The sequence below is a fragment of the Bacillus sp. BR3(2024) genome (assembly GCF_039134555.1).
Classification (GTDB): Bacteria; Bacillota; Bacilli; order Bacillales; family Bacillaceae_G; genus Bacillus_A; species Bacillus_A cereus.
Window position 1 is genome coordinate 2,638,873 of the sequence record NZ_CP152433.1, and the last position, 115,343, is coordinate 2,754,215.

Genomic DNA, 115,343 nt, shown 5'->3' on the forward strand with positions numbered 1-115,343 from the left:
TTCCAGAAAGCTTCCCTCTCAGATAAATCCTTAACTGCATCTGAAAATGGCATATACCAACTGGGATCATTTGCATTCGCTAATAGCTGATCTTCTAATACAGCTTTTACATGGACCATTTTTCTTCCCTCATTTCATTATCATATTAATATACACTACTCTATATACGCTGATTCCCTATAATCCCCTTTTTTTACATACAAATTGATTTCATAATGAATGTAAGAATAATAGATTTTCTTATCATAACTCGTTATGATAAAAGAAAAAGAAAGCTGGCGAAAAATGAATAAAAAAATCGCAATAATTACTGGAGCCTCAAGTGGATTTGGACTATTAACTACACTCGAACTCGCAAAAAAAGATTATTTAGTTATCGCTACAATGCGAAACCTTGAAAAACAAGGAACCTTACTATCCCAAGTTACTCAACTTAACTTACAGCACAATATAAAAGTTCAACAATTAGATGTAACAGATCAAAATTCTATACATAATTTCCAATTATTTTTAAAAGAAATTAATAGAATAGATCTCCTTATAAATAATGCAGGATATGCAAATGGGGGCTTTGTAGAAGAAATCCAAGTAGACGAATATCGAAAGCAATTTGAAACGAACCTTTTTGGAGCTATATCAATTACCCAGCTTGTTTTACCATATATGAGAAAACAAAGAAGTGGAAAAATCATTAATATAAGCAGCATTAGCGGCCAAGTTGGATTCCCTGGTTTATCTCCTTATGTATCTTCAAAATATGCATTAGAAGGCTGGAGTGAATCGCTTCGCTTAGAATTAAAACCTTTCGGAATAGATGTCGCTTTAATTGAACCTGGTTCTTACAACACAAATATATGGGAGGTTGGTAAACAACTAGCTGAAAACCAATCTGATACAACATCTCCTTACAAAGAATATATGGATAAAATACAAAAACATATTAATAGCGGTAGTGATACATTTGGTAATCCGATAGATGTTGCTAATAAAATCGTTGAAATTGCTGAAACAAAGCGTACTACTTTACGATATCCTATTGGAAAAGGTGTAAAATTTATGATCTTTACGAAGAAGATTCTTCCTTGGAGATTGTGGGAATACCTTGTTTTGAGAAGCTTTAAGAAGATGTAAATATAAAGAGTAACTATCAAGATAAATAATGGTAGCTACTCTTTTTAAATATTCAACATGAAAAACCAAAACGACATTAGTATGTAGAAAGAGGATCAAAATAAAGTAACATTGAAACCATAAAAACAAATGCAAAGAATCCAATTATAGAAAGAATATATTCCTTTGTCTCTCTGCTATACTTCCATTCCATCCATACGCGTAATAAGGAAATTGCTCCAAAATAAGTAAGTACAGCAATTCCTATATTAGCATTTTCTACTTTGAACAGATAAATAAAACTTACTATAAGATATACGATAAAAAGACCTATTTCTAATTTTACATGTAAACTATTTACATGCTTATATATCCAAGCATTGCCCTTTGGCATATTTAGTTTTTTTCTTAAAAACTTTTCTAAAAAATATCCTCCAATTATCATAATAATAACTATAATCCAAATAGTAGAGTTGCCCATTGCATTCCCTCCTATTAAATTAATTATGTTTTCGTAACAAAATGGATTATATATTTTTTAATATGTAGATAATGTATTCATTTTCTTTATCTTCTTTAGTAGTAGTTTTATCAAGACATGTTTTATGTATTGTATAACAACAATCTATTTCCCATCCCTTTTGTTTCGGGATGTTTAATCCTTTTTCTTTCTATTTTTTCAAAAACGAATATAGATAGTACCGATAAAATTAATAGAGTTATTTTTATAATTGACAGAAAACCCTATCCTTTTATTTTCTTACTTGCATTTTCTCCGGCTGATCACTCGGATACGTGGCATTCCTTTTATTTTCTACGTCCCAACTAATAATTGTCGCACTATCACGTCCCAACTGATGATGCACGTGTTCTAAAACATTGTGAATATTTTCTTTAAGTGTTTTATCATTTCTGTTCATAGCATTATACAAATTTACAGGTGTTTCATATCGGCGTTCCCCGCATTCTAATACTCCATCTGTCACCATCACAATTCGGTTCTTTCCAGTACGTAATTCACGAATACCTGATGAATAGCAAGGCACAGGTAAATCAAATGTGTTTACATTTCCAATCCATTCGTAAAAATGACGTTGATTTAATGCATATTGTCCTAACTTATGTAACTCTTCATGAAATACATACACTAAACAATCACCGATAGAAAGCCACCATATATAATTTTCTTTCCTTACACATAGTAAGCAAGCTGTTTCACCTTTAATTTTTTTGCACTTTTCCTTAAATGAAGATGACTGAAAAATTGTAAGTATATGATTTTCAACAGACTGAAATACTGAATTAATTGGTTCATTCAAAATTACTTTTATATTTTCATATTCTTTTTCGATTGTATTTACTACTAAATCAACACTTTCTGCACTATTATGTCCATCTAATATAGCTGCAAATTCCCACTCACCATTTGACCAAACTAATGCACCATCTTCATTCTTTTTCGCTCCGGCACTAATATTCCCACCATATGCACCGAGCACGATATCACCATATTGCTTTACCGAAATTTCGTCTAAACACATTTCTCTACTTCCAACCCATGAATGTTGTCTATTATTTTTTGTATGCATATTCACTCACCATATACTCTCGTATTCTTTCGCATAGTTTTTTGATTTTCGCTGCGTCACCATATGGTGCGCCAGTCCATTTCGCTATCTCGCTTGGTGACCAAAACTCTTTTGGTGTATTCGGATAACGCGGAATTATGTTTCTTCACTATCCCAGTGGACATGTTCAACGTAAACGAGTTCATCTTCGTAAATAGCTCCACCTGGAACTATAATATTTCCTTTATGCTTTTTGCAAATGAAGCAGTTTTGTTCTACTTGATTGTTTGTTGACATGTCCATCACCTTCCTTTTCATATATAACATCACAAAAAAAGGAAAAACAGGTTTTGTATTCCGAATTTTCATTCTTTTGATACAGCAATTTTTGAAATGAATTTACACCTCATTATTTCTTCAAAAACGCAATCCCAATTATAATCCCAATCACAATTCCGATTACTAAATTATTTGTAAAGTGCCCTTGAAATACACCAATTACAACCCCTATACCGACACCTATTGCCAAAGCATCATTTCTTTTTTTATTTTTAGCCAATATTGCATCTCCTCCTACCATTTCTCGCTAAATAGCATACATTTACTTGAATGTATTAATATACGCACTATCTCGCTTAAATATTTCTAAAAAATGTACTGTAACTTCACATATAATATTTTCCATTTTCTGTACATACTCCTTTTATATTAAAAAATTTTCAAGTAACCATTAATTATACATAGGCATTTACTATAAGAAAGCTTCGTAATTTATTGAAGGAGGAACGATTCAAATGTATCCTCATTGGAATCCAAATATAAATCAACAGTATGTTTATTCCCCCCATCCCGCAAGGAATACATTGCATCATGATTCACAATATATGATGCAATGTATCGCAAGTCTTGAAAATCAATTAACTAAATTAATCTCATTAATCGAGGAAAATAATCAATTCATCAAATCAATGGAACAACAACAAAACCAAGTTTGCGCACCAGCTGGAGGTTCTGTTATCGTTCGTATGTGATCTGGATGCAATAAAAAACACACTTTGTATTATAAAAGTGTGTCTTTTGGTCATTATTTTCTTTTCGTATGGAACCCTTGTGTAATACGGTCTAATATAATTGCGATTACTACGATAGCTAATCCAGCTTCAAATCCCATTCCGATATTAACTTGTGTTACCGAGCGATATACATCAACTCCAAGCCCTGGAGCTCCTACAAGTGACGCTGTTACAACCATCGATAACGAAAGCATAATACTTTGGTTCACACCAGCCATAATCGTTCCGGTTGCAAGTGGTAATTGTACTTTAAATAGTTTTTGTGATGCAGTGGATCCAAATGCATTCGCTGCTTCAATTAAATCTTCTGGAACTTGTCTAATTCCTAAGTCAGTAAAACGAATTGTCGGTGGCATTGCAAAGATTACTGATGCAATAATTCCAGGTACTACACCTACTCCGAAAAATGTAATCGCTGGAATAAGGTATACGAATGCAGGCATTGTTTGCATAAAATCTAGTGTTGGTTTTAAAAGTTTTGAGAAACGTTCATTTTGAGATGCTAATATACCAATTGGAATTCCGACAATAATTGAAATAATAACAGACGTAAGTACGAGTGCTAATGTTTGCATCGTTTGTGCCCAGTAGTTAATATTCAAAATGAATAATAATCCAATAAGCGTAAAAATGACTAAAGATAATTTCCTCGTTGTGTACCAAATGAAGAAACACAAGATAATAATCATCAATATGGCAGGTATTATTGTTAAAAAATTAGTGAGTAAATCAACGAATCCACCAATAATATAAGAGAATCCTCGGAATAAGCCTTCAAAGTGCTCATATAAACTTGCAACAAATGAGTCGACCCATTCCCCTAATGGAATACGTGGTATACTATTCATCGTCTTTCACCTCTTCCTCAATGTTTCCTGCAAGAGCTTGAATGACACTTTCACGTTTAATAATTCCTCTTAGCCTTTTCTTCTCATCGATTACTGGTAAGGGATATTTCATCTCTGCCATTTTTGCATATGTCTCTTCCAGTAAAGTATCCAAATACACATGCGGAATATCATTAAGTAATAAATCAGCAATCGGCCACTGTTTTTGTACTGCTTTACTCGCATCATCCGCAGTTAATATACCTAAAAACTCATACTTTTTGTTTACAACATATACAGTTGAGACGCCTGCATTCCTCATAATTTGAAGAGCCACACGAGGTCCACGATCAATTAATAAAGTTTCTGGTCGTTTTAAAATAGACTCAGCCGTAATTACTTTTCCTAAATTCACGTCCGCAACAAACTTTTCTACAAATTCATTTGCGGGGCTCATCATAATTTCTTCTGGCGTTCCAATTTGGACGATTTCTCCATCTTTCATTAATGCGATACGATCTCCAATTCGAAGCGCTTCATCTAAATCATGCGTAATAAATATAATTGTTTTTTCCATTTTATCTTGTAACTCTAACAATTCATCTTGCATTTCTTTTCGAATAAGTGGATCTAATGCACTAAATGACTCGTCCATTAGTAATACATCTGGATTATTCGTTAGTGCCCTTGCGATTCCAACGCGCTGCTGCATACCACCACTAAGTTGACTTGGATAATTATCTTTATGATGATCGAGTCCTACTAACTGTAGCGATTCTAACGCTTTTTTCTCTCGCTCTTCAACCGGAACTCCTTGTATTTCTAAACCATATGCAACATTTTGTATAACTGTACGATGCGGAAATAGAGCAAATTTCTGAAATACCATACTCATTTTCGTTCTTCTTACTCTCCGTAACTCTTCTTTTCCCATCGTTGCGATGTCTTCACCATCTATATATATATGACCTGCAGTTGGTTTAATCAATTGATTTAACATACGAACTAGCGTAGATTTCCCGCTGCCAGACAAACCCATAATAACGAAAATCTCTCCAGAGTAAACTTCAAACGTTGCTTTTTTCACCCCAACGTTCATTCCTGTCTCTTTTAAAATTTCCGATTTACTTTTTCCTTCTTTTAATAAGGAAAGGGCTCTTTGCGGATGTTTCCCGAATACTTTTGTTACGTTTTCAACACGCACCTTTGTATTATCCATGTCACTACTCCTTTTCTACCCATCTATTCACATAGTGTTGCGATTTTACAAAGAAATATTACATAAAAATGACATTCATAAGATTTCTTTAAAATTCTCGTTTCCGTTCATAATAAGAATGCTTACTTATACATTTATTTTATAAGGCAAACGTTACTTAGGAGGTTTTCGATGCGAAAGAAAATTTGGTTTATATGCCTTGCATTATTTATTACTATGATTTTCACTTCATGTAATGCAACAAATGCAAATTCGAAAGGAAAAATTAAACTTGGTGTAACAAGTTGGAAAGAAAATATTGCAACTGCAAACATGTGGAAAGTTTTATTAGAAGAAAAAGGCTACAAAGTTGAGCTCATGTATTTAGAAAAAGCCGCAATTTGGACTGGTGTCGCTCGTGGCGATGTTGATGCGAATTTAGAAGTATGGCTACCAGTTACAGATAAACCGCTAAACGATCGTTATAAAGATGATATTGTCTTAAAATCAAAATGGTACGAAGGTACTGGACTAGGTTTAGTCGTCCCTTCTTATATGAAAAACATAAACAGTATCGAAGATTTAAATGCTCATAAAGATGAACTAGATAATAAAATTGTCGGTATCGAACCCGGTAGTAGTCTTATGAATTTAACGAATAAAGCAATGAAAGAATATGATATAAAACTAAAACTTGTCCAATCTTCTGAAGCTGCGATGATGAGTGAACTAAAGAAAGCATATACAAAAAAGAAACCAATCGCTGTTACGCTTTGGAATCCGCATTGGGGTTTTTCAGAATTTGACTTAAAATATTTAAAAGACCCTAAGAAAGTATATGGTGAAAAAGATGACATTTATTACTCCGTTCGTAAAGGTTTCGAAAAAGATCACCCAGATGTTATAAAATACTTTGATAAATGGAAAATGAACGATGAACAGCTCGGTACGTTAATGGTCATGTTAAATAAAACAAAAGATCCTGAAGAGGCTGCGCGAAAATGGATTAAAAAAAATCAAGCATTAGTTGATGAATGGGTAAAGGATTAATAAAAAGGCTAGAGAATTAACATATCCTCTAGCCTTTTTCATCTTATTTTTTCGTAACAACGTCATCTACAATCCCATATGCCTTCGCTTCTTCTGCAGTCATAAAATAATCTCTTTCTGTATCATGTGCTACTCTTTCAATCGGTTGGCCTGTTTTTTCTGCAATCATTTTATTAATATCATGCTTTAACTTTAATATTCTTTTCGCAGTTATTTCAATTTCTGTTGCTTGCCCTTGTGCACCACCAAGCGGCTGATGAATCATAATTTCACTGTTAGGGAGCGCAAACCGTTTTCCTTTTGCTCCTGATAATAATAACAATGCACCGAATGATGCCGCAAAGCCCATGCATAGCGTTTGCACATCTGGTTTAATTAAATTCATCGTATCTAATATTGCAAAACCTGCTGTCGTTGAACCTCCTGGGCTATTGATGTATAAATATATATCTTTTTCTGCATCTTCTGCTTCTAAAAATAATAATTGCGCTACGACACTACTCGCTACTTGATCGTTAATTTCTGAGCCGATAATAATAATACGGTCTTTTAATAACCTTGAATATATATCATAGGAACGTTCTCCTAATTTTGTTTGTTCTACTACATATGGAATTGCATTCATTTTAAATCCCTCCAATACTTGTTATGCTGCGCAAAGCATACAACTGTAGGAAGAAGGTTTTTTCACATTAAATAATAACACTGGCTGTTTAGATGGTAACTTAGTAAAATCTATTGTCGGAAGAAGTTTCGTTAACAATTCTGGTCTTTCCTCACGAATAGATGTTACAACAACTTCAATATCCTCTGTGAATTCGACTATCTCAATCCCTTCTTCACTTACAGTTTTCAGCCTATTTCTACTCCGAAATAAAGAAGCCTTTACTGCACCTTCTGATACAGAACACACTTTAGCAATATCAGCGATACTATATTGAAAAACATCTTTTAATAATAAAATTGCGGATTGCTGTACATTTAATGAAGACAATACTTTCCCTACCATTTCATGCAAATCTGCAATGTTCTCATGTGGTTCTTCAAAAGTGATTTGTTCTCTTATTTTTTCATGAACAGACTTAGACTTTATCTGATCTAACCAACGATTTCTTGCTATTTTATAGACGAGTGTCATACAAATATCTTTATTTCTATATTTTTGAAGCACTTTACACACTGTTTCTTGGGCGAGATCTTCCCCATCCCATTTGTTTTTCGTTAAAAAAGTACAGTATCTTTTTAACTCTCCATATTGTTCAATTAAAAAGTTTATATTTGAATGATTCATATCGATATGGTTCTTTAAAACATGAGTTACTTTTGTGCACAAAATAACCACTCCTTTTCAGCGCTTACTTAATAAACGATTCAACATTAAAAAAAGTTACGGGGATATAAAAAAATAATGTTTATGTTCAATAATTCGCGGTCATAAATATGTTATGTACAATTTTACGTGAGGAGGAACAAATTTGCCAAAATTAACAATTGAAGGTGCGGGAACTTTTGATGTGAAAGAAGGAACAAAGTTAGTATTAGCAATTGAAGATAGCGGTGTCAACATTCTTCATCGTTGCGGCGGGAATGCACGTTGCACAACTTGTAGAGTAGAAATACTAGCAGGTGATTTCTGTGAAGCGAGTGCGAATGAGAAACATGCAATGACGGAAAAAGGAATTGAAGATCATTTACGATTATCTTGTCAAATGCGTGTACATAAAGATATAGTCGTTCGTCCGGTACTTACAGTTGAAAATTCAGGTCTTGATGCTGGGCCACGTCCGGCGGAGTAAAGCGATGAATTTAAAACAGCTCGCTGGCGAATATGCTGCTAACTTTGTAAACGATGGCATGAAAATTGGGCTTGGTACAGGTTCTACTGTATATTGGACAATACAAAAATTAGGTGAGCGTGTAAAAGAAGGATTATCATTTCAAGCTGTACCAACATCAAAGGAAACTGAAGCATTAGCACAGCAACTAAATATCCCCCTAATTTCGTTAAACGACGTACAAAGTCTTGATCTTACAATTGATGGAGCGGATGAAATTGATTCAAATTTACAACTTATAAAAGGCGGTGGCGGTGCATTACTTCGTGAAAAAATCGTTGCCTCTTCCTCTAAAAAACTAATTATCATTGCTGATGAATCGAAACTTGTAACACATTTAGGTACTTTTCCATTACCTATTGAAATCATCCCTTTTTCATGGAAACAAACCGAAAATAAAATTCAGTCTTTAGGATGTCAAACAACATTACGTTTGAAAAACAATGAAACCTATATAACCGATAACAATAACATGATTATCGATTGTATATTCCCTAATCATATTTCTAATCCTGCCCATTTACACACTCAATTAAAAATGATTACTGGTGTAGTTGAAACAGGGTTATTTATAAGTATGACGAGTAAAGTAATTATTGGCGCTAAAAATGGGATAAAGGAATTGTAATAAAAGCTAACTTTTTAAAGTTGGCTTTTTAGTATGTTCTTCTCTTTATAGCGCTTTATTATGATATACTATGAAAACACAAGCTGATTACATTAGAAAGGACTGAACATTTTGCAATCCAAACTTATAACAGAACTTGCTGATTTAGAAACTGCCTTTCATATTCGAAAAGAAGTATTTGTAAAAGAACAAGGTGTCCCTTTTGCAGATGAATTTGATACATTCGATGAAATCGGAGAGCAATGTAAACATATTTTAGTTTATTATCATGAGCTTCCTGTAGGCACAGGGCGTATACGATTTGTTGATGGTGTCGGAAAATTAGAACGTATTTGTATTTTAAAAGATTATCGTACATACGGATTAGGTAAAGTCATCATTCAAACGTTAGAAGAACTTGCTCGTAACAAACAAGTTACAAAAGTGAAACTACACGGTCAAACACAAGCTGAAGGATTTTATACAAAACTAGGTTATCAGACTTCTTCTGATATATTTATGGAAGATGGCATTCCACATATACTTATGACGAAAGTATTATCATAATAAAAAGGTAGTGTATGAATCTTATGTATTCATACACTACCTTTTTTTATTAATAGAAAAGTGAATTCTCAAGATTCCCTTTTGCATCAAAGCCCATCATCTCTTAGTTCATACCTAAGTAAAGCTTACACTGTTTTCCATAATGATAATGCATAAATCCAGTTTGGATCACCATTTCCTTGATAACTCTGGACTGCTTCATATACTTTTCCTTCGTGCAGAACTCTATCTCCCTTTTTATATGCTTTTTTTGCATCCCACGCTTCATATGAAGCGTTTTCAGTTTTTGTAGTAATTGTGAATATATCACTCTGTACGGATTCATTTCCAGCTACATCAACAGCTTTCACTACATATTTATAAGTAGTATTAGCGAGCAGATTTTTATCCAAATAAGAAGTTGTATTGGATGTTGCAATCTTTTTCATTGCCCCTTCTGTTTCTCTATAAATATCATAATGGTCTACACCAATATTATCGTCAGATGGACTCCACATTAAATCCACACTTGACGCTGTCGTTCCCATACTATGTAATCCTTTTGGTTGTGTTGGTGCTTCTGTATCAGGAATCTCAACTGTTGTTTTTACTGTAAGCGCTGTACTTTCCTTCGATACATTGCCAGCTGCGTCAATTGCTTTTACAGTATAAGAGTATTCTGTGCTTGGTTGTAATTTCTTATCAATAAAATGAGTGCCTATTACTGTATCAATCATCTCTCCGTTACGGAAGATTTGATATCCTTTTACCCCTACATTATCCGTAGAAGCGTTCCATGTTAGTTCTACACTATTCGCTGTTACTTTTTGCGTCTGAAGTCCATTTGGAATACTTGGCGCTTCTATGTCTGGTTTCAAATCATTAATAAGATTAACATCAATTACATTATAGAATGCATTTGCTGTATCAGCTACATCCCATACTGCTAAAATCACATGATATCCACTACGATCAGTAGGTACATTGATTTTATGAGTTAAATTATTTGAAGCTGCAGAACCATCATGTTGTACTGTTCCAATTGGTTCAAAATCTGCTCTTGTTAGCGCTTTATTTGGATTCCATCCTTTTTTAGTAATATAGTAATGCCACTTACTCGTTAAGTGAGGCGCAGTATACTTCCAAGTAAATGTATTTTCCCCACCAGTGATTGTATTTTTAAACCAACGATTTGCTGTTTGTTGATCTAAAATACCACCAAATTTTCCGCCTGCTGAAGCAATTTGTCCATCTACTGGACCACCTTGTGGGAACCCTTTTGGAGCTTCTAAACTTTGTGGTTCATACATAACACTTCCACAGTTTACATTTAGCGCACCATAAGTTGGACTACATAAAGCAGATCGGCTACCAGGCTTTTCAACAAAACCGTGCGCATAAGCATTTTGAGGAATAAGTGTCGTACTAATAATTCCAGCTGTTAATGCTACAGCTCCTAAACTTTTTTTGTTCATTTTCATATTTTGTAGTTGTTTTAAAAATCGATTATTCATGTTCATGTCTCCTTCTTGTTATACTTTGTAGTGGAATGTGGGCTTTGATGTAAAAGAATAACAAGAGACAAACTTGTACCGATGTATGTGTTAATTATGCATACACCGCAGTGAAATTATATTTTTCTTGTGGAATATTTCACTTTATGAATATATCATGACATAGAAATTACCTGAGTATGTGCAGAAGTTGTGCAGAAACAGTGAAATTATTACTAACATGTAAAACTAAGTCCTAACATTTTAAAATAAAATTTGAATATATTTATCTATCATCTTTACTTCATAATTGACAATACATTTAACTAGTTAACTTTTATTCTTATACTTATATCTCTCAGTGCCTTAGTTTTAACCATACTAGATATTAAAAATAAGAATTATAAAGTTAAATAAAAAGCATCCTATTTAGATGCTTTTCTAATGTATAATTTCATTTTTTCACTGACCTACAAATATAAAAATTTCATCAACAGCTTCCTTATATCCACCTGATTTTTGGAAAGATTTCTTCAAATTCAAAGCAACTTCTTTAAATGACGGATTATTTAATACCATTTCTACACTTTCACTTAGTTGATCCGCAGTTAATCCTTGCATTTGTAATTTTATTCCTGCTCCAAGACTCTCCACTTGCTTTGCGACTACTGGCTGATCTGCACTTTGCGGTATTACAACGAGCGGAACCCCGTTATACAGTCCTTCATGCGCACTGTTCATCCCGCCGTGTGTAATAAATAGTTTCGTATATGTAAGCAGCTCAGTTTGGGGTACATAGTTTTTCACAATGAAGTTTTTAGGAATTTCGCCTAGATCACTTATTTTTGTTTTACTACCAATAGACATAACAATTGTATGCTCACTATTCTCAAAGGCCTTCATACACAGTTTATAAAAGTCAATCGCTTCATTAAAAACAGTACCTAATGAAATATAAATCGGACTTTTTTCTTCAATTGAAGTAAAATCAACGTCTCTGTTTTTCATTTGTGCAGAGATAGATGGTCCTACAAATTTATATATTTCATCAAACGTATCACCAAAAGGCTGGAACTCCTTAATTGTATATACAATAGTAAGGGGTGCAGGATTACAGAAAACTTCATACGATGATTTTATTTCAACACCATATTTTTCAGCAATTCCCTTCGTTAAGTTTTGAAAATCATTCTGTATTTTATCATAAATTTCTATTGGGATATTTTTTGATAGATGACCTAACATTTGCTCAAAGGATTTTTCATCCTGCGCAAAAGATGTGCATGAATTTATGGCTGGAAGTTTAAGGATTTGAGCAATTAAATGGCCACAGCCAAACATAGAATCATGAATTATGTAATCAAAATGTTCACCTTCAATTTGTTCTAAAACGCTAGGTATTACAATATCCGCTGTATGTAGAAGGCCATTTATTCTTTCCTGTAAATAATTTCTGCCTCCAGATAGAAACGCTTTTATAAATTTTTGATCATCAATCGTTCGTACAGTAGCACCTGTCTTCTCAATCCGCTCCCTGAAAGCTTCTATTGAAAAATAAACGACCTCTTCACCACGAGAAATCAATTCATCTACAACTTGTAAAGTTGGATTTATATGTCCTTCTGATCCAGCATTAATAAATAAAACACGCGCCATAATAAACACTCCTTACGTTAAATCATTTCTATGTTGGCAAGAGTACGGATTCTCTCCATACTCTTTTCCTAGCTGTTCGTATCATGTTCCTACTAAATTGACCTAGCGAGTCTAAAACCGAGATCATCTATATGAAATGTAGGATGGCTTCGACGACGACAAGTAGCGCCGCACCCTCTCGCTGTTTCAGCCCAACTACCACCACGAAAAATACGGTATGATCCGTACACTGTTTCATCATACAAATCATAACACCATTCCCAAACGTTCCCTAGCATATCATAAAGTCCCCATGCATTCGGTTCTTTTTGGCCAACGTCATGAATCTCTCCATTTGAATTTTCATTATACCACGCTATATCATGAAGTTTCCCGTATGTATATCCGGTTGTACTTGCTTTACATGCATATTGCCACTCCGCCTCAGATGGTAATCGGTAGCCATTTGAACCTAAATTACATTTCACAATTTGACCACCATCACTAATAGAATAATATTCTTTTAATCCCGCTTTTTTTGAAAGTACATTACAAAACGAAATGGCATCGTTCCATGAAATATTGACAACTGGTTTATGATTTTCATCAAAATTATTTAATGTACTATTTGTAATAGCATCATATAGTTCCATTGTTACAGCATACTTTGCAAGAAGAAATGGTTGAATTTGTACTAGCCATTCTTTTTTTATTCGATCATCTCTTAATACTACCTCTCCAGCTGGAATATTGACCATTAATGAATCGATTAGTTGAATTAAATCGTTAGTCATTTTCTATTCCTCCAAACGTTCATTTTATATGAACTTAAAGTCATATACTCATTACAAAATACAATTTTCAAAAAGCGTTAAATTTTTCATAATAAAAAACGATTAGTTTTATTAAACTAATCGGTAAGATTCACAAAGAATTTTTGTGTTACATTCTATAATTATATGTGCTCTAAAAATTTCCGAACCTCATTTGGAGATTTTAAAACAATAACCTTTTTCTCTTCCGGCAATTGCTCTAACCCTTTTAAAATTGTAGGTCGTTTAGCATTAGGATATTCCCATATCCATTTAAAGAATTGCAAATCAAATCTTTCTTCACATCCCGCGCCCATATCTGGTCTTGTTTTATTCCGGTATTTTACAATTCTTTTAAAAGCACGATAAATACAAATTGTTCTATGCATATCAATGTACTCTTTATTCTTGCATAAAACCTTCGCTACTTTTGGTTGCATTACAGTAGCTGTGACATGTTCATTTTGAAACCCAAACTTTGCAATTTCCAGTGCTTGTTCCATTTACAAATACCCCTTTTGCAATTCTTATTTCTTCCGAAAAATAACCTCACACAGTATTCCCACTCCAACACCAATTGTATATGCCACTAAATCACTCCACAAAAAACCATATCCCAACACAAGTCCACCTAAAGTCGTTGCACGAATGCTGTCTATCCAATTTACATGATACAATTGGCTCACTTCAATCCCATAGCAAAACATTAAACTAATAAAAGCCAACTTCTTCGTCTCTGTTTTAGGAAACAAAAATCCAAAGCCAGTAAAAATCATTAATGCCCATAAAGCATCACCTAAATAATCATTTAATAGATGTGGTAGTGCAAAAGCAAACTTTCTTGAGCTAAGACCTAAAATAATAATAACTATAGTAAATAGTGCATATACTACTCTATTTCGTTTCGTATTCATTTTAAAGTCCCCTAATATGTAATGTAAAACTGTAAATAGCTAGTAAAACAAAGTTATTTTACTAGCTATTTATTAGTTGCTTTAATGATAAGAAAATGTGGATTCGTATTTAGATAATAATATGATTTTTCGTCTACTTCTTTCATTTTTTCAATTGCCTTCGGTTCTACTATCTCTTCTAATACAAAATAATTTGTAGTTTCATTTAGTATGTCTTGTAATGATCTTCTAAAAAACTTGACTTCAATAGTAATATTCGGTTTAACCCAAGTATCTATTAATAACTGTTTTTCAAAATAATTTTCACATGGAAACTTTGTGAAATCCATAAAAGGATGATGAATAGAATAAATAAGTTCCCCACCTGGCTTCAATACACGACGAAATTCTTGAAATACTTGATTCCAATTTTCTAAGTAATGAAGAGTTAACGAACTTACAATCACATCATACGTATTATCTTCAAATGGCAATGTTTCTTGCAGATCATGACAAAGGAACGTTGCTTCTTCTCCTATATTTTCTTTTGCTGCTTTTACCATTTCAGGACTTACATCAATTGCTGTAACATTTGCTCCTCTTCCTATGAATTGAGAAGTATACCATCCAGCTGCACATCCAGCATCTAATATCTTTTTTCCTTCTAGTTCCTTTGGAATAAGCTCCATCATCGCCGGTCTTTCATAATAACTGTTATATGGATTTGCAAAATCTAGATTTTCTTTATATGTACTCGCTAATTTATCATACGTATCTTTAATCGAATCTTTCATTACACACACTCCTAATACATATTAATCCATTAACTCCTGCTGCTTTTTCTTTGAAAATGATTGTAGTACTAGATCATACGACCAATCAATCATTTTATTAATTTGCTCCTGCTCTATACCCTTATGAATATAAACGGTATTCCAATGTTTTTTATTCATATGATACCCTGGAATAATTGTTTCTGGATAATCTTCTCTTATTCTTAATGCGACTTCTGGATCACACTTCAATGTAATCGCAGCTTTTTCGCCTTCTTCATGATTTACTATCGCAAATATTTTATTATTAAGCCTCATACATGTTGCACTCCAGCCATCTGGAGAATCTTCTGTCGCTTTTCTTTTCGATAAACAGTACGCTCTTGTTGCATTCATTTTAATTGGCACCTCTTATTCTTCCCTGTTTGATTACGATGCATCACAATTTGCTTCGTTGCTTGAAATTGCTGCTCACCGTAAAACTTTATTAGCTTCTCACCGCAAAATAGACTAACAATATCAATATGAGATATTTCTCGAAGTAATATTGTAAGCATTTTCTCTCCAATACCTTTATTTCTTACACTCTCATGTACGACAACATCTTCAATGTATGCTCGAAAAACACCATCAGAAACGACTCTAGCAAATCCAACTAATTCATTTTCTTCCCATACTCCAATGCCTATACTATTCTTTAACATTTTTTCAATATCGACTTCTTTTCTTTCTGGCCACCAACCGACAGAATCATAAAGCTTCTTTATTTTTTCTGCACAGATTGGTTGTTCTTGTTGCAATTTATACGTGTACATATGCTTTCTCCCATCAACCAGTATACATAATACTATTATAATCTCTTTTCAAAAAAGTGCTGACTATGACCTTTCGGATGATCTTCAACGACACCATACTCCCTGTAACCGTGCTTTTTATAAAATTCTGGCGCTTGAAAACTAAATGAATCTAGCAATATTAATCTGCACTCTTTTCCCTTTGCAATTTCTTCAATTTTATGTAAAAGTTGGCTGCCATAACCGTCATGACGAACTGATTTATCAACCCATAAAAAGTCGATATGAAGATGATAAAAATACATCGTACCTGTTACACCACCAAATATTTTCCCTTCTTCATTTTTTACTACGAGGCTTACTTCTTCCATCGGCTGTTTTACTTCATCTGTTAAGATGGACATATTATATTGAATAACTTTATTTTTAATGTATTCTCCTTCAATACGTGTACCGTTCTCTATATGTTTCATATACATTGCTTCCTTTCAACTTAGTAAGCTACATTTTATTTTTCCCCTTTAAAATACTAATCAAAACGAATCCACCATATGTAACAAAGCATGAAAAGCCAATTATCCCTGGTACAGAGACATAGCCTACCCTTATGTAACTTATAACTGCAAAACAAGCGATAGACAATAAAATAGATGGCCAAAATATAACAGCTATTTTTCTTCGTCCTCGTTTCGATGTACTTTCTTTCTCTTCAGAAACACGTGTGCCAAAAAGCAATACAATACAAATAAGGATCGCTGCAAAGTAAATTGTATCTAATGACAAATTGTGATCATATAGTGCGATTCCAACTTCAAGAGCAATAATCGTTAAAATTAAAATAATGATTGTTGAAGTCTTTAAGTTTTTTTTCAATCGCTCACTCCTAGCATGCTTTCACTATATTCTTTGTATATGTACTTTAAAACTGCTGCAAAAGCTTCATCTATCTCTTTATTTTCACGTCGATTTGGTAAATCTTTTCCCCCCATCACATAAAGAAGCGGAAATTCGTTAAACATTCCTATAATACCAATATTTATTGTAGCTGTGAGTAATCCACCTGTCATATGAGCTAAATGATAATATGGAATTTCTTCATACTCTCCTTGCTGTCTTACCATGCCGCTAATAATTGGTTCCCATAATTCTGGTTCTGATTTATAACCTTGAAAGGTTTGTATGAAAAGGGCAAGAACTTCACTTAATTCTCCAACATTTTTCTCATCTCTAGCATTCTCTTGTATATAAATTTTTGAAAAGTGCGTTTGTGCGTACATTTTCACAGCATCCCATCCACCACAGTGCATTACAACTGACTGTGCAACGCAACTATCATGACAAGCAATCATTACCTCTACCGCTTGACTAAGTGTTAAAGAAGTTCTTCCTTGTAAATGCGGATATAACTGCGTACTATCTTCATGTGGATTAAATTTAATGTGATGAAGTATATCATTCCAATTATGTTTATTTTCCTTCACCATTTGCGTTACTACAAATCCAATGACTAATTTTGCTGCTGATGCTAACGGAATATTTAATTCATTATTATATGAAGCAACTATCCGATTATCTTTTGTAGAATAAATTGCCATTCCCACATAATTAGATTGTACCTCTTTTATTTTATTTATAACAGTTTCCATTTCCATCCCTCTTTTTATATCGTTATATTAACTTCTAATATTTCAACATTGAATGTAAAAAACCTTTTCATTAGCTATTAAAATAAGAAAAAGGTAGCATGAATTTTTTCTTGCTACCGAAAAATATTTATTCTTCTATAGGATTTTCAGGACCGTTAAGTTCCAGCTGATAAAAAGCTAAATCTAGCCATTTATTAAACTTATAACCAGCTTGTTTTATTGTTCCTGCATGAACAAATCCATATTTTTGATGCAAGGCAATACTTTTCTCATTCTCTGCATCAATTCCAGCAATTAAGGTCATATACTCTCTTTCCTTTGCAATTTCGATTAATGTTTTCATTAAAGACGTCCCAATCCCATTTTTTCTATAATCCTTATCAACATACACCGAATGCTCAATTGAATATTTATAAGCAGGCCAAGCTCTAAATGGTCCAAATGTCGCAAATCCTACTACTTTATTATCTAATTCGTATACGAAAATGGGATAACCGTCAGCCTTTTTTTGTTCATACCAATCTATTCTATTTTCAAGGGTTACAGGTTTATACGCATATACAGCTGTTGTATAAAGTATCGCATCGTTATAAATATCTAAAATGTATGCTAAATCTCTTTTCGTTGCTTCCCTTATCATTGTTTTCTTCCTTTCATCATGTTCATCTTATTTCACTATCTTTTTAATAGTTTTATTTTATCGAAATTTCCGATTTTTATCTACATACGAATACTAGCTTTTCGGAAACCATCAAATATATTTATTGCAGCAGATAACATATAAAAGAAAATTCCTCCCCCAATGAGCCACGTTTTAAACTCCTCTGGGGAAATAGTAAATGCATTTGCCAAATACGTAATAAATCCTGCGTTAAATACATGTGGATTTACTACAATTACAATGAATACTATCGTCCCAGCTACTTGAAGAACAGCATTCCCAATCGCTAATCTTTGAGTCCATTGTCCCTGCACCAATTTATAAAGGGATATACATATTTCAAAAACGATCATAATTACAACGATTGGCCAGTACTGCAATAAAACATCTTGATTAAAAGTTGGCGAAACAAACTTCAGTCCATTTGCCGTACCGTTATATACGCCAACAAGATGATTCGCATAAAAGTAAAGTGTAGCCCAAACTGCTGTCCACATTAAACCTGCAAAAACTTCAAACTTCGAGATTGCTTTTTTCTTTGGGATATACGAGATGTTTTTCAAATCATCTGGTGTCCATTTTTTTAAACTTGTCGTCAACGGCTCGATACCTTTGTCTTTATCTGTTCTTTCTAAAATAACAAACACAAGTGTCAACCAGAAAAATACATGGAGGCCCACTTCAAAAATTTCCCCAATGCCTTTACCTATCAATTGCAAAATAACATTTAATACCGCTTGATCACCACTATAGCCTATAAAATTTTCTGCAACCATTGATATGAGTGCAATGACAGCTGCGATTGGTATAATCATTTTTAACAACGTTGTATATACATCAAAATAACGTGGTCCAATTAAATGCATCGGTCTATCCAAATAACCATTAGCCAATGAAACCGGACTCCCCAATTTTTTGAGAACGCTCTTTACATCTTCCTCACTATAATCTTCAGGTAACATATCCGCTATAGTTGACCTTAGTTCAAGTGTAATATCTTCACGATTTTTTTCAGGTAATCTCTTCGCAACCTCTTGGATATAGAGATCAATTAAATTCATTCCCTTCCTCCTCCTTTAATAAGTTATAAAGTTCTTTCGAATCTTTTATCCATTCTTTTTTCAACTGCAAAAATATTTCTAATCCATAATCACTTAAAACATAATACTTACGAGGTCTACTCTCCGTTTTATCCCAACTACTCGTCACTAATTCCTGCTTTTCTAATCGGCGAAGTAGTGGATATAAAGTACTTTGATCAATTGTAACCCCTGATTGCTCCAATAACTGGACAAGTGAATATCCGTACTGCGGCGTTCTTAATTGACTTAAAACAGCTAACGTTAATGTCCCTCTTCTTAACTCAGTAATTAACGAGTTTAATAAAGTATCCATTCACTCACCTCATTTCCATTACTATATGTCATACAGTATGTGTTTTATACTATGTATCGTACAGTATTAGTGTGACAAAAACTATAATTTTTTACCAAAAACAGATAATGAAAAGCGTAAATTATATGATTTGTGCTTTTTTAGCTAAGTTATATATAACACTCTATAAGGTTACAACCTTAACTACTAATTTTGAAGTTCCAGTAATGCTATATTAAGTGACAACTATCGTATACATATGATGTGAACATAACATCTCACTATAGGAAGCTAATAAAACGGAAAATTATCATGGTTGAATGATTCCTGTATTATTCTTTAGGCACTGTTGATTTCACACCGTTTTCAGCACCTAATCAACGTTATTTCCTTCATAAACTTCATCTTGTTCAAAATCTTTATTTTTGTTTGGTTTATTAGAGAAAAAAAAACAATTAAATTAGGTTAATTGTTTTTCAAATGCAAAATCTTTATTTTTTTAAATAATCTATGATATTCGAAAAGACAAACTCTCCAAATGCAAGTGGTATATAAATAAACCATAACTTTAATATTGCCTTTGTTTCTTTGTGATCAGAATCCCCCATTAAAACCAACACTATCCTTTTTCTTCAAATATTTTCTTTTTAATTCCAATAACAAGAAAATCATACCATTTATTAATGTTATAGTCTATTTTTTCTAAAAATTAAATAAATAAAATTCTTGTATTCCCTCAATATTCAGATAAGCATACTAATTTTTTTACGTTTCATCTTCAAATTCAATAATGAGTCCTGTTAGAACCGCTACATTACCAATCGATTGGATCCCGTGACCAATAAAATCCACCTTAAATTCTTCCCACTCTAACTGCTCTTTTGTGATTCATCGTCACATTATGATGAATCACTCATACATTATCTAGAAGTTAAAAACCCTAATTCACTTTTCTCTTAAAGAGCACAATTCAAATGTGCTCTTTTTAAGTCCGTTCGAATAAAATTCAAAATCCTACTGATAAACAAAAAAATCTCGTTTTTCAATAGGATTCATTAGCTATATATGGCGAACTCCATCGCCTATTACTAAAGTCGAACTGATTTAAGTAATATAAATTCCCCTTTTTCTTTAGAAAATGGAACAACCTCTACAATCGCCTCAACATTAATTACTCCGTAAACATGCGGATATTCTTGACCGTTAGAAGCAAGTTCATATTTTACTTCTGCTTTTAATAGAGCTGGATCAATTGTAAGTAATAAAACATCTTCTTCATGCTTGAAATATTTTTCTGCAACTTTTAAAGCTTGATCTACTAATGAACAATGAATAAATCCCTCTTCTATAAGGGAAGCTTCATTAATTTCTCCAATTATTTTTGCGATTTCCCAATTACTTTTCGTAATTACTTTTGTAATCATAGTAACTCTCCCTTTTTAATTTATGTAATGATATAATAACACTAAATTTTCAACACGTGCTTAATAGATTGGGGACTTATAATGGATAAACCTCTCACTGCATTACAAACTATTATTATACATATGAATACAACTGAGCATTGGCATGATTTTATTTGTTACTGTCAGCATCGCGAAGCGGGACTTCGAAAATTAGCTTTTAAACATTTAGAGACATTTATTACAGATGCAAAGAAATGGGAATCCAAAGATCAAGAAGAGTTTTCCATTTCGCTGTTTACTATTTTAGATGCATTAAACGAAAAAGATGGGATCTTAACTTTCTCACTAAATAGTTTTCTAATTGACATTCTATATAGATGGACAGAAAACACCCCATTTGATTCAAGACCTTTTAGATGGATAGGAATTTATATGGACTCTAGCAATAAAGAAGACGATTTAGAAAAATCCCTTCGAAAAGCGATTGAATTAGGTGGTGATACCGAACAAGAAGCCATGATATACCTAGTTTCTAATTACATCAATACTTTAGAATTTGGTACACATGAATTCCCTTCAGATTATTGCGGAAATTTAAGCGAATGTATAGAAAAACTTCCCTATATGCTGCAATTAATTGATAGAATTCAGAATAAGAACATAAAGGAGCAAAACATTGGGCAAATACAAGAACAACTACACTTAATTCTAGATTGGTTAAAACATACACAAATTCCAGTAGATGCTGTTCGTATATGGGAAAAAGAACAAACTAAGGAATTAGAAAAAAGCATCGTATATCATTTAAACAACAGCTCAAGTCGTTAATTCATCGTGTACAGAGATAATAAAGTTGTTTAAAAAACGCCAGTCATGTTATTCAACAATCGGGCTATATAACGGAATAAATCCTTGTAAAAATTAAAAATATTTGAAATAATCGTCATTAAGTTGAAGTAGAGCGATTGCAGAAAAAGGTGATACGACTTTTTCTTACTTAATAATTGCACGATAGTTAAAAAATTCAACTAATTATATTCCGAAAGGGTGTGTGTAGTATCTTATCAACTAATGTTTTTACTTATAAATCTAAGGATGGAAAAACAATAATAATTAGAGAAGCTAAAGAACGGGATGCAGAAAGAATACTAGATTCTGCTTCAAAAGCTTTAATAAACGCTCCATACATGCTAAGTACGGTTGAGGATGTAAAAAAGGTGCGTATCGATGCTATTCAAAAAACGTTAAAAGCTTATCATGAAAATCCAAATTATGTACAGTTTATTGCTGAAGTTGATGGTAAGTTAGTCGGTACAATAGATTTTAAGAACGGAAACAAAGAAAAAATTAGTCATCAAGGGGCTTTTGCGATGACCATACTACCCGAATATCGAAATTATGGTATTGGAAGAGCTCTTCTAGAAACGTTAATCAATTGGGCTAAAAATAACAGTAAGATTGAAAAAGTTTGTCTTGAGGTAATGGAAGATAATCTAGGTGCAATCCAGTTATATAAGAATCTAGGCTTCTTTGAAGAGGATAGAAAAGCAAAGGGTGTAAAATTGGATGATAACTACCAAAATTTAATATTAATGGCTTTATTCGTTTAAAATTGAACATTAATTTCAATATAAAAAGAGGATCTTCATGGTCATCTCCCTGTTAAGTAGACAGTAATAGAAATCCTCTTTTTATATTTATCCCACATTAGCTTGCAGTAAAACTCCCCACTGATTATAGTTTTACTTTATTTTAATCCTTTAATTAAAGGTGACGCTTCCCCACTATGGAAAATCCATAAGTCATGAAGTGATCTCGTACATCCGACATATAGTAACTTTGCATCATGTTTTGTGTTTTTGTAGTGTTCTTCATCCACATCAATTAAAAGCACCGCATCAAATTCTAAACCTTTCGCTAAATAGACAGGTACTACTGATATACCACCTTCATATTTACTTTGGTTTGCTTCAATTACGTTTACCGTTAATCCTGCATTTGTTAATTTCACATATATATCACGACATTCATCTTCTGTTCTTCCGATTACCGCAATTGTTTTCACATCTGCATTTTGCAAATGTTTTACCGTCTTCACAATTTCAGTAAATTGATTTTCTGCATGAATTACTTTCACATCTTCTCCACTGCGGAAGACTGGTGTTGCGAGTCCTACTGGGATTTCTGCATTTTTAATTATTTCATTTGCAAATTCAATAATTTCTTTTGTAGAACGATAACTTCTTGTCAATTCATAATAACCGGTTTCTTGGAATACTTCCTTAAAAGCATTCCAATCTTCAATTCCTTGGTAATCATAAATCGCTTGCGATAAATCACCTAATATAGTGAAAGAATTACCTAATGTAATTTCTTTTAATACATAAACTTGGAAAGGCGAAAAATCTTGCGCTTCATCAATAACAACGTGATGAAACTTCTGCCCGATTTCGATCCCTGTTATACGATGATGTATGTATATTAAAGCTGGTAAATCTTCTACACACACTTCTTTTTTACGACAACTCTTTTCTGTTTCTTTAACAAGTTCTTCAGGTAATACCTCAAGTATTTCTTTACTTTTTACTATTGAACTATACAGTGAAAGAGCACTCATTTTCGGCCAAAACTTCATATATGCGTTCAGTCTCTTAGTCGCTTCTTTTTTTAGTAATTTTTTCTCGTTTGTTTCCCCGAATTTTTTAAGTTCAATTTCAATCCAGCGCTTCATTCGTCCTACTAATCGTTCTCTTCTTTTCTGTAAAGGATAATGTTTATATTCAACTTTCATCCATTTTTTTACATCTTCTAATGGAATAATCGCTCTATCCCACGCCTCAAAATCTTTTGTCGGAACTAACTCATTTTCAAATTGGATCATTCTCTCTTCAATAAACGTCTTAAATTCCAACGTACCCTTTAATTTACCTAGCATTACCTTCTTTTCATCACGATTAATTGAAAATGCTTCTTTCAATTTTTTTTCTGTCTGCTTTAGTTTCACTGAATCATCTAACGTACGTAATGCCCAATCTGGAAACGTTGTTTGACTAATATTCCCTACACCTAATTCAGGAAGTACACTCGAAATATAGTCTAAAAACAGACTATTCGGTGCAAATACGATCATTCTTTCTGCTTCTAGTTGTTCACGATATTCATAAATTAAAAAAGCAAGGCGATGTAAAGCAATTGTTGTCTTTCCACTCCCTGCAACCCCTTGAATAAGTAATGGTAAATTTCTTTCCGCTCGAATAATATCATTTTGTTCCGATTGAATCGTTGAAACAATATCCTTTAGCTTATTATCTTTATTCTCACCTAATCGATATAGAAGAAAATCATCGGCATGTGATACATCTTCATTTCCTTTTAGATATGTATCAACAACACGTTCAAGTTCTCTTTTTCGAATGGAAATGTTTCGTTTTAAATACACATCACCTTCTACTAACCCATCTGGTGATTGATAAAATGCTAATTCTTCTCCACCGGTAAATGAATAAAACATACTTGCGACAGGCGCTCGCCAATCAATAATGATTGGCTTCATCGTGTCCATATCCGAAACCCCTACTTTTCCGATATAAATCGGCATAACTTCTTCTTTTCCATCTTCCTGAAAATCTAACCTTCCAAAGTACGGCTCTTGCACACCAATACGTAAGTTTTGTCTATTAGACTCCCTCATACTTTCAAGAATTTGCTCTTTAAAATCTTCTCCATAATAAACCGGGATTTTTTCAAGCCTATCCAATTGCTCATCCATCGTATGTAAAGTATCCTTCATTTTTTGTAACTCATCTTCAAATATGTTGCTCATTTCGACGATTCCCTCCTGTCCGTTCTAATTTTTCAGTCGAAGTATCATTGTATTAAAAATCCAATCATAAAGTCAATAGTTTCCATTTAAATTTTCCGAAAAAACTTACTTTTCATCTTTCTAATTTAAAAAGAATATGCAACATCTAAATCACACACATACACATATAGTATAGTGATGCATGTAAAAGATACTTCTTTCTATTTGTCTCCTATTTAATTTATCTATTAAAAAACATTGTAAAAATTAAAGACTTTAATCAATGGGCGTTTTACTGCCCATAAATAGTAGGATAAATAAAAGTAAAGGAGGCTCTTCAAATGAATATTTTGAATCTATCTCAAGATTAAATATGCTTCTATCTGGCTGTATCCTTATGGTTTGTTGGTCAATTATGTATGTTGAAATATATAGACTTACAAAATCCGTCTGGCCATGTGTTATCATGCATGCGATCGAGGATGCTGTTCCTACTGTTTTAGTTACAATAACAGGGATTATTACTCTTACAAACAGTAGTGATTTTTGGTTAAATCCTACTAGCGGGGTCGCTGCTACTGTTTTATTTCTCGGAATTGGAACCGTACTAAGAACTATAAGAATAAAAAGAGAACGACAATTATTCACACAATAAAAAGCAGATAATGAATTCGTCATTATCTGCTTTCCAATTTTTAAAACTACCTTATTATATTTTTTGATACATAAGCCAGTCACCAGAGTCTATCACTTTCTTTAACATCTTTTTATCCTGAGCGATATACACATATGCCTCAATTTCCCCATCAGCAACATATACTGTTTGCGTGATTCGATCATATAAATCAGTCTCCGCATTGCCTCTATATTCTTCTAGTTCATCTAACTTACACAATATCTCATCATTTACTACATAAACTTCTCCATACACCTGTTCTTCAATCGAATAAGTCATGGCCGGATATCCTTCGTTCGTATCAAATAATTTTCCATATGTCCAAGCTCTGTCTGCGATACATGTTGCACCTAGCATATAATGAGCATTCGTTTGTCCTCTTCTTAACGTGCCATAAACGAAAACATGATACATAAATTCTTATCCCCTTTATATGCCTCTACTTTCTTATTTGTAAATAAGCACGAATCATAAAGTAACTCACTTCATTCGGAAGCTGTTCTTTAATAGATTTCAGACCACCATCTGCATTTTGAACGGCAGTTTCAATAAGAGATTCATACTCTGCTGGAACAAAGCTGTGCCAATCTACTTCCATTCCATCCTCATAGCAGCGAATTAAATGGTTTTCGATTGTTTGTCTTGATAAGTTACGTTCTTTTGCAATCTCATTCAAATCAATACCTTGTTTATACATTTCATACGTTTCTAAATGAGAATTTGCGGACGCTTTTCCTGACTTTTTACGCTCTGAAACTACTTCTGTCTTAATCGTTTCAGCATAATTTGGATTTTCCTCAATAAAATGCTGAACTGCTTGTAAGAAGTGCGAACCATATTTCACAAGTTTGTGTTCTCCGATACCTTTTACCGTCAACAATTCGGAATCACTTTGCGGCATTTTCACACACATATCTTTTAATGTTTGGTCAGAGAAAATAACGAACGGAGGTACACCTTCTCCTTGTGCAATTTCTTTACGTACTTCACGAAGCACTTCAAATAAAGGATGGTCTTGAACAATTTGTCTTGTCTCTACTCGTTCTTTTCGTAAAACATTCTCTTTACCAAGTAATACTTCTTTCCCTTTTTCAGTTACTTTTAACGTCGGATAAGTGCCATGTTCAACTGCAATTAACTCGTCTGAAATTAAAAACTCGATAAACTCACTGACCTCTTTTACACTACGGTTCGATAAAAGCCCATACGTTGGTAAAGTATGAAAATTAAATTCAATAACTTTCTTATTCTTCGACCCAGTTAATACTTGCGCTATCATTTGCTTTCCAAAGCGTTGGTTCGTTCTAATCATGCATGATAAAACCATTTGTGATTCCCTTGTCACATCGATGCTCTCGCGATTGTCTGTACAATTACCACAGCGTCCACAATCTTCTTTCGGTTCTTCTCCAAAGTATTGCAAAATGAATGATTGTAAACATTGTTCTGTATGACAGTAATCGGTCATATTTTGCAATTTTTCAAGTTCATTTGAAAAACGTGATTCTCCAGTTGATTGATCAATTAAAAAACGCTGTACTTGTACATCTTGAGAAGAATATAACAATATACATGTACTATCTAATCCGTCACGACCAGCACGTCCTGCTTCTTGATAGTAACTTTCCATATTTTTTGGAAGCTGATAATGAATTACGTAACGAATATTCGATTTATCAATACCCATCCCGAATGCAGATGTTGCTACCATTACACTTACTTCATCTCGTAAAAAGAGTTCTTGTTGCTCATTTCGATCAATATCACTCATACCAGCGTGATATTTTGATACAGAAACTCCTGCCTTCATTAAATCTTCATATAACTGATCGACTACTTTTCTAGTAGCTGCATATATAATCCCAGATTCCTTTTGATTTTGACGAATATAATCCGCCAAATATGCATTTCGATCTTGCCCTTTAATAACAGAAAACGATAAGTTCTCACGCTCAAACGTTGTCATAATTGTATTTTCTTGATTAATTTCAAGTGTATTACAAATATCATCACGTACTTGCGGTGTTGCTGTTGCTGTTAATGCTAATACAAGCGGCTTTTCTGGAAGATAATTTAATATGCGATGTATATGTAAATAACTTGGACGAAAATCATGTCCCCACTGTGAAATACAGTGTGCTTCATCAATCGCAATCATAGGGATTTTCATATCGATAAGTTGGTCAACAAACTCCATCGAATCAAGACGCTCAGGCGCGACATAAAGTAATTTGTAATGTCCTTGTTTCGCTAATTGAATTCGCTGATTTGCTTCAGCAATAGAAATAGAACTATTAATATATGTAGCTGAAATGCCATTCTGTACCAATGTATCTACTTGATCCTTCATAAGTGATATTAAAGGTGATATAACCAACGTCGTTCCTTCAAATACTAATGCCGGAATTTGATAACAAATCGACTTACCGCCACCCGTTGGCATAATACAAACCGTATCTTTCCCATCTAATACGTTTTTAATTGTTTCAACTTGTCCTCTTCGAAACGAAGAATAACCAAAGTAGGACGCTAAAAGTTCTTGTGCTTTAGTAAACAAAAAAGAGTCACCTGCTTTTCTTTATCTTTCATCTACTTCTATTATATCAATCACTTATGCGACTTGAAAGGGATGATTAGATGCTTATTGTTTTTTCATTATTCTATGTTTCTCCACCTATTTAATACTAACTAGCATCATTATTTTATATGTTTTACAACATTTATAATATAAATCCAGTACACAAGAAGAAAGAGTTTCAATTTAAACGTTCATTTTATTTCCCTTTCTTGAATACTACTAATCGTATACATATAAATTCAGGAGGTTACTATATGAAGCATCGTAATATGAGTTCCATCACGGCGAAAACGAAAACACAAAAACTCCAATTCTCTAATAATGATGCGTGGAAATATGAATCATACTATAAGTATCAGCCATTATTCTCTTATAAAAAGCTTTTTAATTTTCTTTCTCAACTTTTTAGACGTTAATATATGCGCAAAAAATATATCATTCACAAAATTTTTCTCAATATTAAATGTATAGACTTACTACAATTCAGTTGTTACCATATATAATAATCTGTTGGATAAACCCCTTAAGTTGACCTGCTTATATTAGCAGGTCTTTTTCATGATTACATACTTCTGTGTACCTCGATCTCACTTCCAAGTCTTTTCTCCATTTTATAACCATATTTAACTCCCAACAATTCATGATTATCATGAATTGTTGGGAGTTAAATTGTTCACATATAATTATGCAATTCTTCTTTCTCAATACACAAAAGACATTTTACTTGTTACTATAAAAGTACTCCAGATGAGTTTTTTGCTCATCGACATTATCTAGTTATTGGGGCCTGCCGCGGGAAGCAGGTCCCTTTGACTGTATGAAGGTCCTAATTTCATTTGGACACATTTACCAGGTTTTTTCAAAAGAATTTTATGATAACATTACGTAGTCGAGTCCGACATCTCGGCAATACCCTTTTGAGGGTCTGCAACTTCCCTTGCAGACCCTCTTTTACTTTATATTCAATTTATTCATATATACCACAACATCATTCATTGAATTTCTCCATTTCAAATTCCCTAAAAATAATCTAGGACACGTAACTAAAAATAAATCTTCATCATACTTTGAGTTATACATGTTCAAAGGAGTGTTACTATTTATGTATTCTTATTGGCAATCGTATTACTCCCCCTACCATAACCCTTATGTAAACTATGATTTATCCGTACGGAACTACCGAATTAGTAAAAATGAGAATTTTTTAAAAGGGTATATGCGTTCTTTATGGGAACAACACGTCGCTTGGACGAGATTGGCTATTATAAGTATAGTCTTTAATTTACCAGATGTTAACGTTACTGTTGGACGACTTCTACAAAACGCAACACATATGGGACTATCACTTGAACCATTTTACGGTGAGGATGCAGTGAAAAAATATAGTGCATTAATTAAAGATCACTTAGTAATTGCAGCGGATCTTGTTAAAGCCGCAAAAGCTGGTAATCAAAATGCAGCGGCCGCTATAGAGAAAAAATGGTACGCTAATGGTGATGAAATTATTGAATTTCTTAACAGTATCAACCCATATATAGATAAAGAAGAATTTAGAAAAATGTTTTATGAACATTTAGCACTAACGAAAGCAGAAGCACTTGCCTTCCTAAATAAAGATTATGAAGCAGGAGTAAAACTTTACGATAAAATTGAAAAAGAAGCATTGGAAATGGCCGACATGATAACAAACGCAATCGTAAAACAATTCCAGCAAGTATTTCAATAAAGTGAAACTTTAATCAGAGTAGGTATTACTACTAAGTAATACTTGATAAAAATAAGTCGGTTTCCAAACATAAATCGGCTTATTTAGTTTTCTCTCCATGATATTTCACCTCTCCTCTTTACATTTAGCTTATATCGATATATTTTATTAATATCCGTTTTTTATAGGAGGAAATAGTTTGATTAACGCAATTGGTCTCGTTTTTATACTTACAAATAAACACGAGAAAAAAAAGAAAGTTTACTTAAATGAAAAATTTGCACTAATAGATATTATTGATTCTAAAGAAGTATTTGATGATGAAGGGAATCCTTTAGTAGAACTAACATGTAAATACAGTATATATTTAGATGAAAAATATTACTGTAAATCTCTCGATGATTATACCGGACAAGTATTTCCTTTCTTAAGTGCAAAAATAGGAAAAGGTCTTCTAAGAAACTTAAACTACTACTTTTCTTACGTTGATGCCTATGATAAGAAACCACCAGTTAAAGAAATAAGACCACTTATGAAACAAGTAACGAACAGATAGCCAAAAATACAAAAAAAGAAAGCATCTAACTCTGGATGTTTTCTTTTTTATTGAAAACTCATTAACTTTCATCCTCTTCTAAAAGTATGTATCCAAGCATATTTTAAATTAAAAACATTGGAGGATTAGAGTGAATGAAATACTCAGAAACAATTATAAGCAAACGACTTCGAATACTTAAAATGACGGGTATGTTTTTCATGCTAGTGTTAATAGCATGGATTGGCTATACAAAATTACTTTATGAAAACGGCTTTCTTCAAGAAAAAAAGAATTCAGTAGAAGTAATGAACACTAGCATTACAGGGGAAATAGAGCAGCTTTTTCATATAAACTTGCAAGGTTATCGAAAAACAAGCCTTGATGCTGTTATAGAAGCAAGCAAAACCGATCCAAGTGAACTATCCCTAATTGAACTGGTCAACAAATCCTGCTCGCGAGATTGCATAGGCGAACCAGTAACATATGTAAACTCAAACAATGGATATATCTTTTATAAGGAATCTAATGGAACTAATGTGGCTATAACGGTTAAAAAGAAAGACACATGGGTAATTGTAAAGAAATCTGTTCAAGATGGAATATAATCACCCAAAAAAAGAGTACGTATCGTACTCTTTTTTATTATTAATACCCTTCCTCTTCATGAATACAATGGCATTTCGGTTTTGTTTTACAATGACATTTTTCACATTCACATTTCGGTTTCTCTTTGCAACAACATTCGTGAAAATCATTGCGTTTACATCTACATCTCCCAAACATTAAATTATCCCAAAATGTATTACAATTTTGGGAATGCCCACAATGACAAGTATTCCCCATGAATCTGCTTCCTCCTTAATAGAATTCATCATATTCTATGTTTAAAAGTATACAAAGGCTTGTTTATTAGTCTATTTTCTCCATATTATAAGTAGAGTTAAAAGATTACATAAAAATAAAAAAACGTCACATGACGGCTTTTTATTTAGCAAACTACTCTTTTGTATAAAAATATTTAATTCCTTTCGTATCTAACCAAGCAGTTGCTTTGTCCAGTTCGTTCCCTTGACGATAATCTGTTTCGAAATACACAAGCCCTTGGTTATCTCCACGAGATATTATTTTAGAAGTATATCCAAGCTTATCCATCATTTGAATCATGTCAGGAACTAAATTTACACCAAATTCATAAGTAACTACTTTGTTATATTTATTCACTATAATTCCAACCCCTTCTTGTTTTTTTATCGGCTCAACAATTGGATTTGTAAACCAAGCTAAAGGCTTATTTCCAATCAGCTTATTTAAATCACACTTGCCGATACCAGCCACATTCCCTGTTTCTGTGTATTGCCAAATATCACATGAATACGCCGGTTTGTTACCACCATAACGAGGAATCCATACAAAATCAGAATTGACATTTGCCATTCCAAATGGAGCATACATATGATGAGCAATATATAAACCAGCCTTCTTAGCTCCTAATCTGCGTAATTCATCAATAAAAGCTTGTGCACCCGCTCTCATATCGTTCATTGTTCTTACTTCTACGTCAGCTACCCAAACTGTTGCATTTTTATCACCACGGTTCCAAAAGTCTCTTGCTTCTATCCGTGCATCCTCTACTGAAACGAAACGACAGAACGCATAATTACCAAACGGAATATTCCTTGCTTTCATTGCTTGTACATAATTTTTATATAAAGGATCTACATAGTTTGAACCATCTTGCACACGTGCAATTACGAAATCCAATTGTGGTGCTGCGATATCCCAGTTAATGTCGCCATTCCATTTCGAAATATCCACAATATAACCCATTATTTAACATCTCCTTTTTCATTATTATATTCAAAGCTTGTTTTTTTGCTATTATCAACTAATAAATAGTATGAGAGGTAGTATATTATTGGGTAATAATTTAAAATTCGGCTTATGTATTGAGAAAACAAAATATTATTACAGGTTTAACAAGTAAAGATTTACAAAGCTCTAAACTATATAAAGTGAAACTATAATTAGTAGGAGGCTACGAGCAGTGAAATTCCCACTTAATTTCTTAGCTTCATCCGAATTTTGAGGTGAGAATTTTACTTCCCGCAAATAGCTTGATAAATAAAACCACCTTTCTGACAGGTGGTTTTGTGTACTAATTTACATATACATTGTCCATATTTTTATAGTTACTTAATATACTTGTTAACTAAAAACAAGACAATTTTTAGTTTTTAATCAAACCAATTTTCGTTTTATCTCACGTACTCATAGTACCATTTACGTGCATCTAACCAAGCTGTAAATTTATCGATATTCCCGGACGGATAGCCATTCGTTATAGCATAACCAATGCCATCTTTTTGAACGACAATTTGTCCATCAATACCCGCATCAACCATAGCTTGAGCCAAAGCTTGTAAATTACTAAATGCTACACCACCAGTTTTTACTTTGAGCAAATTCGCTGCACCTCCTCCAGTTTGTCCTGTAAGAGCAAATACAATAGAATTAGCGATTTTATCAACATTCCATTTTGCCATGTCGGATTCATTATCAATAAACCCTAATTCAATAAGAATAGCCGGTGCCTTCGTTCCATTTAATACTGCTAAATCTGTACGTTGTTTCGCACCTCGATCACGCCATCCAATATCTTTTGCTAGTTGAGCTGAGATTTTAGCCGCCAAATCTTTCTGATCATAATATAAAACCTCAACACCCTGTCCATTTCCATCACTTGCATTAAGATGAAAAGAAATAACTAAATCCACAGCATGGGAATTGCTATTCCGAATGATATTATTTAAATTTTGTGATTGAGTTGCCCCTACCTCGTCCGTATCGTCATAAACCGTGTGTCCTAGGGCTCTTAACTTAGCCGCCACGGCATCTTTAACTTGCCTATCTAGAACGTGTTCTTTCCGATTCCCGAAATTAGCACCTTGAACAATACTATTGTGTCCTCCGTGCAAACTATATCTGGCCATTATTTATCAACATCTCCTTTCTTAATATCCTATTCAAAACTTGTCTTATTGCTATTCACACTTACAATCTTAACTGTACCCATATGTCCTACATTTTCTAGGAGTGAAGCAATTTGTTATCGATATAAAAAAGCTATCACTTCATAAATCGAATGATTTATTCTCTAAATTACTTTTACATGAATGACGACACGAACAAAAAAAAGCATCACCCTTTCGGCGATGCCTAAAAACTCTATTTTACTTTTCAGCTCCCTAAATAAATAGAGTTTAAAATCACTGAAACTAAACCTATATTTCCTCCCCTTCCTTCACAGCTTCTTTCAACCTCTGCAACATATATCCAATCCCTTTACACCCCTCTAGCGGATATGTAATCATTTCTTCTGGATATAACTTTGTCACTACTTTTTTATGCTTCTTCCCTGCTAGTAAGACGATTTCGTCAAACTGTAATAAACTTTTATCTACCATCTGTTTTTGTAATTGCTCTATATTTATTACCTCATCGCTTTTTGAATCAAATGCAAGATCATAGTTTTCTAATACAATATCATTTGGTCTTAAAAATCCATGTTTCGCCGATAATATAACCCAGTTTTCGAAAAACATAGTTGCGTACGCCTGACATGCTTTTCCGAACGGACTAATATACACATCTTTTGCTTCCATCGGTCCGTAGTCTGAATGTTTATCCCAAATTTTCTTTTTTCCACATGGAATTATACATATCCTTTTCATATATATTTCTACTCCCTTTACTTTGGTAAATAAAATTCGTTATTTTGTACATTTTTCTCTCAAAATACTATATAATAATTCTGAAAAGTTTAAATTACACATTTTACCATATATGTACTATGGATCACTCTCATTGCAAATATTATAATACCATAAAAATTTTTGCATTTTTTTCTTCGAATTTTTATAATTAAATTTAAATATTATGATTTATAAATTAAATTAGGAAGGAGGTCCATAAAAATGAAAAATATTATCCCTGCACTATTAGTCTATTTTATTGTTTGCGTTATTTCCGTTATCATCCCAGCATCTGAAGGCTATAATTATGTCGGCTGGAAGTTATTTGTTGGGCAAGTGTATGCGATACCTATTTTCTTCATTACTGCTATAATTACATTTTATATAAACAAGAAAAAATCTTACGAATAAACGATTATAAGGATAGCTAACGCTATCCTTATTTTAATTCGTTAATCAAATTTAGAATGACCCTTGCAGTACTTTATATCCTTTCTTCTAAAAAGTCAAACGCAACTTCTGTATTTCAGCGTTTAAACGTAGCTCCTCCGAGAGCCAGCTCTCTAATTCTGAAACCGACGTAATATTTCGTTCTAAAAGTGACTGTAATTTACTCTCCAAATCATTAAACATACACAATCCTCCCGTTTTTAATTTTCTGTTTTTTAGAGATAAAAAAGGACAAGTAGCCAATCTGACTACTTGTCCTTACTGTTCATCTGTACGCAATACGATTAAGCTAGGAATGCTTCTGTTAATACTGGTACGATTTGTTTTTTACGAGATACAACACCTTTTAAAGTAGCTGTGTTGTTTTCTAGTGATACGTTGTATGCTTTCTCAACAACGTTTGCTGTTTTACCGATCGCAAGACCGACAGAATCATTAGTTAAGATATCAGTTACAACGAATAAGAATAGGTCTAAACCTTTTTCTTCTACTACTGCAGAGATTACTTTTTCAAGTTCCGCTTGGTGTACAAGAACGTCGTTTGTATCAACAGCGTTTACTTGTGCGATTTCAACTTTCGCATTACCCATTTGGAATTCTTTAGCGTCAAGAGAGATTAATTGCTCCATTGTTTTTCCGCTTAAGTCAGCACCAGCTTTTAACATTTCTAAGCCGTAGTTATCTGCATCTACACCAGCGATTTGCGCTAATTCACGAGCAGCTGCTACGTCTTGTTCTGTGCAAGTTGGAGATTTGAATAGTAAAGAATCTGAAATGATTGCAGATAACATTAAACCTGCAACTTCTTTACGAATTGTTACGCCATTTTCTTTGTACATTTTGTTTAAGATTGTAGCTGTACAGCCAACTGGCTCACAACGATAGTATATAGGATCGCTTGTTTCAAAGTTAGCAATACGGTGATGGTCAATAACTTCTAACACACGAACTGATTCGATATCGTTAGCACTTTGTTGACGCTCGTTATGGTCAACTAAAATAACGTTGTCCACTTCGCTTGCTACTGTCTCAACAAAACGCGGTCCTTCTACTTTAAAATAGTCTAACGCAAATTGAGTTTCACCGCTGATTTCGCCTAAACGTACAGGCTCAGCATTCATTCCTAATTCTTTTTTCAATTCTGCATAAGCAATTGCAGAACAAATTGCATCTGTATCTGGGTTTTTATGCCCGAAAACTAGTACTTTTTCCATGTTTTCCACCTCTTCATGAAAAGGATATCTTAAAGAAGCAAATATGACAATATTTAAAGCATATTTTTTTATAAATAATTGCACTTTCTTCTATATTTTTCATCATTTTCATAAAAAAAATCATCTAAAATGAATTAGATGATCGAAATGTATGTTTCAATTAAAATAGTGTAGGAGCTTGCACTACATTGTTAAAAGCGAAATTTGGGGATAAGCCATTATTCAAAAGGTTTACATCTATAACTTGATAAAACGCATTTCCAGTGTCTGCAATTTCCCAAACAGCTAAAATAAGATGGTATCCACTACGGTCAGTTGGTACATTTGCTTCGTGCGTTACTGTCGTCCCTGGTCTAGCTCCACCGTCATTTTTCACATAGAATGGCACTAAATCTAAATCCGATCGCGTTAAAGGTTTATTTGGATTCCAACCTTTTTTCGTAATATAATATTTCCACTCTTTTGTACTATGAGGAGCCGTTAGTTTCCACTTGAATGTATTCGTCCCGCCATTTAACGTAACTTTCTTCCACCTATCTACAGTTTGAACATCTAAAGCGGGAAAATGACCAGCCCCTGCAATTTGTCCATCAGAAGGTCCTAGTTGCGGAAATCCACCTATCCCTTCTACGCTTTGTGGTTCATATTGAATCGGTCCACAATTTACATTCACCCCTTGCTTACATAAATAAGATCGGCTCGCTGGTGATTCTACATATCCATGAGCTGAAGCCTTTTCTGAAAATCCAAATGTTAATAATCCCGTAAGTAATACTCCACCACTTAAAATAACTTTCTTCATCTTTTGTAAACTATTCTTTTTCATACTTTCATCCCCTTCCGATAATAAAGCGAAAATAACTATAGTTGGCTAGTCATCTTCTCTACATTTATTATAAGACGAGAATCATTACTAAAAGAACCCTCTAAAAAATTTATCAAATTCATTTAGTGCGTTAATTAGATTATAATTAACTATTTTAACACCGCCAGAAAAATATAGACTGTGTTAAAAATAGTTGTTTATTATTCACTTACTAATAATTAAGCACTCTCCCCGTTTGATTATACCTTAAATGTTTTTATAATAAATAACCGTAGCATCTAACTTACCATTCGGAGAAATTGCATACCCTGGTATTGTTCCAACTTCTTGGTAGTCTAGTGATTTGTACAGTTTATTGGAAGGATCTCCTTCTCTAGTATCTAATACTAAAAGAGACCTGTTTTCTTGCTTTGCTCGTTCCTCTGCTTTTTGCATAAGCGATCGTCCAATACCGTTACGTCTAAAGTTTGGATGAGTCATTAATTTGCAAATCTCGGCTCTATGAATTCCGTTAGGCTTAGTAACTAATTGTAATTGAATACTCCCTGCTACTTCGTTGTTTATTTTAGCCACATACAATATCACTTCTGGCGCTAATACTGTTTGCCAATACTTTGTTGCGTCTTTTTGTTCCAGTGGAGGCAAAAAACCAATTGATGCCCCATCATTTACAACCATTTTCAAAAGTTTCGAAAGTTCTTCCATATCATTTTCTAGTTGCTTTATTTCTTCAATTACTAAATTTCGCATTACTTTTCCCCCTTTTGTTTCATTGTAACAATTTTTAAAGAAGGAATAATGAAATAATAAGATGAATTTATAGAAAGATATGATTTTTTGTGAAAGGATAACGATATGAAATATATATTAGATAGAACGTACGCAAAAGAATTACTCGAATGGGCATATGAACAAAACCCGGGCCCTTGGTTTGAACATTCACTACATGTTGCTCATGCAACTGAAAACATAATTATAGAGCTTATTAAAAATGGGTATAACCTAGATGCTGACATAGCATATAACGCTGCCCTTTTGCATGATATCGGAAGATACAAAGGTTTTACCAAATCGGTCATTCATTCCTATGATGGTTATATGTATATGAATGATTTAGGGTATACAGGAAACGCTGTTATTTGTGTGACACACTCATTCCCATGCAAAAATGAACATATAGATATCGCAGCGGAATGGAGTCTCGTTCCTGACCATATGAGAAGCCGGTTAGTTGAAATATTAAATGAACATTGTAACTACGACTTATACAATAAAGTAATTACTCTTTGTGACGCTCTTGCTGATGCGGGTGGCTTTACTACGCTGGAAAGAAGATTAATTTCTGTTGGTTTGCGTCATGGTACAACATCTCATACATCTTTACATTGGAAAGGGTTTTATGCGATTAAGAAAGAATTAGAAGCTTTAATCGGTAAGAGTATATACACAGTTCTTCCTGATGTAGAAAAATCTATTTATGAAGATATAGAATATTAAATTGAATACAAATTTAATTTCAAATAAAAAACGTTTTAAACATAAAGTTTAAAACGTTTTTTTATTCAATGCTTTTGATTTTTCAGTTCTGTTAAACACTCTTGCACTAAAGTTACCGCTTGACTCATCGCAGCTCCGCCAGCAAATGCTGCTGAAACACCACATGCTTCCAGAATCTCTTTATCTGAACATCCTTGATCAAGACAACCTTTTGTATGATAAATTGTACAATACTCATCTTGCGTTGCTAAACTAATTCCTAATGCAATAAGTTGCTTTTCTCTTTTTGTTAAAGCACCCTCTTGAAAACAAGCTTGCGTGAACGCATTATATGTCTCAGCGATTTCAGGAATTTGATTTGTAAAACTACCTATACCTTCTTTATAATGATGTAGAATATCATTTATCGAACTATGTTGCTCATGTTCCATCTTATTCCCTCCAGTCATATTATCCATACCTATTGTAGTATGTGATGAAATGGAGGCAATATACCTTCTTTTGAATTAAGAATTTTCAGTTAATTTACGTTATAATTTTAAATTATCATCTACAATAACTTTTTCTCTAGAACTTTTTCTTTCAACCTCTTTACTTCTTTCTTCCCAAAATGTTAATCCTTCAATCCCCACATTTTTAGGATTAAATACTGGATCTTTCCCTTCTTTTTTCTGCCTTTCATAGTCTTTTAACACTTTTAATGCGGTTTTACTTAAAAGTAAGATTGCGATTAAGTTTAACCATGCCATACTACCAATTCCTAAATCTCCAAGATTCCATAAAAGCGACGCTGATTCAACACTACCAATGTAAACCATAATTAAAAATCCAAATTTTAAAACTGGTTTTAACCAGCCATACTTCAATTGACGATCTAAATAAGTAAGTGTCGTTTCAGCGATATAGTAATAAGCGAGTAACGTTGTAAATGCAAAAAAGAAAATTGCAATTGAAATAAATATTGGACCAAACCCTGTCATCACAGTTTCAACTGCTTGTTGCGTATAAATTGGACCTGCTTCCACATTTCCTATGTTTTTTACAATAGCGCTTTTCCCTTCAGGTATAACATTATACATACCTGTAATTAATATCATAAGAGCTGTCGCTGTACATACGACAATTGTATCGATATATACGGAAAACGCTTGAACTAACCCTTGTTTTGCAGGATGCGATACTTCAGCAGCAGCCGAACTATACGTCGCTTCTCCGACACCAGCAACGTTTGAAAATACAGCGCGTTTTACGCCCCATGCAATAGCTGCACCAACAATTCCACCAAACATTTCATTTACACCAAATGCACTAGAGAAAATTAAAGCAAACATACTTGGAATCTCCGTTACATTCGCAATTAATATGATACATGTAACAATTACATAACCAATTGCCATAAATGGCACAAGCATTTGAGAAACACCGGCAATTCTCTTTACACCACCAAAAATAATTGCTGCTAGTAACACGACTAAAAATATACCAGTTATATATTTGCTAATACCATTAGAGTTTTCGAATCCAACTGCGATACTACTAGATTGAATACCTGGTAATAACACGCCATATGAAAGTGTTACAACTACCGCTACAATGACTGCAAACCATTTCATTTTTAAACCTCTCTCAATGAAATATGGAGTACCGCCGCGATATTCATTCCCTACTTTACTTTTGTATACTTGAGATAATGTTGATTCTACAAACGCGCTCGCTGCCCCTAACAAAGCCATTACCCACATCCAAAATACAGCTCCAGGCCCGCCGAAAGCGATCGCTGTCGCTACCCCTGCAATATTACCAATTCCAACTCTTCCTGATAAGGCTAAACAAAATGCCTGAAAAGATGATATTCCCGTCTCGGAACTCTTTCCTTCAAATAATAGTTTAATCATCTCTTTAAAATAACGAATTTGCAAAAAACGTGTTGCAATCGTGAAATATACGCCTGCCCCTAATGCAAAAACAACTAAACCGATACTCCACACTTGCCCTACTAACCATTCTACTAAATTCTCCATCCAAATCCCCCTTATCATTCTTTGGAAAAGCAATTTTGTATATAAGAAAACGGACAACTATTATCAAACTTTCTAGTTGTCCGCATCTTTCATTATTTCATCCCTCAATTTTTGTCAGTAAAACACCCTATTACTTTATATTTACCCAAACACTTTTCACTTCTGTATAATTATCAAGCGCATATGAACCTAATTCGCGGCCAATACCAGATTGTTTGTATCCACCAAATGGTGCAGCTGCATTTTCTAAGTTATAATCATTAATCCACACTGTTCCTGCTTTTAATTTATTTGCCACTTGATGACCCGTTTTGATATTTTGCGTCCATACACCCGCAGCAAGGCCATAGGATGAGTTGTTCGCTCGTTCAATTACTTCTTCTGTCGAATCAAATGGCAGAACAACAACAACTGGTCCAAATATTTCTTCCTTAACGATTGTCATATCGTCTGTAACATCTGTGAATACAGTTGGCTTAACGAAATAACCCTTTTCAAGTGCACGTTCACCACCAGCCGCAACTGTAGCGCCTTCTTTCTTCCCTTGCTCAATGTAATGTAACACACGCTCTTGTTGTTTCTTAGATACGAGTGGACCCATTTCCGTTCCTTTCTCCATACCTGCTCCAAGTTTTACGTTGTTCGCCATTTTCACAAGTGCATCTACTACAGTTTCATAATGTTTACGATGAACAAATACACGTGATCCTGCGCTACAATTTTGACCGTGATTATACATAATACCTTGGAATGCACCATTAATTGCTTCTTCCAAGTCCGCATCTTCTAAAATGATATTTGGTGATTTGCCGCCAAGCTCTAACGTTACATGCTTAATCATTTCTGCAGACTGACGCATAATATACTTTCCTGTAACAGTAGATCCTGTAAAAGCAACTTTATCAATGTCATGATGATTTACAATTGCTGCTCCTGCTTCAGGACCAAAGCCTGGTACAAAGTTTACAACACCGTTTGGAAATCCAGCCTCTTTAAAAAGTTTTGCTGTATATAGTAAAGATAAAGGCGTTTGCTCTGCTGGCTTTAATACGATCGTACAACCTGTCGCCAGTGCAGCTCCCATTTTCCAAGAAGACATAACGAGCGGAAAATTCCACGGAATAATCTGACCTACAACACCTACAGGTTCATGTCTCGTGTAATTTAAGTAATCTTTTGAAATTGGGATTGTTTGCCCAATAATTTTTGTAGCCCATCCTGCGTAATAACGATAATTTTCTACAGTTGCTGAAATATCATCATCAAGTGCTACTTGATATGGCTTTCCATTATCTAAAGCTTCTAGTTGCGCTAATTCTTCTCTATGTTCTTCAATTAAATCTGCTAATTTATAAATAAGATGCGCTCTTTCAGCAGTAGTCATTTCTGCCCACGGACCGGATTCAAATGCAGATCTTGCCGCTTTTACTGCAGTATCAATATCCTCTTCTTGCGCTTCACATACGACAGCTAGAACATCTTCTGTAGCTGGATTATACGTTTCAAACGTCTTTCCCCCAATAGCAGCAACAAATTCGCCATTAATAAACATTTTAATTTCTTCATTTAAAAACGCTTCCACTTTTGGTTTCAGCTCAATATTTGTCTTTAACATTATGTTCTCCTCCTTATTTAAACAGCTACATGAGCTGCAATATTTGATAAAATCGTTTGAAGCTTTTGATCTTCGTCAACAGTTAATCCTAGTCTTGGATAGCGAGAAGGTCCTCCCGCTTGCCCATGTAATTCCATGGAACGTTTAACGATTTGAACATATTTCCCTGATCCTTCAAGAAACTCGCAAAGTGGTAAAATAGCATCGTTTATTTCCCACGCCTTTTCTAATTCACCATTTTGAAAATGCTCATACATTTTTGTAACGAGACCGGGAACGATATTTCCTGCTACTGAAACCCATCCCGAAGCACCAACTAAATATGATTCCATAACTAAATCTTCAGAACCACAGAAGACTTGGAAAGCCCCTTCACTTTGTCTTACTAAATCTCTCGCTTTTCGAATATCTCCGCTAGATTCTTTAATATGTGTAACATTTTCACACTCTTTTCCAATACGGAGCATTAGCTTTGTACTCATATCAACACCAGAAGTAAATGGGTTATTGTATAGCATAATTGGTATATTTACAGAATTTGAGATTTCTTTAAAATGAAAATAAATCTCCTCTTCTTTCGGTTTACAATAGTAAGAGTTTATAATTAATGCACAATCCGCTCCGTGCGCTTCTGCATGTTTCGTATATTCAATTGTTTCTTTCGTCGTCTCTGCTGCAGTTCCAACAATGACTGGAATACGGCCATCAATTTCTTTCAACACGGTTTCTACCATTTTAAATCGTTCTTCTTTTGATAAACTTACAAACTCTCCTGTACTTCCATTAATGATGACACCTGCAACCTTTTGTTCGATAAAGTAATTTACATTTTGTTTTACCCCATCCCAATTAATTTCCTGAAATTCATCCATCGGTGTTATTAATACTGGAAATGCCCCTTTAATTTTTTGCATATTTATCTCTCCTTATCACATTTTATTTTAATAAGAAACCTGCCGGAAATGGATCCGTAGGGTCTAATAGAAACGTCTGCATTCCTGTAATAAATCCTCTACTTTCAAAACGGAAAATGTATCCTAGTTCCTCCTTCTTCACTTTTTCCACAGTTATAAAACTATTAAATATACTTTCATTTTTAAAAGGTTTATCCGCCATATAATCATTTTTAAATAACGCATGAACATAGGAAACGATAGTAGAAACAAAACCTGGCGAACGTACGATAAAGTTATCTTCATGAAATGTAATCGACTTTATATGGTTCTTTTCTTTTTGCGAAGGATCTACTAAAATAAGCCTTTTTATTAGCGACTGTTTTTGTATATCCTGCAGTGTAGCTTCTCCCCATCTTTTCAATTCTGAAATGTTTTCAACACGAATTTCTGGCGAATACGCACCTTTTTCTACAACTGCATATACTTTATCTGCTTGTATGAGAGAATAACTTACATTACCAACCTGTAAATTTTCCTCAATCAAATAGCAAAGTTTGCTTTCAAACGAAACAGATATAACTTCATCATTCTCTACATACGCATGAACTAAAAATATTCCAGATAACGTTTCAATTTTGTATTGATTGGACTCTCTCTTTTTTAAATACCCACTTTCGAGTAACATCGTTATTACCGCAACAATGCCCCCATAATGAAGCGGAATCGAACTTTCATGATTAAAAAATAATACAGCTGCATCCACTTCATTATGGATAGATGGAACGACAATACACCCGTTCAAACCGATAAAACCACGTGGTTCATTTAATAAAAGCTTCATCTCTTCTGCTAATTCACCCGAAAATTGTTCATTTAATTGCTCCAAATTGTAGTAGTATTTGCATGGTACGTCTTTCATTACACGAAATGCCTCGCCATTTACATGTACGTCTACTGCTGTATACATTTTTTGAATGTTCATTTTATATCCTCCGTTTCATGTTCCATCGGCGGAATTAGCAAAAATCCTTCTTTGAGTGGATCCATTTCATTGTAAAAAAATTTATGCATACCCATAAGCCAAGCTGATCCCGTAATTTTCGTTATGACAGCTTCAATATTTTCAACATGTGTCGTATTCACGACATATCCTTTAAATAAAGAACCAACGATACTCTCATGAATGAACTCTTCACCAATTTTGATTTCTTTCTGAGCATATAATACAGCTAGCTTCGCAGATGTTCCTGTACCGCATGGGGATCGATCTATTCCGCCTGGTGGTACAACAACTGTATTTTTCACATGCGCACATTCATGAGTAGGATCTGTATAAAATTCAACATGTGTTAATCCTCTTATAAACGAATACTCTGGATGAGTGATTTCAAACTTCTCATTAATTGTGTTTCTTATATGAATCGCCTTATCGATGATTGTAGATGCATTTTCTGGTACTAATTCTAGATCTACTGATTTCGCATCAATAATGGCATAAAAATTCCCTCCATACGCAATATCAGCTTCTATAGTTCCAATGTCTTTCACTTGTACAGTAATATTTTTTAATAAAAAAGCTGGTATGTTACAGAAAGATACTTCTTTTGCTTTTCCATCTTGAACAGCAATATCTACTTCAACTAAGCCAGCCGGTGTATCTAGTTTTAAAGAAGTAATCGGTTCAACTACCGGAATTAAACCTGATTCAACTAACGCTGTACATACACCGATTGTATCGTGACCACACATCGGTAAATATCCACCTGTCTCTATGTATATAACACCTATATCAGCCTCAGGATGACACGGGTCTGTTAATAATGCCCCTGACATTACATCATGACCACGCGGTTCATTCATTAACAATTTTCGAATCCAATCATACTCCTTTTTCATATGTAACATCTTCTCTGCCATCGTCTCTCCAATCAACTTTGGAAGTCCACTAATTACTGTCCTCGTTGGATTCCCACCCGTATGTGTATCAATTGTCGTAAAGACTCTTTGTGACTTCATCCGTTTAACACCCTTTCTGTAAAACGACTCAAACGAAGTGGTTCAATAGGAATAATTGTCTCTTTTTCATTTAATAACTCTTCAATTACTTTCCCAGTAACTGCTGCAAGACTAATCCCATCCCCTTCATGCCCAGCGGCAATGAAATAATTTGGAATATGTTCCACTCGTGAAATAATCGGTAAATGATCTTCTGTCCACGGACGTAAACCAGCGTAAGAACGAATTACCATCATATCTGCCATTTTCGGATAAAAGCGAATCGCTCTATTTGCAATACATTTAATGACTTCATTGTTTATTCTCGTATGAAACCCTACAAATTCACGGCTACTTCCAATTAAGAAATTTTGACTTTCAGTAGGCTCAAATACGAGCGCAACCCCGTATTTTTCAGTTAAAGCATCTACTTTTCGTTTTCCGCCAAATTTAGAAATTAAATAACCGAATTCCATTACTTTACGGCACCCTACGTGTTGTTGTCTTGATGCTACAATAATATGCCCTTTTCTCGGTTCAATTGGTATATTTACATTTAACATCTGACCAATCTTAGGAGCCCACACACCCGCTGCATTTACAACTTGTTGTGCTGTAAAAGTTCCATTCGTAGTTTCTACAACAAATGAACCATTCGTATCTATGTTTATACTCTTTACTTCGGTCTGTTTAAAGGCTTTTGTGCCAAACTTTTGTGCCTCTGACAGAAGCGAGAATGCAAGGAGATATGGATTCACAGTTGAATCCGTCGCACATTCTAAACCGCCTAATAAATCATCAGCAAAAAAAGGCGATTCTTCTCTTATATCTTGCCTATCAAGCATTCGAAACGGTAATCCAGCTTCTTTTTGCCGATTTACCCATTGCTGCGCAGCTTCCATCTCTTCGTCTGACTCACATACGAGAATACTTCCTGGTGCCCTATATTCAAATGAATGCTCTAATTCTTCACTTAAATCAGTTACTAATTTTTGACTTACTAAAGACATTTGACTATCAAACCCTGGGTCTTTATCAATGGCCAAAATATTCCCATCACACCGTGAAGACGTCCCGCTGACAAATTCTCCTTTTTCAATGATTGTTACGTCTCTTCCGTATTTTGAAGTGTAATAAGCGATAGAACACCCTATTATTCCACCACCTATAATTAAAACGTCGCAGTGCCTCACACTATACTCCTCCTTTCCCTAAACCTCTCACTTTCTTTTATGCAATTGACGTGCCAATTCTGTACATATACAATTTTTATAAATAATATTTTTATTTGTAAAAATATTTTAAATTTATAGTAAATAGGTGTATTATTTTTTTATCACTGTCAAAATTTTTATACATAACAGGAGGACATTATGGCATTTTCATTTCCGACTATACAAGAATTTTTGGAAAGCGCTTTAATCAATCATACATGTAGCCTTGATCGCATTAAGAAAATAAACGAAAGGTTTTATTATCTCCCTTCTACTACAGAAGAATATAATTGCGCAATTATTTATGTAGATGACTCATTCACTGCATTAATTGACGCTTTTTCTTATGAATTAGCTGTTATCATCCTTAACGAAAACGATGAGCCGCTATGCTGTATAACTTCTCAGCAAATGATTCCATTTCTTTATAAGTCCTACAATGAACTACAGTCATTTTATGACACTGTAATACAAACAACTGACTCTTCTGTTACAGTCATTGATAGTAAAGAATACGTTCGAACTTGGACAGATGGCGCTGAAAAAATATTTTCAGTCAATCATAATGAGATTATTGGGCAACCGATTACTCGTTTTTTTGATTATAAAGACTTGGAAATTTTACAATCTTTACATGATGGAAAAAGCATAGTCGCTCAGTTCCATCAGCCTCGTCCCGATTTATTCGTATTAATTAATTCAAATCCAGTTTATTGTAATGATGAAATTATAGGAGCAGTCGTTTCAGAAACAGATGTTACAAATCAAGTCGCTTTAAATGAAAAACTATTTAATATGTCACATGAAATGCACCGTTTAGAACAAGAAGTGGCAAAGTATAAAGATGAATCCGATCCATTCCTTGCGATGAATGGGAAAAGTCCTGTTATACAAAGAACGATACAATTAGCTAGAAAAGTTTGTTCGGTAAAATCAACTGTTTTAATACTTGGGGAAAGTGGAGTTGGAAAAGAAGTATTTGCGAAAGCAATTCATGAAGCAAGTGAGGCAGCGAAGGCGCCTTTCATTTCGATTAACTGCGGGGCAATTCCAGAAGCGTTATTTGAAAGTGAATTATTCGGTTACGAGCGTGGGGCATTTTCTGGAGCAAATAGTAAAGGAAAAAAAGGTAAAATTGAACTCGCGCAAGGCGGTACTTTATTTCTTGATGAAATAGGTGAAATGCCACTTGATATGCAAGTAAAACTGTTACGTGTACTGCAAGAGCGAAAGTATTACCGAGTTGGTGGTGAAAAAGAAATTAATATTGATTTCCGTATTATCGCTGCTACAAATCGTGATTTACAAGAAGAAATGAGAAAAGGAACTTTCCGAGAAGATTTATATTACCGCTTAAATGTAGTTAGTTTGCAGATTCCACCGCTGCGCGAAAGACGCGAGGATATTATTGAATTAACCTATTCTTTCTTAAACGATTTTTCAATCAACTACAACAGACCAATTCGTGACCTACCTTCAAGCATTATGCATGAACTGCTTCATTACAATTGGCCAGGTAATATTCGCGAACTTCGAAACGTTGTTGAACGGCTTGTGGTATTCGCAACAGACGGAATTATAAAACAAGAATATTTACCATTTCATACGACTGAAACTTTAGACAACCATACAGCTCATTCCCTATTACTCAGCAACAATAATACAATCCTTTCTTTACAAGAAGAGATGGATGAGCATGAGAAAAAAGTTATTGAAAGGGCTTTACGAATTTTAAATGGGAATAAATTAGAATGCGCAAAACAACTTGGTGTAACAAGGGCTACTTTATATAACCGTTTAAAGAAACTTGGACTTCAATAAAGAATCAGTATGCACCGATCAGGCGTTTACAGGTAGCCCTCTCTCCCTCCTCTATATTGGCATGATTTTTGCATATATAATTTGTGAAAATCGAACTAGAGGAGGAATACACATGACAAATAAAAACAACTTAATCGTTTGTCGTTGTGAAGAGGTTACATATGGGCAACTTCAATCGACAATTGCTGAATATAACTGCTCGGCAAGAGAATTAAAATTAAGAACACGTGCTGGCATGGGATTTTGCGGTGGTCGCACATGCAGAATAATGATAGATCGAATGATTGAAAATGTGAATCCTGACGTAACTCTTAATGAACTACCGTTAAAATATCAACCACCAATACGTGCAGTTACTTTTGGATCAGTAGGTGAAAGTAAATGAGTAGAATTACACATCACCCTATTTTAGGTACTTTACAAAGTAGTGAGCGTATTACCTTTCAATTTAACGGTCATCAATACGAAGCATATGAACATGAAACGATAGCTGCTGCCCTGTTAGCAAATGGAATAAGGACATTAAGAGTTCATGAAGATAGCGGAACACCGCGAGGTATTTATTGTAATATCGGGCACTGTTCCGAATGCCGCGTGACAGTAAATAATCAAACAAATGTACGCGCATGCTTAACTGTTGTAGAAGAAAACATGGTTGTTGAAAGCGGGAAACAGCATCCGAATATCGTGAGAGAGATGGTGAAAAAGCGATGAGTGATGTAATTATTATAGGTGCAGGGCCAGCGGGATTATCTGCTTCTATCTCTTGTGCTCGTTTCGGACTAAAAGTGCTCGTTATTGATGAATTTATGAAGCCGGGCGGGAGATTGTTAGGACAGTTGCATCAAGAGCCTACTGGAGAATGGTGGAACGGAATAGAAGAATCGAAGCGACTTCATGAAGAAGCAGAATCACTTTCAGTACATATCAGTTGCGGTGTTTCGGTCTATAATTTAGATAGAGATGAAAACAATTGGTTTGTACATACTAATATCGGTACGTTAGAAACACCTTTCGTACTACTTGCTACTGGAGCTGCGGAATATTCTATTCCCCTTCCTGGCTGGACACTTCCAGGAGTGATGTCAATTGGAGCAGCTCAAGTTATGACAAATGTTCATCGCGTGCAAGTTGGAAAAAAAGGAATTATTATTGGTGCTAACATTTTGTCTTTCGCCATTTTAAGTGAATTGCAATTAGCGGGAATTACAGTGGATCATATTGTACTCCCTGAGAAAAGCGAGTTAAGTCAAAAAGCTGGTGAACCTGAAGAAGTTTTAAACTCTCTTTTAAATGCAGCTCACCTCGCTCCTTCTGCTTTCTTGCGAATAGGTAGCCACTTTATGAAATTTGATTGGATTCGAAAAGCTGGATTAACATTCTATCCAAACAACGGAATGAAAATAAACGGAACGCCACTTCACCTTCGGAAAGCAGCTCTTGAAATTATCGGAACAGATCAAGTTGAAGGTGTACGTATTGCTAATATTGACTCTAAAGGAAATGTTATTAATGGAACAGAGAAAATATATGAAGCAGATTTTGTATGTATTGCCGGGGGATTATACCCACTTGCCGAACTTGCAGCTGTAGCCGGTTGTCCCTTCCATTACATTTCAGAATTAGGCGGACACGTTCCTCTCCATTCCGAAACAATGGAAACTCCTCTTCCTGGTTTATTTGTAGCTGGCAATATTACAGGCATTGAAAGCGGAAAAATTGCGATGGCGCAAGGAACAGTTGCAGGTCTATCTATCGCAAAATATGCAAGTAAAAAACGTGATATAGTCGACCAACAATTATCTCACGCCATGCAAAACGTTCACTTTGTTCGTCAGAAAGCTGCAATTCAGTTTAATCCGATGGTAGATATCGGTAGACGAAAAATGAATGAAATTTGGCGTGATTATTCTTCTACATATGCACATACTAAAAAGAGCTGCTGAGATTATTCTCAACAGCTCTTTTCTCTACTCATCTGAGTTATTAAATTTCGCTAATGCGTAAATGCCTTCTTCATCATCTAATTCAAGTTGTAATCTCGCTGCGAATGGATTGACATTATATTCTCTGTCAAGCAATAAGCGTAAAGCTTCGATTAAGTTTGCTTGAATTAAAATTTGCTGGCGACCATTTACCTCTACTTCCGCAGAGAAACCGTAGTCGTCATCATACATGAGTTCAACTAACACTTCTTCTGGACCCACTTGTCTTTTTTCAGCTATATATACGCAAAGCGCATTTATAAGCTCTTGTTCAGAAATTTTTATTGTTTCCATGCTACTTCATCTGCTTTCTTCTTACGTTGGTCTTTGAAGTATTTAAATGCACGAACTGCTAACATTACGATACCAGCCATTACTAACATATTTACCATAAACGCTAATACAGAACCAAGAGCTCCCATATTTGCAAATAAGCTACCCATTAGTAAACCACCAAGACCACCTAGTAATAAACCTTTCATAAAGCTTCCTTTATTACTTTTTGGTGCCGTGTTTGTTGCTTTCGTTTTTGAATCTGGAGTCGTTTTTTGAGAATTTACATTTGAGTCTTTTTTGTTTAAATCAACTTTTGACTTTTGACCTGAACTTGGTGTAAATGATTTTTTACCAGATTTGTAACTTTTCGCTGCTGCATGATCTACGAACATAAAGCTGCTAGCCCCAAAGATAACCATGAATGCTGTCATTACTGCTACAAGTTTTTTCAACATATTATATCCATTCTCCTTTTATATAGATATATGTGAAATCTATCTTTCTAGTAAATTCAGAATGATAGATTTGTTTTTAAGAACATTTTAAAGGTTCTTATGAACTTATTATATGAACTTTTGTCGAAATATGCAAGTATTATTTACTTTCAACAGTTTGGTCACAAAGGAAAAATTAAGCAAAACAGAATTGACTTTAAATGAAACAAAACATATTATAAGTTCATAAGAACTTTTTATTATTTTGGAGGTGAAAAGATGGAAACATTTCATCTCACACGAAACGAAATGGCTACCCTTCTTCTATCACTAAGAGGATGGAATACGAAAAAGCCTCTCGGTATTTTACAAGAAGCTTGGGCAAAGTCACATAAAAAAGATATTGAAAGCGGACAAAGCGTTACAGCTTTTATTACTACCGCACTTTCACCTATTTTTGAAAAGCTGATTAAAATTGACGATACTGATGTCGGTTTTTCTTTAAATGAAATAGTTGCGCTTGGCAATCAGATTGAAAACACCAGTTTCTCTGTAACTGCTATGCAAAACTGGGTGAAACGAGATATAAAAGAAATGATTGGCTCTCCTCAAAAGGGGAAAAAATATTCAATTGAACAAGCAGCCTTACTATTTATTGTCGAAGATTTAAAAACAGCACTTGATTTTGAATCCATTCGTAAGCTATTACGCCTTATTGTAAATGACCCAGCCGATCGAAGTGATGATTTAATCAATCCTGTTCATTTATATGTAGCATACTCTTCTCTATTTGAAGAACTCAATCAAGGGAATTGCTTACAATTAAATGCAACAGATACCGTTCATACAATTGAAAACATCGTAAAAGAAAAAGCTGATAAAATCGCAAGCAAGTTCGATCAAATTAATAACGAACAACGCGAAGCAATTCGTAACGCTATTATTATTGCGACCCTTTCTGTACATACCGCATATGTACAAATGTTAGCAAAACGTTACGTAACAGCAACTTTATTTTTACAGAACTTAGATGTGAAACCTTAAAAAACAAGCATCCCCCCGTCATATACGTAGTACAGGGGGATGCTTGTTTTCAATCAATATAAAATACAAAAATCATTTTACATCTAAGTTTCATTCTACAATAGCTCTTGATTATGTAAAAATCATGACTAACCTAACATTCAACAATGTTCATTTCTTTTTATTAAATTCCCATCAGATTTTCTCAATAAACTTAATTACTTCATCTTTATAATTATATTTGTCATTAATTTCTTGTAATAATTCAATATCATGCGTATGAGTTTTTCCTGTCTCTAACAGCTCACGATATAAATCAATATAAGGAAGATTTTTATTTATGGCATTTTTATATTCCTTTTCTACATCGTAAAAAACCTTTTTAAACCTCACATCAGTAATCCCTGCCTCATCAATTTCAAGAATTGCATACTGAGCACGTAAGTCAGAGTTTAGCTTATTCCACTTGTAAAAAGGTTGTCCAACTGTTCCTGGGTTAATAATTAATTGATCATTGCTACTATAGCGCAATAATTGATGGTGGGTATGAGCGTAAATCGCAATATCATAATCACGATCAAATAACCGATCAAACTGTCCCTGATTATTAGTGGGCCACAAATCTCCCCCGTAATTTTTATTTTGTAGATTATGACTAATACTGATTGATAAATCATTAACCTGTTTTGTTATATGTAATGGTAAATTTTTAACATGCTTAATATAGTTTTCATCCAAGTTTTCACATTGATACTGAACTAATCTAGAAACATAAATATCAGTTGCGTTATCAATATCAATATTTTTATTAAGAACGTCAAGAAAACTATCTTCCCAGTTTCCTTGTACATAAGTATCAACGTTAATACTTTCTAATATTTCAAATAAATCATTCGATCCAGGACCAGGCATAATTAAATCTCCTAAAAACCAATAATCAGTCACACCTTCTTTCATAGAATCTTCGATAACTGCTTTTAAAGCAGTTGCATTTCCATGTACATCTGCCAGTACAGCAATTTTATGTTTCATGTATTTTATTCCCTCCTCTAAATTTACGTTTCCATCTCATTCATTTTTTATTTTCGAACCAAATCAAATTGAATAGGCATATTCTTTTTTAGGCAATTTTACTATCTCTTGAATGAAATTTGATTTCTCTAAAATGTCCTCTAACTGCCCCTCACTATAGACGTAAATACCACCTACATATGAACTGTACGCCTTTTTCTCAGTTATTATTGCTAAGGTGCTATTTTCCTTTTTAAAATCACCCTCTAGTCCTTTTTCAAAAGATAAACTTTTGGCTTCTGAAAAATAAAGGTGAATTAACGTCGCTAATTGTACGTCCTCTGATTTTGCAAAGTACTTTATTTCATTTAAAATCATTTCATCTTGTAACGGAAGAAAGTCTTCTACTTCTAACTTCTCTCCTTTATGAAAGAAGTTTTGAAGTTCAGGAGTATAGAACGAAAGATTTTTCTCCTCTATCATTTTTAAAATTATTTGCAGCAATATGTCTTTTCCTATCACAAACGGGTGGCCAAATCCATTATTGTAAAGCTCTTCTTTCATTTTCATTAATTGTTCGATGAAGGGGATTCCTGATTCTTCAATAACAAGTTTATCGTCAATTAAACGCATGTTAGCAATCAATTCTTCTATCTGTAAACCTTCTAATTCAAGCGATGAGTAATATAAATCTCTATTCCAAAAATCTAATTGATCCATTCCTAATGAATTAAATAAGAGCTCATCTATAATTGGAAAAACTCCATCTTCTGTTAAAGCTTTCGTTACATCATCTAATAATCTATGTGTTTGATTTAAAATCGTACGTATTTCTTCGTCCTCTTGAATGATTCGTACCGTCCACTCACCATGATCTTCACCCGATATTTGCTGAAAACAATGTGAATATGGCCCATGTCCAACATCGTGTAGAAGGGCTACAGTAGATACTAGCTTTCGTTCATATTTCGATAAATGTATGTCACCAATCTCAGTAAGATGTTCTATCACTTTATTTACTAGCACATATACACCTATCGAATGTTCTTCCCTCGTATGCATTGCGTTCTCATGTAAAAAATACGTATGTCCTTGTTGTTTAATATTCGCCAACCTTTGAAATGCTTTTGTATCTATCAATCGAAGGATATCTCTATCACGAATAGAGATTGGTCCATAAATCGGATCTGTAATATACATACGTTCTCCTCCTATTTTTATAAATGAAAGACCTATACCATTATACTTAATTTTCAGTCTATTATCATTGATATATGAGAAATTTTTAATAATCTTTTCATTAACTCTTCATGAAAACGCGGCTTATATCTTTTACTATAATAATTATGAGAGACATAAAAGAATTGAAATAGCAATCCCCTATGTAAATAAGGTATAATCTACATATAGTGAACCTTTTACGTCATTAAATAAAAGGTTCTTATACTCAAAAATTCATAAACTAGAAGGTGCAACAATGTTAAGTAGTTTTATTCATTCAGTATTAACGTTTTTTGAAGGATTAGGTTATTGGGGCATTATGCTTGGACTTATGATTGAAATTATCCCAAGTGAAATTGTCCTTGCTTATGCAGGATACTTAGTATTCAATGGAAGTATCTCATTTATAGGCGCTGTTGTATTCGGTACAATTGGCGGTGTTATTGCTCAAATCTTTATTTATTGGCTTGGACGATACGGCGGACGCCCTATATTAGAACGTTACGGAAAATATATTTTCATACATAAAAAACAAATAGATGCTGCAGAAGATTGGTTTAATCGTTACGGAACTGGCGTCATTTTTACAGCACGCTTCATTCCAGTAGTGCGTCATGCGATTTCAATTCCTGCTGGTATTACAAAAATGCCATTACTACGTTTCACTACATTAACAGCACTTGCGATTATCCCTTGGTCTATTATTTTCATTTATTTAGGTGAAAAACTAGGTGAAAATTGGGAGAATATAAATGATATTGCTGGTCCGTATGTGAAATCATTCGCAATTGGTGGCGTCGTACTTATACTTTTATACTTCGTTATAAAAAAATGGACAAAAAAGCGTAAAAATCTCGCTTAAGAATATAATAAAAACCGCTATAAATTCATTCGGAATTATAGCGGTTTTTTATTTATATATGAATTAATCTTCAGGAATTATATAATACCTTTCCATCTACATTTACATGGATAAGCAACCATTTGATCATTTCTTTCGTATATTATCTCAAAAAGGAGTGATTCCCCTATGCATTGGCAGCAAAAAATACCGTACTTAATCGGACGCCCTATCGGCATTTCCTTCATAAATGGGCAAGGAACTTCTGGTGTATTATGTTCAGCGCATGATGGTCAATTATATGTGTATGAATACCTTTATCAAGCTCAGTTTGCAATGAAACATTATGATTATAGACAGATTCAAGATATACATGCATTCCCAAATTGTCCTCACCAAAATCCTCTATACTAAAAAAATCGGAACGGCTCATAGCCATTCCGATTTCTATACTTTATTTCTCAGAATAAAATTTCTGCACTGCTTCATCAAAATAAATCCAACCTTTCCAGCCCAAATGAATCGTATCTTTTAAGAAATACTTATCATATTCATGACCAGAGAAATCAATTACTGGATATCCTGCTTTCTCAACCTGTTCTCGAACTTTTTTATAATACACTTCACGGCGTTCTTTCGGGAAGCCAGTATAATCATACCAGGGCCCATTTACAGGTACAGAAATAAAGAGTGGTTTGACATTTTTCTCTTTAAATAACTCTAAAATAATTTGTAAATCATCGTATTCTGGTGATTCATCATATGTTTCATTTGCTCTAAAGTTTTTTAAACCTTTTAGTTTTTTCTTCAGATTATTCTTATGATAATACGGATTTTCAATTCCGAATGTATTTGTAGTAGACTCAGCTTTCCCTTCTTGTTCTGCGTGTTTACGTGCGTCTTCCCAAGAAATTGAACGAAGTCCGATATTTGTTTTCTCCTTCATCGGTTCGATTTTAAATAAAGAGTTAAATATATCTCTATGATCTAAAATATTTCGATGCATATAAGCAAGTGGTTTAACTAAACCTGCTTTTATGTTATGTTTCGTATCATTATATACAATACCTTCTAATGAATTTTTTAATATATCATCTTCTTGAACAACTTTATAATCTAATAGCCGTTTCGCGATTTGCTTTTTCATTTCTGGATTTATCTTATCATTAAAAATAAAATGATATGCTTGTTGTTTGGAGAAATTATTAGTGAAATCCCCTTGTGAGACACCAGTCTTTGTAAACCATTGTGGTGAAAGAACAAAGACTACTTTTTTACCTTCTAATTCATCCATAGTAGATGTCATATTTAAAATATGAGCTAAACTTTGTGTACCGCCAGTTCCAATTAAAAACGGTGTAAAACCAGCTGGATTTACTTTGAAATAATTAGACGGATGATATGCATCCATTCGTAAAAATTCTGATGAACCGTACATCGGTAAATACTGTGAATTCTCTAACATTTTTTGCTGTAAGAAAACACTTTGTAATTTCTCTTTTTGTAAAGAAGTTGCCGCATCTTCTACCTTCTTATCACTAATAAGCGATACTAAACTTTTCGATGGGATTAGAATGATAATGAAAAAAAGCACACATGCTAAAATTATAGGACCAAAAGCATGCTTCATTTTCATCTTCTGTCCCTCTTTCTATCGTTATTAAATTGTAACCCTTGTTTTTGACACGTCATCTTTTCTCTCCTTTGTCTCTATACATGTTCCATTCTATTTATCTATTATATACATGTATGTATTTCCTTCCTTGTTCTATTAAGCCCTATATAAATAGCGCAAGAAAATGTTTCCATAGAAACATGTTAATTATACAAGATTCTACATAAATTTCACACTGGAATTTTAGTAATAATTTTATTTTTTAACAATAAAAAAACATATGAAATGTCTAGAATTCTTCGGATGATGTATGAAGTTCAAAATATGATAATAAACGCCCGCTATGATTAACTTCATGAGTATATATAAACCCGAGCTTTCGTAAAAGTTTTTTCGAGCTCTCATTTGCTACTTTAACTCTAGCAATTATTCTTGTTACATTCAAAGTCTCTATTGCATATTTAATGGAAGCCTCTGCTGCTTCTAATGCATACCCATTCCTCCAATGTTCTGGGTCAAGGAGATACATAATTTCTATTGCACCTGTTTCATCTACCTTTCTTAAACCACAATGTCCTAAAAGCTTTCCTGTTTCACTATTAAATAACAACCATACCCCGAAGTCATACTGTTCCCAATGTAAGATAAGTTGCCCAATATAATCATTTGTTTCTTCCTTCGACATTCCTCTTGATTTAGCCAACCATTTGCCAACAGTATCTTTTTTTAATATGTTATAAAACTGATTAATATCTTCTACAATTGGTTTCCTCATAAATAATCTTTTTGTATAAATTACTTTCTCTTCTTCAAACATAGACATCATTTCCCCTCCAAATACTGTTTACAGACTAATAAATTATACCATGAACTATTTTTCTAACTTTAAATAAGAAAAACAGACTATCACATACATGAAGTCTGTTTCTCCATTCTTTTATTTTTGTACATCTGCCCATTTTAAACTTGTAGCTGGACCAAATTGATGTACATATAAATCTTTCACATATGGTTTTTGTAAGTAAGATAATCCGCGCTGGAATACCGGTGCAATTACTGCATCATCAAGTAGCATTTTTTCAGCATCTTGCATTGCTTTCCAGCGAGCCTTTTCATCATTACCTAATTCTGTTTTAATCTTCTTAATTAACGCATCATATTCTGGGTTTGCATATTCTGTATTATTGACGCTACTTCCAGAAAGGAATACTTCTAAGTAAGTCATTGGATCTGGATAATCTGGTAACCAGCGTGATAACGACATTTCATATTCTTTCTTCTTCTCAAGTGCTAATTTTTGCGTATGTGGTTGTAATTTCACATTCACTTTTAATCCTGGTAAGTTTTTCTCAAGCTGCTCTTTAATGTACTCTCCAACTTTTTTAAAGTTTTCCAAGTCATAATTTAATAGTTCTAACGTCACTTCATTTGTACCTGTCTCTTGTTTTGCTTTCTCCCAATATTCCTTCGCCTGTTTTACATTTGTCTTATTAAACTCACCAGCCGTACTTCTAAAATCTTTCTTATCTGGGCCCTTTAAAAATCCTTTTGGTACGTAATAGTTTGCTGCAACCGATCCATCATTTAAAAATGAATCTGCGAGTCCCTTCTTATCAAAAACTGTACTTAGCGCAAGACGTGCATTTTTATTTTTAAGAATCGGTACATTTTCATTAAATCGGAAGAAGTACATAACTGGATCTGTATATTGTTTTAACTCTTTATTATTTTTATATTTATCTACGAATTCTGTAGAAATAACAGCTCTATCAACTTTATCTGTTTCATATAAATTTACCGCAGTTGAAATTTCTTTTACAATTTGATAGTTTACTTCATCTAACTTCACTTCTTTTTTATCCCAATACTTATCGTTTTTCTTCATTGTAAAGCTAGCTTCATGCTTCCACTCTGATAATGTAAACGGTCCATTATATACCGCTTTATTTGCTTCTAATCCATATTTATCACCTTGCTCTTTCGCATATTTTTCGTTAATTGGATAGAAGGATGGTAAAATTAATAATTTCGTAAAATACGGTACAGGATGTTCTAGCTCTACGACGAATGTTTTATCATCCTTCGCTTTTACTCCTAATTCATCTAGACCTAGTTGTTTTTTATTTATCTTCTCAGCATTTTTTACATCGTACGCAATGTATGCATATTGAGAAGCAGTATCTGGATTTACCAACTCCTTCCAAGCGTATACGTAATCATGAGCGGTTACTGGCTCTCCGTTAGACCATTTCGCATCACGTAATTGGAATGTATATGTTTTTCCATCTTTACTCACTTCATATTTTTGTGCGTCGGCTTCAATTACTTCATCATTTTTCGATAGACGAAATAGTCCTTCCATTACGTTATTCAAAACGTTAAACGAGACTGCATCTGTTACTTTCCCTGAATTTAACGACGGAATTTCACCTGTTTCTAGTAACTGTAATACTTTCTTCTCATCTTTCGGCTTTGTTGCAGTTTTTTCTTTTGCGCAACCAACTAAAAATGAAGAAACTAATAGAGTACTAACTAATGAGTAACGAACAACTTTTTTCATTTAAAAACCCCCTTCTATTTTTAAGGTAAGTAACGACGAGCACCAGCGTATTCTTCTATATATCCTGGTGTATTTAGCGGTATAATCTCTACCGACCTTTCAGCTCTTGGTGAGTGAATCATATTGCCATCACCAATATACATTGCAACGTGATGGACACTACCTTTCCCTTGATCATGTGCAAAGAAAATTAAATCTCCTTTTTGTAGATTTTCTTTATCAACTGCAACCCCTGCTCTTGATTGCGGTCCAGAATCTCGCGGAATTGTAATGCCGTGCGATTTATAGATCGTATGTGTGAAGCCAGAGCAATCAAATCCAAAACCACTTGTACCAGCCCATATATACGGTAAGCCTAAAAACATTTTCCCTGTGTTAATTAAATCATCGGCCGCCGGAGTTGGAATATCAGTTTGAGATCGGTAAACTGTTCCATCATTTTTTCGTAGCCATGCTTTCTGACCATTTGGCAACAATACACGGTATGAAATTGTGTCTTCACTTAATAGCGGCAGTCTTGTATTATAACTGACTTCAAGTGATTTATGTTTTTCAGAAGGATTTATATATAAAATCGCTGTTGGTTTGGTTATTAAGACAAAAGGTTCATTTGTTTTATCTGCAAATTCTTGATTATATGTTAATTGTTTTTCAGGCATCCAGCCCGGATAACCTTCTTCATTTCGTGGTGTTGGCTGTCCATGCACTAATACCTTCACCCATTCGCCTTTCTTATCAATAACAGTTACTTCTTGACCGAGTAAAGCTTGTGTTTCTAATTTATTTGCATTTGTTAACCATAGTTTCTCGTCAAGTGTCATTGATTTCGTCCATTTCCATAGATCCACTGGATTTGTTGCACTCGGTGTATCGATTGGTCTTAATGAATCAGGTGCTGTCCATAACGTTGCAGCAGATACATCTATAAATGCTTTATTATCCTTCTTTTCTTCAGCATTTGCCGATGTAAACGATGAAAATATAAATAAAGTTGTTAAAAATGCAGTTCCTACTTTTTTCATATATATCCCCCTTAAAAGATAGTTTACTTGTCTCTTCTCCTAAGATTTACTATTCACTGTCGATTGAAGGTTTACCTTTGATCCAGAATAAGTCATTCCTTCTGGCTCTTCCATTAACCAAAGCGGTGCATCAAGATCAAAATAATGAATATTAGGATGCGCTGCCGCTAAATGCGCAACAGCACTAACGGAAAGTGAAGACTCCATCATGCTGCCCACCATACACTTCACACCAGCTGTTTCTGCGATATCAGCAATACGCCATGCTTCACGTATGCCACCACATTTCATTAATTTAATATTAATGAAGTCTGCATATCTTCCTTGAACGAGCTTTAATGCGTCACTTGCTGAAAATATACTTTCATCGGCCATAATTGGCGTTTGCACACGATCTTTGACGTACTTTAACCCATCCCAATCTTTCGCGTGTACTGGTTGTTCAATAAATTCTATATTTAAATTACGATTTTCCATCTCTTGAATGATAGAAACCGCTTCTTTTGGACTCCAACCTTGATTCGCATCTAAACGTAATGTCGTATTTCTTGGTACCACATTTCGAATTGCCTCAATACGTTCCAAATCTAAATGCGCCTCTTTACCCACTTTAATCTTTAATGTTTGAAATCCTTTTTCTATATGTTTCTTCGCTTCTTTTGCCATTAATACAGGCTCATCCACACTCACTGTAATATCGGTATGAATTTCTTTCTTCCCGCCTAACAATGCATATAACGGCACATTTTGATATTGGCAATATACATCATATAAAGCGATATCTACCGCTGCTTTTGCACTTGAATTTCCAATACAACTCATTTGAATGCGCTGTAGTAACTGCTGAAATTGAATGATATTTTGACCAATTAAACATGAACGCATCGGCCCTAAAATCGCTTCTTCCATTCCGCTGGTGAAATCCCCCGTAATAACTGGCGTTGCGGCTGCAGCCCCCTTACCAATCACTCCTTCGTCTGTATGAATATAAACATCTATACTTTCAATTTCGGTTACAGTACGAAGCGCGGTTTTAAACGGTGTATGCAGTTTTACACGTCTACGATTTACTTTTACATCTGTAATTTTCATTTTGTTCATCCTTTCGTTCTCCAATGAAGTGAAATTTTAATCCACCGGAGATTTATACCCACGGATTATTAGGTAAACCTATTGGGCATTTACTCTCCTATCTCTCTACTTTATTTTCGTTTGCTTTTGATGTAGGACGATAATGTGAAATAAAAAAATCCAGCCATAAGAATGATTCTTACGGCTGGATTTTGTCTATGATTGAGTAGACAAAGCAGCAATCTGATTATATTTTTTCTGTGCATCTTTTAGCGCTACAAGTAACGCTTTTTGAGAAGAACCGAAATATCGGTTCTTTACTTCCATTACTAACGCCGGGTCATTTATATTTTTATGTAGAAATAAATATTTAACAAATTGAGATGTTAATGCAATTGTCGCTGAGCAGTCTGCATCTACAATTTCCCCTGTATCCTTAACAAGTATAAATGCTACGAAATAGCTTTTAAACTTTTCAGTAATGGGATTATTTTGAGGTGCTTTCGCATCCCCTACGATATAAATTGTATTTGAAGCGTACACAGCTATCTTCCTTTCTTATACGAGGATAACGGGTTTCTTAATAGTCATATGAGCGAGGAACTCAACGTTGATTAAAAAATGTATCCGCTTACCTTGTATTATAATATAATTGACAGAATTTTAACAACATTTATTTTAGTGCATATTCCATATTTATGAAAACAGCTTAAACTCTTCATTTCTACAATATGTGATTGTTCCTTGTACCATGACATTCATACATGAAAAACTGCACCCCCAATTGTTAGACGGTGTCTAACAATTGGGGGTGCAGTTCAATGGCTAACTGTTTTTTATTACTTTGGCATCACAAATATAGTTTCATTTGACTTAGAAAATTGATACTCTTTTCTCGCTAACTTCAAAATTTCTTCCTCATCGTCTGTTAAATTTTCTATGTTAGTCTTTAAAGAATCTTTATCTTTCTTTAAAGATACTAATTGCTTCTTTTGATCCGTAATCGTATCTTTCTTTTTATCAATTACTTCTTGTTGTTTCGTTAAAATATATTGAACGTACAGAGTAGTTGTCGCAATAAAAAGGACCATTAAAATAAGTCGCCTTAACTTCTTTTTATTTACCCTATGCTTGTCACTAGGTTGTGATAATTGCTCTGGTATATTAGGAACATTTACTCGCTCGAGTTTCCTCATTCAAATCCCCCTAACCCATATTTTTCACTACCATCGGCACGTTTTCTTACTAAATTAAATTCTATTCTTATAAAATAAACTCCTTCACAAAAATATCCCATAAATTAACCAATTAAAGATAGCATTCGACGACATTTCCATATTTACACCGATTTTTTTTATACATGCTGCTATAAAATAGTAGTTTCTGTAATTCTTTTTCTACTATTGTAGAAGAGTTTTTTCACACAAAAAATTCCTTCCCCACATATCCATGTTATAACATGCTTACAAGGAGGGGAATATGCATTACCGCACATTAGGTAAAACTGGAATAACTGTTTCTGAAATAGGTTTTGGCGCATGGGCAATCGGTGGTGATGAATGGGGACCTGTTAACGTTAAACAATCTATAACCGCTATAAAAAAAGCAATTGGGTGTGGTGTGAATTTTATTGATACTGCGGATGTGTATGGTTTAGGACATAGCGAAAAGTTGGTGGCTACCGCGATTAAAGGACATCGCAATGATATTATCCTATCAACGAAAGGTGATTTAATCGGGCATCACTACGACCCTAATAGAGTTCCTGTATATGATACTCCCGAAAAAATCATCGCCGTATTCGAAACAAGTTTACAACGTCTTCAAACAGATTATATTGATCTTTATTTTTGTCATATTTGGTGGCATAATCGTAGGGAAACAGAAGCATTTCTACGTGCATTTGACATATTAAAACGTGATGGCAAAGTAAGAGCAGTCGGTGTTTCGACTCATGATTTACAATACATTCATCATTTCAATAACAACAACGAAATTGATATCGTACAGCTTGATTACAATATATTAAATCGAAAACCAGAAAAAGATATATTACCATTTTTACAAGAGAAAAATTTAGGAGCTGTTATTCGTGGTCCATTAAAAATGGGCATTTTAACTGGAAAATTCACAAATAAAACAATTTTTCCGGATGGAGATTTACGCAAAGATTGGCCAAATGAAACTTGGTTTCAAGAAGACTTACAAACTGTAGAGAAACTTCGGTTGCTCTCAAATAAAAATCAGACCTTAGGGCAACTTGCACTTCGCTATGTACTCTCTCATCCGGCAGTAAGTGTTGTAATTCCTGGTGCCAAAACAGGAATACAAGCACAAGAAAATGCAAATGCATCTGTTCGCCCTATGTTGAGTGATGAAGAGCTTAACTATATTCATTCAATATAAAAAGCCCAATTCGGGCTTTTTAATTTGGGAAACTAATATCATACTCCATTCGCTTCGCTGTGTCCTCCGCAACATGCACACCTAACAAGTTTTTCACAATATGAAATGCCATATTAATTCCAGCTGAAATTCCGGCAGATGTTATAATATGTCCTTCATCTATAAACTTTACATTTTCTATAACTTCAACATTTTGAAACTCATTTTTAAACTTTTCAATACTAGCCCAATGTGTTGTTGCTTTTAAACCTTCTAGTAAACCTGCTTTCGCCAGTAATAGCGCTCCTGTACAAACTGAAGTCATCAGCTTTACTTCTTTCATTTGTTGGCGAATCCATTTTATTACTATTTCATTTTTTATTTCATATTTTCTAGCACCTAACCCACCCGGAATTATTAAAATATCCACTGGTGGTAAATTTTCAATACTATAATCTGACTGTACTTTCAATCCATTCCTTGCTGTAATCATTTCCCCATTCTCGCTAACTGTATAAACAGTAAATGGTTTTTCTCCATTCACCTCAGTTACAGAAAAAACTTCAAATGGCCCTGCAAAGTCTAACACTTCTACTTCATTAAATAAAAATATACCAACACTCCATTTATTCATCATAAGTTCACTTCCTGTTTCAAATGATATAAAAGGTGATCATATCCTTTTTCTAATGCAATATCATACGCTGTTTTCCCATCACTTTTCTTAATCATCTTATTAGCTCCATTTTTAAGGAGCAACATAATTATTTCCTCATTTCCTAATAATGCTGCTTCGTGGAGTCCTGTCCAGCCACCACTTTGCATAATATTTATATCTGATCCTTTTTCAATTAAGAAATCGACAAGTTCACTTTGCTTGTTCGCAATTGCCGCTTGCAAAGGCGTATTTTCATTTTCGTTTTTCGCTCTACTATGTATATCTGCACCACTTTCTAAAAGAAAACTCGCTATTTCTTTCTGTCCAAAATAAGCTGCTAAATGAAGTGGTGTCCATCCATCTTCACTACATTCGTTAACAATACTTGGACTCGCCTTTATAAACTTCACTACTTTTTCCTTATTACCACTTATAACAGCTTGTGCTATTGATTGTAAATGCTCCATAATAATCTCCCATCCTTCAAAATATTTAAGCATCTCCTTCTACATGTTCTATTCATTATTATATTTTCCTTTTAAAATCTTAAGTTTACATAATAATATTATATATCACTTTTTGTGCTTAATGCTGAATAGCAATAATGTTAAAAATACTGCCTTTAAACAATGAAGACCATGATTTCATTAGAGTGACTGAAAAAGCAAGCAAAAAACTATACACATAGTTTTCATCATATTTGTTCAGTTGCATGAACTAAAACAGGTAATGTTTATTCTGCTATTTATGCTTTCAACATATCAAATAATATTATTCCAATAAAAAACAATCCATTTTAAAAATGGATTGTTTTTTTATTTCTGTTTTATGCGATTTATTTTATTTTTGTATTTTCAATGATAGAATAATTATATTTACAAAAATGAAACGCTACTATCTTAGCCCCTCTTATAGTAAGTTTTTCGTTCGAAAACAAAAATACAATTTTACCTTACAATTGAAAAAACATATGTAAAAGTTTCTAAAACAGCTGCCTTATCATACTAATCTATAGCAATTCTGTCTTCTTCCCTTACCTGTTTCCTTTAACACATACGATTTTAAAACTAGCGCCGTTAATGCATCTGTTAATGTTTTATATGATAAATTTGATAATGCCAATAGATCGTTCGTATATAACATTCTATGCTTCTCTAATAATAATAGTACTAATCGTTCAGACGGTTTTAATGCCTCGTCACTTTCTAGTATAAAGTCTATATTTTTCATTTCTCTAATTACTACTCCTTATATAAAAAAATACTTTAGGTGCTAATTTAATATGAAAATAATACATAACAAAATTATAGATATATTAAAATAGTACCATCTAAAAACACTATTATACTATAACATAGAAGTAGTGTTTCCCCAAATAGGAAATGCTTTTTTATATCGCTGTAAGATTCTTGCAAATGTACATAATATTTTGTACCATTACCCGCCAAGTTTTCTTCTAATTTCGCTGCTCATCTCGATGTATTGGTAATCAATGAAGTTCTTCTAAATTTATAAACAAATAAAAAACGGTTCGTCTATCATGCCCTAAACATGAATGACAACCGTTTTCTAGTTTCTTCTTAATTAACATGCTCTATCTTAAATATTTCTTGCAATATGCGGCTTACTGTAATGACTTGTTCCACCGCCACCTACAACTACTTTACCGCCTTTTTCGAAAATTAATAATTTACTTGAACCATCTGCAAGAAGCACTATTACTTCAGCATTATTACTTGTTGCTATATAAATTACATAACCACTCTTTGATATACAAGTTTCCCAATTCGCATCAAATTCTGATCTTACTACACGATTTGAATACACTTGATTTTCAATTCTATCTTGTTCTACGTTTTCCAAATTTATTCTCCCCTCTTCCCTGCATAGTTATATATATTAAAATAGCACCATCTAAAATAGTGACCGATTTTAACATAAATAGTATATGTAATTAGTAGGAGAATGCTTGGACAATAGAAACGAAATAGACTTCGGGAATTTTACAATTGAAACTTCTCTTTAATCATTTCCGCTACTTCTTTTGCACTCAAATACGTGTTATTAATTTTTATATACTCTTCTTTTTCAATTTCACCATGAAGAGAGTTTAATCTATGCATTTTCATCGTTTCTTTCAAATTATTTTCAGACCACTCAATATCTCTTTTTTTCGGTTTATGTTCTAATCTATTCGGGCTTTTATTTCGTTCTAATCTTTCATCTAATTCCGCTTCCAGCTCTACAAAATACACTGTCCCACCTTTTGATTCAAAAATATTTTCTACATGATGTATATAATCCCAATCCTCTTGGAGGTCAAATGCCCATATATACGTAAAAATCATTCCAGATAAATCACTTTTAGATACTTCTTCAAATATTTCATTACGAAATAAACTTACTAGTCTTTTTGCTTCTTTCGTACTGTAATCAAAAATTGGACTTACTAAATCAATTGTCATGTGGTTATGAAAAAGTTTTAAACCAGTTAATGTTGCTAATTCTTGCCCCACTGTCATTTTCCCAACTGCTTGTGGGCCAAATATTAATATAAATTTCATTTATTTCCCTCCAATCTTTCTCTATAAACCATTACATAAAATAAAAAATAAGACAGCCGATTTTAAAACGATTGCCTTATTTTTTATTCATAGTTTTAGTTCTATTCTTTTCGCACAGCTTCAAAAGTAATCATTTGATTTGCATTTGACGGTTCTTTTTCATAAACATATTCAGCAGAGCAAGTAATGTTTGAGAAACCTATACTTTCTAAAAGAAGTATAAACTCTTCTATTCCATACCAGCGCAGCGCAAAGCGTTGCAATTCTGTTTGTACTAACTGTCCTTTACTCCACTTTTCATATTTCAAATATGATACAGTAACTTGGTTCAGCCAATCTATTTCAATTGATTTATTTTCTAATGTGATTCCGTCTCCGCTTGGCAAAGAGAAAGTCGATGTATGAATTTCCCCAGTCTTCCATTTATGCGGGAGCATAATATCTACGATTAATCGTCCACCTGGATTAAGATGTTCATAAAAACATTTTAATGCATTTATAGAATCCAAACGATTTTCAATTAAACAATAAGATCCAGTAGGAATGATAATTGCTTCATATTTATGCGGAAGTGAAAATTGTTGCAAGCTTCCTTCATATAAATTAGGATGTAAGCCTCTCTCTTTACAGCGCTTACGGCAAGAATCTAGCATTTCAGGTGAATAATCTATCCCATCCACTTTAAAACCAGCCTCTAGAAGCGGAATGATGACACGCCCTGAACCTACTGCGGCTTCGAGGATTCTTCCTCTACAATCTTTTAAACGTTCTTTGTAATACTCAATATCACCATTTAAAGAATAACCGACTGGTTTTGTGTAATCATACAGTTCCGTACAAAGTGTACTATAAAAACTAAACATTTATTTTCTCCTCCGTTTTTACGTACGGAAGATTTCAATTCAACTAATCTTCCTGTACCTCTAATTTTAATGAGATTTCGAAAGAGCTGACTATCATAATATATCACTCACTTTCCATAGAATATAATGATATTGTATTACATACCCTTCCAATTTGAAATATAAAAATTAAAAATTCAGACTACAAATTAAAGAGCTTACTTTAGTAAGCTCTTTAGAAAAAATATTTATTTCACAATCGGCAATGTCACTTCACTTAATTTCACTGTAAGTTTCGTGCCAGCTTTCGGTCTAATTGTATAATCATAATCACTTGCAATTAAAACAACTCCGATTTGATGCCCCACTTTAAATACATAATCATCTGGCTGCATATCCCATGTAAATGTATAATCTTTGCCCGCTTGAATCGCTGTTGAATTTTCTATACTCTTTACGTTTTGTGGATCCATCCAGCCTCTCGTTACGATTTCCGGCTTCGCTCCTCCATAGTCAACAAGTAACGCTGTTAAATTTGATACAGATCGATCAATATTTCCTGTAATTGAAATCTTTGGTGTACCACTTATACGCGTATCTTTTTGCAGTACAGGCATTGTATATACTAATCGATTTGCTACTTCTAATTCTGGATGTGCTACTAATTGGTTTGATTTTATTTGTGCATCATCTAAGAATGAGAAAACTTTATTAGCCGATCCCATACTTAGTGGCAAATTGACTGATTTATTGCTTAAATACATACGGATTTTTGAAGGTACAGCTGCTGGATCTGGCCAATTTTTTATCTTTTGCCACGTTTTATTTTCTCTTTGCAAATCAACCATTGGTTCATCCATAATTCCATTTTCAATTCCGTACAACCAATAATCTAACCATTTATTTTGTGTTTGCTGCCAGTTATTACTTGATGTCCCACCATGACCACCTTGGTGTAGCCACATTTTACGCGGAACATTATTTTCTCCAAGTGCTTCCCACCATTGCGCGAACTGTTTCGTTTTAACATTCCAATCGTTTAAACCATGAACAACAAATACACTCGCTTTTACATTTTTAGCATCTTTTACATAGTTACGTTTATCCCAAAAATCATTATAATTACCTGTTTTTCGGTCTTGTCCAGCCGTTAACTCTTTTATAACTTGTCCGCAAACTTCAGGGTTTTCCCTTGTCAGTACTGCTTCTGCCATATTATCTGTATCTTCTCCTTGATATCCGCCTGGAGCAATGACTGCACCATTTGCACGATAATAATCATACCAACTACTAATTGCTGCGATTGGAATAATTGTTTTTAAACCTTCAACTCCAGTAGTCGCAACAGCATTTGGTAATGTACCATTATAGGAAACTCCAGTCATACCTACATTTCCTGTAGACCAATTTGCCTGAACTTCCTCACCCTGTTCTGTAAATGCTTTCGCGCGACCGTTTACCCAATCAATAACAGATTTTGTCCCGAGTATCTCTTGTTCATCTCCAGTTGTAGGGCATCCATCTGATTTTCCAGTACCGATACTTTCGCCTAGAATAACTGCATAACCTCTTGGCACGTAATAGTTCCCATACGAACCAAGATTAACCGCTCCATACGGTTTTCCTTCATACGCATACAATTCTTCATCTACATTATATACAGGAACATCTTTTAATCCAGATCGATATGGACTCATTTCATAAATAACAGGAACTTTCACATTCGGATCTGTCTTTGGACGCATAACTTTTATCGATACTCTGTCTTTCTTACCGTCTCGATCACTATCAACTTCTGTCTCTACATATAAATTTTCGATAATAGCTTCATCGAGAGAATAAATCGGTTTTGTCATCCCATTTTCTAATTCAATTTTCGTACTTTTAGTCTCTTCCTTCTTCTCTGCATGCACATCCATAGTAAAGCTAGGTATAATTGTTGCAGATAGCATTGCTGACAGTGTAATTGCCATTTTCTTTTTACTCAAAATGTTCCCTCCCCTTATTCGTTCTCTTTTACTATATAACAAAATAACTGAAAATTCAGTTTTATTTTATATAAAAGTTGAGAAACTCAAAGATTTCTTATTAAGTAAAATTTAATCCAGGTATGAAAGTATTTTCCCACTTCCTCCTTCTTTATAACGTGAAACTTTAATCAGCCCTCACCAATTGGGCGTTTACGATCAGCAGGGCCACTTCTTTGCTTTCGCTGAATTTTGAGGTGGGGTCTTACTGCCCTGCAAATAGCGGGATAAATAGAGAAAAAGACAACCGATATTTCTATCGCTTGCCTTACATTCCATTTATTATTTTTCTAACTCTTTAAAGGTATCTTTCAAGTCTTTATCAGATACCTTTATATCTGCATTTTTAAGCAGTTCTCTAGTAACTTGTTGATGGAATTGAGGATCTTGTATACGTTGCTGTTCTAATTCTTTACGAATATTCTCTTTCTCTTCCTCATACGGTTTAAGCTCTTTTTTATCCGTTAGCTTAATAATATGATATCCGAAAGAAGATTTAACAGGTTCACTCAATTGACCAACTTCTAACTTATACGCAGCATCCTCAAATTCTTTCACCATCATACCAGGTCCAAATTCAGATAGTTCCCCACCTTTTTCTTTAGAACCTGGATCCTCTGAATATTGTTTAGCCAATGCTGCGAAATCTTCGCCACTATTTAATTTTCCTTTAATTTCTTTTGCTGTCTTTTCATCTTTTACTAAAATATGGCTAACTTGAAGCTTTGGCTTATAATGATCTTTAATATCTTTTTCCGTTACGGTTGCTTTAATAGCTTTTTCAAAAGCAAAAGTAAGCTTTAATTTCTCTTTCAACTGAGCTTCATTTTTCACACCATTGGATTCCATATATGTATTAAAATTATCGCCCATCTTGTCTTTTAATTCTTTTATTTGTTTCGTTACCTCTTCATCCGTAACTTTATATTTATCATTTAATACTTTCTCTACTACCATTTCAGATAAATTCTGTTTACCGTAGTTTTCTTTTAATTTTTTGTTAAAATCACTTTCTGAAATGCTTCCTGATTTTGTCGTTACAATATTATCTGATGAACCACATGCAGATAAAGATAACGTCATACCCATTAAAATGCTACCAATTACTAATTTCTTTCTTTTCAAATCTGAATACCTCACTTCATTAAATTCAAATATAACTATGTAAATATAACGTTTTCCTGTGAACTTCACGTGAATTTAATGAAAGTAGAACATTTGCTAATTCTCCATTTAATACATCAATTTTGAAAATTATGGTGATTCATCCTATATCGCTAATCTCTAAAGCTGCAAAAAGGACTAATATTTTCATTAGTCCTTTTTCACATTTATATAAAATTGAATTTCTCCATCTATAGAGGAAACTCCATATTCAAAACCATGCCTTTCTAAAATACTTTTCACTATCGCTAAACCTAATCCTGTACCTGATTTTTCTTTACTACGAGAAGATTCTAGTACATAAAAAGGCTCCCAAATTTTCTCGATATCCTTAATTTTATCCGTAGGAATGCCATTTTTTATTTGGAAATATATACTTTTATTTCTATCTTCTAATGTAATTATTATGTTTTGATTTGCTGTATATTTTATCGCATTAGAAATTAAATTTTGAAACACCATTCTCATTTTATTTAAATCTGCATAAACGATTGTATTGCCCGCATTACAATTTACTTGCAAGTTAATTTCTTTCGAATCCAGTTCAATCTGATGCTTATCTAATATACTCTGGACCAGTGGTTCAATGGGGAATTCTTCTTTTTGTAAAATATCTCTTTCTAGCTTAGAAAATCGTAATAGTTCTTCAATTAAGTTTGATATTTGATCTGTTTGTTTAATAATTGTATCTACGTAAGTCCCATCATCTAATCCATCTTTAATCCCCATAGAGTATGCTTTTACTAATGCGATCGGTGTCTTTAATTCATGCGTTACATCACCCATAAATCGTTTTAAATGTTCATTACGATCAGTTAAATCTTGATGTGCTTCATGTAGTTTTTCACTCATGATATTAATACTATTGGCCAACTCTCCTATTTCATCATTCGTTTTCACTTTCGTTCTTTTAAACTGCAAATGTGAAATATCCTGAGCCACATCACTTAACTCTTTCAGTGGTGTCGTTATTATTTTTGAAAGTATCCACACAAGTAAAATAATAAGAAGGAGCGAGAAACATAGGATATATAAATAAAATGTATTTAACGTATTTATAATTTCATTTGAATTCGCAATGGAAGTCCCAATTAAAATTATCGTATCATCTTTCGCAATATATTTAGCAAAAAAACTCGCTTTTACCTTTCCTTGATCGTACAGTTTATTCGATTGCCCTTCCGTCTTCACTTTCATAACTTCGTCTTTCGTAATCCAAAGCTTATTTAACGTTACTTTCTTTTTCGTAAGTTGCATGCGTAACGCGTCGTTCATAGCATCTTCTGACTGATTAATTGGCGTATACGCAATTGTAACGTTATTTTCACTTTCAATTGTATGAATAACATCTTCTAAATCATTGACTGGCGCATTTTGTATTTGAGTTGTAAATTCATTTAAGTTTTCACGTGTTTTATAAATATTATATTTCGGCAGGAGAAAGTTAATTAATAATAAAGAAATTGTAAATATAAGAATAACGGTTAAAGAAATGCTGAGAAATAGCTTTTTCCCAAGTTTATTCACTTTGTTCCTCAAAACTATAACCCAGCCCACGATGCGTCTTAATAATATTTTCTCCAATTTTTTTACGCAGCCTTCTTACATGTGTATCAACCGTTCTCTCTTCTCCAAAATAGTCAAATCCCCAGACAATATCTAGCAATTTTTTACGAGTTAAAATTGTTCCTTTATGATTTAAAAAGCATTTTATTAATTCGAGCTCTGTTTTTGTAATTTCTAACTCTATATCATTTTTATATACTTTATTTTTGGAGAAATTTATCTTTACATCTTGTACTTGAATAATATCATCATGCTGAATAAGTTTTTTCGCTCGCGTAATTAGTACTCCTGGATGAAATGGTTTTTTCACGTACTCATCTGCCCCACTTTGAAGCGCTGCTAATTCATCTTCACTTTCACTTTTCGCCGTAAGCATTAATACTTTTACGCTTGAATTCTTTTTTATTTCCTGACAGACAGTAATACCACTATGTTTTGGCATCATCCAATCCAAAATAGCTAAATCAATTTTTTCATCATAAAATATTTGAAGTGCTTCCTCCCCGTCTTTTGCTAAAAAAACTTCAAATCCTTCTTTTTCAAAATAAGCTTTTAAAATCCTTAACATATCTTGTTCGTCATCTGCAATTAAAACTTTCATATTTTTTCCTCCATTGCTTTTAAACAAAAACCAATTGTATCATACAACATCTTTGTTACATGAATGTGACAGAAAAATATTTAAAGCTTTTGAGGGGATAGTAATGGTGAGGTGTTGTACTATGATAAAAAAAATCGGGGTCATTTCTCTTCTTCTATTTCTATTATCAACAAATGCGTTCGCAAATACAAATCAACAAATTGAAGTATTTGATTGTCAAAAAGAAATGGTCATTCAAAAGCAATCTTTAGATCCAGTAATCCAAAAAGAAGCAGTTCAATACGCTAAATCAATTACTGGTCCATTTAAAAACTTAAATGTCGTTCCAAAAGATGGCTATATGATAAAAATCCCTTTATCTAAGCCGGTTTCTATTACTAATCAATGGTTACACACTACAATAGACGAAATACTTATACTACTCCCACTAAAAGAAAAGCCTTATATTATGCTTTATGATGATGAAAATAATCCGCATTTTTATTATGTAAAAGGTAAACCAGGATTATTATTGAAACAAATGAAGGTTAAAATGTAATTGAATGAAAAGGAGTCACCTTATAAGCTAAATTTTAAAAGCTAAGGTGCTCTTTTTTATAATAACAATTTGGTAAATGAAATTATAAAAGTTGTTTTTAATATAAGGGTCGCACCTTCATATATATCAGGGATTTTTAAAATATATCGATTTATCAACGAAAATACCTTTCCGTAGCTATTCTTTGGATAGCAATCTCTATAATAGTTTGTAGTGACTCGATCCCTTATATAATCCCCCTTTTACAAATCCATTTGAAGTATAAAACACATCCCCTTGCTTCGTGTCAGCATGTAAAACAATCACTTCAAAATACTTTTCCGCATGACATAATAGTTGATTTAATAATAAATTCCCTAACCCTATACGCCGATAATCCTTGGAAATATAAAATCTCCTCAACCGCCCAATCTTATTGTCTTTTGTGTACGGATCTTTATTTAAACCTCCAACTCCGATTAACATATCCCCTTGGAAAATACCATATAAACATTCTCCAGTTTTATTGAATACATTTACTTTGTGTTTATATTCATTTATTAGTCTTATAAGGAAATTAAACCCTTCTTCTTCACTGTCTTGAACGAGATGACTGAATTCATATTCCATTAAATTTTCTATTTGTTGAATATGTATATCTTTCAAGTCCATTCCCCCTAAGTACGAAAATACATAAAAATGCTCGAGAATCATTTATTCTGAGCATTTTTATGGTTGTTACTTTATTTAATTCATAGTATGCATATACTTCACTTCATATGTAAATCGATAATACAGTTAATTAATTTTATTATGAAAATATAAGAGCCTTGCTACAATCTAGTGTGTGGTAAGGCTCTTTAAAGTTGTGTAATTCTTATTGAACTAAAGCACCTGTTTACTTAAATGAATACATATACATTTATAATGTCTCTCAAATATAATATCAGTTTATAAATTCACCATTCTTCTCTAGCAGGTATAAGTTAAATTATAATTTGTTAATTGATATGCTTGTGTAACCACTGTTCAAATATTTTCAACTGTTCTTCAGTATGAAAGTAATGTTCACCCGTCTCCATAACTTCTAATTCACAACGATGTTTTTTTGTAAAATAGTTAATAGTTTCAAATTCGCACAGCTCATCCTTAGCTCCGTACATAATATATGTATCTGTATTCCATGTACTAATAGGATGCTCTTTTACATAGCATAAATAATCCCAATATAACTTTTGACCAATAGGTGTCTCTATAGTCATTTCTTTTTGTAAAAGCTCCGGTGTTACATTAAACCATTTCATCATATTTTCGATAATTCGTTCCATATTAACTACTGGTGATAAAAATAATGCCTTTTCTAGCACATCATTTTGATAAGCTAAAAGACTAAAATACGCTCCCATACTACATGCAAACACATTTATTTCTTTCCAATGTACTTTTGCGTAGTTCATAATTATAGATAATTCACTAACACAAAACTGTACTTTGCAAGGAGTGTTATCATTTTTTCTTTCTCCATGCTCAGGTAAATCAAAGCTTAATACTTGATAGCCTTTTTGATTGGCTTCTTCAGCTAATATTTGAATAACTACATCTTCCTTATTTGACATATTTCCATGTACTGCAATAAAAACTTTTTCACTCTTCTCTCCCCATAAAACCGCAGGAATATTACTAATTTTAAAATTATTTTTAAGCATACTCCCTCCATAAAATAAGACATATAGGACTTGGAAAAAATGCACACACTTTATTTATCTCTGTACAGCAGGCAGTATCCGCTTTAACTCTATTAAATCATCTATTACTATATCAGCCTGAGCAAGTTCCTCTTCTTGCGCAAAATCAAAATTGCATCCAACTGCAAGTAAACCGTTGTCTTTCGCTGCATTTATATCAGATAGCCGGTCACCAACTACCGCTGCCTCTTTTATATCATATTTGTTCATAATACTTTTAACTAAGTCACCTTTATTTAGCGATTGTATTTGTTCAATACTAAACGTTTCAGTCACCCACTTGTCTAAAGCATAATACGTTACGATTGCTCGTAAATATTCTTTCAAACCATTACTAGCAATGTAAATTGAACAATTATTTTCTTTTATATATGTAAATATTTCTTTTACATTTGGATATAAAGCGCCTTTTCCGCTTTTTATGTTTTCAATTAGTCTATCTAAAAAATATGCATCTGTTTGTTCTCTTATTTCAATAGAATGGTCCGGTAATAAAGCTTCCCAAACTTTCGGTAGCGGCACACCCATAATTTCACGGTATTTTTCAATCGGTGTTACCGTATCCCATAATTGAAGTGATCTTAAGTGATCAAAAGTATCATCTAACGATAATTCTAAAATTTTATCTGTTTGAAATAATGTTCCATCCATATCAAAAATTAATGCTTGTAACATTCCTATCTCTCCTTTTGGACTATAGTTTTACCAGATATATTTTTAAGCATCTCAATAATAATTTCTGAGCAATAATTCGCAGCAGTTTTCGCGAAATCATCATAAGAAACTTGAGCTTCATCATCTGCACTGTCAGAAATACATCGTATAACAAGAAACGGTATATCATTTATGTAGGCAACATGTCCAATTGCTGCACCTTCCATTTCTGTACAATGAGGTGCGTATTCATCTATTAATTTTGCCTTTAACTTTGAATCTTCAACAAAACATTCACCACTTACAATTCTTCCTTCGTGAGCTTGAATATTTGAACTATTACTGTTACATGCTTTACGTGCTAACTCTATCAATTCCTTACTTGCAATAAACTCCTCTTGAAACGGGAATAATTTTTTTATTTGATTTTTACTTACATCATGATGGGTAACATTCGTTGAAATAACTACATCACCAACTTTTACATCTGGATGTAATCCACCAGCAACGCCCGTATTGATGATAGAGTCTACATTAAATTTATGAATTAATGTTTGCGCACATGCAGCTGCATTTACTTTCCCTACACCAGAACGTGCAATAATTACTTCTGTTCCCATGAATTCTCCAATATAAAATAGCATTCCCGCTATTGTCTGTTCTTCTTGTATTACTAGCTTTTCTAAAAGTAAATCTATTTCAATTTGCATTGCTCCGATAATGCCGATTCTGTTCATGTATGTAGTCCCCTTTATTAATTAATCCCTTTAATCCTCTCTGACATAACCGACAATAAAAATTTCGGAAGTACAAGTTGTCTCTTTAATCTTTTCGGCTGTGAGAGTAACCTATACAGCCATTCAGTTCCAGTATCCCTCATTATTTTCGGTGCTCTTTTTACAGTACCAGATATTATATCAATCATTCCTCCGATACCAATAGATAGCGGAACGTTTAATGTTTGTATGTTTTCATAAATGAACTCTTCTTGTTTTGGTGAACCTAGCCCTACAAGTAATAAATGCGGCTTGAATTGCTTAATTTTCATTTTTATTTCTTCTATTTCTTCACCATTTACAAATCCATGCTGTCCTTTAAATTGTGCTCCTGGGAACTGCTCATTTAATTTTTCTAATGCCTTTTTATTACTTTCTGGCGCAGCTCCAAAAAGAAAGACACGATATTCATTGTCGTTACAATATTTTATTAAATCGTGAGTTAAATCCGCCCCAGTAACACGTTCTTTCAAAGTTCCTTTTAATATTTTCGAGCCAATTATGACACCAATCCCATCCGCTGTTATTAAATCCGCAGATAGTAACATCTTTTTAAACTCCTTTGATTTTTCCGTATTTTCCTTTGCAGACATAACAATTTCAGGATTTGCAGTTACTACAAACCTTGGTTTCTCTTGTTGTTCATGTACCCAACCTTTTAATAAACTTATAGCTTTTGCATATTCTAAAGTTGAAAAAGGTATACCTTTTATAAACTGTTGATCCACTATACTCTCCCCTTATATAAGCTGCAAATATTCATCAATGTCTTTAGAAATTTGAATAAAAGCTTTATTCCAAAATTCATAATTTCTTATATCTATTTCAAAATGTTTTTTCATAAGCTCCTCTACTGGAGCCTTTCCTGTTTCTCGTAAGAACTCTTTATATTTCGAATGAAAAGTACTTTTACCTTCTTGAGCTATTTCTAATAAACTAAAACTTACTAAATATCCAAACGTGTATGGATAATTGTAAAAAGGAACATCTGCTATATAAAATTGAATATATTTCATCCATACAAACGGCTGGTATTCACTTAAAGCTTTTCCATAAGCTTCTTTTTGTGCCATTATAGATAATTTCTCAATTTCATCAGCACTTAATGGACCCTCTTTACATTTTTCATAAAATGTTTTTTCAAACTGATACGATGCTCGTATTGCCATTACATAATTAAAACTATTTCTTATTTTCCAGCTAAGTAATGACTTTTTCATATCTTTACTATCCGTTGTTTCAATTAGATAATTTAAGAGTACCGTTTCAAAGAAAATAGATGCTGATTCAGCCGTACTCATCGGCAAATAATCATCTAAAAAAGATGTAGATTGTTCAAAACTCATATTATAAAAATGCCAAGCATGTCCTAATTCATGAGCGAGCACTCTTACACTATCTATACCCCCATCATAACGCATGGAGATTCTCGATTCTTTCTCACTGAAAAATGGAGCACACAACCCACCTGGTGGTTTATTCTCTCTCGGTTCAGCATCTATCCATCCACTTTCTATCGCATTACGTGCAAATTCTGCTAATTCTTGATCAATATTCTTACATGCATCATAAACGTTTTGTACTGCTACTGAAAAAGGAATCATGACCTCATTACTTTCCTTTACTGTCATAAGTTCATGCCATGTAATCGAAGCTTTCCCTTTCTTATACACGTTTAAAGCACTTACTAATTTATCAAGGTTTTCTTCTGTCACATTCCACATTTGGAATAATACAGTTTCTGAAATGCCATTCGCATGAAAAGATTGTGTTAAAATCTCTCTATCTTCTATTTCATTACTCTTTGCATTACGCAATCTCCCTACTTGATTTAATACAGTAGCAAAGATTTCTTTTTCCTTATGTAAAGCACATGTTAATGAATCGAATACTTCTAATCTTTCCTTTTCATTATCACTATTCATTGCAATAGTATTTGCTTGTCCAAAGGATAATAGTTTATTATTGTGCTCTATTTCTATCCTATCCCGTAATTGTATGTACATATTTTCCCACGCATTAAGTTCATCTTTTATTAACTTAGTATTATCTGAAGTTTCCACTTCATTATGTTTTATTACTTGCTGTAATTCACTTTTTAGTTCCTTCACTTTCACGGTCAATTTAGTAAGGTCAGATGGAACACTTTCTTCAACCGATCGACAGTACAAATAGTATTCTGCTTTTTCAATAGCTTGTATAAGCTTTGAAAGAATCTCTACATCTTTTGTTACAAAATATTGCTCTTTCAACTCCAAAATCGGAAATAGAATATCCTCATTCAAATACAAGCGATTTAAATCCCATCTAGCACTTTCTTGCATTTTTATAGCCGCCTCCTATTTTTACAAATAGTTACAGATATTTCTCCCCACACAATTATATATGAAATGGCAAAATTTTGATATCTTCAAATATTTAAATTCCTATAAATATATTCTTATTTATACTCTTTTCTTCTACCATTAAGTATCATTACACATATAAAAAATAATCCCTCTACAAGATTGCATTTGATATAGGAAAACTTCAAAGATTTTATCTTCATCAATACCATATCGACCGATTATCACAGATTAAAAAATAAAAAAGGATTGATCAAAAGATCAATCCTTTACTCTACTTCATTTAAGAAAAATAACGTTATAACGCCAGGTCCTGTATGTGCACCGATTGCTGCACCAATTGTATTTACGATAAATACTTCACAGCCAAATCTTTCCGTAATTAATGATTTTAATGCTTCCGCTGTTTCTAAATCGTCACCGTGAGTCATACCGATTGTTTGACCTTTAAGGTCTTTACCACGTTCTTCCATAATATCAACAATACGGCTTAATACTTTCTTTTTCCCTCGTACCTTTTCAAGTGGTACAAGTTTTCCTTCTTCCACGTTTAAGATCGGTTTAATGTTTAGTAAACCACCGATAAATCCTGCGACTTTACTTAAACGTCCACCTCTCACTAAGTACTGTAAGTCAGCTACAGTGAAGATATGTTCCATATGGCTCATTAGAAAATCAACACGCTTTAAAATATCTTCTTTTGATGCGCCGTCTTTTGCCATTTTAGCAGCTTCTAAAACGACAAGACCTTGACCAAGCGAAGCACATTTCGTATCAATAATTTCTAAATCTAAGTTAGCATATGTTTCTTTTACTTCCTCTTTAATGACAACTGATGATTGATATGTACCAGACAGTTCAGATGAAAAAGCTAAATATATACAAGGATTACCTTCTTTTGCATAAGAAACAAATTTTTCTTGGAACGTTTCAAGTGAAGGCAATGACGTTCTATAAACAGCGCCTTCTCTCATTTTTTGCAATAATGTAACTGACTCTAATGTTACTCCATCTAAATACTCTGTTTCTGCTTCATCATATACACGGAGTGGAATTAAATCAATATCATATGCTTGCAGCAATTCTACTGGTAAATCCGCCGCACTATCCGTAATGATTTTAACACCCATTTTTAAACCTCTATTCTGTTATAAATATAAAATAATAAAATAAAAATAGTACTTTTAAATTATATACGTAAAACTTAAATGAAGAAAGGAAAACACTTTATATTGTATGCACTATTCTTCAAAACTTGAACTGTTAATGAAAATGATTCTATTTTAAACACCTTTTTCTTATTATTTTTCTAAAACACGAATAATTTTATAAGTATTTTGTATCATTATATTTTAATTCTTTATCTTAATATAATCTTTTCAAATTCATACTGTTTAAAATTGAAAAGCCAAATCCAATAAAGGAAATGGCTTTTACATTTTCATAAAATAACCAAACTTTATTTTCCATCAAATTGTTTGTTTACATTCATACTTTGGTGATGTTGAATATTAGTCCAGTTATGATAAATATTTATAGCCTGTACTATAATTAAAACAGTGAATATTCACCTGTAAGAATCACTAGATAAAAACAAGTTAAACATTTTATAAAATATTTAATTTTACTAGTAAAGCTAATAAAATTTGGAGAAGAATTTGAACATTTACTGCTATGTCTGTATCCGTAGTCGTAACTGTAACATTTCTAGAATTTCTAATAACAGTTTCTTGTTTATTAATTTGTTTAATAGATGATTTTTGAAACAGTTCTTGTGCTACACGGTCAGCTTTTTCACTATCTGCTATAGAAATACTTATTATAACCACGATAGCTGCTTGTAATGCTGCTTGAATAGATAAAGCAGCTTTTGTATCTGTAGTAGTAACTTCTACATCTGCTGAATCTACAATTGTAATAGATTCTTCAGAAATTTGATACGTTTTACTTTCTTGCGCAGCTGCTTCTGAAACGCTAGCATTTTTAAAAGATGGATGAGGATTTGAGGAATCTAATGCACTCCACTTTTTATTTTCATCTGAATGACATGTTTTGTCCATGCGTTCACCCCCTTTCAATCTAAATAATTATTAACTTGTGATTGTATTTCAGAAACAATACTTTTAATTTGCTGCTTTTTTTCTGGTGATAAATTTTTTAATTTTTCTTCATTTATCCCATGCCTATTAAAAATATCTGAGAGTAAAAGGTCTATAATTATATTCTTTTGATCCTTATCAAACTTAAAGGAAGAAAATTTGTTTAAATCATCCATTTATAATATTCACTCCAATCAATTTTCTATAAAAATTTTAAATATCTACGAGCATTATATGTAATGAAATAAAAATTGCTTGGACAAGTAACTTAATCTTCTATTTTCACTTCTTTTTGCTAATAAAATCAAAAGCTGACTTCTTATAAGAAGACAGCTTTCCTTCACTTCACATAAATATAAGTTTCATTACTGTTAAATCATGTATTTTATCTTTATTTGTAGTTTTCCACACTTGTTTTACCATTAATCTTGAATATTAATTCAGTCATAATAAAAAGTCCAAGCTTGTACCACGTATTACAACAAAAAACATTTACTTAGAGTGAAAACTTATAGCTAAATATCAATAGGATAGACACTTTATAAAATGTTTAGTTTAACTAATAAAGCTAATAAAATTTGAAGGAGAATTTGAATATTCACTGCAATATCTGTATCAGTAGTTGTTACGGTTACGTTTCTAGAATTTTTAATAAATGTTTTTTGTCTATTAATTTGTTTAATAGCTGATTTTTGAAATAATTCTTGTGTTATTTTATCTGCCTTTTCACTATCTGCTATAGAAATACTTACTACAACTACGATAGCTGCTTGTAATGCCGCTTGGATAGATAGTGCAGCTTTTGTATCTGTAGTAGTAACTTGTACATCTGCTGAATCAACTATTTCAATATATTCCTCAGAAATTTGATCGATTTCATCTGTTTGTATAGCTTCCTCTAAAAAATTTGCATTTTTACTAAACGAATAATCATTTAATGATTCGCAATCTTCTTTTTTTGGCTCACAATCTTCTTTTTTTGGCTCACAATCCTCTTTTTTTGGCTCATGAACTCGTTTTTTCGGCTCAAACTCCCGGTTTAATGGATCCCGATTTTTCTTTCGTCTACAAACTTCACATTCACACATAAAATCACCCCTTTTAGTCTTAAAAATTAGCAATATTAAAATATTGACTAACTAATAGCATTTTATGTATTTTTTTAAAATTTGTTTGGACAAGTAACTTAATCTTCTACTTCTTTTTCTAATAAAAAAAGCTGCCTTCTAATAAGAAGACAACTTTCTTTGTGACTACTCTAGAATAGATTTCATACAATATAATTGTTCCTTCCTTATAACCTGAGTTCGTCACTTTAGTTATAAAAATGTGGGTATATCCTATAACCTTTTTTAGGGACCATCCATAATTTATTTCATAAAAAGTGCTTTGTTTTACTGAAAGGTGGTTGCGGAAACAACCGCCTTTTTATTCGGAACAAAATAAAACTTTTATATAAAAGACCCATACTTAAATACACTAAACTTCATATAATATATTGCATCCTTTCTTTTTAGAATAAGTAGTCGTTTACTGAAGGGCACTTTTCGAAGTGCTCTTATCTTTAATCCCCCTCTTTTTCAGGAAGAGTTTTTTTACTAAACCATAATATGATTTGTATCACTAAGGCTAGGGATTACGACATTTCCTTAATAACTTCAATGAATACAGTAGCTACTAATTAAAATACCCCTATGATCTTCTCTACACTTAAACCATCGTGCATTACCGAACGCATGAACTAATTTTTATTTTGACTATGTAACACTAAATTCACAAGATTATTATCCTATGTTTGGTGAAGCCATCATTTCAATGCCAGCAACCCCACACTTTTAACTAATAACTTAAACAAATGGGCTACCTCAAGGTTCCTTTGATATAGTATCTTATGTTCTATATAATGAAGAGAGCGCTAGTATTCCGAAGGAGGATATATATGAGTATTCAATTGGCCACATCTAACGATTTAAAATGGATTAATAGTCAATATGACTCAATAGGATTTGTACGAAGTGATTTAAAGAGAGATAAAGTTGCAATTATTACATATAACAACGAGTATGCAGGTGTTGGCCGATTAGTCCAAATAGATGAAGATACTTTAGAAATGGGCGGGATTTTTATTCTGCCTCACTTTAGAGGGCTTCAATTAGCTGGTGAGCTTGTTTCATTTTTAGTAGAAACTGCGAAAAAATCACAAATACAAAATGTATATTGTCTTCCTTTTGAGGAATTAGAAAACTTTTATAAGAAATATGGATATACTGAAGTCGATACTACGACAGAAGCAGTCCATCCAATTATTCTAAAAAAATATAATTGGTGTTTGGAGAACTACGATAAACACGTTCTACTATTTAAATTGTAAATGTAATAAAGTGAAACTTTAATCAGTGGGAGTTTTAATCAAACCCCTCACCAATCGGGCTTTGATTAAAACTCTATGTTCCGTCAATACTATAGATAATATGATTGTATTTCTCCATTCCCCCTGAGAGAGGAGCAGTTGGCTTTTGCTAGCTGCTCTTTTATTTTTTCAAAAAGTCACATAAATATCTTTAATTCCAAACATTCAAAAGATAAAATATGATATGATTGTTATGAAGATATTTACCAACTAATAAATGCGCCCTAGACTTACGTACTAGGGCGCATTTATTTTTTAGTATGTAACTCCTTCACTCATCTATTATCCACAAAATAAGTATCATATGCCTTATCAAATTCATATCCTAACTTTTCTGCTAGTTTAGCAGATGTAGTATTCGCTGCGTCCCAGTTTGGATACTTTCCATTTTCTAAGCAATCCAATATAAGAGCTGCACTTACTACAGTTGCCAAGCCCTCTCTTCTATGATTGTGATCAGTCGCAACTTCAATTTCAATCCCATCATTATAAATACTATACGAGGATGCACCGCATACAACTTCTCCGTTATATAAAATGCTATAACCTATACCACGGTTTATATAATCTTCTACCGAATGAAATTGACTTGTGAAATCTTCAGATATCTTATGTAATGTAGGGCTATTTGCGATATGCTCGTCTATTCTTCTTAACTCATATTCTTTTGGAAGTGCTGATATAAAAGATTTTAATTTTGAACGATTAAAAACTTCTGGATTTCGTTTGAATTTATAACGTAAAAACTTATCTATTTTTCTTTCATGGAATGTTTCTAAGCGTTGTTTCCACTCTTCACTATTTACGATAACTAAAATTCTTTCTGGAATATTACGTAATAACTCTTCTGTTTCTTTCGTATTTGGGTCTCCAGCGTAAAATGTAAAAATCCCTACCGTAACTTGTGCTACTTTTGGATTTTCAAGATCATTTACCCAAGCAGTACCCATATGCCCTTGTAAATAAGAAAGTAAAACAACGTTATTGAAATCCTCAAACATAGAAACTAGTTTTTTTCTTGTATGTATATTCGCTTCATATATCATTTACATTCCCGCCTTCTTTAGAATCAACTACTCTTAACATTTTCATGAGCGCTCCATAATTCGTATTCATATACATACCCACCTGTTCATCATAAAAGAAATTGACTATTAAATTAAAACTTCGAATATTTATAAAATATCAGTAAACATAAAATGATTATAACATCTACTAACTATGAAATGATCAACATATAAAATAAGTCAACAATAAATATATTTATTACCCGTTAACAAACGGTTTGAAGGACCAACATAATTAATTATGTAACAACCCTCAACAATAGTTTGAGGGTGCATTTAAATACATGTGTTATAACTCATTTTTATAAATAAAAGATTCCGTCTCACCGTTCTTATATACTTTAGTCAATTTAACAAATGATTTGTACGTGTTAACGTCATCCTCTATCATTTTTTTCATCTCTTCTATTTCGGCATCACCAGTTCCGCCCTCTATTTTTAAACAGTTCGAAATGGAAAGGTATCCGCTTGATGCCAATATAAAAATAAAAATCGTATCAGGAAAATTAATAAATAATAATCCGTAGTTTAAAGGGTCTCCAGCTGGATGTGATAAAAATAATCGAAAACCTACCAGTTCAGGTACTTGAACAAAATCTCTAGAAACTCTCGCCTCACCTACTATAGTAATTTGCTTTACTACATTCCCGAGATCATCTGTAAATTCAGTACATCTAGGTGGATTAATTGTTGTTGCTTGGAAAGACACATTTAATTCAGGATTGTTAAAATCGAAAAAGATTGTACTCCCCTCTGTTAAACAATGCGGGCAAACATTTCCTAGCAAGCTAAAGTCCTCTTCAATATATTTAACTTTTGTTTTGCAGCTACATACTTTCCCTATTCGAATTGCATCAATCTTTGAACAATCGACAAATATAACCTCATTGTCTTCTTGTACGAATGATACGATACCTGTTTTCTTATTAAATGAAAGAAAATAAGATACAGCAATTTCGTTTCCTGCTATTATGATACTTTCAACTTTTGTATACGGTTCTAGACTCTGTAAAAACTCACATATACTATTTTGGCAACACCCACAATCACGTTTCGGTTCACACCCCACTTACACCCCATCCCTTCTCTATATAGAATTGCTACTACATATATATGAGAAGAAAATAAGAAAAGCTTGGACAATATAACGTTAACGTAGCAATATCGTTACCTAATCGTACATTTATATGGAAATCACACCATTTTTGAGTAAGGACACATAATTTTTACTATAAATACATATAACAATTTCATCTTTCATGAAAAAAACGTTATAATAAGGTGTAGCCTCTACGATTACGTTATAAAGGAGATTAAAACAATGGCTAAAATTAAAGTATACCAAGCAAAAGAGGAAAATATGGAAGCAGTAAAAAACATCATTGATGTTGAGGAACAAAACCCAACTGCTGAAAACTTACAAAATCTATACGCATGTGTATTAGATACTGAAGATATGGCATTGCCTGAATCATACATTGAAGAAGATATCTTAATTGATTCTATTGAAGTTATGGTTAACGCTTCTCAAAGCAAAGTAAGAGACTTAGGTGCTTACGATGTAATCGAAGTTCAAAACAAAGGTAAGAAAACACAAATTTTACTATTAGCAGACGAAGAATACGAAATTATCGAAGGCTAATCTAAATCCGTACATACGAAAAAGCTCCTTTCCAATTAGAAAGGAGCTTTTTCATTACGCTTTTGATGTTTCACTCTTTTTATTCGTTTGTTGTTTCTTAATTACCATGCGCTCATTTCCCATAAAGAAAATGAATATGAATGCTAATCCAGCTGGTACCAATGCCCACATGAATGTTTGAACAATTGAACTAGAAAGAGCGTCAATAATCTTATCTAATATTTGCGGAGGGATTTGAGATCTTGCCGATTCTGATAGAATAGCTCTTGAATCCCCTAAAGCGTTTGTATTCATTCCCCCGCTCATCCCTTTAAATGCTTCTTCTAATTGATCTTGGAAACCTGTTCTTTGGATCATTCCGAAGATTGTAATGCCTAGTGTCATACCTAATGAACGAATGAAGTTACTCGTTGAAGTCGCAGACCCGCGCTGTTCCATACCGAAGTTGTGAATAGCTGCCATACTTAGTACAGAGAATGAGAAACCGACTCCAAATCCGATAATAATCATATAAACTGTTAATAATGCACGACTTGTTTCTGGTGTTAACGTGCTTAATAAGAATAGTCCAATTAGCATAATAACCGCAGAAATAATCATAATGTTTCGGTAGCTAAGTTTAGTTGTTAAAAATCCGCCTAACTGCGCTGTTACGACTGATCCTAACATCATCGGTAAAAGTAATAATCCTGAGTTTGTTGCGGTACCACCGTATACACCTTGAATAAATAACGGAATGTACACAGTTGCTGACATAAATGCAGCACCGTAACATAAAGCAATAATTGTACTCATTCCGAATAAGCGCTGCTTAAACATCTCAAATGAAATAATTGGTTCTTCTACTTTTCGTTCAATAAAAATGAATGCGATGATTAAAATGGCGAATCCACCAAATAAGCTTAAAATAAAGCTAGAATCCCAATCATATTTTTGTCCACCTAGTTCTAAAGCAAACATTAAACAAATTACTGCACCAACTAAAGTAATTGCGCCAAACCAATCAATTTTTTGCTTTCTATGAACGCGTGATTCTTTATAAAAGAATGTAATAAAAATAAGTGCTAAAATGCCAAGTGGTAAGTTAATATAAAATACCCAGTGCCAGCTAATGTAATCGGTAATATATGCGCCAAGTAATGGCCCGAAAATACTAGATAATCCAAATACCGCTCCGAATAAACCACCCATTTTCCCGCGTTTTTCAGGTGGGAAAATATCAAAAACGATAGTAAACGCGATTGGCACTAATGCCCCGCCGCCAATACCTTGAATGGCACGATAAATACCTAACTGTGTAATATTTTCAGCAGTACCACAAAGTGCCGAACCAATCATAAAGACAATTAAACCGAAAATAAAGAATCTCTTTCTACCATACATATCTGATAGCTTACCGAAAATCGGCATGCCTGCCATTTCTGCGACCATATAGGCAGAAACGACCCATACAAAGTTTTCGAGGCCTCCTAAGTCACCAACGATTGTTCCCATCGCCGTTACGACAATGGTATTATCCATCGATGCCATTAAAATACCTAGCAATAAGCCCGCCACAACAAAGCCGAGCTTATTATTCTTCTCAACCATATCTCTTGCTCTCCCTCATACTACTTATATTTGTTTATGTTCTTTTACGACTGCATTACCTTTTTGATTAAAACTAGTATGATATTCTACAACACTAATTTCACATCCAGGACCAATTGTGACGTTGTTGCCTCTTACAACTTCAGCAATCGTATGTTCTAAATAGATATCATCTCCTTCAACAATCGAAGTTTGGAGGTTTCCAGCATGACTAGTAAAAGGAATAAATCTCGCTTTTTTACGAACAGTAATCTTTTTACCACCAATTTCTCTTACCTTACTGCCTTCATAACGAAGTGAGATTTGAATATTTTCAGCATTAAGTAATCCATCACTTTCAAGACCACCAGTTAATGATAAATCTTCTACTTCAATATCTCCCTTTACATTTAAAGCACCTTTTACATCTACGAAATCACCTGAAAACTTTCCTTCAATATCTATCATACCTCTAACTTTTGTTTTTTCAATATGAGCATCACCATGAATTTGTGTATTACCATATACTTTTACATATTCCGCATCTACATTTCCTTGTACTTCGTTATCTCCATACACGACATAGTTTTTCACTTTCACATTACCGTGTACATCACTCGTTCCGTACGTTTTAAACTCATTGCAACTCATATCATTCGTAATTGTTCCTTCACCGCGAATCTTCACTTTATTATAATCTCCGCCTGCTGAATTACCAGAACCATTTACTGTGAGACTATGTGGATGTTCCATACTGATTTCTCCCTTCCGTTAAACCTGCTTAATTTCTTTTACATTTGCATTTTTATCAACAGTAAGAACACCGGTATATTCAATCAGTTCAATCTCACAGTTTGCTCCTACTGTAACATTGTTTCCTCTTACCGTTCTTATGTGAGCATAATCAATATCGATATTGTCACCTTCTAATAGTTCAGCTTCTAACTGCAAGCCAAACACTGTTTTAAATAACCTACTAAATGTACCTGATCTATGTCTTACTTTAATCGTTTGACCACCAATTTCTTTCGCTCGACATGTACCGTGAATATTTATATTAATTTCATCTGCGCTTAATAAACCACCGATTGTAAATTGTCCTTCTGAAGAAAAAGTATCCACTTCACAATTACCGTCAATTGTAGCTTGACCATTGACTTTAAATTCTTCACCAGTGACATTTCCACCTATCGTACCTTTTCCTGCAATTTTCAAACTGTTTGCTTTTACATTTTGCGTAATTGTTGCTTTTCCATCAATTCGCATCGTTTCAGCATGAACTGTACCATCAACTTTACCAGATCCGCTAATTCGTGCACTGCTACTTTTCAAATCACCAGTAACTGCACCGTAACCGTTACATTCAAATTGCTCACATTCAACATTTCCATTCACAGTTCCTTTTCCGTTTAATTGCACTTTATGAAACTCGCCGCCATTCGATGAACCGTAACCATTTATAATCAAATTATCTGTACGCATACTTTCTCCTCCACTACAACAATTTAGTTTTTAATGCTTCGGTATATTTCATAATCGCTTCGCGTAAAACGATTTTGGTGCCTTTTTCAAAAATTAAATCGTCCACGTTTGAAACTAATAAACATGTAGAAATCCCTAACTTTCGGACGATGATTAAGTCACAAGTTTTATGTTTCATTGCTTCATAATTTTCACGTAAAACTTGCAAGACCATTTTTCCTTCTTCTAAACTAATCTCTCCTGATTGTAGTAATTCTTCTAACATGTACACATAAAGAATGTCTACAAATTGAAACTCTGCTGTTTTATTCGTTTGTTCTATGAAAAATTGTAAAACTGGTTCTGATGCAATCCCCTTGCATAAAATGTCTTCCTTTGTTAAAAGAATTTCTCTCACACTCGGTGAAAACATGTTAGCTAGTTCATCAAGTGATAAATCCTCTTTCATCGTTTGGATTTTATCGATACGCTCTAATATCTTTTCTTTCGGAAAAAATGTCTCTTGACCTGTAAACGTTGATTTTCGTACAAACCAATCTTCCGGAATTAAATTTTTTCTTTTCCACCTATATAACTGTCCGTATGAAATACCAGTTAGTTCTAATAAATCTTTTTTTGAAATTAAATCTGTACTCAACTGTATAACACTCCTTCCTGATAACAATGTAACATAACACTGTTACGCTGTAAATAGACTTTTATCACAAGTAGCGTAACAATGTGTAAAACAAACCTATTCTCACATACAAAAAGGCTCTTACACATCTTATGAAAATGTGCAAAAGCCCTTATATATCAAGATTTAAACCAAATATTATAAAAATCAATCCAACCTTGCGAATTAATCATTATATTTTGAACTTTTTCATGTGTACTTACCTCTTGTTTATTACGATATAAAGGAATAATATGAATTTGACGTAACAAAGTATCCTCGATATCGCGTAACAGTGTAACTCTTTTCTCTAATTCTTCTTGTCTAAAATAAGGAGACAACTTTTCATGAAAGTCCATGCTGCTTTGTCCATGAATAAAACTATTTTTTGTAAGAAACATATATAATAAACTATCTTCTATTCGTTCACTTATTGTGGCACTATCATGCATCATATCGGCCTTTTGTATCGTACTTACTTCCAATAGCTCTTCTATCCCAAGAAAATTATTTTCTACACGAATCCCGTACTTCGCACACTCTTTTTGTATCCATTGTGCATCTTCAACATGATCTCGTCCTGTAAATGTGTAGAGTTGTAGCACTTCACTATGATAAGTACTCCTTTTAATTAAACTTTCGATATCTTCGTCAATATCTACTATGCTTTCATTTGCTAATATTAGTTTCTTTGCCACTTCTCCACGTTCTCCGCCGAGTTCTTGAACGATTGTATAACCATGAATGATGTTATATAACGCTTTCCGAAATAACGCATCTTGCATTGGTCCTTCTTTCGTAAGATTACATGTTATATATGTCACGTTCGACTCAAGCCGAGACAATTCTTTATTATGTTTTTCTTTATCTTTATACTGCGCCTTTACTAAAACATCGTATGTACTTACACCTGGTTCTACATTCCACAACTCAATACGATCTAAAAAAGGTCTTTCACGAAAATATAAAGGATGTCCTTCTAAAATGAACAGATTTTCATTACTTTTATATAATTGAAAAGGCCCTGTTCCAATTAACCCTCCTGCTTCATCTTCATTCACGATAGAACACTGTTCTGCACTTAGCATATGTAAAAACATTCGATTTTCCGTATGTAATTGAATTTCGAAAACGTAGTCATCCACTGAACGGATATTTTCAACGTGTTGTAACATCCATGCGTGTGCATTATTTTCCAGCTTCATAAATCGATTCAACGAGTATATAACATCATGTGCAGTAAGTTGTTTTCCATTATGAAAGTGAACTCCTTTTCGTAAGTAAAACGTCCATATTTTTTCAGCGTCATTATATTCCCAGTGAAATGCAAGTCTTGGCTCTATAATGTTTGTATTACCGTCTACATACACGAGTGTGTCGAATATATGTTTTACCATATGGCATTCTGAGCGCATTGTAGCGTATACAGGATCTAATGTGATATCTAAATTCATTTGTACTTGCAACCGGAGTACATCTCTTCTCCCTTCAGATGTCATTTCAACCTTATGACCAAATATTGAATCCACCCAGGAATGATATTCTCCCTTTACCGATGGAAAATGTGAGCTATAGCGTTCCACAAATATACTTCCGCTTTTCACATCCCCTTTTTTCGTTATTTCTTTTCCTCTATCTAAAATTAAAGATATCGGGTGCTTTTGAAATATTAACTTAGACCGATTTCCTCTGCCGCGACCTGGAAACCACTTAATCCAATTTAACTCATCTAATTTTTTTATAATTAATTTACTATTGCGCTCTGTACAAAATAATGTACCAGATATATTTTGCACTGTTACTTCCAATCGTTCTCCCTCTTTTTTTCCTTTTCCATAAGCAATCCATAGTTCAATGTATTGATCTAAAATAAACATCATACTCCCCCTAAAAGGTGAAAAATCCTCCCTATAGTTTCTACCCTTTTTCCAACTCTCCTTTCATCTTATCATTTCAATATAGAAAGGAGGAATTAATATTGAATTATCTCTTACTTCGTTACAATAAACCTATTTTTATTAGATTGTGTGGTGAATTATTAACCCGAACGACTGAATCTATGTTAGCTCTCATTATGATTATTTACGTCAATAAAATGTTAAACGGCAATGTAATAATAACTATGCTAATTTTCGGATTACAGCCACTTTCAGACATTTTATTTACACTTATTGCTGGAGGAATTACTGATAAATATGGCCGAAAAAAGATTATGTTACTCGGATTATTACTACAAGGTGTTGCAATCGGTAGTTTCGTTTTCGCTCAATCCGTTTTTATATTTGCACTGTTATATGTCATTAATGGTATTGGCCGTTCCTTATATATTCCAGCTCAACGTGCACAAATTGCTGATTTAACAAAACAAGAGCAGCAAGCAGAAATTTTTGCTCTCCTACAAACGATGGGAGCAATTGGATCCGTAGTCGGCCCTTTAATCGGTGCAAGTTTTTATAATACTCACCCAGAATATTTATTTATCGTGCAAAGTGTAACCCTTACGATATATGCCGTTGTTGTTTGGACCCAGCTCCCAGAAACCGTTCCACCTATGAGTAAGTCGAAACAAACAGTTGAGACAAGTTCACCAAAGCAATTTATTTTTAAACATTATGCCATATTCGGTCTTATGGTTTCTACACTTCCTATTAGCTTTTTTTATGCACAAACTGAGACGAATTATCGTATTTTTGCAGAACATGTATTTCCTAATCTCGTATTCATACTCGCATTTATTTCAACATGCAAAGCCATTTTGGAAATCATTCTACAAATCTTCCTCGTAAAATGGTCTGAACGATTTTCTATGACGAAAATCATCCTTATTTCTTACGCCTGCTATACAATAGCTGCGGTTGGCTTTAGTTATTCAACGACGATATTCTCGTTGTTCTTCACCTTACTCTTTTTAGTCATTGGAGAAAGTATTGCTCTAAACCATTTATTACGATTCGTTTCAGAAATTGCACCTCATGATAAACGTGGTTTATATTTTTCAATTTACGGTATACACTGGGATATATCTCGAACGTGTGGACCAGTTATTGGTGCAGTTATATTAAGTAAGTTAAATGGAAGTATGCTGTTTTATATTTGTGCTAGCTTCTTATTAGTTGGAGGTATTGTTCAAGCGCTATTTGTTCAAAGTTTGGAACGTAAAAAAATCGCGAACCATCCTACACATAATTTATAGGTTACTACTTTTTCAGTAGATCAGCATTTCTTATTGGATAAATGCTAAAAAATAAAAGTGAAGTATTTCGCATATGAAAGTATGTTTTATATGACAGGAGACGTTCCTTGTTTACAACTAAAAACACCTCACTTCAAGAAAGTGAGGTGTTTTTGAAATCACTTAATTTCTTATCCTGCCATTTTATTAATACTATCCTCTGGCGAAAATACGGAAATATGATCGACCTTACCAGTCGTTTTTGGAATGACAAATTTCAATTCATACTGGTTATTTACTTTGTATACATATATTTTATCTTCACCATTCTCTTTAACTGAAGATGGTTTTCCTAATGCTTTTTCAATTTCTTGTAATGTAATCAATTTTAGTTCTGCATGATATGAGCGTACATCAAAAACTTGTGACCCTTTATTAAATCCGAAAACAACATTTTTATTTGTAAAAGTTGCGTACATTCCATTCCCTGCATATTCGGTTTTATTTGCTTTCCCCCACGCTTTTTCAATTTCTTCAATATCCCCTGTATGGGCTCCAAATGGCACATTAGGTACCTTTCCTTCTTTTGCTAGTTCAAACAAATCTTTAACGTGGTTAATTGATTTTTGATTAAGTGTTCTATCTTTCAAATCTTGCTCAGCTGATGGTTTTGTTGTTTTTTCATTACTTGGTTTTGCTTCAAGATTTTTCTTTTCTTCTGAAGAATTGCTTTGTTCATTTTTATGATTTTCCGAGGCTGGATTTGCTTCCTTTTTTTCGTCTGTCCCTTTACATGCTGCTAATGCAAATGTGCATGTAAAAGCAAGAAATAACATAACTATTTTCAAATATACCTTCATCATTTTTACCCCCTATTGTATTTTATTCATTTCGATAATCAACCGGATGCGAAGTATAGTATTAATTAAGGACTTCTAATTCTAAATCGTCACTTTCCCATAATTTTAAAAAACTTGGAATTATATTGTTAATCATCGTATTCATCTCCTTCTTTAAACCTTCTCTTCTCAATGATAATATCCTCTATCTATAACTTAAAACATGCTGTCACAACAGCTCCTTGAAACAAAAAAACCAGTAGGAAGTGATTACTCTTTTCCTACTGGTTGAAATGAAATTAAACGGTAAATCTTAGCTTCTTAAAAAATGTAGCGATAGTGTTTTTTACTGTTTCAAAATTATAAGCAAACGTGTTATCTCCACTTAATGATGAAATACATGTTAAACCTGCAGCTTTAATAAAAGCTTTTACATCTACAAGCATAGAATTAGCCTCCAAGAATTTAATTACAATCATTATAACAGGTGTTTTATGACGCTAACATGAAAGTAATAAATAAATTTCTATTATTAATTTATCTCGCTATTTGCCGGGCAGTAAGATCCCCACCTCAAAATTCAGCGGAAACAAAGAAGTTAGGTGGGGGCCCTGCTGCCCGTAAAAGCTAAATTGGTGAGGGCTGATAATCAGTGGGAATGAACAAAACCCCCACTGATTAAAATTTCACCTTATTTAGCTTACAGTACACCATTTCAATGTCATATAAAAAAGCTGCCCAAAAAGAGCAGCTTCAAATATGTATATTACACTTCAATTGATTTACCATCTTCAACAATATGATAAAGTAAATGCGCTAAATGATGAATTGGACCGTATTCTTCCTCTTCCTCATCTGTTTCGCCTTGGAATTCAAGATCGTTTAAGTATAGTGCTAAAAATTGATAGTATAGTTTTAAATCAAATCCGTAGCATGCAGTTGGTTCTTCATGATCCCCTTCATATTGTAACATTAAGTATTGATCATTTCCTTCTGCATCTTCTGCATCAAAGAATACGAAGAAGCCAACGTTTGTATCTAAATCAAATAAATGACGAGTACCTTTTTCAGTTGCTTTATTGAAGTCCTCTTCACTTAATTTATGTACTGTTGTCGCTTTTGCATTATCTTCTTGATGGAAATTTACTGTAAATGATTTCAATGCTGACACCTCCTGATTGTATAATACTAGCATAACATATAAAAAGGACTGCTTACAAATGTAAACAGTCCTTACATTCATTTTCGCATTGCTCGTAATAAGAAGCTTACGATGAAAATTAAAATGATCGCACCGATTAAAGCTGGAATAATTGCATATCCCCCAATGACTGGACCAAAACTACCAAGTAATTTCGAACCAACCCAAGAACCGATAATACCAGCAATAATATTACCAATTACACCACCAGGTACGTCCTTTCCAGTAATTAAGCTCGCAAGCCATCCTAATATACCACCGACGATTAAAGACCAAATCATATAATAACCTCCTTTACATTTCACCAATCAAAATATAATTAGAAACAATTGCTTACCATTAGTTATGTGACATTTTTCATAAGTTATTCATGTTGTTCAACTTTAAGATTTTTGAGAATAATACACACAGATTAAACCTTTTTTTGAACTAACGATTTATCCGACTTGTTATTACACACATTAAGAACAATCTAGCTTCAATATTGTTCGCATAAACTCTTCTTTAAAAGCTGCATAGTTAAAACCAACAGCAATTCTTTGAATCGGCCGATCATCAAACCTTGTTGGCTCAGCTATTTTTCTAAAGTCTGCTACACTTTGGCCCCTAGTCACATCATTTGTCGTACTAATCCACACTGCCGATTTTTTATATTCGAAAATACTGTCATTTATAAACGAGATAAACGGTAGTAAATCGTGTATAGGACTTCCACCAATACCCGGATATTCTTTTTTATAGAAATTCTCATAATAAAAATCAATCATTGGTTTAATGAGTTTCGCCTGTCCAGTTCCTTGTTTATCTATTATATTGGCCATTTCAGGCGTAATAAGCGCGCCCTGTGTTACATTTAACGGGTATATGCTAGCGTTTTTCGCATATTTCATAACAATATTTGCTGCAATTGGATCACCATAAAAATTCGCTTCAGATACTGGTGTAACATTACCTGGAAATAGGAAAGCGCCGCCCATTATATAATACGAACAAATACGATCCATTATATTTGGATACAATAAAAATAACGTAGCAAGCGTCGTTAGTCTCCCTGTCGCCACAATTATAATATCTTCTGGACAAGGTTCGATTAATTTGATTAATTCACAAAAATTTTCTCGTTTACAAATTCTCATCTCAGGTGGAATAATAGGACCTAAACCGTGATCCCCGTGGATTTCAGGGAAAAACAAAGGCTCTTCAGCTGTCATCGGTCTACTCGCACCTTCAATAATTTTCACTTGTGTAGCATAGTACCTTTCTAAAAAATAAACATTTTCCGTAACGATATCTCGTGATACATTCCCGTACTCAGCAACAATACCTAGAATATCTAATTTACATGTTTTATTTGCATAAATTAACGCTACGGCGTCATCAATACCAAAGTCTCCAAAAAAGATAATTTTCTTATTAACTATTCTCACCCCTCTTCAGCATAATCTACTATTATTATTATGTGAAAAAGACAAGGCGGTGAAACAGCGCAAACTAAAAAAGTCGCCTATTTATTGGCGACTTCAATCTTTTTATAAGACAAATATGCAAGTACATTTTTACTTGAATCGTATTTCGGGTTATTTCCTTTTCTCGGCTCTCTCATATGTGTCTTTTCAAATCCAGGAATGTCTGGCATTTTCCCCATAAATTCAAGCATTTCTTCCTCAGAACCTTCAATGCGTACACGAATCATTATAACTATTCCTCAATTCTCAGTTTCTCTGTACTAAGTATATCGTACTTCAGAAAGACTGCAACACATTTATCTTTTTAACGTTGTACTTTTTTTACATATAAACATAGCCATTTCAGTATAGAACGATTCTACTTTATTATTTTTAAATTGAATATTAAAATATCCCTTCATTTCGTTTGGTGCTTTCATCATACATTCTGTTAATTTTTCACGCTTTTGTAAAGGGACATCCATCATATTACACCACCAGTCAAAATCAAACTTCTTATCAAAAGTAAGACATGACTGCATTTGCAAACCGTTTTTTTCTAATAAAGTAAGCCATTCTGTCTTTTTTAGAGCTCGTTCATGACTTGGGTCTCGCTTTTTTTCTATAAAATTATAAAATGTATCATATTCATTATTTTCTGGCGAAACATTATCTATTAAGATGAATAATCCATTATCCTTCAATGTACGATTTACTTCATAAATAAATTGAGCCGGATTCGTAAAATGATGGGCTGCAATCCGGCATGTGATTGTATCAAAAAAATGGTCTGCAAATGGTAAATCCTCTGCGTTTCCTGCTACAAAAGATACATTTTCATGCCCATTCTGCTTTATAAAAATTTTGGCTTTTTCTAACATCTGTTCTGTTAAATCAAGTGCAACTACTTCTTCAAACATAGGTGCTAACATATTTGCCACATGTCCACCACCAGTAGCAACATCAAGAAGACGATTATTATGACGAGACTCAACTTGTTGAACTACATATTGTAAATCCAGTCCTTTAGCATGTATTTTACTATTTACATATTTATCTGCATTACTGCCAAACTGTTTTTTCACAAGCTCTTCTTTACTCATATTATCATCTTCTTTCTATTGTTAGTTACATATACGACTCATATAATTATTACAATTCTCTTCATGTATTTTCAAATCCTCTTTTCATCTCACTTCTCATCATTTTACCTTGTAATCAAAATAATATGATTATACGTTATTTCGTTAAACAAAAAAAGGCTACGGGAACTTTCCCCCTAACCTGACTAAATATTGACTATATTTTTATTTCTTCGTATATATCTATATAATATAAACCCTCTTTCAACTTCATAATAACATCTACTTCGTTATAAGTAGCCTCACGAGCATGTAAACCAAATTGATCCATACCAATCCATATCCACCCAGGTGTAAGATATAAAACATCTATATTAAAATAATCTAACTTAGTAAGCTCTGATGTAATAAATTTATCTTTATTAGCGATTTGTTTATCTATTAAACCATATTCTTTTCCATTTTCAAATAGCGATATAAAATTCCCTACAATCGGATGTTCACGAACAATAAAATGATATTCTTTTTCCTCTATATTTACCACAATCAAACGAGAAACAGATAAATCACACTCCAAATTCGACATATTTGTTTATTCACCTCCTTATATCGGTTTCTTCTATATAATAACAAATGAATATTCAAAATAAGTTAATATAATGTAAAAAATAAAAAAGCTGACTTCCCTTTGGAAATCAGCTTTTATAATTCGATCAACTTTATACTTTTACAAATTATTATAATGTTTCTTTTTCCTCATCATTTCCGGAAACTAAACTTCCTATAGCATCCGCTGTTACTTCTACTACAAATTCACAAATGCCTGCTACAACTTCTCCAATTACTTCATCCATCTTTTTACCCCCTTATTTTATGTAACTTATTTGTAGTATAGAAGAAATTAGCGAATGTAAACTATCGAAAAAGGTGACATAAACCTTACAGAATTGTAAGCTCTTTCATCCCTCTGCTTATCCCCTTTGAAACTCCAAGTATTTTTAGCAGACATATAGGCCATCATAAATATGAAGCAAGTAATAATCTAGTGTCAGGAGGCGTTTAATATGTATTACGTAAAATTAATTAAAGGTCAATCTTTCTACGCTTTTGATCATCGTTTCTTGGTGTCTGAAGAAGAAGAGGTTTCAGAGAAAATTTATAATTACTTACGACGTAATGAATTTTTTGAAGTACGTAAAGAAGAATACTCTGCTTAATTACAAAAAGCATTAAGAAAAATATCATCTTATTGTGATATATTCTTAATGCTTTTATGTGAATTTCTTCTTTTCAATAATTGTTGTTGACTCTATTAAATAATCTAGTATTTGTCCAAGCTAATTCTTCACTATTTTCATATTCTAGTATATGAGGAGGTGAAGAATATGACTCATATCATTGATTACCAAGCTACTCAACCTATTAGTAAAACTGGTGAAACAACTTTTGCAATCCCAGCTTCTCCAAATAAAGCAATTTTAGCAAATTTGAAATTGAGAATTTCAAGTAGAGATTCACGTAATAATCGAGTAGAATTAATCGCTACAATTGGTGTAGAAGGAATAACTGGGACTTCACAAGTTTTATTCCGAATTTTCCGTGATAATATTGAAATTTTTAATGCACAAGTAGGTATTGAATCTACAGATTCTGAACAATTTTACGTACAAACATTTCAAGCTATAGATCAAAACGTTAGCAGTGGAACACACGAATATTCATTAACTGTAGAAAACCTTACTAGTGGTGCTAGTGCAGAAGTTGTTGGTCCTCTATCTTTTAGCGCTTTAGCTATTGGAAAAGAGCAAAAATGTTGCTAAGTGAATCTAATATTTAGTTTTGTACTTGAGAAAAGCGAGGCGTAGTTATACGTTCTTGCTTTTTTATATGTATCCTTACTTTCTATTAGCTTTAATCATAAAATTTTTACGTTTTGATTCACTTATTTCAGCACTTAACACATCAAATTTTTGACAAATCAAAAAGATTGAAATCCACTTATGAAACACGTAATATAGACTCTGACTCTAAAAAAGTTCGTATAAAAACACTACATAAATAAGGAGGTTTTATATACGCGTTTTTCATTTTAAAAGACGGAGAGGTTTTATGTTATGTGGCGTAATAAAAACGTTTGGATTGTTTTAATTGGGGAGTTTATTGCAGGTCTAGGATTATGGCTTGGTATTCTTGGCAACCTTGAATTTATGCAAAAATATGTCCCTTCTGATTTCATGAAATCAGTTATATTATTTATCGGACTATTAGCCGGTGTTCTAGTTGGACCTATGGCTGGCCGTGTCATCGATCAGTATGAAAAGAAAAAAGTTCTTCTTTACGCTGGGTTTGGTCGAGTTTTAAGTGTTATTTTCATGTTTTTTGCTATTCAATTTGAAAGTATCGCATTTATGATTGCATTTATGGTTGCTCTTCAAATTTCAGCAGCATTTTATTTCCCTGCATTACAATCTGTAATTCCACTCATCGTACGTGAGCATGAGTTATTACAAATGAACGGTGTACATATGAATGTTGGTACAATTGCTCGTATTGCAGGTACTTCACTAGGTGGAATTCTTTTAGTTGTGATGAGTTTACAGTACATGTATGCCTTCTCAATGGCGGCATACGCCTTATTATTCCTCTCGACTTTCTTCCTACAATTCGAAGACAAGAAATCAACAACACCAAGTAAACAAGCTGCAAAAGATAATAGCTTTATGGAAGTATTTCGTATTTTAAAAGGAATTCCTATTGCTTTTACAGCACTTATATTAAGTATCATCCCTCTATTATTTATAGCTGGGTTTAATTTAATGGTTATTAACATTAGCGAAATGCAACATGATCCTACGATTAAAGGGTTCATATATACAATTGAAGGTGTCGCATTTATGATAGGTGCCTTCGTAATTAAACGTCTATCTGATCATTTCAAACCTGAAAAATTACTATATTTCTTCGCAGTTTGTACTGCTTTTGCACATCTGTCATTGTTCTTTAGCGATATAAAATGGATGGCTCTTACATCATTTGGGTTGTTTGGGTTTAGTGTTGGCTGCTTCTTCCCTATTATGTCGACGATTTTCCAAACGAAAGTGGAAAAAAGTTATCACGGTCGCCTCTTCTCATTCCGTAATATGTTTGAGAGGGTTATGTTCCAAATCGTCTTACTTGGCACAGGCTTCTTCTTAGATACAATTGGGTTACAATATATGGTTCTCATCTTCGGAGTCGTTTCATTATTGATTATTTCTATTTCCCTCTCTAAGCAGAAACATTATGAAAAACAGCATTCGCAATCTGCGAATTTATAAAATAAACAAAGAAGTATGGATCTAATATTGAATCCATACTTCTTTGTTTTATAATACGCCTATTTATTACGTTTATTGAAATTACCTAAAGGAGTATCCTCCTTTAATTTCGAATAGATTATAAAAAGTACTCTTTATAAAAGGAGTGGTAAAATGTCTGGTGGCATCGAAGTATTTATTGTCCTGCTCTTTGCAATTGCTCTGTTTAGCACCCTAAACTTTTTAGCCATTTCCTTATCTGGACATAGTTTTAAAAAAAGAATCGTGGCAGGTTTCATATTTTTACTACTGACTCCCATTATCTTTTTGACTATCACAACATTTGCTTCTATATTCGATAAAGCAGGATTTGGCGCAGGTACGTTAGCCTTTATGATCGCAAGCGTATATATATTAAATGGAATAGTGATTCTGCTTTCCTCTTTATTTATGCTCAAAAAAGACATAACGTAGGCTATAGTACTAGCATGAATCTGACTTTACACTAGATTCATGCTTATTTAATTTCTCCTAAATTTTTATATGAAATTAAATAATTCTTTAAAAAAATTTAAACTTTATTTATTATAATATCCCTATCGTATTCGCACGTTTATTCAAATTTAAAAGAAAGGAGCACAAAATGAAAAAGGTTCTACTTACAATTCCTATACTAATCATCCTACTTAGTGGATGCAGCAATAACGATATATTCGGTTCTTGGGAAGTCGTTGACAATAAAAATGGTGAATGCCCTGTATATTACAAATTTGAAACAGTTGTCAAAAAAGAAAATAAAGAGGAAATTGTGCAAAATTTAGTAGAAATGCAAACAACAAAGAATAAAGACGATTTATATAAAGGCTCATTTGTCAAAAATTCTAATGTATATCATATTGATTATGGTAATTCATTTACATCGGACCAAACTTTAAAAGTTGCCGACGGTACACTAAATGTATACTTTTTGACAGCCGAAAAATTATGCACATATAAAAAGAAATGATTACATTTCAGAGGAGACGCAGAAAATATTTTCTGCGTTATTTCACTTTAGAAATCGGCCACAAAAATAGCCCTTGTTTTCGTATTCTTTTTCATTCAAAACATGAGAAATATACTTAATAAAAACTAGAGAATACCTTAAGTTATATAAAATGAATCCTATAATAGACATTTCAATTAACACATCTACGCTATTTACATCGATACTTTTCAAAATAGGCTAATCCTTCCTCTAAATTTGTCAATCATTTTAATTTTCATAAAAAAATGATAAAATATAAACATGTGTTTTCAGAATAATTAAAAATGCAGAATGAAAGCACTGTTTTAGGAGGGGTTTTGATGACTTACACGTTAGCAACTAGAATGAAAGCATTCCAATCTTCTATATTTAGTGAATTAGGAGCCTATAAAAAAGAAAAAATTGCAGCAGGTCATAACATGATTGATTTGAGCATCGGAAATCCTGATATGCCGCCCGCTGATTTTGTAAGAGAAACAATGGTACATACAGCGAGTGAGAAAGAGAGCTACGGGTATACATTATCAGGTATTCAAGAATTTCACGAAGCTGTAACTGAATATTACAACAATACTCATAACGTTTTATTAAATGCGGATAAAGAAGTTTTATTATTAATGGGTTCACAAGACGGGCTCGTTCATTTACCTATGGTTTATGCAAATCCAGGTGATATTATATTAGTTCCTGATCCAGGATATACAGCTTATGAAACAGGTATTCAAATGGCTGGTGCAACATCTTACTACATGCCTTTAAAGAAAGAGAATGATTTCTTACCAGACTTAGAAGTCATCCCTGAAGAAATTGCCGATCAAGCGAAGATGATGATTTTAAACTTCCCAGGGAATCCCGTTCCAGCAATGGCTCATGAAGATTTCTTTAAAGAAGTAATCGCATTCGCGAAAAAGCATAATATTATCGTTGTCCATGATTTTGCTTATGCTGAATTTTATTTCGATGGTAATAAGCCAATTAGCTTCCTCTCTGTACCTGGTGCTAAAGAAGTTGGTGTAGAAATCAATTCTTTGTCAAAAAGTTATAGTTTAGCAGGTAGCCGTATTGGATATATGATTGGAAACGAAGAAATTGTTCGTGCACTTACTCAATTTAAATCTAATACCGATTACGGTGTATTTTTACCAATTCAAAAAGCGGCATCTGCAGCACTAAGAAATGGCGCTGCATTTTGTGAGAAAAACCGCAATATTTATCAAGAACGGAGAGATACTTTAGTCGATGGATTCCGAACATTTGGCTGGAATGTCGATAAGCCAGCTGGTAGTATGTTTGTCTGGGCAGAAATTCCACAAGGATGGACTTCTCTAGACTTCGCTTATGCATTAATGGATCGCGCGAATGTCGTTGTTACACCTGGTCATGCATTTGGACCTCACGGAGAAGGCTTCGTACGTATTGCACTCGTTCAAGATAAAGAAGTGTTGCAACAAGTTGTTGAAAACATTAGAAATAGCGGCATTTTCGTCCTTGAAAAAGTAAATGAATTAGTTAAAAATTAATTCCGGCTCCCCTGCTTAACTTTAGCAGGGGTATTATTAATTGGAGGTACTTTCATATGCATATTAAAGACACACTTCCCCATCGTTATCCATTTTTAATGATTGATAAAGTAACAAATGTAAAACAAGGTGAATCCGTTACAGGAGATAAACTCATTACAAATAACGAATGGTTTATAAATGATAGTCACAAACATATGCCTCATATGTTAATTGTAGAAGCACTTGCTCAGCTTAGTGCATTTGTACATACAAGTGATTCTGAAGGACTAGGATTCCTCTCCTCTTTAGATGGAGTTGAATTCCACGGAAAAGCATATCCCGGTGATAAACTTGATTTACATTATGAGCTAACGCGCAATCGCCGAGGTTTTGTTCTTGGTAAAGGTATTGCAACTGTAAACGACCAGCCTATTGTAACTATAGAAAAACTATTAATATATCAAGCAGATTAAAGTGTTCCTTATATCAGTTGGAAATATCTATTCTCAACCGATTAAGTAAATAGAAAAACATATTACGTAGTTAGGAGCAGGAAAATGGAACGTACTATCGGTATCGATGCTGGAGGCACATTAACGAAAATAGCTTATTTTAACAAAAAAAAGCTATTAACTTTTGAAAAATTTTATTCGCATGAACAACATAAAATAATAGATTGGATTAAAAACAACAATGGCATAAAACAAATATGTATTACGGGTGGTAAATCGAAACTATTACAGCAACTGCTTACAGGTTCATATAAAATAATAGAGCTAAGCGAATTTGAAGCTACTCTTGCAGGTGTCCAATTCATATTAAAAGAAGAACAACATACTATAAACAATTTTATTTTAACCAATATCGGTACAGGTACTTCTATCCATTATGTTTATAATGAACAATATATTCGCGCTGGTGGAACCGGAGTTGGCGGTGGGACTATTATGGGACTCTCAAAATTGTTAACAAATATAGATCATTTTGAAGATATAATCCCTCTAACAAAAGTAGGATCTAGAAAAGAACTAGATATTACGGTTGGAGATATTTATGGTGGTATTCTTTCCCCTATCGATAATAACTTAACTGCTAGTAACTTCGGAAAAGCAGCCATTACAGAATCAAATAATAGTAGCTCCGATATACTAGCTACTGTACAAGGACTTGTCGGTGAAGTCGTTACTGCATTAAGCCTTCAATTCGCTGAAACAAAAAACATTGAACATATTATTTATATTGGTTCGACTTTATGTAATAACGTACAACTTCAACATATTATTAGTAGCTACACCGAATATCAAAATAAAACACCAATCTTTTTACAAGATGGTGGTAATAGCGGTGCAATTGGTGCATTACTTCATGCTACGAAATAAAAAGCTGACTTTTGTCAGCTTTTTAGAAATGGCACTTCAAATTCAATAATTGATTCCCCGTTCTCTCCAATTCGCTCCACGCTTATTCTATCAATCACACAATTTAACTTCCCATGAAAACTAGGAATCTCCTTCACTACTTCAGCAGCTAATTCGGCACTTTCTTTTCTTCCGACTGTTACATGCGGGATGTACGGAATGTCTTCTTCCAAAAATTGTAATAAAGGTCCTGTATATAGAATATTATGTAGTTCCTCTATTTGTTCTTTCCCCTTTTCAACTCGTAAAAACAAATATTCTCTTTCACTTGTAATTTGATTCGTAAATTCAATTTCTATATTCTGTATCGGTTTTGATACATTTATAATATGTAATTTCAGCTCATCATTTGAAATCGAACTTTCAAATGGGAATACAATTGTAATATGCGGTGAAATTAATCCAAATAAAGGATCATGTTTTTGCCTAATGTCCTCGATTTCGCTAATGAACATGTTGTTTAGAAAAAGTAAAATTGTACGCATTTTTATCCCCTCAACTTTTCCTCATTATAATATGTATCATATTCTATGACAGCCTGCCCTTCAACAACTTGTTTTGCTTACCTGTAAAAATAAAAAAACTTCTCAAATGAGAAGTTTTCATATAGCATGATTATTATTTTCCCGCCAAACTTTCCTAAACTTTATATAACAGGCAATTCTCCAAGGAAAAATATACGATACTGCAACAACATAAAATAATAAACCTATTGTTTGCTGATCTAAGTCAACAATATATTTTCTTGAACCGTATCTCAAAACGACAAGTGCAATAAAAGTAATTAAAAAAGCTGCACTTTTTTTCGTATAAATATTCCCATCATCTCTTCGTTCATAATTTGTTAATACTATAAGCGGCACAGCAAAAAGTACACCAATGAATACCGCTATACTTACTTGCAATATAGCTGGATGTACGGGACCTAAAAACCATACAATACCTGGTGTTAAAAATAGTAATGGCCATAAAATACGTTTTCCCGCTCCCTTTATTGGCTTATGCATGGAGCGATAACGACGCCAAAATATTAGTAGTGCAATGCATAAAAAGACGGTTATTAGTGAGGACGTGTCTCCCATATATTTTCCTTCTCCCTAAAAGAATAATCTATCACTATTTTAAACTGTTCGTTCAAATGATACTTTACGAATAAATATACTACTAGTTATGATATAAAGAATTGTTAATCCAATTGAAATAACAATAAAATAAGGGATATCTATTAAAGATACATCATTTGTAAATAACAATCCTTTTATCCCTACTTCTCCATACAGCACACTATTTGTTGAAAGGAAAAGCGACCCACCAATCATGAGACCAATCCATTGAAATCTTTGCTTAAAAATTACTACTACTTGAAAGAAACATGCTATCGTAACATAAAATAAAAATTGTAAAATAAACTGTTGTATTAATTGCTCTCCAAAGTTAACATTTACTAAGTTATATTTTATATCTTGTAAAAACAGTATTTGAAGGAATGAAAACAATGCGGATTGCAACACAATATAACAAATCGCTCCGATAAAATATTGTATTCTCGTTATACCAAATGAAACTGCTAAACGAAATAAATCATCTTGAACAATGAAAACACTCCCTACTATAAAAATCATAATTGCAATTGAAGGATTATTGATAATTTCGGGTAAATAACCAACTTTCGCTTCATTTAAATGAGCAGCATATAAAGCTCCTTTTATTAATAAAGCTACAATCCAAAATATTAAAATTGCTTTATAATGAAAATTTATATGTAACCTCAATTGTTTCATTAACATCGTCATTCCACTTCACCACCAGTCATGTGAATAAATAGTTTTTGTAATGTAATTCTATCAATTACTAAACCTTCTTTTTCAAGAGAGTAACAATCTTCATTAGAAAGCTCTTCCCATATAACAGCAATACCTTTATTCCCATAAATTTCTTTATTTATAACTTTTTTATTAATCAAGAACTCCTCCACTTTACCTTTTTGCCCTGAAATAATATGACCTTGTTGCAATAAATCTTCCACTGTTGATTGAACAACAAGTGCACCTTCTTTTATGATAATTACTTCTTCAATAACATGGGTTACTTCTTCTACCAGATGTGTTGATAATATAATTGTTCTGGGATACTCCCCGTAATCTTCTAGTAGTAAACTATAAAATAACTCACGATGTGCTGCGTCTAATCCTGTAGTTGGTTCATCAAAAATAGTAATTGTCGCTCTGTTTGCTAACCCTTTAATAATTCCTACAACTGTTTGCATGCCATGAGATAGTTTATGGTATTTCTCTGTTATATTAAGCTGAAATTTACCCGCCAGTTCTTCAGCAAACTTCTGATCCCAATTTTTATAAAACATGTTACATATCTTAAAAATTTCTTTTACGCTATAACTTAAATGAGACTCTTCTTTTACTCTAACGAAACAAATATTTTGCATCGCTTTACTATTTTCAAAAACATCTTCACCAAATATTGATACACTTCCACTACTTGAAGTAATTTGTCCTGCTAGTAAATTTAATAAAGTCGTTTTCCCTGCTCCGTTCCTTCCAAGCAAACCATATATTTTATTCTCTTCCAATGAAATCGTTACTTCATTTACAGCTATTTTCTTTTTATACTTTTTCGTTACATCTTTCGTTTCAAGTGCAATCATCCCTCTTTCCCCTCCTTCGTAATCTTTTGAATCATATCCATCAATTCATCTTTTGATATTTCTAGTACTTTCGCTTCTTCCCACACTTTAGGTAAATATTCAGTCATAAAAGTATTTTGTCTTTTTTTTAGTACAACTTCTTTTGCTCCTTTTGCAACAAACATCCCGATCCCTCTTTTTTTATATAAAATCCCCTCATCCACTAATACATTCACCCCTTTAGCTGCGGTAGCCGGATTTATTTGTAACATCTTCGCAAATTGATTTGTCGATGGAACTTGTTCTTCTTCAAGCAATATGTCTTTTAAAATATCAGATTCAATCGTTTCTGCAATTTGTATGTATATTAATTTATTTTGTTCTAGAGTCGGCTTCACATTTTCACCACCTTAGGTTCATAGGTTCATTGCTTATGTAATTAACCATATCACATAGAATTATTTTTTTCCATAAATTTCTTTTACAAAAAAGAGAGTCATTCAATTAAGAATGTCTCTCTTTCTAAAAATTCGAAGTTTCAACTCTTGTTCTCAAATTCTTTTCATTTATACCATTTTGACAAAAATTAAACTGTTGTCCCTCAATACATTTTGTACGATCTACTACTTGCCCTAAATGATAGCTTGTATGCTCAACCAAATGTAATAGACTTTGAAGATCAATATGCCTTTTTTCTTCCCAGACCTGTATATATGCTTTGCCCCACTCATCAAATATTTCTTCAACAGTTTTTAACAAAGCTTCAGAGCTTATTTGTTTCACTGGAAAATATTCTTCAATTCCATTTTCAAAAACTATATTTGGATCCTTATAACGCCTTGTATTTCTCTGTAAATGTTCACAAATATGTAGTACGATTCCACCAATTGAATTAACAGAGGTCTCTTGTTTCCACAAATCTTCTTCACTAACGAGCCTAATTGCCTGTACTAACTTAGGTAAATAATGATCCTGCATTCTATGATAAGAAATTTTGTATACTAACTCCATCTTCTCCCCTCCATTATTTCAACTGGTTCACTTGATATTTAGCGAATAAAGATTTCCGAAAATCTTTATCTTCCACAAGCATTTTAATTTTTTCTTCATTGCCGTTAAAGAACTTTATAACTTTATTTTTATCCCATATATCTTTTTCTTTTGGAAAATCATCGAATATCCTATGCAAAATTGATAACATTTCTTCCCTCGTTATCTTAAAGTTTTTATTCTCTACCTGAAACTCATAACTTTTTGCATTTGGCACTAAAATCACTAAATATATAGCATTAAAGAGAAAATTCTTCTTCATCGTATCTTTCTCATCAAACCAATACGTCTCAATCATTTCTTCTGTAAGAGCTCCACTCTCTTTTGCACCATAGTTCACTTTTATATTTTCATTTTCTAAACTTATACTTTGAACTGTTCCACCACCAGGTAAATGATTAATAATTGCAACCACATCTGAATTATTACCAACGTATGTCCCAGTATATTTCTTAAAATCATCTGACCTAACATCATATATATCTTTTATTCTTTCCCCGTTAGAACAAGCCGTAATGAATAAAAAAATTGTTAGCATAACGATTATGTTATGATGCATATATTTCATTTAGCATCCCCCATTTTTATCGATATTTCGTTAATTACAATATTTACTTTCAAATCCCTTTTTAAATATACGCATTTTAATCAAAATTAAAAATTTTCATTTTTTATGTTTACAATTATCCATTAATTGTATATACTTACTAACGTAAGAAAAAAATTCTAAAAGGAGGTCGAAGGAAATGATGAAATTACAATTACATGCATTAACTTTAGCGTTAACTGCACCTGTGTTTTCTGGACAATTAAATATGAATTCGACCACCCTAATGGAGAATTGAAAATCGTAATTTATTTCATTTAATTCATAAATTCGCCACAGGAGGTCGTATACTTTCCTGTGGCTTTTTCACGCCCAGCCATAGGAGAACTGTATCTTCCTGTGGTTTTTTTGCGCGATTTTTTAGTCTCTTACATTATTTTTCTAAGAAAGGAGCAACATTCAATGACTATTAGCGTATTGTTTTTAAGTATTACGATTCAAAGAAATACAATTTCCAAAGATGAAATTCTTCATAATGAGCAAATTGAAAAAGCTATGAATGATGTTAAGGAGCGCCAAGCACTTTACTGTGATCACCTGTAATTCCTTTTTGAAAGGAGGAATTCATTTATGACTTTTCATATTTTCTTTTTTACGACTATGCTTCAAAAACATACTTTATCTGAAACTGAAATCAATCGTAAACAACAGTTAAAACAACTGACTGATAAAATAACTGACATTAAAAGTTCATACTACACTCAAATGTATTAAAAATATATTTTAAAGGGGTCATATATTCATGAAATTTAAAGCATTCTTTTTAACCATCACCATTCAAAAACGTAAGCTTTCACAGAAAGAGATTTTACGTGAACAACACATCCAAAGCATTATGGACGAAGTAAAAGAGCGCCAATCTTCTTATTACACTCGTCTTTTCTAAATCACTTATAAAGGGGTAATTATTTTATGAAATTTAAAGTATTCTTTTTAACCATTACCATTCAAAAAAATAAATTTTCCGAGTCTGAAATGCTTCATAAGCGACAAATTAATCAGGCTATGGATTCTGTAAAAGAAAGACAAAGTCATTACTGTAGTCACCTATAATTTCTTATTACACTCGTTTTTTCTAAATCATTTATAAAGGGGCAATTATTTTATGAAATTTAAAGTATTCTTTTTAACCATTACCATTCAAAAAAATAAATTTTCTGAGTCTGAAATGCTTCATGAACGACAAATTAATCAGGCTATGAATTCTGTAAAAGAAAGACAAAGTCATTACTGTAGTCATCTGTAATTCCAATTCGAAAGGAGGAATTCACATATGAAGTTTCACCTTTTCTTTTTAACGATTACGATTCAAAAAGAAACAATATCTCAAAATGAATTAAAACAAGAAAGACAATATAAACAAGTTATTGATGAAATTCGAGATCGTAGAAGCAAGTACTACACTCACCTTTAATCGTTTAACTATATAGAATTGAAAGGAGTCGATTATGATGTTGATAGCACGCTGTAAGGAAATGATTTGGATAGTTCAGAGGGATTCCACATAGTTTTATAGAGCTTATATCACACAAGTTTATCACTGAATTTGATGTATAAAAAATATATAATAAAATCAAATCAACCCACTTTTAATTATTTATTTATAAACAAAAGATACACCACTTAAAAAGCGGTGTATCTTTCTCAGTTTTTACTATTTTCGGTTACTTCTCTTCGTCTTAAACAATCTCACTAAGTTCGAAACAACTGTTTTTGTTACTGCATAAACTGGTACTGCTAAAATCATTCCGATAATTCCCGCAAAGTTACCTACCCCTAAAATTAAAATAATAATTGTTAGTGGATGAATATTTAATTTCGAGCTCATAATACGTGGTGAAATAATATTACTTTCAAACTGTTGTACAATTGTTACGATAATAATTACGTATAAGGCTTGCATCGGAGATACGAACAGTCCTACAATAACAGCTGGTGCTGCCCCGATAAATGGACCTAAGTTAGGAATGATGTTTGTAAATGCTGCGATAATTCCTAAAACGAAAGCGTACGGTAAATCAATAATTAAATAACCGATAAAAGTAAACGCACCTACAAATATACAAACGAGCGCTTGCCCTTGAATATATGCAGATAATGTTTCGTTCGTTTCCTTAATGATACGAAGCCCCTCTTCACGGTAAGATTCTGGTAATAAACTTACCGCTTTTCCTGGAAAGGCATGTCCATCTTTAAACATGTAAAATAAAATGAACGGTACAGTAAATACAACTAATGCAACGTTCGTGATAATACCAAATAAAGCCGTTGCACTCGACGTAATTGTATTTGGTATATCTTTTAAGTATTCAATCGCATTTTTTTCAATTGTTTCAATGGAAACGTAGTTTTGTGTAGATAACCATTCAAACAACCTATGATGTGATAATTCTTGTATGTATACTTTTCCCTCTTTTATGTAGCCTGGCATATTTTTTACTAAGTCCATTAGCTGTTGTGAAATCGTAGGAACAACTACTCCAACGCCAACCGCAGTTAATGTTATGATAAAAAGATATAACAGCAATATCGCTAAATTTCTAGGTACTTTTTTATTCTCCAAAAAGATTAATACAGGATTAAATATGAAGTATAAAAAAAGCGCGATTAAGATTGGGAAAAATAATGTTGATATGAAGATACCAATCGGTTGAAATAAAAATGATATTTTTGTGCAAATAAATATGATTCCTACAACCATTAGCACTTCTAATGTCCAAAAGTGCACTTTTGATTTCAAAAAAATGGCCTCCTTTAAACTAGCACTTCTCTTCATTGTACCAAAATAAGTATGAATTTCACATAATATTTTCCTTTACAATATTCCAAAATACCAATAAATACACTACAATGAGATTACATACAAATTTGCAGGTAAAGGTGATAAAAATGACACAATGCATCATTTGCAGAAAAGATACGAAAGAACTTAGTGAACAATATGTCATTCCAGAAATATTATGTGGATATTATTTCACAAACTCAATTTGTGATACTTGTCATGAACAAATGACAACAAATATTGATCGTCCTTTAATTAGGCATAAATTGAGTCAATTTAAGATTGAACAAATGAAAAGACAAATTGATTCCCCACTCTATACGAATGAGCACGGTGAGGAACTTGCGGCTGCTGAGACTGATGTTGTCGAAGTAAGCGACGAAATTCTTTATTCTAATGCATTAATTATGAAACTATGTAAAAAGCACGATATTTCCTTACATAATGAAATTTGGAAAGAGGAACGTGTAACGAAAGTAGCGAGTTCTATTCAACGTGAATTACTATTAGATAACCGTAAATATAAAATGAGTATATTAAAAATGGCTTATACATTCGCTGTACAAGCAGTTGATGGCTACTTTGAAGATCAAGATGCAATTGATATTTCTACCATTCTCTCAAATGCAGATTTCGTGGAACTAAAAGAAAAAAGCATTGTACGTGATTTAAGCAAAAGTTCTTTATGGAATACGCTAAATACAAGTAGTGAAAATCATTACTTTATTTTACTTAGCGATAAAGACGGTCTGTTTTGCTTCATTCGCTTGTTTGACATCTTTGATGTTGTCGTTCATTTATCAGAAAAAAGATTTGACCTTCCATCACCCATTGTCGGTGTAAATAATGTGAATACACAGAAATTTTATGTCCAAAGTTTAAAACAGTATATGGATGGGCTGTTCAAAGAAAAAGCACCTACTATATAATAGATACCAGAACATACGGTCTCCTTTCTTGATGAAAAGACACTGTGTTATAATGAGTATGAAAAGAACAATACAATCACATAAACCAATTATAAATTGTATATAAATAAAAAAGACTAGTGTGCGGCTACACACTAGTCCACGTAACTTAGCAGATTGGATTGTTCATTTATCCTATTTGTTTCTTACAAACAAAACAACCCACATTCTATAGGCATAGGTGGGTTGTTATTTTTTGAGCTTGTCTATTAAAACGACGACGAACGTTAACAATGCAACGAGAAACAGTCCACCCTGCAGTAGCAACGCTATTTCACTCACGTATTATCACCCCCCTCCTACTCGGAGAAGTGATAATTGAACAACCAACCGCACCTTAAGTTACCCTTTGATTTTACCATATTTTCTAATAATTTACGATGAAAACCCGCAAGCGAATAACTTGCGGATTTTTTATACCCTATTAACAGGCAGTAAACAAAATGAAGCAATAAATAAGTGAAACTTTATTTCTCACTATTTTTTTAATGCATATGCATCAGCAATCATTTCACCAACAATTTTATTTTCTTCTTTCTTCTTGTCTTTCAATAATGGGAATAACAATTCTGCCACTTCATACGCTTCTTCTAAATGCGGATATCCTGATAAAACAAACGTATCAATTCCTAACGATTCATATTCTTTTATCCTTTCTGCTACTGTATGCGGATCGCCTACAAGTGCAGTACCTGCCCCACCTCTTACAAGTCCGATTCCAGCCCATAAATTAGGGCTTATCTCTAACGACTCTCTCGTACCTTTATTTAAATGTGTCATCCGTTTTTGACCAACCGAATCATATCTTGCAAATGTCTTTTGAGCAAGCTCAATTGTTTCATTATCCACATATTGAATTAAACGTTCGGCCTCTTCCCATGCTTCTTCTTCTGTCTCTCTTACAATTACGTGTAATCTAATGCCAAATCGGACTGTACGCCCCTTCTCTTCTGCAAGTTTTCTTACTTCTTCTACTTTTTCTTTTACTTGCTCTGGCGGCTCTCCCCACGTTAAATATACATCACTATGTTCAGCTGCTACTTCTTTTCCAGCAGCTGATGATCCTCCGAAATATATAGGAGGATATGGCGTTTGAACTGGTGGGAATACAACTTTACTATCTGTAACTTGAATATGTTTTCCTTCTAAAGAGATCGTTTCACCTTGCAATGTCGATTTCCAAACTTTTAAAAATTCATCCGCTGCTTCATACCTTTCATCATGATCAAGATATAATCCATCTCCTTGTAGTTCAACTGGATCTCCTCCAGCTACTACATTAATAAGCAGTCTCCCATCTGAAATTCTATCAAATGTAGATGCCATCCTCGCTGCAACTGTAGGGGACATTAGTCCTGGTCTTACTGCTACTAAAAATTTTAGTTTTTCTGTTTCAGCAGCAAGAGCTGAAGCTAACACCCAAGGGTCTTCACATCCTTGACCAGTTGGAAGTAAAACACCCGTATATCCTAAATAATCAGCTGCCGCAGCAACTTGCTTATAATAACCATATTCAGCTGCTCTTCCTCGTTTTGTCGTTCCTAAATATCGACCATCTCCATAAGCCGGAATAAACCATAATAATTCCATGCCTTTACACACCCCTTATTTATTTTGAATCGTATACTAACACATTCTATATAAATTACCCCTAATAATTTATATGTTAATTCCCAGTCTCACCTTTAAAATTATCTCGCCATCTTAAAAACTTCGCTTCTAGTAAACGTACTAGAGAGTCAGAAAACTTCCCAACAAATGCAAAGATAATTATGCCGACAAATACGATATCTGTATTTGAAAATTGCCTTGCATCCATAATCATATAACCAATACCTTCTGTAGATCCCATAAGTTCTGCTACTACTAAACTCACCCATGCAACACCTAACGATAACCTTGCTCCTAGTAAAAGGTTAGGCAATGCAGATGGTAAAATGAGTTTCGTAATTAGTTTTCTTTTGCTAAACTCTAACACTCTCGCAACATCAAATAACTTTGAATCCACACCTCTAATACCTAAAAATGCGTTTACGTATAAAGGAAAAAATGCACCATCTGCAATTAATAACACTTTCGATGTTTCACCAAAACCGAACCATAATACGAAAAGTGGCGCAACAGCTAGATGAGGTACAGTTCTTAACATTTGCACAGATGGATCTAAATATTGCTCACTTCTCGTTGAAAATCCAACAATCGTTCCTAAAATGATTCCTAAGCCCCCACCAATAAAGAAACCAGCCGCAGCCCTGAATACACTAATACTTAAATGGCCGAATAACTCTCCTGTTTTAATAAGCTCTTGGAAAGCTAGAAAAATATCTAATGGTGTTGGTAAAACTGTTTTAGAAACAAGGCCGAATACGCCAGCTAACTGCCAAATTATTAATATAATAACCGGTATAGTAATCGCCCTTACTAAAACTTTTACATTTAACTTTCGCACATTCTTAACTCTGTTTTTCTCAATCGTTATACTCGCTGGTTTAATAACAGCTTTCGTATTTTCCACTTTACAAAACCTCTTTTCACTTCGCTTTCAATGCTTTTTCTACGAAAGAATTATCTACAACTTTTTCCGC

Annotated in this window: 138 protein-coding genes and 3 pseudogenes (2 of these 141 only partly in view); 42 read left to right on the top strand and 99 right to left on the bottom strand. The window is 33.2% G+C overall.

The window, feature by feature from the left end; translation table 11 throughout:
• Positions 1-119, bottom strand: partial view of a DinB family protein gene (locus V7S45_RS13610; protein ID WP_342761390.1) — the 5' portion only. The gene continues 361 nt to the left of window position 1, outside the view; only the first 119 of its 480 coding nucleotides appear in the window; its start codon is at positions 117-119; the stop codon falls past the left edge of the window.
• Positions 120-285: 166 nt separating this feature from the next.
• Here V7S45_RS13610 and V7S45_RS13615 point away from each other — a divergent pair, with 166 nt between their 5' ends.
• On the top strand, positions 286-1,131 hold the full coding sequence (locus V7S45_RS13615; protein ID WP_001034794.1) for an SDR family oxidoreductase: 846 nt from the start codon (positions 286-288) through the stop codon (positions 1,129-1,131).
• Positions 1,132-1,207: 76 nt separating this feature from the next.
• Here V7S45_RS13615 and V7S45_RS13620 read toward each other — a convergent pair whose 3' ends face one another.
• The 4 genes and pseudogenes from V7S45_RS13620 to V7S45_RS13635 all read right to left on the bottom strand — a co-directional run bounded on the left by V7S45_RS13620 (position 1,208) and on the right by V7S45_RS13635 (position 3,258).
• Positions 1,208-1,591 (bottom strand): DUF4181 domain-containing protein, encoded by a 384-nt coding sequence (locus tag V7S45_RS13620; protein WP_000528448.1) that lies wholly within the window; start codon positions 1,589-1,591, stop codon positions 1,208-1,210.
• 271 nt (positions 1,592-1,862) lie between these two features.
• Positions 1,863-2,699, bottom strand: a complete 837-nt coding sequence (locus tag V7S45_RS13625) for a PP2C family serine/threonine-protein phosphatase (protein ID WP_000556966.1) — start codon at positions 2,697-2,699, stop codon at positions 1,863-1,865.
• Positions 2,683-2,996, bottom strand: a pseudogene (locus V7S45_RS13630) (hypothetical protein). Before V7S45_RS13630 ends, V7S45_RS13625 begins: the two are co-directional and overlap by 17 nt.
• A 91-nt stretch (positions 2,997-3,087) precedes the next feature.
• Positions 3,088-3,258 (bottom strand): hypothetical protein, encoded by a 171-nt coding sequence (locus V7S45_RS13635; RefSeq protein ID WP_033689096.1) that lies wholly within the window; start codon positions 3,256-3,258, stop codon positions 3,088-3,090.
• 214 nt (positions 3,259-3,472) lie between these two features.
• On the opposite strand from V7S45_RS13635, the gene V7S45_RS13640 reads away from it, so the two are divergent.
• The gene (locus V7S45_RS13640) at positions 3,473-3,709 is read left to right on the top strand and encodes a hypothetical protein (protein ID WP_000283220.1); all 237 of its coding nucleotides are present in this window, start codon (positions 3,473-3,475) and stop codon (positions 3,707-3,709) included.
• Between the two features lie 53 nt (positions 3,710-3,762).
• Here the strand turns inward: V7S45_RS13640 and V7S45_RS13645 are convergent, their stop codons facing one another.
• Together V7S45_RS13645 and V7S45_RS13650 are read right to left on the bottom strand one after the other, a co-directional pair.
• Positions 3,763-4,599: a proline/glycine betaine ABC transporter permease gene (locus V7S45_RS13645; RefSeq protein ID WP_342761391.1), complete on the bottom strand. Its 837-nt coding sequence runs from the start codon at positions 4,597-4,599 to the stop codon at positions 3,763-3,765.
• The gene (locus V7S45_RS13650; protein ID WP_000370606.1) at positions 4,592-5,797 is read right to left on the bottom strand and encodes a glycine betaine/L-proline ABC transporter ATP-binding protein; all 1,206 of its coding nucleotides are present in this window, start codon (positions 5,795-5,797) and stop codon (positions 4,592-4,594) included. The genes V7S45_RS13645 and V7S45_RS13650 overlap by 8 nt, the downstream gene beginning before the upstream one ends.
• Before the next feature lie 171 nt (positions 5,798-5,968).
• Here V7S45_RS13650 and V7S45_RS13655 point away from each other — a divergent pair, with 171 nt between their 5' ends.
• Positions 5,969-6,826 carry a glycine betaine ABC transporter substrate-binding protein gene (locus tag V7S45_RS13655; RefSeq protein WP_001227615.1) on the top strand — a complete coding sequence of 286 codons (858 nt, stop codon included), beginning with the start codon at positions 5,969-5,971 and terminating at the stop codon, positions 6,824-6,826.
• Between the two features lie 43 nt (positions 6,827-6,869).
• Here V7S45_RS13655 and clpP read toward each other — a convergent pair whose 3' ends face one another.
• On the bottom strand, positions 6,870-7,451 hold the full coding sequence (gene clpP / locus V7S45_RS13660) for an ATP-dependent Clp endopeptidase proteolytic subunit ClpP (RefSeq protein ID WP_006924303.1): 582 nt from the start codon (positions 7,449-7,451) through the stop codon (positions 6,870-6,872).
• 21 nt (positions 7,452-7,472) lie between these two features.
• The gene (locus V7S45_RS13665; RefSeq protein ID WP_006924302.1) at positions 7,473-8,159 is read right to left on the bottom strand and encodes an RNA polymerase subunit sigma-70; all 687 of its coding nucleotides are present in this window, start codon (positions 8,157-8,159) and stop codon (positions 7,473-7,475) included.
• Between the two features lie 142 nt (positions 8,160-8,301).
• On the opposite strand from V7S45_RS13665, the gene V7S45_RS13670 reads away from it, so the two are divergent.
• The 3 genes from V7S45_RS13670 to V7S45_RS13680 all read left to right on the top strand — a co-directional run bounded on the left by V7S45_RS13670 (position 8,302) and on the right by V7S45_RS13680 (position 9,835).
• Positions 8,302-8,622 (top strand): 2Fe-2S iron-sulfur cluster-binding protein, encoded by a 321-nt coding sequence (locus V7S45_RS13670; RefSeq protein WP_001125388.1) that lies wholly within the window; start codon positions 8,302-8,304, stop codon positions 8,620-8,622.
• 4 nt (positions 8,623-8,626) lie between these two features.
• Positions 8,627-9,289: a ribose 5-phosphate isomerase A gene (rpiA, locus tag V7S45_RS13675; protein WP_001049991.1), complete on the top strand. Its 663-nt coding sequence runs from the start codon at positions 8,627-8,629 to the stop codon at positions 9,287-9,289.
• Positions 9,290-9,400: 111 nt separating this feature from the next.
• Positions 9,401-9,835, top strand: a complete 435-nt coding sequence (locus V7S45_RS13680) for a GNAT family N-acetyltransferase (protein WP_025687605.1) — start codon at positions 9,401-9,403, stop codon at positions 9,833-9,835.
• A gap of 125 nt (positions 9,836-9,960) precedes the next feature.
• Here the strand turns inward: V7S45_RS13680 and V7S45_RS13685 are convergent, their stop codons facing one another.
• From V7S45_RS13685 to V7S45_RS13755, 15 genes and pseudogenes are all read right to left on the bottom strand, one after another.
• Complete coding sequence (locus V7S45_RS13685) at positions 9,961-11,328, bottom strand: lytic polysaccharide monooxygenase (RefSeq protein ID WP_025687606.1); 1,368 nt, start codon at positions 11,326-11,328, stop codon at positions 9,961-9,963.
• Between the two features lie 441 nt (positions 11,329-11,769).
• On the bottom strand, positions 11,770-12,963 hold the full coding sequence (locus tag V7S45_RS13690) for a macrolide family glycosyltransferase (RefSeq protein WP_342761392.1): 1,194 nt from the start codon (positions 12,961-12,963) through the stop codon (positions 11,770-11,772).
• 92 nt (positions 12,964-13,055) lie between these two features.
• On the bottom strand, positions 13,056-13,736 hold the full coding sequence (locus V7S45_RS13695) for an SUMF1/EgtB/PvdO family nonheme iron enzyme (protein ID WP_048538310.1): 681 nt from the start codon (positions 13,734-13,736) through the stop codon (positions 13,056-13,058).
• Between the two features lie 161 nt (positions 13,737-13,897).
• Positions 13,898-14,152 (bottom strand): annotated as a pseudogene (locus V7S45_RS13700) (hypothetical protein); the annotation flags it as partial.
• 129 nt (positions 14,153-14,281) lie between these two features.
• Positions 14,282-14,668 carry a DUF2809 domain-containing protein gene (locus V7S45_RS13705; RefSeq protein ID WP_025689370.1) on the bottom strand — a complete coding sequence of 129 codons (387 nt, stop codon included), beginning with the start codon at positions 14,666-14,668 and terminating at the stop codon, positions 14,282-14,284.
• Positions 14,669-14,733: 65 nt separating this feature from the next.
• Positions 14,734-15,441 (bottom strand): class I SAM-dependent methyltransferase, encoded by a 708-nt coding sequence (locus tag V7S45_RS13710; protein ID WP_025689368.1) that lies wholly within the window; start codon positions 15,439-15,441, stop codon positions 14,734-14,736.
• A gap of 21 nt (positions 15,442-15,462) precedes the next feature.
• Positions 15,463-15,816 (bottom strand): MmcQ/YjbR family DNA-binding protein, encoded by a 354-nt coding sequence (locus V7S45_RS13715; RefSeq protein ID WP_000994622.1) that lies wholly within the window; start codon positions 15,814-15,816, stop codon positions 15,463-15,465.
• Positions 15,813-16,235 (bottom strand): GNAT family N-acetyltransferase, encoded by a 423-nt coding sequence (locus tag V7S45_RS13720; RefSeq protein WP_089607539.1) that lies wholly within the window; start codon positions 16,233-16,235, stop codon positions 15,813-15,815. The genes V7S45_RS13715 and V7S45_RS13720 overlap by 4 nt, the downstream gene beginning before the upstream one ends.
• A 35-nt stretch (positions 16,236-16,270) precedes the next feature.
• A complete protein-coding gene (locus V7S45_RS13725) occupies positions 16,271-16,687 on the bottom strand; it encodes a GNAT family N-acetyltransferase (protein WP_025689365.1) in 417 nt (138 codons plus the stop codon).
• Positions 16,688-16,715: 28 nt separating this feature from the next.
• A complete protein-coding gene (locus V7S45_RS13730) occupies positions 16,716-17,087 on the bottom strand; it encodes a hypothetical protein (RefSeq protein ID WP_000739873.1) in 372 nt (123 codons plus the stop codon).
• Complete coding sequence (locus V7S45_RS13735) at positions 17,084-17,860, bottom strand: serine hydrolase (RefSeq protein ID WP_025689362.1); 777 nt, start codon at positions 17,858-17,860, stop codon at positions 17,084-17,086. The genes V7S45_RS13730 and V7S45_RS13735 overlap by 4 nt, the downstream gene beginning before the upstream one ends.
• A gap of 127 nt (positions 17,861-17,987) precedes the next feature.
• Positions 17,988-18,500, bottom strand: a complete 513-nt coding sequence (locus tag V7S45_RS13740; RefSeq protein WP_025689361.1) for a GNAT family N-acetyltransferase — start codon at positions 18,498-18,500, stop codon at positions 17,988-17,990.
• Positions 18,501-18,580: 80 nt separating this feature from the next.
• Positions 18,581-19,582, bottom strand: a complete 1,002-nt coding sequence (locus V7S45_RS13745; protein ID WP_342761393.1) for a hypothetical protein — start codon at positions 19,580-19,582, stop codon at positions 18,581-18,583.
• Positions 19,569-19,916, bottom strand: coding sequence for a PadR family transcriptional regulator (locus V7S45_RS13750; RefSeq protein ID WP_000380302.1), 348 nt, complete (start codon positions 19,914-19,916; stop codon positions 19,569-19,571). Before V7S45_RS13750 ends, V7S45_RS13745 begins: the two co-directional genes overlap by 14 nt.
• Before the next feature lie 1,067 nt (positions 19,917-20,983).
• A complete protein-coding gene (locus V7S45_RS13755; protein WP_016122662.1) occupies positions 20,984-21,319 on the bottom strand; it encodes a DUF952 domain-containing protein in 336 nt (111 codons plus the stop codon).
• Positions 21,320-21,400: 81 nt separating this feature from the next.
• Between V7S45_RS13755 and V7S45_RS13760 the strand changes: the two genes are divergently transcribed.
• Together V7S45_RS13760 and V7S45_RS13765 are read left to right on the top strand one after the other, a co-directional pair.
• The gene (locus V7S45_RS13760) at positions 21,401-22,129 is read left to right on the top strand and encodes a hypothetical protein (protein ID WP_025689355.1); all 729 of its coding nucleotides are present in this window, start codon (positions 21,401-21,403) and stop codon (positions 22,127-22,129) included.
• 221 nt (positions 22,130-22,350) lie between these two features.
• Positions 22,351-22,911 carry a GNAT family N-acetyltransferase gene (locus V7S45_RS13765; RefSeq protein WP_342761394.1) on the top strand — a complete coding sequence of 187 codons (561 nt, stop codon included), beginning with the start codon at positions 22,351-22,353 and terminating at the stop codon, positions 22,909-22,911.
• A 137-nt stretch (positions 22,912-23,048) separates the two neighbouring features.
• Here the strand turns inward: V7S45_RS13765 and V7S45_RS13770 are convergent, their stop codons facing one another.
• The gene (locus V7S45_RS13770; protein ID WP_342761395.1) at positions 23,049-25,124 is read right to left on the bottom strand and encodes a UvrD-helicase domain-containing protein; all 2,076 of its coding nucleotides are present in this window, start codon (positions 25,122-25,124) and stop codon (positions 23,049-23,051) included.
• Between the two features lie 319 nt (positions 25,125-25,443).
• On the opposite strand from V7S45_RS13770, the pseudogene V7S45_RS13775 reads away from it, so the two are divergent.
• Positions 25,444-25,758: pseudogene (locus V7S45_RS13775) on the top strand (CPBP family intramembrane glutamate endopeptidase); the annotation flags it as partial.
• Between the two features lie 54 nt (positions 25,759-25,812).
• Here the strand turns inward: V7S45_RS13775 and V7S45_RS13780 are convergent.
• A complete protein-coding gene (locus tag V7S45_RS13780; protein WP_000274907.1) occupies positions 25,813-26,193 on the bottom strand; it encodes a gamma-glutamylcyclotransferase family protein in 381 nt (126 codons plus the stop codon).
• 25 nt (positions 26,194-26,218) lie between these two features.
• Complete coding sequence (gene recQ / locus V7S45_RS13785) at positions 26,219-28,336, bottom strand: DNA helicase RecQ (protein WP_342761396.1); 2,118 nt, start codon at positions 28,334-28,336, stop codon at positions 26,219-26,221.
• Between the two features lie 275 nt (positions 28,337-28,611).
• Between recQ and V7S45_RS13790 the strand changes: the two genes are divergently transcribed.
• The 4 genes from V7S45_RS13790 to V7S45_RS13805 all read left to right on the top strand — a co-directional run bounded on the left by V7S45_RS13790 (position 28,612) and on the right by V7S45_RS13805 (position 31,205).
• Positions 28,612-28,773 carry a hypothetical protein gene (locus V7S45_RS13790; protein WP_000682743.1) on the top strand — a complete coding sequence of 54 codons (162 nt, stop codon included), beginning with the start codon at positions 28,612-28,614 and terminating at the stop codon, positions 28,771-28,773.
• Positions 28,774-29,459: 686 nt separating this feature from the next.
• Complete coding sequence (locus V7S45_RS13795; RefSeq protein WP_342761397.1) at positions 29,460-30,083, top strand: acetylglutamate kinase; 624 nt, start codon at positions 29,460-29,462, stop codon at positions 30,081-30,083.
• A 178-nt stretch (positions 30,084-30,261) separates the two neighbouring features.
• The gene (locus V7S45_RS13800; protein WP_000606231.1) at positions 30,262-30,618 is read left to right on the top strand and encodes a hypothetical protein; all 357 of its coding nucleotides are present in this window, start codon (positions 30,262-30,264) and stop codon (positions 30,616-30,618) included.
• Between the two features lie 134 nt (positions 30,619-30,752).
• A complete protein-coding gene (locus V7S45_RS13805) occupies positions 30,753-31,205 on the top strand; it encodes a hypothetical protein (RefSeq protein WP_000877572.1) in 453 nt (150 codons plus the stop codon).
• Here V7S45_RS13805 and V7S45_RS13810 read toward each other — a convergent pair whose 3' ends face one another.
• From V7S45_RS13810 to V7S45_RS13825, 4 genes are all read right to left on the bottom strand, one after another.
• Positions 31,206-31,379 (bottom strand): hypothetical protein, encoded by a 174-nt coding sequence (locus V7S45_RS13810; protein ID WP_000503000.1) that lies wholly within the window; start codon positions 31,377-31,379, stop codon positions 31,206-31,208. It lies immediately after the preceding gene.
• 217 nt (positions 31,380-31,596) lie between these two features.
• Positions 31,597-32,427, bottom strand: a complete 831-nt coding sequence (locus tag V7S45_RS13815; RefSeq protein WP_060852051.1) for a GH25 family lysozyme — start codon at positions 32,425-32,427, stop codon at positions 31,597-31,599.
• Between the two features lie 428 nt (positions 32,428-32,855).
• The gene (locus V7S45_RS13820; protein ID WP_000135279.1) at positions 32,856-33,590 is read right to left on the bottom strand and encodes an N-acetylmuramoyl-L-alanine amidase; all 735 of its coding nucleotides are present in this window, start codon (positions 33,588-33,590) and stop codon (positions 32,856-32,858) included.
• Positions 33,591-33,881: 291 nt separating this feature from the next.
• Positions 33,882-34,331 carry a DUF6884 domain-containing protein gene (locus tag V7S45_RS13825; protein ID WP_000820903.1) on the bottom strand — a complete coding sequence of 150 codons (450 nt, stop codon included), beginning with the start codon at positions 34,329-34,331 and terminating at the stop codon, positions 33,882-33,884.
• Between the two features lie 243 nt (positions 34,332-34,574).
• Here V7S45_RS13825 and V7S45_RS13830 point away from each other — a divergent pair, with 243 nt between their 5' ends.
• Positions 34,575-34,763 carry a DUF4017 family protein gene (locus tag V7S45_RS13830; RefSeq protein ID WP_000789485.1) on the top strand — a complete coding sequence of 63 codons (189 nt, stop codon included), beginning with the start codon at positions 34,575-34,577 and terminating at the stop codon, positions 34,761-34,763.
• A 323-nt stretch (positions 34,764-35,086) separates the two neighbouring features.
• On the opposite strand, the gene ppaC is transcribed toward V7S45_RS13830, so the two are convergent.
• The 3 genes from ppaC to V7S45_RS13845 form a co-directional block, all read right to left on the bottom strand.
• A complete protein-coding gene (ppaC, locus tag V7S45_RS13835; RefSeq protein ID WP_342761398.1) occupies positions 35,087-36,016 on the bottom strand; it encodes a manganese-dependent inorganic pyrophosphatase in 930 nt (309 codons plus the stop codon).
• A 160-nt stretch (positions 36,017-36,176) separates the two neighbouring features.
• Complete coding sequence (locus V7S45_RS13840; RefSeq protein WP_025689389.1) at positions 36,177-36,842, bottom strand: lytic polysaccharide monooxygenase; 666 nt, start codon at positions 36,840-36,842, stop codon at positions 36,177-36,179.
• Positions 36,843-37,088: 246 nt separating this feature from the next.
• Positions 37,089-37,592: a GNAT family N-acetyltransferase gene (locus V7S45_RS13845; protein ID WP_001245258.1), complete on the bottom strand. Its 504-nt coding sequence runs from the start codon at positions 37,590-37,592 to the stop codon at positions 37,089-37,091.
• 105 nt (positions 37,593-37,697) lie between these two features.
• On the opposite strand from V7S45_RS13845, the gene V7S45_RS13850 reads away from it, so the two are divergent.
• On the top strand, positions 37,698-38,339 hold the full coding sequence (locus tag V7S45_RS13850; RefSeq protein WP_000875112.1) for an HD domain-containing protein: 642 nt from the start codon (positions 37,698-37,700) through the stop codon (positions 38,337-38,339).
• Positions 38,340-38,404: 65 nt separating this feature from the next.
• On the opposite strand, the gene V7S45_RS13855 is transcribed toward V7S45_RS13850, so the two are convergent.
• The 7 genes from V7S45_RS13855 to V7S45_RS13885 all read right to left on the bottom strand — a co-directional run bounded on the left by V7S45_RS13855 (position 38,405) and on the right by V7S45_RS13885 (position 46,059).
• Positions 38,405-38,797 carry a carboxymuconolactone decarboxylase family protein gene (locus tag V7S45_RS13855; RefSeq protein WP_001999958.1) on the bottom strand — a complete coding sequence of 131 codons (393 nt, stop codon included), beginning with the start codon at positions 38,795-38,797 and terminating at the stop codon, positions 38,405-38,407.
• Positions 38,798-38,869: 72 nt separating this feature from the next.
• Entirely contained in the window at positions 38,870-40,360 is a 1,491-nt protein-coding gene (locus V7S45_RS13860) for an alanine/glycine:cation symporter family protein (protein ID WP_025689385.1), read from the bottom strand.
• A gap of 130 nt (positions 40,361-40,490) precedes the next feature.
• Positions 40,491-41,975 carry an aldehyde dehydrogenase family protein gene (locus V7S45_RS13865; protein WP_342761399.1) on the bottom strand — a complete coding sequence of 495 codons (1,485 nt, stop codon included), beginning with the start codon at positions 41,973-41,975 and terminating at the stop codon, positions 40,491-40,493.
• A gap of 17 nt (positions 41,976-41,992) precedes the next feature.
• Positions 41,993-42,889 (bottom strand): 4-hydroxy-tetrahydrodipicolinate synthase, encoded by an 897-nt coding sequence (gene dapA / locus V7S45_RS13870; protein WP_001169456.1) that lies wholly within the window; start codon positions 42,887-42,889, stop codon positions 41,993-41,995.
• Positions 42,890-42,911: 22 nt separating this feature from the next.
• Positions 42,912-43,853 (bottom strand): proline racemase family protein, encoded by a 942-nt coding sequence (locus V7S45_RS13875; protein WP_342761400.1) that lies wholly within the window; start codon positions 43,851-43,853, stop codon positions 42,912-42,914.
• Positions 43,850-44,887, bottom strand: a complete 1,038-nt coding sequence (locus V7S45_RS13880; RefSeq protein WP_048538302.1) for a proline racemase family protein — start codon at positions 44,885-44,887, stop codon at positions 43,850-43,852. Before V7S45_RS13880 ends, V7S45_RS13875 begins: the two co-directional genes overlap by 4 nt.
• Positions 44,884-46,059 (bottom strand): FAD-dependent oxidoreductase, encoded by a 1,176-nt coding sequence (locus tag V7S45_RS13885; protein ID WP_025689383.1) that lies wholly within the window; start codon positions 46,057-46,059, stop codon positions 44,884-44,886. The genes V7S45_RS13880 and V7S45_RS13885 overlap by 4 nt, the downstream gene beginning before the upstream one ends.
• Positions 46,060-46,239: 180 nt before the next feature.
• Here V7S45_RS13885 and V7S45_RS13890 point away from each other — a divergent pair, with 180 nt between their 5' ends.
• From V7S45_RS13890 to V7S45_RS13905, 4 genes are all read left to right on the top strand, one after another.
• Entirely contained in the window at positions 46,240-47,901 is a 1,662-nt protein-coding gene (locus V7S45_RS13890; protein ID WP_059303747.1) for a sigma 54-interacting transcriptional regulator, read from the top strand.
• A 112-nt stretch (positions 47,902-48,013) separates the two neighbouring features.
• The gene (locus V7S45_RS13895) at positions 48,014-48,286 is read left to right on the top strand and encodes a (2Fe-2S)-binding protein (RefSeq protein ID WP_000182620.1); all 273 of its coding nucleotides are present in this window, start codon (positions 48,014-48,016) and stop codon (positions 48,284-48,286) included.
• Positions 48,283-48,615, top strand: a complete 333-nt coding sequence (locus V7S45_RS13900) for a (2Fe-2S)-binding protein (RefSeq protein ID WP_000087065.1) — start codon at positions 48,283-48,285, stop codon at positions 48,613-48,615. The genes V7S45_RS13895 and V7S45_RS13900 overlap by 4 nt, the downstream gene beginning before the upstream one ends.
• Positions 48,612-49,847: an NAD(P)/FAD-dependent oxidoreductase gene (locus tag V7S45_RS13905; protein WP_342761401.1), complete on the top strand. Its 1,236-nt coding sequence runs from the start codon at positions 48,612-48,614 to the stop codon at positions 49,845-49,847. The genes V7S45_RS13900 and V7S45_RS13905 overlap by 4 nt, the downstream gene beginning before the upstream one ends.
• Before the next feature lie 24 nt (positions 49,848-49,871).
• Here V7S45_RS13905 and V7S45_RS13910 read toward each other — a convergent pair whose 3' ends face one another.
• Together V7S45_RS13910 and V7S45_RS13915 are read right to left on the bottom strand one after the other, a co-directional pair.
• Positions 49,872-50,180, bottom strand: a complete 309-nt coding sequence (locus V7S45_RS13910; RefSeq protein ID WP_063245515.1) for a YxcD family protein — start codon at positions 50,178-50,180, stop codon at positions 49,872-49,874.
• Complete coding sequence (locus V7S45_RS13915; protein WP_000914478.1) at positions 50,168-50,617, bottom strand: hypothetical protein; 450 nt, start codon at positions 50,615-50,617, stop codon at positions 50,168-50,170. The genes V7S45_RS13910 and V7S45_RS13915 overlap by 13 nt, the downstream gene beginning before the upstream one ends.
• Positions 50,618-50,875: 258 nt before the next feature.
• Here V7S45_RS13915 and V7S45_RS13920 point away from each other — a divergent pair, with 258 nt between their 5' ends.
• On the top strand, positions 50,876-51,640 hold the full coding sequence (locus tag V7S45_RS13920) for a DUF1836 domain-containing protein (protein WP_000447231.1): 765 nt from the start codon (positions 50,876-50,878) through the stop codon (positions 51,638-51,640).
• A 174-nt stretch (positions 51,641-51,814) separates the two neighbouring features.
• On the opposite strand, the gene V7S45_RS13925 is transcribed toward V7S45_RS13920, so the two are convergent.
• Together V7S45_RS13925 and V7S45_RS13930 are read right to left on the bottom strand one after the other, a co-directional pair.
• Positions 51,815-52,651, bottom strand: a complete 837-nt coding sequence (locus V7S45_RS13925; RefSeq protein ID WP_000680868.1) for a metallophosphoesterase family protein — start codon at positions 52,649-52,651, stop codon at positions 51,815-51,817.
• Positions 52,652-52,714: 63 nt separating this feature from the next.
• Entirely contained in the window at positions 52,715-53,830 is a 1,116-nt protein-coding gene (locus tag V7S45_RS13930) for an HD domain-containing protein (protein ID WP_342761402.1), read from the bottom strand.
• Positions 53,831-54,107: 277 nt separating this feature from the next.
• Between V7S45_RS13930 and V7S45_RS13935 the strand changes: the two genes are divergently transcribed.
• Both V7S45_RS13935 and V7S45_RS13940 read left to right on the top strand, forming a co-directional pair.
• Positions 54,108-54,713 (top strand): DedA family protein, encoded by a 606-nt coding sequence (locus tag V7S45_RS13935; RefSeq protein ID WP_000952913.1) that lies wholly within the window; start codon positions 54,108-54,110, stop codon positions 54,711-54,713.
• A gap of 168 nt (positions 54,714-54,881) precedes the next feature.
• On the top strand, positions 54,882-55,106 hold the full coding sequence (locus V7S45_RS13940) for a hypothetical protein (protein WP_000558689.1): 225 nt from the start codon (positions 54,882-54,884) through the stop codon (positions 55,104-55,106).
• Positions 55,107-55,146: 40 nt separating this feature from the next.
• Here V7S45_RS13940 and dltD read toward each other — a convergent pair whose 3' ends face one another.
• From dltD to V7S45_RS13975, 7 genes are all read right to left on the bottom strand, one after another.
• Entirely contained in the window at positions 55,147-56,328 is a 1,182-nt protein-coding gene (dltD, locus tag V7S45_RS13945) for a D-alanyl-lipoteichoic acid biosynthesis protein DltD (protein ID WP_000782309.1), read from the bottom strand.
• Positions 56,329-56,596: 268 nt separating this feature from the next.
• Positions 56,597-57,130 carry a GNAT family N-acetyltransferase gene (locus V7S45_RS13950; RefSeq protein WP_000061617.1) on the bottom strand — a complete coding sequence of 178 codons (534 nt, stop codon included), beginning with the start codon at positions 57,128-57,130 and terminating at the stop codon, positions 56,597-56,599.
• A gap of 114 nt (positions 57,131-57,244) precedes the next feature.
• A complete protein-coding gene (locus V7S45_RS13955) occupies positions 57,245-58,867 on the bottom strand; it encodes a peptide ABC transporter substrate-binding protein (RefSeq protein ID WP_342761403.1) in 1,623 nt (540 codons plus the stop codon).
• A 20-nt stretch (positions 58,868-58,887) separates the two neighbouring features.
• A complete protein-coding gene (locus tag V7S45_RS13960) occupies positions 58,888-59,889 on the bottom strand; it encodes a C40 family peptidase (RefSeq protein WP_006921880.1) in 1,002 nt (333 codons plus the stop codon).
• Positions 59,890-59,928: 39 nt separating this feature from the next.
• Complete coding sequence (locus tag V7S45_RS13965; protein ID WP_001038463.1) at positions 59,929-60,990, bottom strand: dipeptide epimerase; 1,062 nt, start codon at positions 60,988-60,990, stop codon at positions 59,929-59,931.
• A gap of 186 nt (positions 60,991-61,176) precedes the next feature.
• Complete coding sequence (locus V7S45_RS13970; protein ID WP_000271312.1) at positions 61,177-61,503, bottom strand: DUF3870 domain-containing protein; 327 nt, start codon at positions 61,501-61,503, stop codon at positions 61,177-61,179.
• Positions 61,504-61,799: 296 nt separating this feature from the next.
• The gene (locus V7S45_RS13975; protein WP_342761404.1) at positions 61,800-62,156 is read right to left on the bottom strand and encodes a septum formation initiator family protein; all 357 of its coding nucleotides are present in this window, start codon (positions 62,154-62,156) and stop codon (positions 61,800-61,802) included.
• Between the two features lie 283 nt (positions 62,157-62,439).
• On the opposite strand from V7S45_RS13975, the gene V7S45_RS13980 reads away from it, so the two are divergent.
• A complete protein-coding gene (locus V7S45_RS13980) occupies positions 62,440-63,366 on the top strand; it encodes an aldo/keto reductase (RefSeq protein WP_342761405.1) in 927 nt (308 codons plus the stop codon).
• A 19-nt stretch (positions 63,367-63,385) separates the two neighbouring features.
• Here V7S45_RS13980 and V7S45_RS13985 read toward each other — a convergent pair whose 3' ends face one another.
• From V7S45_RS13985 to V7S45_RS14030, 10 genes are all read right to left on the bottom strand, one after another.
• Positions 63,386-63,982 (bottom strand): DJ-1/PfpI family protein, encoded by a 597-nt coding sequence (locus V7S45_RS13985; protein ID WP_000981437.1) that lies wholly within the window; start codon positions 63,980-63,982, stop codon positions 63,386-63,388.
• Positions 63,979-64,470, bottom strand: a complete 492-nt coding sequence (locus tag V7S45_RS13990) for an ankyrin repeat domain-containing protein (RefSeq protein ID WP_342761406.1) — start codon at positions 64,468-64,470, stop codon at positions 63,979-63,981. The genes V7S45_RS13985 and V7S45_RS13990 overlap by 4 nt, the downstream gene beginning before the upstream one ends.
• A gap of 532 nt (positions 64,471-65,002) precedes the next feature.
• Positions 65,003-65,233, bottom strand: a complete 231-nt coding sequence (locus tag V7S45_RS13995) for a hypothetical protein (RefSeq protein WP_000789029.1) — start codon at positions 65,231-65,233, stop codon at positions 65,003-65,005.
• A gap of 369 nt (positions 65,234-65,602) precedes the next feature.
• The gene (locus V7S45_RS14000; RefSeq protein WP_000432421.1) at positions 65,603-65,866 is read right to left on the bottom strand and encodes a hypothetical protein; all 264 of its coding nucleotides are present in this window, start codon (positions 65,864-65,866) and stop codon (positions 65,603-65,605) included.
• A gap of 140 nt (positions 65,867-66,006) precedes the next feature.
• A complete protein-coding gene (locus tag V7S45_RS14005) occupies positions 66,007-66,567 on the bottom strand; it encodes an AAA family ATPase (protein ID WP_342761407.1) in 561 nt (186 codons plus the stop codon).
• A 101-nt stretch (positions 66,568-66,668) separates the two neighbouring features.
• Entirely contained in the window at positions 66,669-67,430 is a 762-nt protein-coding gene (locus V7S45_RS14010; RefSeq protein ID WP_342761408.1) for a class I SAM-dependent methyltransferase, read from the bottom strand.
• Between the two features lie 227 nt (positions 67,431-67,657).
• Positions 67,658-69,397 (bottom strand): Xaa-Pro dipeptidyl-peptidase, encoded by a 1,740-nt coding sequence (locus V7S45_RS14015; RefSeq protein ID WP_342761409.1) that lies wholly within the window; start codon positions 69,395-69,397, stop codon positions 67,658-67,660.
• 321 nt (positions 69,398-69,718) lie between these two features.
• Positions 69,719-70,561, bottom strand: coding sequence for a peptidylprolyl isomerase PrsA (locus V7S45_RS14020; RefSeq protein ID WP_342761410.1), 843 nt, complete (start codon positions 70,559-70,561; stop codon positions 69,719-69,721).
• Between the two features lie 189 nt (positions 70,562-70,750).
• Positions 70,751-72,127, bottom strand: a complete 1,377-nt coding sequence (locus tag V7S45_RS14025; protein WP_001037254.1) for a HAMP domain-containing sensor histidine kinase — start codon at positions 72,125-72,127, stop codon at positions 70,751-70,753.
• Complete coding sequence (locus V7S45_RS14030) at positions 72,120-72,767, bottom strand: response regulator transcription factor (RefSeq protein WP_342761411.1); 648 nt, start codon at positions 72,765-72,767, stop codon at positions 72,120-72,122. Before V7S45_RS14030 ends, V7S45_RS14025 begins: the two co-directional genes overlap by 8 nt.
• 121 nt (positions 72,768-72,888) lie before the next feature.
• Here V7S45_RS14030 and V7S45_RS14035 point away from each other — a divergent pair, with 121 nt between their 5' ends.
• Positions 72,889-73,305, top strand: coding sequence for a hypothetical protein (locus tag V7S45_RS14035; RefSeq protein ID WP_006922097.1), 417 nt, complete (start codon positions 72,889-72,891; stop codon positions 73,303-73,305).
• A 198-nt stretch (positions 73,306-73,503) separates the two neighbouring features.
• Here V7S45_RS14035 and V7S45_RS14040 read toward each other — a convergent pair whose 3' ends face one another.
• The 10 genes from V7S45_RS14040 to V7S45_RS14085 form a co-directional block, all read right to left on the bottom strand.
• The gene (locus tag V7S45_RS14040) at positions 73,504-73,998 is read right to left on the bottom strand and encodes a GNAT family N-acetyltransferase (protein WP_116344779.1); all 495 of its coding nucleotides are present in this window, start codon (positions 73,996-73,998) and stop codon (positions 73,504-73,506) included.
• A 287-nt stretch (positions 73,999-74,285) separates the two neighbouring features.
• Positions 74,286-74,990 (bottom strand): alpha/beta hydrolase, encoded by a 705-nt coding sequence (locus tag V7S45_RS14045; protein WP_025687668.1) that lies wholly within the window; start codon positions 74,988-74,990, stop codon positions 74,286-74,288.
• A gap of 54 nt (positions 74,991-75,044) precedes the next feature.
• Positions 75,045-75,704 carry an HAD hydrolase-like protein gene (locus V7S45_RS14050; protein ID WP_006922102.1) on the bottom strand — a complete coding sequence of 220 codons (660 nt, stop codon included), beginning with the start codon at positions 75,702-75,704 and terminating at the stop codon, positions 75,045-75,047.
• Positions 75,705-75,706: 2 nt separating this feature from the next.
• On the bottom strand, positions 75,707-76,420 hold the full coding sequence (locus V7S45_RS14055) for a 5'-methylthioadenosine/adenosylhomocysteine nucleosidase (RefSeq protein ID WP_342761412.1): 714 nt from the start codon (positions 76,418-76,420) through the stop codon (positions 75,707-75,709).
• 17 nt (positions 76,421-76,437) lie between these two features.
• Complete coding sequence (locus tag V7S45_RS14060; protein ID WP_006922103.1) at positions 76,438-77,187, bottom strand: WecB/TagA/CpsF family glycosyltransferase; 750 nt, start codon at positions 77,185-77,187, stop codon at positions 76,438-76,440.
• A gap of 12 nt (positions 77,188-77,199) precedes the next feature.
• The gene (locus V7S45_RS14065; RefSeq protein ID WP_025687669.1) at positions 77,200-78,783 is read right to left on the bottom strand and encodes a M3 family metallopeptidase; all 1,584 of its coding nucleotides are present in this window, start codon (positions 78,781-78,783) and stop codon (positions 77,200-77,202) included.
• A 290-nt stretch (positions 78,784-79,073) separates the two neighbouring features.
• Positions 79,074-79,934: a DegV family protein gene (locus V7S45_RS14070; protein ID WP_000538278.1), complete on the bottom strand. Its 861-nt coding sequence runs from the start codon at positions 79,932-79,934 to the stop codon at positions 79,074-79,076.
• 477 nt (positions 79,935-80,411) lie between these two features.
• Positions 80,412-80,864, bottom strand: a complete 453-nt coding sequence (locus tag V7S45_RS14075) for a spore coat protein (protein WP_000361676.1) — start codon at positions 80,862-80,864, stop codon at positions 80,412-80,414.
• A gap of 14 nt (positions 80,865-80,878) precedes the next feature.
• A complete protein-coding gene (locus V7S45_RS14080) occupies positions 80,879-81,079 on the bottom strand; it encodes a spore coat protein W (protein ID WP_000342253.1) in 201 nt (66 codons plus the stop codon).
• Positions 81,080-81,442: 363 nt separating this feature from the next.
• Positions 81,443-81,991: a spore coat protein gene (locus tag V7S45_RS14085; protein WP_025688780.1), complete on the bottom strand. Its 549-nt coding sequence runs from the start codon at positions 81,989-81,991 to the stop codon at positions 81,443-81,445.
• Positions 81,992-82,842: 851 nt separating this feature from the next.
• On the opposite strand from V7S45_RS14085, the gene V7S45_RS14090 reads away from it, so the two are divergent.
• Positions 82,843-83,274, top strand: a complete 432-nt coding sequence (locus V7S45_RS14090) for a GNAT family N-acetyltransferase (RefSeq protein WP_025688782.1) — start codon at positions 82,843-82,845, stop codon at positions 83,272-83,274.
• Positions 83,275-83,588: 314 nt separating this feature from the next.
• Here V7S45_RS14090 and V7S45_RS14095 read toward each other — a convergent pair whose 3' ends face one another.
• Positions 83,589-84,359: a GNAT family N-acetyltransferase gene (locus V7S45_RS14095; RefSeq protein WP_000638727.1), complete on the bottom strand. Its 771-nt coding sequence runs from the start codon at positions 84,357-84,359 to the stop codon at positions 83,589-83,591.
• Between the two features lie 310 nt (positions 84,360-84,669).
• Positions 84,670-85,449, bottom strand: a complete 780-nt coding sequence (locus tag V7S45_RS14100; RefSeq protein WP_342761413.1) for a BC_2878 family exosporium-associated protein — start codon at positions 85,447-85,449, stop codon at positions 84,670-84,672.
• 252 nt (positions 85,450-85,701) lie between these two features.
• Here V7S45_RS14100 and V7S45_RS14105 point away from each other — a divergent pair, with 252 nt between their 5' ends.
• A complete protein-coding gene (locus V7S45_RS14105; RefSeq protein WP_001062733.1) occupies positions 85,702-86,022 on the top strand; it encodes a hypothetical protein in 321 nt (106 codons plus the stop codon).
• 54 nt (positions 86,023-86,076) lie between these two features.
• On the opposite strand, the gene V7S45_RS14110 is transcribed toward V7S45_RS14105, so the two are convergent.
• The 5 genes from V7S45_RS14110 to V7S45_RS14130 all read right to left on the bottom strand — a co-directional run bounded on the left by V7S45_RS14110 (position 86,077) and on the right by V7S45_RS14130 (position 91,605).
• Positions 86,077-87,612, bottom strand: coding sequence for an MDR family MFS transporter (locus tag V7S45_RS14110; RefSeq protein ID WP_000229612.1), 1,536 nt, complete (start codon positions 87,610-87,612; stop codon positions 86,077-86,079).
• Between the two features lie 24 nt (positions 87,613-87,636).
• On the bottom strand, positions 87,637-88,344 hold the full coding sequence (locus tag V7S45_RS14115; RefSeq protein WP_000400903.1) for a polymer-forming cytoskeletal protein: 708 nt from the start codon (positions 88,342-88,344) through the stop codon (positions 87,637-87,639).
• An 18-nt stretch (positions 88,345-88,362) separates the two neighbouring features.
• Positions 88,363-89,073: a polymer-forming cytoskeletal protein gene (locus V7S45_RS14120; protein ID WP_001258384.1), complete on the bottom strand. Its 711-nt coding sequence runs from the start codon at positions 89,071-89,073 to the stop codon at positions 88,363-88,365.
• A gap of 13 nt (positions 89,074-89,086) precedes the next feature.
• Positions 89,087-89,710, bottom strand: coding sequence for a YhbD family protein (locus tag V7S45_RS14125; RefSeq protein WP_000102241.1), 624 nt, complete (start codon positions 89,708-89,710; stop codon positions 89,087-89,089).
• Between the two features lie 158 nt (positions 89,711-89,868).
• On the bottom strand, positions 89,869-91,605 hold the full coding sequence (locus V7S45_RS14130; protein ID WP_342761414.1) for an ABC transporter substrate-binding protein: 1,737 nt from the start codon (positions 91,603-91,605) through the stop codon (positions 89,869-89,871).
• Between the two features lie 101 nt (positions 91,606-91,706).
• Here V7S45_RS14130 and V7S45_RS14135 point away from each other — a divergent pair, with 101 nt between their 5' ends.
• A complete protein-coding gene (locus tag V7S45_RS14135; protein ID WP_086404896.1) occupies positions 91,707-92,921 on the top strand; it encodes an MFS transporter in 1,215 nt (404 codons plus the stop codon).
• Between the two features lie 170 nt (positions 92,922-93,091).
• On the opposite strand, the gene V7S45_RS14140 is transcribed toward V7S45_RS14135, so the two are convergent.
• The 8 genes from V7S45_RS14140 to V7S45_RS14175 all read right to left on the bottom strand — a co-directional run bounded on the left by V7S45_RS14140 (position 93,092) and on the right by V7S45_RS14175 (position 98,053).
• Positions 93,092-93,763 (bottom strand): YjgB family protein, encoded by a 672-nt coding sequence (locus V7S45_RS14140; RefSeq protein WP_025688793.1) that lies wholly within the window; start codon positions 93,761-93,763, stop codon positions 93,092-93,094.
• Positions 93,764-94,038: 275 nt separating this feature from the next.
• Positions 94,039-94,185 carry a hypothetical protein gene (locus V7S45_RS14145; protein WP_000959548.1) on the bottom strand — a complete coding sequence of 49 codons (147 nt, stop codon included), beginning with the start codon at positions 94,183-94,185 and terminating at the stop codon, positions 94,039-94,041.
• Between the two features lie 320 nt (positions 94,186-94,505).
• Positions 94,506-94,901: a hypothetical protein gene (locus V7S45_RS14150; protein ID WP_000834883.1), complete on the bottom strand. Its 396-nt coding sequence runs from the start codon at positions 94,899-94,901 to the stop codon at positions 94,506-94,508.
• Positions 94,902-94,978: 77 nt separating this feature from the next.
• Positions 94,979-95,221, bottom strand: a complete 243-nt coding sequence (locus V7S45_RS14155) for a GlsB/YeaQ/YmgE family stress response membrane protein (protein ID WP_000638306.1) — start codon at positions 95,219-95,221, stop codon at positions 94,979-94,981.
• 180 nt (positions 95,222-95,401) lie between these two features.
• A complete protein-coding gene (locus V7S45_RS14160; protein ID WP_025688798.1) occupies positions 95,402-96,367 on the bottom strand; it encodes a nucleoside hydrolase in 966 nt (321 codons plus the stop codon).
• A gap of 77 nt (positions 96,368-96,444) precedes the next feature.
• The gene (locus V7S45_RS14165) at positions 96,445-96,633 is read right to left on the bottom strand and encodes a DUF3970 family protein (RefSeq protein WP_000621873.1); all 189 of its coding nucleotides are present in this window, start codon (positions 96,631-96,633) and stop codon (positions 96,445-96,447) included.
• 69 nt (positions 96,634-96,702) lie between these two features.
• The gene (locus V7S45_RS14170) at positions 96,703-97,488 is read right to left on the bottom strand and encodes a class I SAM-dependent methyltransferase (protein WP_000031300.1); all 786 of its coding nucleotides are present in this window, start codon (positions 97,486-97,488) and stop codon (positions 96,703-96,705) included.
• A gap of 196 nt (positions 97,489-97,684) precedes the next feature.
• The gene (locus V7S45_RS14175) at positions 97,685-98,053 is read right to left on the bottom strand and encodes a hypothetical protein (protein ID WP_025688802.1); all 369 of its coding nucleotides are present in this window, start codon (positions 98,051-98,053) and stop codon (positions 97,685-97,687) included.
• Between the two features lie 478 nt (positions 98,054-98,531).
• Here V7S45_RS14175 and V7S45_RS14180 point away from each other — a divergent pair, with 478 nt between their 5' ends.
• The 8 genes from V7S45_RS14180 to coaW all read left to right on the top strand — a co-directional run bounded on the left by V7S45_RS14180 (position 98,532) and on the right by coaW (position 104,671).
• Entirely contained in the window at positions 98,532-98,684 is a 153-nt protein-coding gene (locus V7S45_RS14180; protein WP_000291905.1) for a YqbF domain-containing protein, read from the top strand.
• Positions 98,685-98,852: 168 nt separating this feature from the next.
• Positions 98,853-99,287, top strand: coding sequence for an exosporium protein ExsC (gene exsC, locus V7S45_RS14185; RefSeq protein ID WP_025688805.1), 435 nt, complete (start codon positions 98,853-98,855; stop codon positions 99,285-99,287).
• A gap of 294 nt (positions 99,288-99,581) precedes the next feature.
• A complete protein-coding gene (locus V7S45_RS14190) occupies positions 99,582-100,784 on the top strand; it encodes an MFS transporter (RefSeq protein WP_000269258.1) in 1,203 nt (400 codons plus the stop codon).
• Positions 100,785-100,937: 153 nt separating this feature from the next.
• Complete coding sequence (locus V7S45_RS14195) at positions 100,938-101,237, top strand: hypothetical protein (protein ID WP_025688807.1); 300 nt, start codon at positions 100,938-100,940, stop codon at positions 101,235-101,237.
• Positions 101,238-101,406: 169 nt separating this feature from the next.
• Positions 101,407-101,769: a hypothetical protein gene (locus V7S45_RS14200; RefSeq protein ID WP_048656237.1), complete on the top strand. Its 363-nt coding sequence runs from the start codon at positions 101,407-101,409 to the stop codon at positions 101,767-101,769.
• 341 nt (positions 101,770-102,110) lie between these two features.
• On the top strand, positions 102,111-103,310 hold the full coding sequence (locus tag V7S45_RS14205) for an LL-diaminopimelate aminotransferase (protein WP_000222697.1): 1,200 nt from the start codon (positions 102,111-102,113) through the stop codon (positions 103,308-103,310).
• 56 nt (positions 103,311-103,366) lie between these two features.
• Entirely contained in the window at positions 103,367-103,765 is a 399-nt protein-coding gene (locus V7S45_RS14210; protein ID WP_342761415.1) for a 3-hydroxyacyl-ACP dehydratase FabZ family protein, read from the top strand.
• A gap of 84 nt (positions 103,766-103,849) precedes the next feature.
• The gene (coaW, locus tag V7S45_RS14215) at positions 103,850-104,671 is read left to right on the top strand and encodes a type II pantothenate kinase (protein ID WP_000442501.1); all 822 of its coding nucleotides are present in this window, start codon (positions 103,850-103,852) and stop codon (positions 104,669-104,671) included.
• 14 nt (positions 104,672-104,685) lie between these two features.
• On the opposite strand, the gene V7S45_RS14220 is transcribed toward coaW, so the two are convergent.
• The 7 genes from V7S45_RS14220 to V7S45_RS14250 all read right to left on the bottom strand — a co-directional run bounded on the left by V7S45_RS14220 (position 104,686) and on the right by V7S45_RS14250 (position 108,969).
• Entirely contained in the window at positions 104,686-105,195 is a 510-nt protein-coding gene (locus V7S45_RS14220) for a 2'-5' RNA ligase family protein (protein ID WP_025686902.1), read from the bottom strand.
• Between the two features lie 117 nt (positions 105,196-105,312).
• Positions 105,313-105,792 (bottom strand): cytochrome c biogenesis protein CcdC, encoded by a 480-nt coding sequence (locus V7S45_RS14225; protein WP_025686901.1) that lies wholly within the window; start codon positions 105,790-105,792, stop codon positions 105,313-105,315.
• A gap of 39 nt (positions 105,793-105,831) precedes the next feature.
• The gene (locus V7S45_RS14230) at positions 105,832-106,503 is read right to left on the bottom strand and encodes a DUF4052 domain-containing protein (protein WP_000178200.1); all 672 of its coding nucleotides are present in this window, start codon (positions 106,501-106,503) and stop codon (positions 105,832-105,834) included.
• Positions 106,500-107,372, bottom strand: coding sequence for an ABC transporter ATP-binding protein (locus V7S45_RS14235; RefSeq protein ID WP_089607545.1), 873 nt, complete (start codon positions 107,370-107,372; stop codon positions 106,500-106,502). Before V7S45_RS14235 ends, V7S45_RS14230 begins: the two co-directional genes overlap by 4 nt.
• Complete coding sequence (locus V7S45_RS14240) at positions 107,369-107,749, bottom strand: GntR family transcriptional regulator (RefSeq protein WP_000805185.1); 381 nt, start codon at positions 107,747-107,749, stop codon at positions 107,369-107,371. The genes V7S45_RS14235 and V7S45_RS14240 overlap by 4 nt, the downstream gene beginning before the upstream one ends.
• A gap of 124 nt (positions 107,750-107,873) precedes the next feature.
• Positions 107,874-108,362, bottom strand: coding sequence for a hypothetical protein (locus V7S45_RS14245; protein WP_000424643.1), 489 nt, complete (start codon positions 108,360-108,362; stop codon positions 107,874-107,876).
• Between the two features lie 13 nt (positions 108,363-108,375).
• Complete coding sequence (locus V7S45_RS14250) at positions 108,376-108,969, bottom strand: DUF4825 domain-containing protein (protein ID WP_025686899.1); 594 nt, start codon at positions 108,967-108,969, stop codon at positions 108,376-108,378.
• Between the two features lie 441 nt (positions 108,970-109,410).
• Between V7S45_RS14250 and V7S45_RS14255 the strand changes: the two genes are divergently transcribed.
• From V7S45_RS14255 to V7S45_RS14280, 6 genes are read left to right on the top strand one after another with little or no spacing between them, the layout of a single operon-like run.
• A complete protein-coding gene (locus tag V7S45_RS14255) occupies positions 109,411-109,551 on the top strand; it encodes a YrzI family small protein (protein ID WP_000156193.1) in 141 nt (46 codons plus the stop codon).
• Positions 109,552-109,578: 27 nt separating this feature from the next.
• Positions 109,579-109,722, top strand: coding sequence for a YrzI family small protein (locus V7S45_RS14260; RefSeq protein ID WP_000142710.1), 144 nt, complete (start codon positions 109,579-109,581; stop codon positions 109,720-109,722).
• Between the two features lie 28 nt (positions 109,723-109,750).
• Positions 109,751-109,894, top strand: a complete 144-nt coding sequence (locus V7S45_RS14265; RefSeq protein ID WP_000668965.1) for a YrzI family small protein — start codon at positions 109,751-109,753, stop codon at positions 109,892-109,894.
• Between the two features lie 26 nt (positions 109,895-109,920).
• Complete coding sequence (locus V7S45_RS14270) at positions 109,921-110,061, top strand: YrzI family small protein (RefSeq protein WP_025686897.1); 141 nt, start codon at positions 109,921-109,923, stop codon at positions 110,059-110,061.
• Positions 110,062-110,113: 52 nt separating this feature from the next.
• Positions 110,114-110,254 (top strand): YrzI family small protein, encoded by a 141-nt coding sequence (locus tag V7S45_RS14275; protein ID WP_000669806.1) that lies wholly within the window; start codon positions 110,114-110,116, stop codon positions 110,252-110,254.
• Between the two features lie 27 nt (positions 110,255-110,281).
• Positions 110,282-110,422: a YrzI family small protein gene (locus tag V7S45_RS14280; RefSeq protein ID WP_000668497.1), complete on the top strand. Its 141-nt coding sequence runs from the start codon at positions 110,282-110,284 to the stop codon at positions 110,420-110,422.
• 240 nt (positions 110,423-110,662) lie between these two features.
• On the opposite strand, the gene V7S45_RS14285 is transcribed toward V7S45_RS14280, so the two are convergent.
• Positions 110,663-111,748: an AI-2E family transporter gene (locus V7S45_RS14285; protein WP_000837892.1), complete on the bottom strand. Its 1,086-nt coding sequence runs from the start codon at positions 111,746-111,748 to the stop codon at positions 110,663-110,665.
• A gap of 149 nt (positions 111,749-111,897) precedes the next feature.
• On the opposite strand from V7S45_RS14285, the gene V7S45_RS14290 reads away from it, so the two are divergent.
• Positions 111,898-112,719 (top strand): HNH endonuclease, encoded by an 822-nt coding sequence (locus V7S45_RS14290; RefSeq protein WP_000189709.1) that lies wholly within the window; start codon positions 111,898-111,900, stop codon positions 112,717-112,719.
• 228 nt (positions 112,720-112,947) lie between these two features.
• Here V7S45_RS14290 and V7S45_RS14295 read toward each other — a convergent pair whose 3' ends face one another.
• The 4 genes from V7S45_RS14295 to V7S45_RS14310 all read right to left on the bottom strand — a co-directional run.
• Complete coding sequence (locus tag V7S45_RS14295; RefSeq protein ID WP_001289320.1) at positions 112,948-113,040, bottom strand: putative holin-like toxin; 93 nt, start codon at positions 113,038-113,040, stop codon at positions 112,948-112,950.
• Between the two features lie 195 nt (positions 113,041-113,235).
• On the bottom strand, positions 113,236-114,348 hold the full coding sequence (ssuD, locus tag V7S45_RS14300) for an FMNH2-dependent alkanesulfonate monooxygenase (protein ID WP_025686896.1): 1,113 nt from the start codon (positions 114,346-114,348) through the stop codon (positions 113,236-113,238).
• A gap of 76 nt (positions 114,349-114,424) precedes the next feature.
• Positions 114,425-115,273, bottom strand: a complete 849-nt coding sequence (locus tag V7S45_RS14305) for an ABC transporter permease (protein ID WP_000432108.1) — start codon at positions 115,271-115,273, stop codon at positions 114,425-114,427.
• A 16-nt stretch (positions 115,274-115,289) separates the two neighbouring features.
• A protein-coding gene (locus V7S45_RS14310) for an aliphatic sulfonate ABC transporter substrate-binding protein (protein ID WP_000276927.1) crosses the window boundary here: on the bottom strand, positions 115,290-115,343 show its 3' end. 933 nt of this gene lie beyond the right edge of the window; 54 of the gene's 987 nt are visible here — the last part of the coding sequence; its start codon lies beyond the right edge, outside the window — the gene reads right to left on this strand; its stop codon occupies positions 115,290-115,292.

Coding starts and splice junctions, on each gene's coding strand:
- V7S45_RS13615 (WP_001034794.1), top strand. CDS start 286: ATGAATAAAAAAATCGCAATAATTACTGGAGCCTCAAGTGGATTTGGA.
- V7S45_RS13620 (WP_000528448.1), bottom strand. CDS start 1,591: ATGGGCAACTCTACTATTTGGATTATAGTTATTATTATGATAATTGGA.
- V7S45_RS13625 (WP_000556966.1), bottom strand. CDS start 2,699: ATGCATACAAAAAATAATAGACAACATTCATGGGTTGGAAGTAGAGAA.
- V7S45_RS13635 (WP_033689096.1), bottom strand. CDS start 3,258: ATGGTAGGAGGAGATGCAATATTGGCTAAAAATAAAAAAAGAAATGAT.
- V7S45_RS13640 (WP_000283220.1), top strand. CDS start 3,473: ATGTATCCTCATTGGAATCCAAATATAAATCAACAGTATGTTTATTCC.
- V7S45_RS13645 (WP_342761391.1), bottom strand. CDS start 4,599: ATGAATAGTATACCACGTATTCCATTAGGGGAATGGGTCGACTCATTT.
- V7S45_RS13650 (WP_000370606.1), bottom strand. CDS start 5,797: ATGGATAATACAAAGGTGCGTGTTGAAAACGTAACAAAAGTATTCGGG.
- V7S45_RS13655 (WP_001227615.1), top strand. CDS start 5,969: ATGCGAAAGAAAATTTGGTTTATATGCCTTGCATTATTTATTACTATG.
- clpP (WP_006924303.1), bottom strand. CDS start 7,451: ATGAATGCAATTCCATATGTAGTAGAACAAACAAAATTAGGAGAACGT.
- rpiA (WP_001049991.1), top strand. CDS start 8,627: ATGAATTTAAAACAGCTCGCTGGCGAATATGCTGCTAACTTTGTAAAC.
- V7S45_RS13685 (WP_025687606.1), bottom strand. CDS start 11,328: ATGAATAATCGATTTTTAAAACAACTACAAAATATGAAAATGAACAAA.
- V7S45_RS13690 (WP_342761392.1), bottom strand. CDS start 12,963: ATGGCGCGTGTTTTATTTATTAATGCTGGATCAGAAGGACATATAAAT.
- V7S45_RS13695 (WP_048538310.1), bottom strand. CDS start 13,736: ATGACTAACGATTTAATTCAACTAATCGATTCATTAATGGTCAATATT.
- V7S45_RS13705 (WP_025689370.1), bottom strand. CDS start 14,668: ATGAATACGAAACGAAATAGAGTAGTATATGCACTATTTACTATAGTT.
- V7S45_RS13710 (WP_025689368.1), bottom strand. CDS start 15,441: ATGAAAGATTCGATTAAAGATACGTATGATAAATTAGCGAGTACATAT.
- V7S45_RS13715 (WP_000994622.1), bottom strand. CDS start 15,816: ATGAATGCAACAAGAGCGTACTGTTTATCGAAAAGAAAAGCGACAGAA.
- V7S45_RS13720 (WP_089607539.1), bottom strand. CDS start 16,235: ATGTACACGTATAAATTGCAACAAGAACAACCAATCTGTGCAGAAAAA.
- V7S45_RS13725 (WP_025689365.1), bottom strand. CDS start 16,687: ATGAAACATATAGAGAACGGTACACGTATTGAAGGAGAATACATTAAA.
- V7S45_RS13735 (WP_025689362.1), bottom strand. CDS start 17,860: ATGGAAACTGTTATAAATAAAATAAAAGAGGTACAATCTAATTATGTG.
- V7S45_RS13740 (WP_025689361.1), bottom strand. CDS start 18,500: ATGATAAGGGAAGCAACGAAAAGAGATTTAGCATACATTTTAGATATT.
- V7S45_RS13745 (WP_342761393.1), bottom strand. CDS start 19,582: ATGAATTTAATTGATCTCTATATCCAAGAGGTTGCGAAGAGATTACCT.
- V7S45_RS13750 (WP_000380302.1), bottom strand. CDS start 19,916: ATGGATACTTTATTAAACTCGTTAATTACTGAGTTAAGAAGAGGGACA.
- V7S45_RS13755 (WP_016122662.1), bottom strand. CDS start 21,319: ATGATTACAAAAGTAATTACGAAAAGTAATTGGGAAATCGCAAAAATA.
- V7S45_RS13760 (WP_025689355.1), top strand. CDS start 21,401: ATGGATAAACCTCTCACTGCATTACAAACTATTATTATACATATGAAT.
- V7S45_RS13770 (WP_342761395.1), bottom strand. CDS start 25,124: ATGAGCAACATATTTGAAGATGAGTTACAAAAAATGAAGGATACTTTA.
- V7S45_RS13780 (WP_000274907.1), bottom strand. CDS start 26,193: ATGTATCATGTTTTCGTTTATGGCACGTTAAGAAGAGGACAAACGAAT.
- V7S45_RS13790 (WP_000682743.1), top strand. CDS start 28,612: ATGAAGCATCGTAATATGAGTTCCATCACGGCGAAAACGAAAACACAA.
- V7S45_RS13795 (WP_342761397.1), top strand. CDS start 29,460: ATGTATTCTTATTGGCAATCGTATTACTCCCCCTACCATAACCCTTAT.
- V7S45_RS13805 (WP_000877572.1), top strand. CDS start 30,753: ATGAAATACTCAGAAACAATTATAAGCAAACGACTTCGAATACTTAAA.
- V7S45_RS13815 (WP_060852051.1), bottom strand. CDS start 32,427: ATGGGTTATATTGTGGATATTTCGAAATGGAATGGCGACATTAACTGG.
- V7S45_RS13820 (WP_000135279.1), bottom strand. CDS start 33,590: ATGGCCAGATATAGTTTGCACGGAGGACACAATAGTATTGTTCAAGGT.
- V7S45_RS13825 (WP_000820903.1), bottom strand. CDS start 34,331: ATGAAAAGGATATGTATAATTCCATGTGGAAAAAAGAAAATTTGGGAT.
- V7S45_RS13830 (WP_000789485.1), top strand. CDS start 34,575: ATGAAAAATATTATCCCTGCACTATTAGTCTATTTTATTGTTTGCGTT.
- ppaC (WP_342761398.1), bottom strand. CDS start 36,016: ATGGAAAAAGTACTAGTTTTCGGGCATAAAAACCCAGATACAGATGCA.
- V7S45_RS13840 (WP_025689389.1), bottom strand. CDS start 36,842: ATGAAAAAGAATAGTTTACAAAAGATGAAGAAAGTTATTTTAAGTGGT.
- V7S45_RS13845 (WP_001245258.1), bottom strand. CDS start 37,592: ATGCGAAATTTAGTAATTGAAGAAATAAAGCAACTAGAAAATGATATG.
- V7S45_RS13850 (WP_000875112.1), top strand. CDS start 37,698: ATGAAATATATATTAGATAGAACGTACGCAAAAGAATTACTCGAATGG.
- V7S45_RS13855 (WP_001999958.1), bottom strand. CDS start 38,797: ATGGATAATATGACTGGAGGGAATAAGATGGAACATGAGCAACATAGT.
- V7S45_RS13860 (WP_025689385.1), bottom strand. CDS start 40,360: ATGGAGAATTTAGTAGAATGGTTAGTAGGGCAAGTGTGGAGTATCGGT.
- V7S45_RS13865 (WP_342761399.1), bottom strand. CDS start 41,975: ATGTTAAAGACAAATATTGAGCTGAAACCAAAAGTGGAAGCGTTTTTA.
- dapA (WP_001169456.1), bottom strand. CDS start 42,889: ATGCAAAAAATTAAAGGGGCATTTCCAGTATTAATAACACCGATGGAT.
- V7S45_RS13875 (WP_342761400.1), bottom strand. CDS start 43,853: ATGAACATTCAAAAAATGTATACAGCAGTAGACGTACATGTAAATGGC.
- V7S45_RS13880 (WP_048538302.1), bottom strand. CDS start 44,887: ATGAAGTCACAAAGAGTCTTTACGACAATTGATACACATACGGGTGGG.
- V7S45_RS13890 (WP_059303747.1), top strand. CDS start 46,240: ATGGCATTTTCATTTCCGACTATACAAGAATTTTTGGAAAGCGCTTTA.
- V7S45_RS13895 (WP_000182620.1), top strand. CDS start 48,014: ATGACAAATAAAAACAACTTAATCGTTTGTCGTTGTGAAGAGGTTACA.
- V7S45_RS13900 (WP_000087065.1), top strand. CDS start 48,283: ATGAGTAGAATTACACATCACCCTATTTTAGGTACTTTACAAAGTAGT.
- V7S45_RS13905 (WP_342761401.1), top strand. CDS start 48,612: ATGAGTGATGTAATTATTATAGGTGCAGGGCCAGCGGGATTATCTGCT.
- V7S45_RS13910 (WP_063245515.1), bottom strand. CDS start 50,180: ATGGAAACAATAAAAATTTCTGAACAAGAGCTTATAAATGCGCTTTGC.
- V7S45_RS13915 (WP_000914478.1), bottom strand. CDS start 50,617: ATGTTGAAAAAACTTGTAGCAGTAATGACAGCATTCATGGTTATCTTT.
- V7S45_RS13920 (WP_000447231.1), top strand. CDS start 50,876: ATGGAAACATTTCATCTCACACGAAACGAAATGGCTACCCTTCTTCTA.
- V7S45_RS13925 (WP_000680868.1), bottom strand. CDS start 52,651: ATGAAACATAAAATTGCTGTACTGGCAGATGTACATGGAAATGCAACT.
- V7S45_RS13930 (WP_342761402.1), bottom strand. CDS start 53,830: ATGTATATTACAGATCCGATTTATGGACCAATCTCTATTCGTGATAGA.
- V7S45_RS13935 (WP_000952913.1), top strand. CDS start 54,108: ATGTTAAGTAGTTTTATTCATTCAGTATTAACGTTTTTTGAAGGATTA.
- V7S45_RS13940 (WP_000558689.1), top strand. CDS start 54,882: ATGCATTGGCAGCAAAAAATACCGTACTTAATCGGACGCCCTATCGGC.
- dltD (WP_000782309.1), bottom strand. CDS start 56,328: ATGAAAATGAAGCATGCTTTTGGTCCTATAATTTTAGCATGTGTGCTT.
- V7S45_RS13950 (WP_000061617.1), bottom strand. CDS start 57,130: ATGTCTATGTTTGAAGAAGAGAAAGTAATTTATACAAAAAGATTATTT.
- V7S45_RS13955 (WP_342761403.1), bottom strand. CDS start 58,867: ATGAAAAAAGTTGTTCGTTACTCATTAGTTAGTACTCTATTAGTTTCT.
- V7S45_RS13960 (WP_006921880.1), bottom strand. CDS start 59,889: ATGAAAAAAGTAGGAACTGCATTTTTAACAACTTTATTTATATTTTCA.
- V7S45_RS13965 (WP_001038463.1), bottom strand. CDS start 60,990: ATGAACAAAATGAAAATTACAGATGTAAAAGTAAATCGTAGACGTGTA.
- V7S45_RS13975 (WP_342761404.1), bottom strand. CDS start 62,156: ATGAGGAAACTCGAGCGAGTAAATGTTCCTAATATACCAGAGCAATTA.
- V7S45_RS13980 (WP_342761405.1), top strand. CDS start 62,440: ATGCATTACCGCACATTAGGTAAAACTGGAATAACTGTTTCTGAAATA.
- V7S45_RS13985 (WP_000981437.1), bottom strand. CDS start 63,982: ATGATGAATAAATGGAGTGTTGGTATATTTTTATTTAATGAAGTAGAA.
- V7S45_RS13990 (WP_342761406.1), bottom strand. CDS start 64,470: ATGGAGCATTTACAATCAATAGCACAAGCTGTTATAAGTGGTAATAAG.
- V7S45_RS13995 (WP_000789029.1), bottom strand. CDS start 65,233: ATGAAAAATATAGACTTTATACTAGAAAGTGACGAGGCATTAAAACCG.
- V7S45_RS14005 (WP_342761407.1), bottom strand. CDS start 66,567: ATGAAATTTATATTAATATTTGGCCCACAAGCAGTTGGGAAAATGACA.
- V7S45_RS14010 (WP_342761408.1), bottom strand. CDS start 67,430: ATGTTTAGTTTTTATAGTACACTTTGTACGGAACTGTATGATTACACA.
- V7S45_RS14030 (WP_342761411.1), bottom strand. CDS start 72,767: ATGAAAGTTTTAATTGCAGATGACGAACAAGATATGTTAAGGATTTTA.
- V7S45_RS14035 (WP_006922097.1), top strand. CDS start 72,889: ATGATAAAAAAAATCGGGGTCATTTCTCTTCTTCTATTTCTATTATCA.
- V7S45_RS14040 (WP_116344779.1), bottom strand. CDS start 73,998: ATGATTCTCGAGCATTTTTATGTATTTTCGTACTTAGGGGGAATGGAC.
- V7S45_RS14045 (WP_025687668.1), bottom strand. CDS start 74,990: ATGCTTAAAAATAATTTTAAAATTAGTAATATTCCTGCGGTTTTATGG.
- V7S45_RS14050 (WP_006922102.1), bottom strand. CDS start 75,704: ATGTTACAAGCATTAATTTTTGATATGGATGGAACATTATTTCAAACA.
- V7S45_RS14055 (WP_342761412.1), bottom strand. CDS start 76,420: ATGAACAGAATCGGCATTATCGGAGCAATGCAAATTGAAATAGATTTA.
- V7S45_RS14065 (WP_025687669.1), bottom strand. CDS start 78,783: ATGCAAGAAAGTGCTAGATGGGATTTAAATCGCTTGTATTTGAATGAG.
- V7S45_RS14070 (WP_000538278.1), bottom strand. CDS start 79,934: ATGGGTGTTAAAATCATTACGGATAGTGCGGCGGATTTACCAGTAGAA.
- V7S45_RS14075 (WP_000361676.1), bottom strand. CDS start 80,864: ATGGACAAAACATGTCATTCAGATGAAAATAAAAAGTGGAGTGCATTA.
- V7S45_RS14080 (WP_000342253.1), bottom strand. CDS start 81,079: ATGGATGATTTAAACAAATTTTCTTCCTTTAAGTTTGATAAGGATCAA.
- V7S45_RS14085 (WP_025688780.1), bottom strand. CDS start 81,991: ATGTGTGAATGTGAAGTTTGTAGACGAAAGAAAAATCGGGATCCATTA.
- V7S45_RS14090 (WP_025688782.1), top strand. CDS start 82,843: ATGAGTATTCAATTGGCCACATCTAACGATTTAAAATGGATTAATAGT.
- V7S45_RS14095 (WP_000638727.1), bottom strand. CDS start 84,359: ATGATATATGAAGCGAATATACATACAAGAAAAAAACTAGTTTCTATG.
- V7S45_RS14105 (WP_001062733.1), top strand. CDS start 85,702: ATGGCTAAAATTAAAGTATACCAAGCAAAAGAGGAAAATATGGAAGCA.
- V7S45_RS14110 (WP_000229612.1), bottom strand. CDS start 87,612: ATGGTTGAGAAGAATAATAAGCTCGGCTTTGTTGTGGCGGGCTTATTG.
- V7S45_RS14115 (WP_000400903.1), bottom strand. CDS start 88,344: ATGGAACATCCACATAGTCTCACAGTAAATGGTTCTGGTAATTCAGCA.
- V7S45_RS14120 (WP_001258384.1), bottom strand. CDS start 89,073: ATGCGTACAGATAATTTGATTATAAATGGTTACGGTTCATCGAATGGC.
- V7S45_RS14130 (WP_342761414.1), bottom strand. CDS start 91,605: ATGTTTATTTTAGATCAATACATTGAACTATGGATTGCTTATGGAAAA.
- V7S45_RS14140 (WP_025688793.1), bottom strand. CDS start 93,763: ATGATGAAGGTATATTTGAAAATAGTTATGTTATTTCTTGCTTTTACA.
- V7S45_RS14145 (WP_000959548.1), bottom strand. CDS start 94,185: ATGCTTGTAGATGTAAAAGCTTTTATTAAAGCTGCAGGTTTAACATGT.
- V7S45_RS14155 (WP_000638306.1), bottom strand. CDS start 95,221: ATGATTTGGTCTTTAATCGTCGGTGGTATATTAGGATGGCTTGCGAGC.
- V7S45_RS14165 (WP_000621873.1), bottom strand. CDS start 96,633: ATGATTCGTGTACGCATTGAAGGTTCTGAGGAAGAAATGCTTGAATTT.
- V7S45_RS14170 (WP_000031300.1), bottom strand. CDS start 97,488: ATGAGTAAAGAAGAGCTTGTGAAAAAACAGTTTGGCAGTAATGCAGAT.
- V7S45_RS14175 (WP_025688802.1), bottom strand. CDS start 98,053: ATGTCGAATTTGGAGTGTGATTTATCTGTTTCTCGTTTGATTGTGGTA.
- V7S45_RS14180 (WP_000291905.1), top strand. CDS start 98,532: ATGTATTACGTAAAATTAATTAAAGGTCAATCTTTCTACGCTTTTGAT.
- exsC (WP_025688805.1), top strand. CDS start 98,853: ATGACTCATATCATTGATTACCAAGCTACTCAACCTATTAGTAAAACT.
- V7S45_RS14190 (WP_000269258.1), top strand. CDS start 99,582: ATGTGGCGTAATAAAAACGTTTGGATTGTTTTAATTGGGGAGTTTATT.
- V7S45_RS14195 (WP_025688807.1), top strand. CDS start 100,938: ATGTCTGGTGGCATCGAAGTATTTATTGTCCTGCTCTTTGCAATTGCT.
- V7S45_RS14200 (WP_048656237.1), top strand. CDS start 101,407: ATGAAAAAGGTTCTACTTACAATTCCTATACTAATCATCCTACTTAGT.
- V7S45_RS14205 (WP_000222697.1), top strand. CDS start 102,111: ATGACTTACACGTTAGCAACTAGAATGAAAGCATTCCAATCTTCTATA.
- V7S45_RS14210 (WP_342761415.1), top strand. CDS start 103,367: ATGCATATTAAAGACACACTTCCCCATCGTTATCCATTTTTAATGATT.
- coaW (WP_000442501.1), top strand. CDS start 103,850: ATGGAACGTACTATCGGTATCGATGCTGGAGGCACATTAACGAAAATA.
- V7S45_RS14220 (WP_025686902.1), bottom strand. CDS start 105,195: ATGCGTACAATTTTACTTTTTCTAAACAACATGTTCATTAGCGAAATC.
- V7S45_RS14225 (WP_025686901.1), bottom strand. CDS start 105,792: ATGGGAGACACGTCCTCACTAATAACCGTCTTTTTATGCATTGCACTA.
- V7S45_RS14230 (WP_000178200.1), bottom strand. CDS start 106,503: ATGACGATGTTAATGAAACAATTGAGGTTACATATAAATTTTCATTAT.
- V7S45_RS14235 (WP_089607545.1), bottom strand. CDS start 107,372: ATGATTGCACTTGAAACGAAAGATGTAACGAAAAAGTATAAAAAGAAA.
- V7S45_RS14245 (WP_000424643.1), bottom strand. CDS start 108,362: ATGGAGTTAGTATACAAAATTTCTTATCATAGAATGCAGGATCATTAT.
- V7S45_RS14250 (WP_025686899.1), bottom strand. CDS start 108,969: ATGAAATATATGCATCATAACATAATCGTTATGCTAACAATTTTTTTA.
- V7S45_RS14255 (WP_000156193.1), top strand. CDS start 109,411: ATGACTATTAGCGTATTGTTTTTAAGTATTACGATTCAAAGAAATACA.
- V7S45_RS14260 (WP_000142710.1), top strand. CDS start 109,579: ATGACTTTTCATATTTTCTTTTTTACGACTATGCTTCAAAAACATACT.
- V7S45_RS14265 (WP_000668965.1), top strand. CDS start 109,751: ATGAAATTTAAAGCATTCTTTTTAACCATCACCATTCAAAAACGTAAG.
- V7S45_RS14270 (WP_025686897.1), top strand. CDS start 109,921: ATGAAATTTAAAGTATTCTTTTTAACCATTACCATTCAAAAAAATAAA.
- V7S45_RS14275 (WP_000669806.1), top strand. CDS start 110,114: ATGAAATTTAAAGTATTCTTTTTAACCATTACCATTCAAAAAAATAAA.
- V7S45_RS14280 (WP_000668497.1), top strand. CDS start 110,282: ATGAAGTTTCACCTTTTCTTTTTAACGATTACGATTCAAAAAGAAACA.
- V7S45_RS14290 (WP_000189709.1), top strand. CDS start 111,898: ATGACACAATGCATCATTTGCAGAAAAGATACGAAAGAACTTAGTGAA.
- ssuD (WP_025686896.1), bottom strand. CDS start 114,348: ATGGAATTATTATGGTTTATTCCGGCTTATGGAGATGGTCGATATTTA.